We start from the raw sequence: 115343 nt of genomic DNA on the forward strand, positions 1-115343 counted from the left end.
AGTCCTTAGGATCGTAACTAGCCATGACCTGGAGCAAAATGGAAGCATCCTCAACTGTTCTTGTCATTGGACCTGCTTGATCTAGTGATGAAGCAAAAGCTATTATACCCCAACGCGAACACCTACCATAGGTGGGCTTCATACCGACAATTCCGGAGAAACTAGCTGGTTGACGGATTGATCCACCTGTATCTGTACCAATCGCAGCTATCGCGGAACGAGCAGCTACTGCCGCCGCTGAGCCACCCGACGATCCACCCGGCACTAGCTTTTTATCGGGTGCATCTGTGGAACGCCATGGGCTCTCCACCGCACCATAATAAGATGTTGTATTGGAGGATCCCATTGCAAACTCGTCTAGGTTGGTTTTACCAAGCAAAATTGCTCCTGCGTTCCACAGATTGGTTGTTACTGTTGACTCATACATTGGAATAAATCCATCTAGTATACGTGAAGCTGCTGTAGTCTGTACCCCATTAGTGCAAAACAAGTCTTTGACTGCGATACCAATACCTTCTAGGATTCCACCTTCCCCTTTAGCCAAGCGTGCATCTGATTGAGCAGCTCCCAGCATGGCTTGCTCATGGGTAATAGTTATGTAAGCGTTCAAGCTAGCTGTAGCCTCTATACGATCTAGATAAGCTTTGGTGAGCTCAGTACTTGATATGTCTCTAGCAGCTAGTCTAGTGCGGGCTTCCGCAAGACTTAAATTTAAAAAATCATTCATTAGTCAATAATCCTAGGCACGACAAAAAAACCATGATCAACTTTAGGTGCGTTAGAGATTATTTTGTCTTGACAGTCAGTGTCTATAACTAAGTCATCACGTTGCGATAAAAAATGACCAGTAATGTCTGTCATTGGTTTTACGCTTAAAGTATCAACCTCATCAAGCTGATCGAATAATCGTATAATAGTCCGTAGATTTTCAACTACATCCTTTAATTGATCTTCAGATATTTCAATTCGAGCTAGATTAGCGAGCTTTCTAGCAGTTAAGTTATCAATAGACATTAACTAATGTTGTCCTAAGATATAATTTTAACGCACATATAGAGTTTTAACGAACATATAGAGGTGCAAATTTTTTTTGTTTTGTATGACAATACAAATAGACCTCAAAATGTTTTTATAAGCATGAACCATATCTATTATTAAATTATTAGGCTTTTCTCATTAGATTTGTATCTTTTATTAGAATCAGATCTCCTGACTTTCGATCCTAAAACGCACTAAACAGGAATATTTACTAAGAAAAATAATCAAGTAATTTTTAAATAGCATGTAAATTTTTACGTCTAAGTTCTATTATCTGTCTTCTAAAATTAACTTAACGGAAAAAATATAATTTTAAGATATATAATTAAATTGAGCAGTATAAATTGAGCAGTACTAATAGTATATTATCTTGTATGTTTTATCTTAATTATACGGTAAAGATCGATCTAATGAATACTTCATAATTTAGGCAGATTCCAGATAATAATTTTATCCAACGCCCTCTTATGAGTTGCGATTAGTCCAGTTAATTGATTTAGCTAACCTCTAATCAGCTTGTTCTTTAAGTAAAAATATTATCTGATTGCAAATGATCATGTCGATAAACTGGATTAATAGTTTTACATATAATCAATGTCAACTAACCTCATATCAATTTTCTTTAGGTATAGTAATTTTATGAATTATTTTTAGATATTAAAAATAATTCATAAAATTACTATAGGCTCATGCAAAGCTAAAAGCGTAAGAGTATATCATATGCATAATGATTAAGTAAACAGTACTTTACCGGATTAACTGCACGAATATTTTTTCTTGAAGTTGACATAAATAAATCCCTTAGATTGCGAACCACTACTTATTAATTACTACTGAAAATCGGCAAATAAACTTGCAGGTTAAAATTATGGGTCAATTATAACTAAATACTAGTAGACATTTGGCTATCGATTACTTGTGAAATACTGCCTCTTAATTGTCATTCTAGAAATAGAATGACAATTTTCATTTTTGATTAATCGACAGGCGTAGAAACCATCAATACCACCATAATGAGCTAAATGATCTGGCCGGGTAAGCAAATCACCATCTTCATTAATTAGTTCTGATAGCCCGCCGATTTCGTTCGATGTTATAGGTTTTCGCGTGATATATGGATTACGTGAGAATAACGCCTCAATTCGTTCGCTACCTTCCTCTCGTAGCAAAGAACACGTGGAAAAAATAATTATACCTCCTGGCTTAACCATAGAAAAAGCTGCGTTGAGTAGCTGGTCTTGAATAATTGCCATTTTGCTTATATTGCCTTGGCTTTTTAGCCAGGGAATATCTGGATGTCGTTGTATTAGACCAGTAGCTGAACAAGGGGCATCAAGTAACAAGGCATCAATCTGGAATTGCGGCCGCCATTTGGTTGCATCTGCTATTATGCATTTAGCTGCAAGCTGCAGGCGATCTAAGTTATTATTTATTTGTTTGACTCGCTTAGGTAGTTGATCGACTGCTATCACATTTGCTAAACGAGCAGCAAGCTGTGCAGTCTTGCCTCCCGGAGCGGCGCAAAGATCAATCACAGTTTTGCCACGTACATCACCGAGTAATTGTACTGGTATTGCAGCAGCAGTGTTTTGTACCCACCATGCACCTTCGTTAAATCCGAGAAGAGCATCAATACGACTGTCGATTTTACGACGCAGAGTGCCAGTAGGCAAAATTTTAGCTCCTAAAGTTTTAGCCCAATATGCAGGATTAGTTTTTACTGTGATATCCAACATTATTGATTCCTGTTGCATAGCCATTACCATGGCCATAGCTATATCTTCCCCATATGTTTGGCGCAAGATTTTAGTAAGCCATTTAGGTAAAGCTTGAAAGGCAGGAAGAGTGTTTATAACACCACGAGCTTCACGATCAATTCTTCGCAGTACTGCATTAGTTAGTGTGGTAAATTGATCTTCTCCTTGCGATCGCACTAAGTTAACCGCACTATGAATTGTAGCGTAAGGAGGAATGTTTAGTATTAATAGCTCCGTTGCTGCAATTCGCAGCACATCCCGTACAATTGATGCTTGCCTAGGCAAAGGCCTCTTGAGGCAACTGTTGATTACCTGATCAATGTGACCAAGGCGACGTAAGCTATTTGCTACTAAGCTACGGGCAAAATTACGGTCTCGGTCTGATAGTTTAGCGTTACCACTATGGTTAATTAAGGCATCGCTTAATCGCATTTTTTTTACAAGTACCGCGCGCAGCAGATCAAAGGCAACCTTGCGTGGAGCAGAGATTCTTGTAGTTGCGGAAAAATTTTTATTCAAGTACTGTTTAATCATATTCTATGGAATATGTTATAAAATTGCATCGTTAGACAAAGAGCAAATTTTTAGTATGTAATATGATAAAAGTAACATTATTTTAGTTTTACACTTTGTAGTTCATTGGGTCATTTTTTTAATGAACACTCTTTATTATTTATGGATATTACAGTTCAAGTATTAATAACATTTTAAAATGGTGTAATTTTATATTATAAAGCAAGATTGTTCTTTTTTAATACGTCTGAAATATTGATTTTCACATACATCAATAGTTTTGCATATAATATTTTTTGCTTTTAAGTTGCTGCAATCTTACCATTAAATAATGAACAACTTAATCATTATGTAATCAGCAAGCTTTATCTGTTTTTTATGTGACAAATGGATCCTACGCTGCCTGTACCATATAGGCGAGAGTTCGGATGTTAAATTAGTTTATAAAAGTAAGCAATAGTGAATTTTACTAAAAACGCTAGTTTTTCGGAAGCTTGCAAAGGCTTTATTAATTTTTTTTAATGATAATCGGTTAACTCATTAACGAAGTTTTAATGCTATGTTATAGGCAAGCATTACTTTGAATAATTGACTATCGATTAGGTTAAATTATAATCAGGAATAGGAAATTATTTACGATTGAGAGCGCCAACATAATAATTCTTTAAATAATTAAACATATTGGTTTGTGGTCTTACGTAACCTAGTTTGCTTGTCGTGATCTTAAATTAGCACATTGGTATCGTGTGATTTAATCGGGGAAAGTATACGTATAGATATGATCAAAAAATTTCTATCATATGATAAATGTATAACTTTTACAATTTGATTTCATCAAAATAATAAAAAAATTTAATTTAGCTACAGTAGTACTTTCTCAGGATTATTTATTATTGCAGAAATAAAAATTGGTTTTTTAACATTATATTATAAAAATGCTAAGCATTTGTTAGTTCGAGGAATAATTTCATAATCAAACGAGGGATTTTTATAGCAAGCAATTTACACTTGCTAAGTATAATTAAACGAAGAAGTAATTTAGTTCTATACAGATAAGAAGTTTTATACAGATAAGACACAGCGGATGAAAGCTTTACACTAAAGTATTCAATCGAAGATTGCTAGGAAATAAATACCGATAAAACTTTTTAATTGCAGATGCTACTGTGATTAGCTAACGCTGATTAACAATGCTTATAAAAATTGTCATTTTTAAGATTTTAGTATAGATAGAATCAGAGGAGTATATTTGATATTCCTGATATAAATTAATATAGTGAGTGTTTTTAAACTGTTAGCGTAAATCAGATTAATCTGAGTTCTGTGTTAATTTTAATTCACGGCAGATGAAGAATTCAATCTAGAATTATGATTTGATATCTGAATTAATTAACTGAGAATAATCTCGATGCGCGTAAGTAAAGATTTTAAACGAAAAGAAGAATCTGTTCTATTAATTAATGATAAACTTTATTTTTGAAAAACCATTTCTTCATTTACTTGAAGAGTAAAACTAAAAATATTAGATAGATGAAGCTTGTAATAGTAAGTTAGTATTGTTATCAAGTAGTATAATTTCGTAATCAATTATATTTGTTACATGTATAAACATTGTTTTTAGCATTTAACATTTTTCCTAAGCTTAATCTACTGTTTTACACGTAGCAGAAAGCATTTACTTATGGTTTATAGTTGGTACAAGTGATTTATAATACAATAAAAACGTGAATTTACAGATTACCTAATCTGTAAATATATTGCTAATAACAATGAAGGCTTAATTAATTAATAGGTATATTAAGAAGATATTTTTAAATAATTTCTGGCTGTTTTTTATGGAACTAATTGTATACTTAGATGGCAACGTTTTTGGTTATACTAAGTAAATAAAGATATATGAACAAGTTAACTATAATAAATTAATCATTTTGTATCTTTGTTTTGATTTTTTGTGCTATACTGTAATCTGTAAAGATTATCTATTGATTTGCTCAATATTGCAGTATTTGGAATAATTTTTTACAATTTTTATATTAGAATAATTTAATTAGCTTTATATTAAGATATTATGTTTTAAACAAATGGCTATATTGTATATAAAAATAAATATTTTATCCGCTTGTATGAACAGGGAATAAGCTGAACGTTATTGCTTTTGCTTCTAGATTTTATTACTAAATTATTGTTACAATGAGTTATAAGTCTCGATTATATGAAAAAATAATTTTTACACTAAATTTACTACAAAGTATTCGCCATCTATGCAAATTATTATATATACAATTAAGGTGATTTATTGTTCTATAAGCTAATATCACATGACCAAATACAATTAAGGTGATTTATTGTTCTATAAGCTAATATCACATGACCAAATTTTCTTAAGGTCTTTTTCTTGTAATAATCACTAATCTTGTAATAATCACTAACCCTAATAATCATATATGTAGAAAAAATTAATAGTGTATTTTAATCCATGAAATTATTATTTTCAATAAATTATGATTGAATCGCATTTATAAACACGGCTATCGATTTTTGGTGTTGATTTGTTATTTATAAAATTATGCTAATTTTAAAAAAAACTTATACTAAAGCTTTTTGTACTAATTATTTTTTTACACTTTAATTATTAAATATGCGACATTAAGTTAATGAACGAAAACAAAAGCATAATTCACAATTACAACTAAGAATATTCCCAAAAGCGCTCTTAAAGCCTTGTTGGTAATAAGCAATAAGGCTTTAACTAATTTTGTTGATGAAGCTTAGCTATTTATTCGTTAGTCAAACATGAAAAAAGTTAATTAAAAACACTTATTAATTCAGTATTATTAAGTTAATAATTTTTAAATATTAAAACTTATCTTTGATATAAAATGATTTGGAACAGTAATTTTATGAGTGTTAAAATTTATTATAAATCATTCGTATTGCTTTTTAGTATTTATCTAATACTTTAGATAAAGTAAAAATTTAAACTTTTTATAACTTATCTCATTCTTCGGATTAATAATGCAATACGTTCTGTAAATTGTTTTATGCATATGGAGTTTCGTAACAATGTTGAGAATAGGTATATTTCATATTCATCAAGACGCATAGATATATTTTTATCATTGTAGCTAATAAGGTGGAGTAAGAAAATATTATTCAATGGATAACCTTTATATTTATACTATTCTGGAGAATATAAAGTAGTTTTTATTAAAATGTTTCAGATTATTTGAGCCAAAAATACTTTTTCTGCACTTAATTTCTTATTATAAAATTTATAAGGAAGATTAGTCTATTAGATGATTGATGTTAGCGCCTATTTATGCATTGATAGTGCAATATCAATCCTTGAATTTATCGCTTAAAATTTTCTATTTTATCAGTGAGTTGTCCCTAGGGACCTAGATTATCAAAACCTTCTGCACTAAGCTAAGTCATGCTATTCTTTCTATAAAGAAATCGTAAAAGGAAATAATCTCAGCTTCACAGCGCAGATGTTTGATGAATGAGCGGTTGTGTTAGCTGTTTAATCATTAGCCTATAATTTAATTATTTTATTTACAAAGCTTTAGCTCATCTGATATTAGGTGATTTCTTAATAAGTGTTTTGTTGTTATGAATAATTGTATAATTAGTATATCAATCTTACCCACAGGGTTTGTTATTTGTTATAGATATATAACGCAATGCGTTATATATCTAAGCAGAAGCAAAGTAATCTTTACTCATCTTACCGTCCTGCCAAAAGCATAAGCTCATTTGCTTGCTGTATATTGTGGAAGAATAGATTTGAGTTGATCTTTTGCTGGAGCCCAGGCTGTTATGTATAAGATTTGGAAACTAGCTTGGATTTTTCCGTCCTCTCCAGCAAAGCGCTTAGCATAATATTTTATCACTTCATTAAGCAAGGTACGACTTAGTGGTATACGTTGGCGTTTCATTGTTAAATTAGTTTCTCCCATACCACGCAAATCATACATAAGATCTAGTGCATTATTATATGTTACGGTGATCGTGTCTGTATCTACTACGGATAGCTTAAAACCAGCACGTTGTGTCAAAACACTGACGTCACTTAGATCAGCAAAAGGCGATATCCGCTGAGTAAAACAGCTAGCATTTGCTGCTTCAGCTTCAACGAAAGATTTGTGGAGTTCTGCTAGTGTATTGCCGCCCAAAAATGCTACTAACATTAATCCATCTGGCTTTAGTGCCTGGCGAATTTGTGATAATACACCAGGTAAGTCGTTAACCCAATGCAATGAAAGCGCACTAAAAACCGCATCAAGCGACCTATTGGCAAATGGTAAAAACTCCTCATCAAGAGTTAAAGCTGGTCCATCACTACCTCTTTCTGTTGCCCAAGAGATAGATAAGTCACTTTGAATCAAGGTATCAATTTTACCACTGCTTCTAAGTCTATTACCTAAGCCACCAGAGCGAGCACCTATTTCTAAGGATAGTGGAAAACGAGGACGAAGGTCTGTCAACCTTACAGCCAATCTACCAGCAATTTCTTTTTCTAAAAAAGCAAATTTTTTATAATCTTTACGTGCACGTTCTCGGCGTCGACGTAGCAAAGAACGATCAAATATATTTACAACATCGCTCATTAGCTAGATTGGTACTATAATTTGCTAAAACTACTAAGTATAAATGTTTGTTAAGGAAACCTTCTAGTTAAGTATACTATAAATTAATATTTATCATGAATCCTTCCTTAGTTCAGCGTGATAGCTGAGCTACAAAATTACTTAATTTTTGCCTAATGTTGCTTTTTGTTTATTTCTTTGCTGATTAGCTAAACCCCCTAAGCTATATAGGGCAATTCTTTTCTTATTCTACTCCTAAATACAAGAATGAGTAATCTTACTTTATAGCTCATAGACTATCGATTATGCTTTTTGAGAGTCTTTATATTAATTCAAATAAATACAAGCAGCTCTTTAAACGATTAAACTTTATCTTACATAGGTTTCTCGAATTTATTGTCTACTACAAGAGAATGTTCAAAATGGCGAATACAGCTAGAGTAGAGATTTATACTGCTCCTTTGTGTTTATATTGCATTCGTGCTAAGTCGCTATTAGCAAATAAGGGGGTGGCCTACCTTGAATATGACGTTGGTGAGTCGAGAGATGCTCGTTTTAAAATGAGCGAACGGGCTAACGGGGGGAGCAGTGTTCCCCAGATATTTATTGATGGGGAATGCATTGGCGGTTCCGATGAGCTTGCGGAATTGGATCGCTTGGGTAAGCTCGACTATCTTCTTTAATGCTTCTTTTACCTGAATCTGTGCTTTCTTCTCCTTAAAACATTGTTTAACCTTTGAAGATATATTTGAAAAAATCGCTAATTAGGCAATAACACCTATGCTATTCCTTAATAATTTTTTAAATATTACGTTGGAGCTGGTAATTTGACTAAAAGATTTTCTTTCGATTTTTTAATGTTTTGGGTTAGGGATGATTCAGTGCTGTCGTAACTATGATTGTTGATTATTTTAAGGTGTAGTTTGCTAGTTTTGAAGTAGTCATGAAAACGCAAGCTTGTTTTGGAATCCTGCTTTTATAATGTTGCATATATTTATTGCTCATTGCATAATGTTCAGCCGATACTATTACTGATTAAAAGTACAAAAGCGTGTAATTTGGCTTCATACGCTAAACGTTATCCTGGATAGCTTTTTATTTGAATTATTTGCTTTACTACATATCAATTCATCAGCAATATAATCATAGATTTAGCAATTTGATTGATGTTTTCTTCTTGATGTGAAACAGATGAATTTTTGATGTCCTTACTGACCTATTAAACGAATTGTTTTATATAAAATACTACGTATTATGCTATCTATGGTTTATTGTTTTTTTATTTGGCCTTTTGCCAATAAGTAGTTGCGTTAATTGCTCAATCGCTTACAAAGGTAAGGGAGGTTAAACAGTATTGTTTAATTTTCTCGTAAAAATTGCTTACCGCAGGTAAGAGTATTACTCTGGAGGATGTATAATTACTTGTATATTTTAGTACGCAAGATATTTCTGAATTACAAGGTAATATTTAGTTAAATTATAAAATTTAGTGTAGAAATTAAACAAACAACCTAGCATATTGTTATCTAGCGCCTAATCTAAATAGTTAGAAATTATACAACAATATTTTCACTTATTTGTGCCTACATTATTGTTGGATAATTAGTTATTATGATTATCCTGGTGTAATTTATACAAAAAAAAATAAGTTTATTGTCTTAATAAATAAATAATCAAAAAGAAACAACAAGAATATTAATCAATAGTAATGAGTAAAGTTATCCTAGCTATGTGCTAGTAGTTTTAATCTTCAATCGCACAAGGTATCTCTTAGTATAATAAAAATTGCTTTATTTCATAGCTAGTTGTAATTTTTACCTTAAAAAATTTAATTTTTATGATTATGTTTTTGTTATTTTGGGGAATAAGTTTATTATTGATAATGATAATTATTTTAATTTATTGTGCTTAGTGTACTACCTCGAGATAGGTAGTAATAATGATATAAAAATAATAGTTTATTATTCTTTATCTCAAGTTATGTAGTTTTATTTGTAAAAGAGTATGCTTTTGATAAACCAAAGATTATGCTACTTATTTTAAAAATCATAGATATTTCTAGTTATAGTTTTGTCTGCTCTAGCATTCATTCACTTTAATGATGTCTTCTGATTTTACAACGTAACTGTGTGCTTTAACATCTAGTTAAAACGTAGAGTTGCTAAATAAGGTTTGATGAATATAAAAAATAGTGCTCATTTGCATATATATTGAATGAATGTTTTAACTAAGGAGCATAATTCATTGAGCTTATGAGACATAAGCTCAATGAATTATGCAAACTCGCCTTGGTCAGTTTTACTGGCGTAGTGTATACTAGCTTGAATTTGTTTTATCTGTTATTTATTTCCTGGAAATAACCTTAGTTGGGTTAGATTTGAAGATAAGCATATTTTAGTATTAGTTGTATGTTTTGGAAATTATCCCTAAGTTATTCTGATTAATATTATTTTAATTTTTAATACAAGTAAAGTGCAGTAAATCATTCTCAACGTAGTAACAACAATCTTTATCTATTTATCGCTATATAAATGAAATTTTATTTTATGGTAATATTTAATACAGTTAACTATTAGACGTGATGAGTATTATTTTTATTATTTCGAATAAAAATAATACTTGTATTACTTATATAAGAAAGTTGTTCTATATTTTCTTATAGGTAAAATTGGAGGAATTAAATTTTTATGTAAGTACTATATGGATAGATTTATCTATGATAAGTAAAGAGATATATTTTTATATGCCTTATATTAATAAGATAATAAATAGAATCTTTATGCTTTATTATGTAATTATCGATCATTATTTTGCTCTTGGCAAATCTTTAATTATAGAACTCAATAACCTAAGTTAGGTAGAAATTTGCTTATTAACTAATACGGCAATCAATTGTTAGTATCTTATTCAATAAAATAAACTTAAAATATTAGCTCATTCAATATAATGCGCGAAGGAATGCTCTTCGAATAGGTAAGGTTATATTAGTTGTTTTGCTTGTAATCATTGTACTGCTTGGGACAATAGATTGCGTACTTTACTTTTCGTGAATTATGCGAAGTTATAATTGGGTTGTATTCAAAAATACTAGATCTTATTTACTATTGCTCATAATTTTATTATGATTAGCAGTGGAATTTTTAATAAGATGAAAAATCACACTTTGTGTGATGATAAAGTTTTTAATTATGGCATTGCTAAATTTTGGTTTAATAGTTATCTATTACGTGTTTACTGCATCATAGCTTTATTTTCTTAGTCAATTAGACTTACAATTAAGAGTATCTTCAGGCTATTTTGTTAATCATCCGTTGCAAACAGCAAGCAAAATAATCTCGATTGACATTAATTGCTATCCCTTTTATTTCTTTCCATAAAAGATATTAATATTATAACAACTGTGTTGTGATAATATATAACGAGAGATTTTTTGATCACTTTTAAATGCAAAATGCATATTTTGCTAGATGCGGCAGTAGCGCATTGCTCATATTTGACTTGCAAGTTTTTTAGTAAAGCTATGAAAGCTTATTTTATCTGTTCACTATAGTTAAATTTAATATTAAGTATAAATTTAGTAAAAATAGATAACGAAATTCTATATTTTAATATATAATGTCCAGAAATATGTTTTGTTTGAGCTTGTACTTAATCTAGTATTTGTATATAATGTTCTATCTTATTGTGGCATTCACTTTTTAAGTGAAGGTGTTTTTCGACAAATTTTTATATTAATTGCGACATATGGCTTGTTATTTGAGTAATTTTAATTAATCAAATGCACTGAAATGCTGATAGGTGATTGAAGTTTGCCAAATGTTATGATGAGTTTTCTATACTCGAATTGCTGATGTATATTGTAACTGTCATTATTAGATGCATAATTTATATTAATTGATTTTACGTTATTTTACTATTTTTACAACTGGTGGATAAGATGATCCATTATCGCCTACGCTGCAACGCAAATCATGAATTTGAGGCTTGGTTTCAGAGCAGTGCTGCCTTTGAAGAACATGCTGAATGTGGTTTTTTATCTTGTCCTAATTGCGGATCTTCAAATATTGTGCGCGCACCAATGGCACCAGCAATGCGCAGTAGGGAAGGAAATCAAGCTATAATAGAGGAAGAAAATCAGAGTTTACAACAACAAAGACAGGTATTGTCTCAAGCAGTTATGTTAAAGCAACAGCTTATAGGCTTACGTCGTAAAATAGAACAGAATTGTGATAATGTTGGTGACCGCTTTGCAGATGAAGCGCGCAAAATTTATTATGGGGATAGTGAATCTAGAGGGATTTATGGAGACACTACTCCTCAGGAACGCGAAGAGTTGTTTGATGAAGGAATTGAAGTTGGTACTATTCCTTGGTTGCGTGACGATTCTTAACAGAATAGGGTTCTTTTGTACTTGGAATGGATTTTGCTACAAAGGTTTGTGTATAGGTAGTGTAAACTCATGCTGTTTTTAGCAACTTAGTAATGAATAATACTGTTTCAACGAGATGATATAATTTAAATAGTTCTGATATATCAGTTTGCCAACTTGTTTTTTGACTGCTTAACATTCTTCTTTAGCTTGGCTTATTTTGATAAGTGATATTTAAATAATAATGTTTATCTTGTAATAAAGATATTATATTGTTTTATGTCAAAAATATGCATCTTGTAATTATTATTTTTCGTTTAAGTGTTTTAACGTTACTATTCAATGCTAGTTCTTTTTAAGATAAGTTGATATACTATTCATACCAAATCAATAACTAATTATTAGTTATTGATTTGGTATGAATAGTATATGTTAGCATAGGGCTTGGTATTAAAATTTAACGTGCTTATACAGATAAGCATAACTTTTATCTACAACATTATAATTATTAATTAAAGTGCTTAGTAGTTTTCTGTAATTAACTGATAAAGCTAGGACGAAACGAAAGTTTGAGCGGCTGTTGATATATTATTTAAATTGGTTTATTTTCGTATTGCATTACTCATAGCGAATGGTTTAATCCCTGGATTAATTTTGAATGGCTAGCAATTACCCCGCATTCTGCCTACAATTTATGTGATTTTATTTATGTTGAATATAGCTTAGAAGGTACTATTACTTTCTACTAATACAATTTTTTTGTATAGCTTCTCCTGATCGGATTGTAATTGTAGGTAAAAATTTTTACAAGCAGTTTCTACTAACTAGCTTTTATTATTAATAATTTAATTAGTTTATTCAAAAATGTAATTAAGAATTAGGTACAATCCGACTAAGTAAATTAAAATAAAAGTCTTTCATAATTTACTATAAATAAAAAGTTAATTTATTTATAGGATTTCAGCAAACTTTACGCTAGGAATTCTAAAGACTGATTTATATTTATGAGTATCTTTCCCTAATTCTATTAGATTAGGGAAAGATACTCATATTGTACAGCATAATGTTAGCAAACTCTGGTTTGCTAACAAATAAATAGCAAAAATACAGTTAAATTATAGTACTTGTTAGGGCAATAATTGCTTTTAATGTCATTGGTTAATCCTTGAATTTTAAGTATTTTAATTTAATAATGGTATGCTTAATTAGGTATAAAATTAATGTAAGCCAATTTAAAATTAAGGATTTCTTATACTCTACCAATATTGATAATAAATATAGAAGTATAACGTTTGTTGTTAAATTTGTCATAGGCTATATCTAACTTTAATTAGCTAATTTTTTTCTTGCTTTAAGAAAATAACCCTTGACCTTAATCGATCTTATATATTGCTAATATTGTTTTGCTCACTGAGCTTTATTTAGCCAGGCAAGCTAATTTATAATAGCTCATTCTTAATTAATCGACTAAGGTAAAATTAGAATTAGATATTATGTTGGGAAAGTAGAAATATTTTTGTGAAAATGATGCAATAACGCAAGCTTATTGGCTTTTGCTAAAGATTGCTCTACCAATACGAATATGGGTTGCGCCCATCTTTACCGCTTTTTCAAAATCATTGCTCATGCCCATAGACAAATTAGTAATGTTGTTTCGTTTAGCAATCTCACGTAGCATTGCGAAATGAAGGATTGGATTATCGTTTACTGGAGGTATGCACATTAGCCCAACAATATTTAACCCCAATTTATCACGACATTCAGTGATAAAGCCATCAGAAGAGCTGGGGTTAACTCCAGCTTTATGCTTTTCTTCACCTGTATTGACTTGTATATAACAAGCTAGTCGTCGGTCTTGCTTTTCCATCTCTTTTGCTATTTCCCATGCTAATTTCTGATGATCAATCGTTTGTATGACGTCAAAAATCTTTACAGCTTTACGTATTTTGTTAGTTTGTAACGGACATATGAGATGCAGTTCGACGTTATCGTATCGGGCTCGGTAATCCAGCCATTTGCTTTCTGCTTCCTGTATCCTATTTTCGGCAAAAACTCGCTGTCCAGTGATCAGCGCTGCTTCAATTTTTTCTAGTTGCTGACCCTTGCTTACTGCAATTAGTGTTATACCTGCTGGATCTAATTCTGATTCGTTAGCTGATCGTTCGATATCTTTGCGGATAGAATTAATATTGTTAGATATTTGCCTGATTACAGAAGGATTAATATTAGCATTTTCTTTCCTGAGCACGATTCTTTTAATCCTCCATACATTAACAAAATTATCGTATTGATAATCTTTTAAAAAGCAATAGTACAAAATTACTATTATACATTTATTGAGAATGTCATTTAGTTTAGTAACGTAACTATTAGTTTATTTAAAACTAAACATCAAATAAATAATATCAATTAAGTAATCTTTAGTTTTTTTTATAAATTAATTATTTTTAATAATTGCATAATATTTTATACTATACATTTATTTAAGCGATCGTTAATTATAAAAAACAACAATCAGATGCTACAGACTTTTGATGATAATTAATTAAATAAACTTATCAAATTTTATTAATCAATATATTGTGAGTATTACTATATTAGGAATAGTATCATTTTATTCAAACCAAGTAATTAAAGAGCATATTGCTAAATATATGTAATTCTTAATTATAGAACGAAAGATATTCTATGCATAAATTATAATATTATTAAGCTGTATTAGCTGATTTAAAATTAGTTAATTTAGCCAGATGATATATGGTTTTGATTACTTGCCTTAGAGTATTTTGGATAATATTATATTTTATATAAGTTGTATTATAAAAGATGCAAAATATATAATTTCTATACGAGATCATATGCTTTTAGATTGAATACTAGGCTATTTTATATACATCCTTATATTTTATAGCATATTTTGCTTATTTTTGTTGTTTATTGGCTAATCTTATGCAAGATAATATATAATATTAATTGAACAATTAGATACAGCAACAAGCATTAGTGTCTGTTCTACCTTCATTAAAAAATTAGTAGTTTGTAGCTTGTATATTTTCTGTATGATTGAGCACTAGTTTATATTAGTACATTATATTAGCAATAAATTATTTTTTCTTTGATGCTATAACAGATAAATCTGCTGGAATGATGAAAGTATAACTGAGTTGATTAGCAAAAGTATTTTTGCGTCATTGCTGTACATTTCCTATGTAGATATTGGGTGCGTAGCTCAGTGGTAGAGCATTGTCTTCACATGGCAGGGGTCGCTGGTTCAATTCCAGCCGTGCCCACCAGGCTAATAAAATTACTGAGGATTTAACTATTCATTAAATAATGTTGGTAGAAGGTAGGTATTTTTTTGATAGATTCTGATTCTTTATCGCAGTTTAAAATTTAATAAATTAGTAGTTTATAGCTACTTGAGCGAAGGTGCTGTAGTTGAAAAATTTTACCGGATATACATTGTAGTATACGTGAATCGAATAATCTTGATCAATTAGATCAGATAATATAGTGAATTAGTGATGATTAATCGTGTATATTAAAATATATTAGATCTATAGTTTAATTGTGTTGGTGTAAAAACTAAAACTTGAGTAAAGTGCTTATCTACGTCAGTAGAATGAGATAATTTTTATATTTTATTTTTATAAGTTTTCTTATCTATAGCTTTTGATAAAATATTTACTACAGCTATTGTTATAGTAAATCATCATCTGTATTTTTTTTGGTATCAGTAGTTAATGCATATTATTTTTCTTGGGCGTTAATTATATTGATGAACACCTCGAAAATGAGGTTTCTTTGTGGATATTTTGGTAAACTTATTTTATTTGACTTAAAAATTAGGAAGCTGGATTGCCGAGCTCCAGCATGTTCTTTTTATATAATCTATTTTTGCGATAATTGATATCGGATAGCAATGAATATTCAGTAATATCTTAAGTATACTTAAGATATTTAAGTTACTAAAAGTCTATTTTACTCTGTATAGTTATTACAGTAACAAGTAAATGATATAATTTTGATTAGAGTATGATGTTATAATAATGTCAGGCTAATTTTGCCTAATTTAGTATTAATTGAGTAGGAGATCTTTAGACTTTTTACTCTTTAAATACTAAAATTACTTGCAAAGTAACAAAAGGTGATATTTTATAGGTGTTTTGGTTCAAGAAGGTTTTGATTTTATGGCCATCTATATTAGCTAGATTTTGCTGATTAGTTTTATTAAAAATGGATAATTAAATAGCAATCTCTTCTTGCTTCATAAGAAAATTGAATTAGTTGGATAATATCAAAAATATTGCTATGTCTCTCTATTACCATAAAATAGTTTTGCTTTTAAGTTTAACATAAAACACTAAATATACCGTTACAAACACTGCAATCAGTTAAAAATAATGCATTGCTTAATTTCTGATGCTTTTAATAACAAATTGCGTAAAACCTTTAATTACTTGTTAAGCTTTATTTTTTATTTCCTTGGCCGCTTTAGTAACAGACTGTGCAGCAACTTTGTTTAGTACTTTTGTTTTAGCGACGATAGCGCGATCTGCTGCAGCAAGTTTACCAGAATAGCCAGTAGTTTTTTCTGCAATACGTGCTGCTTTTCCAGTACGTCCGCGCAAATAATATAGTTTTGCTCGACGCACTTTACCACGTCGAATAACTACGATAGAAGCAATTCTTGGAGAGTATAGTGGAAATATACGTTCTACTCCTTCACCGTAGGAAATTTTTCGAACCGTAAAAGAAGCATTGATACTACCATTGTTACGTCCGATACATACACCTTCAAAAGCTTGAATACGTTCACGTGTCCCTTCTACTACTTTCACATCTACGCGTATAGTGTCACCAGGAGCAAACTGAGGAATATCTTTCTGCATTTTAAGCATATTGACTTGCTCCATATTAAGGCAGTCTATAATGTTCATAGCGTTTTTCTTTCTCAGTATTAAGTTAGTTATCTACTGGATGATTATTTATCTTTATTCTTCATATACTGTTTCCATAGGTCAGGCCGCCGCTTCCGTGTAATTGATTCCGCCTCTAAACGTTTCCATGCTTTTACTTTGGCATGATCTCCGCTAGTTAAAATTTCAGGAACAATAATTCCGTTCCAATTGCGTGGATGAGTGTAGAGAGGGTATTCTAGTAGCCCATTTTCAAAACTTTCTTCAGTCAATGCAGTCGTAGTCCTCAAGACACCAGGCAACAAACGTATTAAAGCATCCATAATTATGAGTGCTGCAGGTTCACCACCAGAAAGCACAAAATCACCAATACTAACTTCTTTGAGCTTGCGTGCTTTAATGACACGTTCGTCCAGGCCTTCATATCTTCCACAAAAGATTACAGCGCCAGGCTCTTTAGCTAAGATTTTAGCCCATGACTGATCAAAAATAGCACCACGTGGACTAGGATAAAGCCGTGGACCCGGCCTATCAGCTACTGCTTCCAACGCAGTATCAACGACATCTGGCCTCATAACCATTCCTGAACCGCCACCAAATGGATAATCATCGACAGAACGAGATTTGTTTGGCGCAAAATTCCTTATATCAAGCGTTTTTAAATTCCATATTCCAGAATTTAAAGCCTTTCCCGCAAGAGAAAGGCCAAGTGGGCCTGGAAACATTGTTGGAAATAAGGTCAATACTGTAGCATGCCATCCTGTCTTATCTTTCTCACAAAAAGAGGATGAGTATTGCTGTTTGGTTTGCGATTGAATATGCTTATTCACAAAAGAATTCCTAAGTCATCTTTTTAACTTTAAGACTATCCAGTGATCAATTAAGTTAATTTTAGGGAAAAATTGTTTTGTAAATGGTAACATTTGTGCTTGACCGTCGTTTGCATAAAACTCTATAATCTCTCCTGCGCCAAAATTGTATAAGGCTGATACTTTACCAAGTAATTCGCCTCTAATATCTATGACATCAAGTCCTATTAAGTCAGCATGGTACACTGTTGCTTGGTTCAACTTGGGTAAGGCGCAGCGTTTTACATAAAATAACATACCCTTTAAAGTTTGAGCGGCGTTACGGTTACTTATACCTTTTATTGCAACTATTAATTTTCCTTTACTTTCGGCGAGAACACGCATAACATAGTATCTATTTCCAGTTTTATCTTGTACCGGTCCATAAGCGGCTATGTCTCTTGGCACTTCAGTGAATGGTTTCACCTTTACTAAGCCACGAACTCCGTGCGCTTCTGTGATAGCGCCGAGGCAAATACGTATATTAGTACTTCCAATTTTTTTGTGGATCATACATAATATAAAAATCTATCTTGCCTTTTTCGTGCAGACAACAAAATGCATTAGTTAATGGTGCAATTATTACTGCCTGCGCGAGTGTTTATTCTAATTACTTAGGGTTTTTTTCTGTCAAAGAATCTTTAGTCTGCTCATTCCATATAAATGGCTCCATTATGTCGACTCTAGCCAGTATCCTATGTACTCGATCGGCAACCTTGGCACCCACAGACAACCAATATTTTAATCTATCCTGGCTGATTATTAAGTAATTTGGATGGCTAGTAGGTAACATTGGATTATAAGTACCTAACTTATCTACAAATCGACCATCTCTTGGGGAGGCAGCTTCAGCTACAACGATCCGATAAAAAGGACGCTTCTTAGCGCCACCCCTGGATAAGCGGATACGAAGTGCCATAATTTCCCTTTCTTAATTATATTGTTTATATTATATACTTAGGTAATGTAATTTACTTGCGATTATTGTGCAATCTTGAATAATCGCTATCAATAGCCGATGGCATATGTAACATTGCATCTTTATTGAGCAGAGGATTATTATCGTCGATAAGAGCATTTATTACGCCTTTGCTGCCTAATTTACCGAATTTTTTCATTATCTTTGCCATCTCTGTGTAAGTTTTCAGCAATCGATTGATATCCCCCACATCAGTACCAGAGCCTTGCGCAATACGACGTTTACGTGAAACATTTATTATCTGAGGATTAATTCTCTCAGTTCTAGTCATCGAAGAGATGATAGCTTCTTGGCGTTTGAGTTGTTTGTCATCAATATTAGCGCTAGTAAGCTGTTTTTGTAGCTTACTCATTCCAGGTAAAAAACCAATTACACTTCCCAATCCTCCAAGATTGCGCAGTTGCCTAAACTGATAAGCCATATCTTCTAGTGTAAATGCACCCTTTAACATGCGATCGCTTATATTTTCTGCTTCTTTAGCCTCAATTGTCTGGGAAGCTTTTTCGACTAAAGATACAATATCACCCATACCAAGTATTCGGCTTGCGATACGCTCTGGATGAAAATCTTCTAGATCATTTACCTTTTCGCCTACACCTATTCCCTTAATTGGCTTGCCGGTGACATTTCTCATGGATAAAAATGCACCGCCGCGACTATCACCATCTACTCTGGTTAGAATTACTCCTGTAACACCAACGCGTTCGTTAAAATTAGCCGCTGTGTTGACAGCGTCCTGACCTGTTAGAGCGTCAGCGACCAGTAAAACTTCGTGAGGGTTAACCAAATCTTTAACTAACTTGGCTTCTGTCATTAGCAAATCATTAATAGAAGTTCGACCAGCAGTATCTAAAATCAATACTTCATAACCTTGAAGTTTGGCTGTATTTATTGCACGCTTTGCAGTAGCTATTGAGGTCTCTTCATGGATAATTGGTAAAGTATCAACGCCAATTTGCTCCCCTAAAGTGCGTAACTGTTCACGTGCAGCTGGGCGGGTAGTATCAAGAGATGCCATAATAACTTTCTTATGGTCTTGATTTACGAAACGCTTAGCTAATTTAGCAGCAGTAGTAGTTTTACCGCTTCCCTGTAATCCGACCATCATGATAGATACAGGAGCAGCGTAATCCAGGTTAATTGACTGTTTGTCAGAGCCAAGAACAGCGACTAATTCATCATAAATAATCTTAATCATCATTTGTCCGGAAGAGACTGCACTAATCACTTCACGGCCGATTGCACGTTTGCGTACTCGCTCGAGGAGTAAATTCACCACTGGCAAGGATACATCGGCATCAAGTAGAGCTACGCGTACTTCACTAATTACTGATAATACATCACTTTCATTCAATTTTCTTCTTTGCTTTAGGCGATTAAATACCGATCCAATACGTTCGCTCAATCTACCAAACATATCATCACCCAATAATAATTTACCATTAAAAACGTTAACCAAATTAACTCAAGGAACAATTCCAACTAGATTTTTTAATATCACAGGACTCATTTCTATCTTACTGCGTAAACGCCTAGATTAAAAGCTAAAAGTATATGTTTATTACAGCCTAATACAATGAAATTAGGCTCGTTAAAATTTTAAAAATACAAACAACAGGCTAAAATGTACTAAATAATTAACAGAAATTTTGTTTTCAATATTGATATAACTATTCTTAATTGTACAATTATACTTTGAAACATGATAGAATGCCAAGATTTTACCTAAGTATACAGTGTTCAAGTAAAAATTTTTATCTTTACTTTGCTTGCAAAGCCTATCTACATACGTGCAGTATCAGACTCCAATCTTAATTTAACTTAAAGAATACTATATCCAAAATATCCACTTTATTGGTTAATAATTAATTATAAATTTATTAGAAATAATCTAAGGTTAAGTAGCCATCTATCAAATGATTTAAATAGTTCAAGTTTTTAGCTGGAAGCTAGAATTTGATTTATAAAACCGAATCTTTCGTTTCATTTTCTATAGCGCTACTGGCTTTAAAAAATTGGCTTTATAGCCCTTTGTTTTAGAAAAGCTAATTTGCGCCAATTAGCAAGTTTTAAAAAAAGTACTTAAATAATCATACTTTAAGACCAGCAAACCGCTTATTAAAGCGTGCCACTTGTCCAGCGGTATCAATTATACGATGTTGACCTGTCCAAGCTGGATGCGACTTAGAATCGATTTCTAATTTCATGACATCACCAGAATTTCCGTAGGTCGAGCGAGTCGTATATTCAGTGCCATCTGTCATAATAACTTTGATTTGATGATAATCTGGATGAATATTTGGCTTCATTAAATAACCCCCCCTAAAATATTATTAATAAATAATCACTAGGCATATTTTATAAAAGATCTTATAAGATCGGAATTATAATTATTCTACTATTACTCTAATCTCTAGTATGATGGAATAAATTGCCACAGTTAATCAATTTACTATCATTAATAAATTATTAGCATTATATTTTAATTAAAAATTAATATGATGCTAAACAATACTATAGCCATGTACCGCCCATAATCTTCATTTTAAAAATAAATCATTATCTATTGAATGGCATAGAGCTATAATTATCCTATGCAATATTTTTAAAAAGCAAGCCAAATCTTAAAGATTTTGAGTACAAGACCTTTCAAGTTTTGGCTTGCTTTTTGGTTATAATTTTCTTCTGTGTTAAAATACATTAGTATAAAAATGTATTTTAAGCTAAAATTAAATATCTTAATAATCTATACTGATCAAGCGGCCTTTTAGGATACTTTTACCGTAGATAATTTCGCGTGTTTTTTATTTAACTTCCATGTGTGAATATCGAACAATAAGTTTTTACTAATGTATCGTATATGTTTACAGAACTAGTTTATCGAAAAAACTTTTATGCTAAACCTATTGCGAGTATTTTTTACACTAAATTTAATTATTAAGACCATGAGTAAAAATTAAGCAAATACTTATCGGCTCGCTTAAAGCGATTGGACTTTTCTGCCATAGCTAACGCCGAAGATAATTTTTAATTTATACATTAGTTTTGTTTTTCGTATATCAATTAAGATGTATACTGGCAGTTCTAATAGTTTTTATGCTAAAGAGTTAATTTAGTAGATAATGTCGCGTATTTACCAGAAGAAAATTACAATTGTCAGCATCAATGATGTAATCTAGGATTTTTCTTCAAGGGAGGATACAAAGTAACTTCCTTGTTATTATGACTAAATTAATATACAAGAAAAACAAGAAGGATATTTATTGTTATCCACCTAACTAATGAAGATTACTAATTAAAGTATTTTAGAAAAATATTCTTGTTTGAGATTTGTTAAAAATTCTCGCCTGTGGTTACATATGCTAATATATTGTTATTAGCAAAGTTAATGCTAATTTTTTAAATTAGATGTTTCTTCTCTGCGGGAGAAGTAGAGTAAATACCGCATTGCTTATTATAACAACAATATTAATCAATTTTATTCTAAAAATGATCTCTTGGTGTCAGATACTGTATTTGTTAGATACTTAAGGGTATGCTAATGATTTATTATCAGGCTGATAAACTGCTTTATTAGTAGATAATTTTAGCGGTGAATGATTTAGTTGAGGTAGATTGATGAAGTTCTTTGTATTATTAATATTGCTTCAATTACTGATTACTTAGCTTAAAAAAATTAAATAACAAAGATAGGATAGGTCGTGTGGTTAAAAAATTGCCTAAAATGAATTTGCATAAATGGTCGCTATTTTGACTTTTAGGCAGTGTTTTTGGTAAAGCTGTTAAGTAGCAAACGATAGTATAAATTGTATTAGTAATCATGAAGTAATAAAAGATATTTATTAATAATAGAATTAATTATTTAAAATTGCATCGAGGGGGCTATCAGTTTTAGTTTAAATCTCCGCGTTAAAATTGATTTTAATATTTACAGAAGTCGGTCTCACCGCATCTCAAAGTGAGATGATTTTTGTTAATTGTAATGTTTAAATTAATTTCTCGATACAATGTTATTTATTGGATGTTGTTCTATAGTAATAAGCATTTCTTTGAGTCAACTTTCAGAATAAAGCTTATATAAATTAATTGATAAATTATATAATAAATGGAATCATGCAGATGGTTTTTTATTTTATAACTGAACAAATCAATTACTTGAAAGTAGTTGTTAATGTTTTACGTAAGAATCTTCATAATCAGCATTTACTGATTATCTTTGATTACAATACGCTGTTTATCTAGTTGACTGTAATTTAATTTTTATCTTGCTAAAGATAATTTTTATACTGCGGAGTAACAATCATTAATTTTTAAATTTAATTTTTTAAATACTTATGCTAGAAAAGTTGCATTTTAGAAACCTTGCTAAGGATTTGCTACATTATTTATCAATCATTTTTACATAAGGGTTGCGCCGTGTGCGCAAATTTAGTCTGATCGGCACTCCACTTAATCCGAATTCATCACGCAACCCAGCAATTAAATAACTGATATAGCTTTTAGGCAGTTCGTTAGCTTGGTTAATAAAGGCTGCGAATGTTGGTGGGCGAGAGTTTACTTGTGTTATGTAACGTAAACGTAATCTTCTTCCTCTAGACAATGGAAGAGGATGTTGTTCTGTCATGTTTTTTAGCCATATATTTAATTGGCTAGTAGCAATACGCGTATTCCAGATTTTATATATATTGAAAACAGCCTTTAATAACTTACCTAGGTTAGTGTCGTGTAGAGCAGAAATGGCAATCCATGGAATTCCACGTGCCTGGGAAAGTGAAGTGTTAAGCTGTTCGCGTATACGTTGACTAGCAGCTTTTTTTTCTGAAACAGCATCCCATTTGTTCACTGCTATAATCATGCTACGTCCTTGTTTGAATACTGTATTAGCGATAGCAAGTTCTTGATTTTGCAGCATTTGGTTGCCATCGATTACTAGAATAACTACTTGCGCGAAGCGTATCGCGCTCATGCTATCAGAGGTCGACATGCGTTCAAGCTTTTCCACTACCTTAGCTTTACGACGTAGTCCCGCAGTATCAAATAAATGAATTTCATGATTGCTGTATTTCCACGGCACCTTGATACTTTCACGAGTAATACCAGCTTCTGGGCCAGTTAACATTCGCTCTTCTTTTATTAGGCGATTCACTAGAGTGGATTTACCTACGTTTGGTCGACCAACAATTGCAATTTTTAATACTCGACTATTTTCAATTTCTTTGAGATGATTAGATGGACGAAGGTACTCTGCTGTTAAATCCGGATTATCGTTAATGTAAGAGTGAATGATATAGTACAGTTTATATATTCCATCATTGTGCTCAGCTGATATAGCTATAGGATCGCCCAATCCAAGCTTGTAAGCTTCGTTTATAGTGGATATGCTACCGTGAGTGTCACATTTATTAGCAAGTAGTACAACAGGTATCTTCAACTTACGTAGCAAGTTAGCAAAGTGAGAATCCAAAGGTGTTACTCCAACGCGAACATCAATAACCATCAATATCATATTAGCTTGGTGGATTGCGATCTTAGTTTGCTGCCAGATACGACCGTTTAGGCTTTGGTTATGTACTTCATCTAAGCCGGCCGTGTCAATAATACGAAATTTTAGATTAGCAATTTTGGCATTGCCTTCGCGACGGTCTCTGGTTAGGCCAGGAGTATCATCGACAAGTGCCTGCTTACTTCCCGTTAATCTATTAAATAATGTCGACTTACCTACGTTTGGTCGACCAACAATTGCAACTGTAATTACCACTGCCTATTCCTTAACAAAAAACATGAAGTTGCCCTTTGTTATCAAGGATGTAAATTTTTCCTCCAGCAACTATTGGGGAAACATAGATTGGGTCACCTATCGTGATTTTATCAAGTTGTTGGCCGGTATATTGAGAAATCAAATAAAGAAAACCGTCTGATGAACCAATTAGCAAATTATCACCGGCCATAACTGGCCCAACATACCTAATTGGATCTTTTTGATCTTCCATATTTACGAAACGAGGAAGCTTTTTTACCCAGCGTATACGACCATCTGTTTTAGTCATAGCTAGCAGCTCGCCAGATAAGTTGACGACGAAGATATAATCGCCTACAACCCAGGGCATAGCAGTGCTACCAATAGCACGCTCCCAGATTCGCCGTCCTGATCGCATATCGATGCCTGCCATACAGCCCGCGTGACTAATTGCGAATGCGATATTGTGATCAATTACTGGGCTAGCATAGATGTCTGCTAAGCGAGAAATAGCGTCCGTGACACGCAAGCTTGATAGGTTTTCAAACCAAATCATATGACCTGTCTCTACTCTTAAGGCGAAAAGTTGACCAGATGAATATGGTATTAGCACTGTTGATCCCCAGACAGCGGGTGCTGCGCCACCTCCCAATAAGCGAGCAACCTCAGTAATCCCTTGATGTTCCCAAATTCTAGATCCGTTACTAGTTAACAAGGCGAATGTATTGTTTTCAAGAGTTAATACAAACAGACGCCCATTAGCTATAGTAGGAGCTCCGCGCACTGATCCTGGGATTCGTGCACGCCAATTTTCTACACCATTATTAATAGCAAAAGAGATTATCTCACCAAAGCCAGTAGCAACATAGACATTTTTCTTGTCTGCAACTATTCCTCCCGAATAAACGACATTGTCTTCTCCTTCTGGACGCAACTCACGTTTCCAGATGGTATCGCCATTATTTACACGGATTGCTCGCAAATTAGCTTCGCTGTCAAGGACAAGAATAATATCTTTAATTATTAGTGGCTGACTAAGTAGCGCTCTTTCTTGATTGCCACCCTTAGCAACTGATTTTGACCATATTTTAATTATTTTATTACCAGCTCTTATATGCCCAAGTGTCTTTGATGCATTGCCACCAGTTTGAGACCAACTAGTATTTGTATAAGAACGCGGGAAAACCATCCGAGTCTTACTGAGACTAGGATCTTCATGGAGATTTTTTGCCAACCGCATCACGGGAATTCTCTTACCTAAAAGAGGGACGTCGTAATCTTCTCCGAGGAAATTATCGCGACTGCATCCAACAAGAGTAATAGTAGAGATGATATAAAAACAAGCGATAAAATAGATATTAGAGTGGATCACAGTAGTTTTTTCACGGAACCAAAGCCTTAAATAGTTCGTTAGCGCGTTGGCGTAGTTTGCTTGGAGTGGATGGATCTTTGGTAATAGTCTCTAAAGTTTTTCGGGCTGAGTTGATGTTTCCTTCCTTGGCAAAAATTGCAGCCTCGGTTTCTAGTGCAAGCATTTTCCAGGCATTATGGTGATTTAATAGTGGGGCAATTTCTCTATGTAGTGTTATCCCGTTAGCTGTGTTAATTCTTATTTGTACACTGTATAGTCGAGCAAGGTCACCATAAGGAGCTGGAATAGAAGAATCGCTAGCTATTAGCATGTATGTGCTTGCGGCGCGAGAAAGTTCATTTGCTTTGAGCAAAGCTGCAGCTTCACTGAAGCGCGCAAGAACATTATAGCCACCGTTGCATGCCTTAGCAAGAGCAGCAAAAGCTTCTGAAGCTTCAATAGGTTTACTTTGGCGAAGAAGTTCTGTCGCTTTGGCATAAGTAATGGAATCATTTGATTTCTGACCTGCTGAATAGTACTGCCAAAAAACACTAACAATAATAGCAAAAATTATACCAAGGAACAACGCGATTAAGCAAAAACCAGAATTCGTGTAGAAGGCCAAGTATTTTTTTTGCTGTTTTTGCCAGTTTATTTTATGCAAAGACATTTGCCGGGGAATTATTCTCCAAATCTAAAACATCAGCCAAATAATATAATTTGCTTGTTTTATGGAAGACTAGATACCATAAATATACTTAATAGTTTAATCATTAAAAATGAATTATGTAGTAAGATGTTTTAGTAACTAATTTAATTAGAGATGTTATTTTTAGCTTAGTCAATTTACATTTTGAGATATAGTAAAAATTTTGTATTTAGTGGATCTTTGATACATAACAGTTATTTATTTAATTAATAAGCAATGCTATAAATTAGGTAAATAGGGTCGCATAATATTTCTACGTAGAAAAGTAAATATTTTTAATTTAAAACTAAGGTAAAACTGCACAGCATACAAATTACAATTAGCATTTTCATATCTTGTTTATAATTATTTAATCTGTTTAATTTGAATTAGTTTGTTTATTTTTCATTAAAAAATTATTTAAATAATTTTTTAATTGTATACTAAGATCATTCTTAAAATTGTATACTAAGATTCTTCTTAAGAAGAAGAAAAATTTTAATCATATTGTGTAATAAGTAAGATTTGTAGCACCACAATTATTATTTAGACTATTCCTTAGTCGGGAAAAGTTTTGACACGCCGTTTCTATAGTTCGTTGGTTTTTCTGGTAAGCTCTTATGAACATTTTTAGATTTTAAATCTGCTCTTTTCCTAAAGATAGCAGATAGATTGAATCTAATTGGACTCTTTCTCGATAAGAAAACACGAAAGGTATCATTGCTAAGCAAATAACAGTAGCAATAATTAGGCTATTCATCTTGATTACAGAATACTTTGGGCATTCCGGGTGAGTATCATTTAAGAACGAGATCCAAGTCAACTTGATAGAGTTATCTTTAATTCTACGCGTAATAATTGAAGCTGGATCAAAACCAAAATTCCCCCAAGGATGGCATTTTAATAAGCGTTTAATTGTTAGATAATAGCCGAGGAATAAGCCATATTTTCTAATTACCTCAAGCGCATATGCGGAGCAGGTTGGTTGATATCGACAGCAATTAACAAATAAAGGAGACACAATGTATCGATATAAATATATCGGGCAAAGTGCAATGCTGTGTGTTGTGCGAGTAAGCATTACCGGATGTATCACTAACCTCGGTGTTAATGTTATCCTTCCAGAATTAACTATAAAAGTAATTTAGCTGATAACCCAAGTCAACGAAAAAATTAAACAACTACTTCATAATGATATGAAGGTACTTTAACATCTTGCTACTTTGCGCTTGATATGAGCTTAGATAATTAATACTCCAAAAAGTTTGTTCTAAAATAATGTTTGATAGATCGTTTAAAATTTGTAGGACTAAAGACAGTCAGCGTGCCGGCACATTAATAACGACTCAAGCAGATAAGCGCTTCCTACCTTTGGCACGACGAGCACGGATTACATTGCGTCCACCTACCGTAGACATGCGCAAACGAAAGCCATGGCGACGTTTGCGCACAAGAATGCTTGGTTGGTAAGTTCTCTTCATATGTGATCATCCTTAAAAGAAAAGTATCATTATCTTATGAAAATTTGTCACCCGAATTAAAAAGCAATAATCAAGATTTATAATTCAAATTCATTAAAAGATAAATGTTTACTGATGGCTGTTGTATTTTTGTGCGGACAAGAGATGAAAATTAAAATTATTTAATAAATTTGCAAACAAAAAATTATAGCAAGTTAATTTAAGTCCTAAAAAGCATTCTTTTATATGACAATTAAATTTATTAGTCATGTAATAAATTTAATTGTATGATTAAGGATATTTATCCTGCATTGTAATCATTATAAAATTTATTGGGGTGGTTGAATTAGGTCAATAAATGAAAAATTCTTTATATCATAAAATCAATTTTATCTTAATTAATTGGGAAATACAATATTTATTATAGAAGCAAAAAACTTTTTGATTTATTTAGACTAAAATAATCAATCTTTTAAGCAAGATCGGCTAATATTAAGTTATGTTAGAGTGATTAATTTTATTAAATTAATGGAAACTTTGTTTAATTAATCGTTAATATAAAATATAGCGTATACTTTAGTATATTAATGAATAATATTAAGATTAACGCTATAAATAAAATATTGAATTAATCAATTGGTTTTTTGGTGTTAGAATAATCTTATTACTTGATAATTAATTTAAAATGATATTTTCTTTTTTTTACAGAAATTTTTTGTATGTCTAGAAATCTAGAGTTCTTAGTTAGTTTAATAAATTAATGAGCAGTGGTAATATTAATCAGCCAGCGTTGTATATAAAAGCAAACCATTTAATGTACTAAATTAAAATAATAATAATACTCAATAAAATATAATACTAAAAATCATTATATCTATCTTCACTTATTATAGTTATAATGCAATAGCATTGTCGTTGTGTTGTGATGAAAATATCAAACATTGAATTTTATTATTGATCATTTACCTAATACTCTTAATATTAAATGAATAACTTTTACTGTGTAAAATTGTATTTTTGATATGTTGTTTAAGAGATATAATGATCTTATATTTACGCAGTGGCTTAGTGGAAAGTAATTTCCTGAGCTAATTTAAATAATTTGTGCGGATTTCAGGTATTATTTGGGCATGCAAGTAGTACTACACTGCTGTGAAGTAGCTCTATCTATTGATGAATTAAAACTTTATAGAGATTGAATATACGATGTGTTGTAGTTATGAAGGAACTAACAAGTAATAACTTGGCTAAAGTTATTACTTGTAATGTATGAATTTTAGTCTTGTTGTTTAATGCATAGAATTTTCATTTCCTAATAAACCTAGATATTATATTAATAACCCTAATATTATATATTAGGGTTATTATACTTAATTAGCTCACGCCAATTAGATTCGTATCTTCGCACGACGTTATAGTAATGAATATTTTTTAAAAACTTATGCATCGTGATTTAATTTGAATGTTATATTTAATAATATGATTTAGTTACGTTGTTGAGTGTATAAAGTGATATTGGAGATGTGTATTAACAATCCTATTAATGGGCTATATACATAGTACTGTATTAAATTTTTAATATTAAATAATTGCTATACATTAATTTTACCTTTTCACAGCGTATAATAAAATTTAATTATGAAGTGTACTCGTTTTAGATATACAAGTCAGAGGCATTGAAGGAATAGCATTTTACATTTGTAGCACAGAATGAGGTAATTTAGGATATCAGTATTGCTGTGGCCATTGATTGTTATCTTATGAAATAGGTCTGAGAACAACTTTAGTCAGTTGGGAAAGTGGGTTTTGGTGATTATTAATATGTTTTTATCTTATTTATGGATTTTATAAATTTTATCTATTCTGATACAATCTTATATTTCGTCGTTGATTTTTAAATGTTTTCATTTTTAGCTTATTTGATCCATGTTTTAAATGTAGATAATATGATTTTTTGTTTTTTTTTAGTGAAATGATTAAGGTCGAACATTAAGCTAAATTTAGTACGTTATTTAAACTGTTCTGCTTAAGTTTAGCAATGTAAGTACACATATTTATTGCAATATTCTTGTTTTATTTTATTCATTAAATACCTTACCTGAAAGGTCCACCAGAAGTTCTTATTTGTTTTGTCTGATTTATAATTTGATGTTTACTTTAGATAAGTTTGATATTTGATCTGTAAGTATCTGTTTTACAATTAAAAGTGACTACACGCTATGTCTGAAATAATAAATTGATATTGGTGAAGCTTTATAATTAGATGGCGGGTGTAGCTCAGGTGGTTAGAGCGCCAGATTGTGGCTCTGGAGGTCGTGGGTTCAAACCCCATCATTCGCCCCAATACTTTTCGGAAGCACCACAAGAGTTTGTAAAAATTGCTTAACTTTAAAATGTTTTTACTAAAAATAGATTCTATGTCCTATAGATGAATATTGCGCTAAATGGGTCGTTAAGGACACGATAATCTGAGCATAGTATTTTAGTGTATTGAGCTGAGTAAAAATTAACGATCATATTCTTGTTATAAGACTTTAATTATGAGGCTAAGTAGTCGACTTTGGCTAATTACACAATAAAATTTCGGCGATGAATTTATATTTGCTTTTTAAACAAAAATCATAATTTAATATTCGTGATTTTCTTTTTATAAGAGTGTTGCTTTAAAAAACACTCTTATAAAATACTGGAAGTGGTCAGATAGAATCTATCAGGCTTTTTCGATTAATTCTATGTAATTATTGTTTTTCTGATCTAGCAGATTAACAAAGTACGATATTAATTCTAACATCTATAAAATTACTGCAAAAATTAAGCTATAGTTCGAATATTATTCGATTAATAATCGGATCAAATTGTAAAATAATGTTCATTTAAATAAATTTTTAATTAGGCACAGTGCTATAATGTTTAGCTGCTTTTATTTGCCTATTTAAAATTGTTTATTGTTAATTTTTGTAGATAACTAGCAATCATTAAGCCATTTAGTTTCATTAAAGCTGTGTTATCAAAACTGTAAACTAGCTTAAGAATATAAGTATATGCTCTATATATTTATATAATATCCGTTTTTTATTTAGTTTGTTTTCGAACAGAAGGGAGAATTTTTGTTGCTGCCTAAATAGACAAATTGTCTGAAATATAACATAATAACCTATTATGTTATATTCCGCTCATATAAATAATTATTTGTTATATTAATACATCAAAAATCTAATAAAAATTGATTTTTGACAGTCAAACAGCAATATTTTTATACTTACTACTTTGAGTAATGCTAGGATATTGTAGCTATTGATTTATATAACGATTTATACTAAATACTATTACTTTAATCTTTCTTTAAATATTTATTTACCTTAAATTTAGAAATTGTTCACGCTGGTCATTAATTGCAGTTATAATTGAAGAAAATTTGTAGTTATACTATTTCTGAATTTTATTGCTTAGAGATTAATAATTGGTGTGTATGTTTTATACTCAACAATATGGGGCAATGAGTTATGATTTTTGCTATTCATGCATGAAGTTATATCCAAAATATGTTGATTCAGTTTCTATCTAGATGTAGAAATAAATTATAAACATCAGTCAGCTGTAAATCATAAAAAATAATAGTCTGATAATATGTTATACTGTTTTGTCTTGTTTTACTTAACTCTAATAAGTTTAAGTAAAACAAGACAATTTTTGTAAAATCTAATTTTTTAATCTGCTTCGATAGCTTTATTTAAAAATTTATTTGCTTTATTTAGCAAGTTTTTTAAGCCTTAAGATACAATATTAAAACTGTTAAAAATTTTTTGATTATAAAAGTCTATTTTCCATAGCCTTTATAAATACTTTAGTAATTTTTATGTTATATTATAGATAAATATGATTGTAAAAGATAAATATGATTGTAAAAGTGCTGTTGAATAATCTTTTAATTGCGAGATGCTCACCAATAATTAGCTTGATCACTAGAAAGAGGTAAGTGATCATGAATTGTTTATAATTTATAAGAGAGTACAAGAAATGTCGTTATTTATGAAAAATCAATTCTTCTAGATTAGACATAGCTATTTTGTAGCTTGAAGTAGCATGTTAATTCTTGTGTCTTTAATAAGGACGTAGTTAGTTAGTGTTTGAAATAAAGTAGCATTTATAAATGCATAATTGTGCATTTATAAATGCTCTAAAAATAGATACTAATAATTAATACCCTGATTATACTGTTTATTTATCTCAAAAATTTTTAAGAAGTATTTTCTATTTTTGAATAGATTGCGCTGGCAAAGAATTTTATGTTAATTTAAAGTTTGGCGGTTGAATCAGAGCAATTGTGTTTCTTTCCCCTAAATGGAGGTTGTAATAAGGCTGATTGTATTGATTGTTGTATACACCAAGCTTTACATAAAAACTTATAGCTATCTCATTCATGATAACTATAAGTTTTTATGTAAAATTATGTATTACCTAAAATGATTTTAATAATAACTCAACTGTGGTATTAGTATCTTATTTTTGGTTATACGAACTTACGATGTTTTTATCGAGCTAAATATTTGCGATTAAGGACTTGCGTTAATATGATATAAAGGTTACTAATAGAAGATTAGATTAAGTAATCTAGATATTGTTGGTAATGGTTCTATAATATTTATGCATAAAATTATGTGTTTACGTAGACGATAAAACAAAAAACACAAGCAATAAACGGAAATGCATTTGTAGCATAAAGTTCAACTGTCGAATACACGAAACTTTTTCAGAGTTAGGCAATATACCAGAGAAAATTACAAAAACTAATTTTTAAATGGAGCTTTAACGTGAAAAAATATTTTTTGAGAATATTAAACAAATCATTAGTTGGAGCTAGACGATAACTATTCTTCATCTAATTCCGACACTCAACTTCAAATTTGAAGTATGATAGATTAGAGCTACTGCTTTAATTTTAGCGAGGTCATTTGTAATTTATTCTTAAACTTTTAGCGCTTTTAGTTAACTATTAGGGATCCATAGTTTAATTAAACTCCTAGATGCTATTAATTCTTTTGATCAAAAATAATATTTTTTGATTTTATATTGCATTACTTTTGCAGCATGGACAGAATGTAAATCTGTATAGTGGTTTTTAGATTTGTGATGAAAACAATCTGAACCATCGTACGCTTGTCAGCGTATGATGGGGAGCATTTTCAATTAGTTTATAGCATTTTATTTGAAATTTTGTCATATAATTTCTCAGCTCGATTTGAAGCTCAAATTAATAAGTTTAGCTATTTAAATAGTTTTTATGCTCTTTATCAAAAGTTTAGCTATTTGTATAAATAGTTTTTATACTCTTTATCAAAGATCTTAGTAGATGCTTGAAAAAACTTACTCTTCTGCAGACGTCGAGTCTCGATTATATCGTCTTTGGGAGCAATCTAACGCTTTTCCATGTAATCCTGAGTCAAAAGCTCTGCCTTGTACCATTATGATGCCTCCACCTAACATCACTGGCAGCCTGCACATGGGACATGCTTTGACTATGACTGTACAAGATATCCTAGTTCGTTATTACCGTATGATTGGTCGCGATGTACTATGGCTGCCGGGTACAGATCATGCTGGTATTGCTACTCAAACTGTGGTGGAGCGCAGCTTAAGTATGCAGGGCATTAATCATCGAGATATCGGGCGTAAAGCTTTTCTTGACAAGGTATGGGAGTGGAAAGCACGATCTGGTGAGCATATTTTTAAGCAATTGCGTTGTCTAGGAATAACCCCTGATTGGGGACGGGAACGTTTTACTATGGACAAGGTTTTATCTAAAGCAGTGGTTAAAGCCTTTGTCCATCTTTATAACGAGGGTTTGATTTATCGCGATAAACGTTTGGTGAATTGGGATCCTCAAATGGGAACTGCTATTTCTGATTTGGAGGTTGAACAGAAAGAAGTCGACGGTAGTCTATGGTATTTTCGTTATCCCTTGGAGAAGAATCCGAGCAAGTTCATTGTTGTTGCCACTACACGTCCGGAGACAATGTTGGGCGATACTGCTGTTGCAGTAAATCCCGAGGACGAACGTTATAAAGACATGATTGGTCAATACGTTATTTTACCTTTGGTTGGTAGATGCATTCCAATAGTTGGTGACGGTTATGTTGATCCAGCAAATGGTTCTGGCGCTTTAAAGATTACCCCAGCACATGATTTTAATGATTTAAAGGTTAGCAAACGTCATAATCTTGAAATAATTAATATAATGGATGCCGAAGGTCATCTTGCCGATAATGTTCCAGATAAGTATCGCGGGTTGGATCGATTCGTTGCTCGTAAGGTCGTAGTAAATGATATGGAGTCGGCTGGTTTGTTGGAAAAAATTGAGCAGCATTGTCATGCTGTACCTTATGGAGATCGTGGTTCTGTACCATTAGAACCTTGGCTGACTGATCAATGGTACTGCGATGCTATGACTCTTGCAAAGCCAGCGATAGAAGCAGTCGAGAGAGGAGATACTGTTTTTGTTCCAAAGAACTGGCAAAATACTTATTTTGAATGGATGAAGAACATCGAACCATGGTGTATATCTCGTCAGTTGTGGTGGGGGCATCAAATACCAGCTTGGTATGGGCCTGACGGTGAGGTATTCGTTGCGGAAAGCGAAGAAATGGCTGCTATAGTTGCCGAACAACATTATGGCCAAGCTGTTGAGTTAACTCGCGAAAAAGATGTGCTTGATACTTGGTTTTCTTCTGCACTGTGGGCATTTTCCACTCTCGGATGGCCGGATAAAACATTAGAGCTAAATCGTTATTATCCCAGTGATATACTGGTTACTGGCTTTGATATCATTTTTTTTTGGGTAGCTAGGATGATGATGATGGGGCTGCACTTCATGAATGAGGTTCCGTTTCGTACTGTTTATGTACACGCTTTGGTACGAGATGCTAAGGGCCAGAAAATGTCGAAGTCCAAGAATAATATCGTTGATCCAATAGATTTAATTAATCAGTATGGCGCTGATGCGTTACGCTTTACACTAGCCTCTATGACTATTCAAGGATACGATATTAAGCTTGATGAAGGGCGCGTAAAAGCTTATCGTAATTTCGCTACGAAAATATGGAATGCTGCTAGGTTTTGTGAGTTGCATTCTTGCAAAGCGTACGACTGTTTTGATCCTTCGAAGTGTACCGAAACTGTGAATCGATGGATAGTTAGCGAAGTTGCTAAAACTGCCGAATTAGTAGCCGCTGCACTGCATGCCTATAAGTTTAACGAGGCTACATCAGTCATCTATCAGTTTTTTTGGGGAACTTTTTGTGACTGGTATATAGAATTTACTAAACCTATCTTGCAAACTGCATACGGAGGCATTGAGCAAATAGTTGTTAATGAGACTAGACATACTATAGCTTGGACGTTAAACCAAGCTCTGCATTTATTGCACCCCATCATGCCTTATATTTCGGAGGAGCTTTGGGCTAGCTTTGGAGAGGAAAATGATCAACTTCTTATTTCGCGTCGATGGCCATGTATCAGTAAGGATTTAATCGACCCCAGAGCATCAAGAGAAATTGACTGGTTAGTACGATTTATTTCTGAAATTCGGTCGATACGCTCTGAGATGAATATGTTACATTCTATAAAGCCTGATCTATTACTTGTGGGCGCTAATGCTAAAACTATAGCTCTAATGAAAAAATATAATAATTTAATAGGCTATTTGTCTCGAATAGCCTCAATCAAAACGAGTAGTATAATAAATAACGGTGTTGCTGTTTGTCGCGTAATAGACGAAGCGACTATTGTATTACCTGTAAGCAGAAAATCTAATAATAACTTTCAGGAGCGTTTACGTTTAACTAAAGAGATTAAAAAATTAGAATCCGATATAGCAAAGATTAACAAAAAGCTTTCAAACAAAGGGTTTCTTGCTAAAGCGCCAGATACATTGATCCAGAATAATAAAGACCATCTGCTCGAAGAGCAAAAACGTCATGATCGTTTAGTTGCAGCGCTTACATCTTTAAATTAAGTTCAAATTATTTTAGCGCAAATTACAGTTTTATATTTTTGTTGTTTTTGATTGATCAACTAGTTATACTCATCGGGGAATATTTTATTTTTATCCTATGAGATGGGTTGGTTGTATCCGGTTATTTATCTTTACTTTTAGTTTACTTTAACAATCATTCGTATTACAACTTGAATTATTTGTTTTGCATATTTGCAACTATCTTGACTAATTTAGCCTCTTACTTAGAATAAGGTTACTTAACAATATTAGTAAATCGCGGTATGAAATTCTTTGACAGTCTAGGTTTAATATTAATATAATAAGTGAGATATTAAGTGAAAAATTTTTTATTGTGAAAATTATGCTTTTTTGGCTATTGAGATAAAATCATTTTTACTTCAAAAGTAAGTAAAACGACAAAACTTTGATTTATTGATGTAAGTTAAAATAAAAATTACGTCTATTGTGCATTAATAGTTTGTGTAAGTACTTACTTATTTAATACAGGCTAGCGGTTCTAGTGATAAAATCAGGATTAAAAGTTTTTTGACAACATAAAACGCAAGATGATTTATTTCTTACCTTGAGCGTAAGATATGCGTGCAATGTTAACTCATGTCAAGCTAAGCTATTTATCACTCTTATAGTTTACTGGTATTTGAGATAAGTTGTTTAAGTTTGATCAATGGGCCTCTAGTTTTAGTAATTATTATTAAAATATAAATTTCCTATTATTTAATTGTTTTTTATCATAACCAGATATAAATTTGGCATATCTTACTCTAGTATTTTTCTTAGCTGTATTATGTTCTTGGGCTTTTAATCTTTGATTAGAGCAATAGCCCCTTCCAGTAGTTATAAAAAGGAATGATGCTTTTTAATCACTATAAAATTTATATTTTTCTGATTAAATCTAATATTCGAATTTCAGAAGTTTTTTATCTGAACTATGCTTAGAGTATTAACTCTATTGAAAAATTTGTTCTTTTATCGTAAGTAAAAAATTTTTATGTAGATATTTACTATAATAATTTAGAATAAGTCGACTGTATGTATTTGGTAAAGGTTAATAGTGACTAAAAATTTTATCCATCAAAATGATAGATAGTAAAGTTACGAAATATTAAGCAAGGACCGAAGTATATAAAATATATAAATTAAAGTATTTTAGTAGTTATTAATTTTTTTATTTAAGTAAATCTTTCTTAAGTATTATTGCATAATATTAATCAGTAAATCATTATCTGTAAATTTAACTGAATTTTTATCATTTTTACACACTTTTTATTCGCTCATGGTAATTTGCTTTAATTAAGGATCCCTTAAAAGTGTTTGTTTTTTTCAATTATGTTGCTAATGCATAGATAATTTTTTATTTATGCTTCAGGTAAGCAAACATATTTTATGAGATTTTTCATAATTGTTTTTGATCATTTTTCTTGAATACCTGTATAAGGTGATTCTATCCATAAAATTTAATCAATTTCTTTTTTCTACTTCATCTATATTGTTGTTACTTATAAATTTTTTTTGATATTTTGGCGCCAAATGTAAATCGGAAGCGATTACACTTATGTGTGGTAAATGTAGATTGGAATTTTATCCAACAGCATAATATCTTATAAAATAAGATATTATGCTGTTCATCAATTGTTGGCAATTAATGTAAATTTAAATAAAGAATAGCAATACACTATCTAAGTTATTTTTTTATAGTAAAGTTGATAATCATACGTCAAAGTAAGCATTAACATTATATACTATTTATTAAATAGAATTTTACATTAGTTGATAAGAATTGCAAAGTGCAGTAATATACTACACCTTATGTAAGATAAGGTACGCACGAATGAGCATTTCTATCTTATGTTTGATAATCGTAATATTCATTGGTTGAACGTAAGCTATTTTTTTCGATTTAGCTATTATGAAGACTTACTCCATGGCAGGCCATTGCCGTGAACAAAACGGCGTATACCTTCCATTACTTGAGGATCACCTATACGGGCGCAAATGGCATCTACTGCTCGCCGTTCTGCTATCACATCCATTGGTTCTAGCGCGTTAAAATATTCTTTCGCTGCTCCAATCGCTCTAGTATCCATACGATTAGCACGGATAATTAGTCGACGAAGAGCGTTATCCAAATCATCGGTAAGATCATCGATTAGGTTGAGATTTCTCATTTCCTTCGCATCTAGCCTTTTAGCTGTCAGAGTCATGCGCCAGGCTGGCTGCCAACCAATTCTACGCACAAGAAAAGGTGCAATGATTGCAGGCAATAAGCCAAACATCAGTTCTGATAGCAAGAAATTTGATCGATTAGTAGAAATTACTAAGTCGCTAGCAGCTGCAAGGCCTAAACCACCAGCACTAACTCTACCATCTATAACAGAAACTACCATTTTAGGTACTGAAGCAAATCGCGCTAGGAGCTGCCAAAAAGGCAAGATCCTAGTACGCAGAGATGACATGTCTTTTACTGTAGTAGTAGTAGCTTCATTAAAATCCATGCCCTCACAAAAAATCGACGCTTGACCACATAGTGCAAGTACTTTAAATGCAGAATCTACTTCGAAACGGTCTACTATTTTGTGCATGCATTGAATCATAGCTGAATTCAAAGTGTTTCCTGTCTCTGGCTTATCCATAATAGCCAGCAACATTGTGCCCCGCACTTCTTGTTTAATGGGAGATTTGCTAGGTGCTTTATTTAGCTCCAAGAGTAAATCCTCCTATATCCTTCCACTCGCTCAAGCACAAGCAAAGACTTTTCAGAAAATTCATTATCGTAAATGTCGGTGACAGAATTTTTTGCAACTGTTCTGCCAACCGTCGCATCACTTATCCCAGATAAGCTGGGAGAACTATCGATAATATTATCATAGCGCGATACACTAATATGCTGCCGTCCTGCAAGTGCATCAGATACACTATTTATTTTTAGTGTTTCTACTGCATCATTCTGTACAACTCCACTATAAAATTCTGAACAGCAGCCTGAGCCATAAGAGAATAGGCCTATCCTAACGCCAGGTCTGTTCGCTAATAAGTCTAAAATGCCTGCTAGCGCGAGAAACACAGTACTTGAATAAACATTACCGACTTCTTGGCAATAAATCAGCGAAGGCATTAGCCTGAGAGCAAAGTCAGCGTCAATTTCCGCTTGATTTTTTACGCCTAACTTGCGCATTAGTGTACGATGCGCTCCTCTTACCATTCCTCCAAATGGAGCATGAAATGCAAGTCCAGCAAAATGTTTAGTAAATGATACTTCACCTACTATTTCACGATATCTAGCAAAGGTTTGTTCGACGCAATTTAAATAACTTATCAAAGATAAGTCAGCATCGCCGGTTTCTAACTCTGGCGTTGGTCGACAAGCATCCGCAACTTCAAAAGTGTGTATACCACTTGCCCCAAAATCAAGTGCAAACAGTTGCGGATCGCTGCCGACCAGAATAGCGATTGCCGCTGATCCTTGACTTGGCTCAGCATAAGAATAGCGAACTGGACGAGCGATATCGGTAGTAATAACTAAAGCCATTCCACCACCAGGGATTGTTCTTCCCTCTGATGCTATCCAAGCTTGAGCCATCCGTAACGCTGCTGTACCGCCGTAGCATGCTTGTTTAATTTCGAATTGTCTACATTGCGGAATTAAACCAAGATGTTTGTGTACATATGCTCCCATCGATTTTCCAAAATCAATGCCGGATTCGCTCGCTATAATAAGCAAACGAATACGATTCTTATCATTTGATACTAGAGTATCAAGAACTCTTTTAGCAGCATTTACAGCAAAGCTTACCGGATCTTCAAAAGGCATTGCAAGGCTTTTGCGACGCATTAGCAGGTTTTCAAATCGCTTTGGAGCGAGACCACGGGCGATCGCAAGTTCTCCGACGTCTAAAAAGATACGACCGCCGTAAAAACCAAGCGCTTTAATTCCGATTAAATCGCTCATGTATATTTCTCCGGTACCAAAAGACAGATCAACTCGCAAGCAATCAAATAAATACTTCATATCGAGAGTATTTATTTGATTGCTAGTACTCTAGTACAACTTATTATCCTGCATGCATATATCCATACAAATTATACGACCCACAACCTTACTAGTGATTATCGAGTCGTAAATTACTATTAACATCAAATTAGTTCATTAAAATATTTATGAGTTACATAAAGATTATTAAATCACCAACTAATCACTTAAGTACAACAAGGATTTAGATTTGTCCAAATCGATGCCTCATTATGATAAAATAGCTCAATTAATTTAATTTAAGTAGTTTCTTGTTTGACGCCATGCGTCAAACAAGAAACTTTCGCAATACCATAGTTCATACTTCTATAAAGTATTGTGCTTGATCATCTATTAATCAAGATAACAGATGATCAGAATTAAGACATCATTAGTGCTTACGGAACGAACAAGTTCTTAGTCTGCTAAATAGGGAATAAAGTAATTATTTGCCTAACAATTAGGCAAATAATTACTAAACTATACTGGGGCGTATTCTTCTTCTTATTATTATTTAAACTCCTTCTTAAGGATATCTAGTCAAATATTGTGGGTACAAGCAAAAGAATAAGCATAATTAATATGTAGCTTAAATGTTAGAACTGTTTTTTAATTTAATGCCAAACCAGTTGTCAGCTAATGTACTCTATTCAACAATACATTCAGGACAATAAATTAATTTTATATAGATAATCAAGCAATAATAGTTAACATTATTATTTTTTATCGCAATTAAAAATAATAATCAATCCTTATTCTGTAAAGCTCGCTAAATCCAAATATCTAACAAAGATACTAGGTTGGCTGTTAGTTGAAAACATTTACTATAAATTTTTAATAAGCATTTATTCAATGTGAAGTCTAGAACAAAAAATATCAACCAATGATATATTTTAAATCACAGTCATGGCTAAACGTTTTAACAAAGAGTCCTCTATAGAAGACAACTACATTGTACTTAAAAAAAATTAAAGTATATAGAGTACACAGGAAGCTTTAAAGTATATAGAGTACACAGGAAGCTTTTGCTTATTAGCTTAATTATATATTACGAAATATAATGGCTTAGTCGATAATTCAAGCGGAAAAGATCCACCATTAATCAGTACGTATTGTTTTCGTTCAAGTATTTTTAAAAAAATTTTTGAAATATTGAACAATAATCATTTAATAGATTGTTGTTATTTAAAGTGTTAGCTTTTTTTAAGGTAAGCCATTATTGACAGTACGTCGCAAGAATATCTGCTTTACTGCGAGATATAGCGTGTATAAAGCAACACATAATATTTGTTGTTTTTAAGTTTTAGAGTAGTTAGTTAGGATTATCGTAATTCAAGATAAGCTTAGCCGTCAAATCTTACCCGTATAAGTTAATGATATGCTTAGTTACAACAATGATAAAGCGTTTTTCTTTGTAAATTAATCGGGTAGAAAGCAGTACATTATGCGAAACCTTTATCATTCTGTATCGTAATCGTTTTCTATTTAAACTAAATAAATAAATCGAAAGAGTGATTGCATTTAACAAGCTTCGCAGAAATAATTATCGATGAATGCTATTTTAGCGAATAAGTTACTATAAGCTTAGAATCGTTATGAATTAAAATCATTAATGAACACAATCCTAGTTGCTTTACGAGTAAAAAAATAAATTATAATTTTAAATATTTTTTAAATTACATAATGTATTACATATGTAATAATGAAGGTGTTGGAATTTTGCAGGTAATACTACCCTGTCTTTTATAGATGAAATTCGTGGTAATTAGATACTATCTTTAACTGCATGATAAAGACAGTATCTAATTACCAACTGGTAGCACATATATTACTAGATTGTTTCAGTACTTAATATTTGACGAATTGTGTTATATTTTCTCATTCTTCTGAAAAACTAATATTAACCATCTTGGTAATTTTATCAATTTTATTTGCTTAACCATAAAGCAGTAAATCTTAATATGAATTTCGTGCGAGCCGGTGTCATGGCTAGTAGCTAATTTTAGATTTGCATTTTGCTCACTTTTGTGCTTTATAACTTTTGTTTTGCTTTAGTAATTTGTATATTTGGAGAAAAAGGCGTGTGCCTGGAAATCGATACTATAACAAATCGAGCAGATAAGAGAAATAATCAAGCAGATAAGAGAAATATCTTACGTACGATAGTGTTTTTTAACTATTTTCGTACTCCTAGAATACATAGAACTTTTATTACAAAGCCACGGCTGTTACAAATAATTTTCTCGGCTATTCATGGTTTTAAAATTTAAATAGTATTTTGTGAGATTAATCATTCCATGGGCAATAAAACACTCTCATTGCGCACCGTATAACCTAACAATTCAGATACTATTTAGTATCATTTTATCTTTTATAATAATCAAGTAGGTAAAAGCTAAATAATAGCTTGCTAGCTAATGCGGACAGCAGATGTAAAATTATGTCAATTATAATTTTACATCTAGTTACGATCATTTTTACATTGAGTGCAGACTAATATAATAGCTAATTATATGGCTTATTAATACAATAATAAAAATTGATTCAATGATTAATAATTATCTTTAGTTTAACACAATTCATGCGGTACTCGTTATTTACGCTAAGTTGTTTTGAACATCCTGACAATATTGTTTAACTATTAATTTTTACTACATAAAAAGTAGATTAAGTATTTAATCAACAAATTGTATCAGGCGTCAAATATTATGGCAAAGATTTTATTAAATTTAACTTAATTTTGTTTATATAGCTATGATAAGATAAATCTTATCTTTCTTCATGATTAGATCTTATAACAGCAAAATTTTTTAACAAATAAATGGATCTCATGCTTACACGCATTTTTCCACTACTATGGATGCGTTAAAACCGCCAAAACCAAAACTGGTTTTCAGCACTTTGCTTACTGGTTGCTCGATGGCTGCAGCTCCAATGTACCTTAATTGCTTTACTGGTGAGTCTAGGTGCAAGTTAGGGTGTAAGAATCCATTAGTAATTTGACAAATTACCACTATTGTCTCCACTAAACCAGCTGAGTTGAGACCATGGCCAATTAATCCCTTTGGCGCGTTCACGTAGATATTTTCACCAATCAGTTCAGCAATAGCATTCGATTCGATAGCATCACCTAGAGGGGTTGATGTGGCATGGGCAGAGATTAGATCTAATTCTTTCGGAATTAACTCAGCACAAACTAGTGCTTCACGCATCACTTGTAGTTCGCTTTCCAGGCATGGATTGGGCTGGGCTGAGCCACTTAATCGAAGCGCTGAACCGGTTATTTGTAACTTTGTGTCTTCAGGATGACCAAGCAATATTGCTCCAGCCATTTCTCCTGGTACAAACCCAGAGGCAGCCTTGTCAAAAGGCCGGCATAGGCCTGTATTAGGTAAAATCCGACCATCTGCCATAGCACCTATCATGTTAATACCTAACCAATCCGCAGCTCCCAGATCAGCCGGCATACCAACTACTAAGCAGCGTTCCGCTCTTCCTGATTTAAGCAGATCAATGCCAATGACTAGCGCTGCTATACCGCTAGCTGAAGCTGCGCCTGCAGTAATACCAGGCCCACGACAACCAAGCACTTCACTAATCAGAGCAACTGCATGAGTGTCAAACATCTCCACTCCATGACGAGCAGATGGATAAGAACCTTTTAACCGCTTCGCTTCAGCCTCGCATAAAGCTCCTGAAAATAAATTACTGCCAGCAACTACTAGAGCTAGATTATCGTTAGTTTGTCCAATGCTATCGCCCTGGGCTAGTGCCTGGGCTGCTGCGAGTAACCCATTGCGCAGAGATTGGCGGGCATTTAATATATCACGTCGTATCCTTCTCGTCATATTAGGTAAAAGCAAAGAAATTTTATCCAAGAATTCTGAGTCAGAGATTGCAGGAATTAACGCTGCAGTACGTAGTGGAGAACCATTCGGCCATTCGCCATCTTTCAGTGCTTGAATCTTCGTTTGCCCGCAATGTAAACCTGCTATTAAATCATTTACGCTAAAGCCAAATGGACTGACTACTCCATAGCCTAAAATACCCACAGCGTTCATTATACCCTCTCTCAATAGCAGTTAAATTTCTTCGTATTTTATAGATAAAAGCACTAACATTTATGCATTATTGCTTTGATAGTGATTTGACAGCTTTAGGCTTAAATTCTATAGCGTTGGCATGAGATTATACTGAGTTATTGTTGTAATTATGTTAGTGAAGAGGCATTTTAGAAAAGATCTATTATAGATGTTTTTAAGTTAACAATTACAAAAATTTTTAAAAACTTAATGTAATGTTCGCAATAATTCTTTAAATAATTAGCTAGATTATTTATCATTTGCAATACTTAAAAGGCTATATTAGCCCATGTATAGATCTGTATCAAACAATTAAATTCTATTAAACAATAATGGTATCGCTTTTTTAGCTAAGAAATTTCGCCAAAGATTTTTTTAAAAGCTCTACGCTAAATTACAAGCAAGATTTTATATTTTATAATTATTTAAATAATAATGGTTAAATAATAATGGTATATTATGCATTATCTAAAAATGTACTGAAATAGTGGACTAGATTTCATATATTATCAATGATAAAGATACTAGATATTTATTGTAGAATCTAACACTTCCCTAATTTTTAAGCAGTTATTGAATTATATTAAAAAGAACTTTTAGTGAAGCTAATATTTTTCAGATGTTTAATTATGATTGAAGGTTCTTTTGCTTATAATTACGAAAATAACTATAATAGATGAAATATTATCTATAAGAAATAAAGTACTGGGTGATGATTATTTAACAGTAAATTAAAGTTACTATTATTTAGCTGAGCAGTTTTTATTTACATGCGGGACAAGCAATCAGTTGATAAAACAACCTATCTAAAGTATTAATAACCTTGCTTAGCGATCTGGTATTATGTTAAAAATTATAATCTTACTGGGCAAGAGACTTGTTGGTTGTCTTACCAATTGATCCTTAGTTTAATGAGTTAATTAAGTATTATTAAAAGTATAATTTATCCAATAATTTCCAGGGCAGTCGATTATATAAAAATTTTAATGTATATATCCGAAATTAATTTAGCATATGGTAGAGTTGCTGGTCTGCTGCAGTTGACCTTAAAGGTTTTGTCTTTTTTATAAAGACAAAATTTTTGCGCTAATCAGTTAGTAATTTGGAATTATATAAATTTTATCTGAGTATTATATTAATTATTGCACGCCTAATTAATTATTGCACGCCTATACTAAATAACTTATTTTTAACAGATCTCTCATGCATTAATCGATTGTTAAGTCAAGGTTTGGTTTAATTAGTATTTCAAATATATATTTGAAATACTAATTATGATGAAACATTATTTATTGTAATACACTTAAAATAAGTGTGCTGACCATAGCAATCGTAAAATATTTTGTAGCTCAATTATGTAATTGCCTCTTTATTATACATCTTCCTTAAACTATTTTGATAATAATCTTTAGTATAAAGTATAGTTTATTTAATTTTTACCTATCAATATTTTTTGATTAAACAAAGGCTTTAGTAGTTATATATTTATACTATAATTTATAATTAGCTGCGAGTAATGATTCTATAGATTGATTTTATTATAATTCTTAAATAATTCTTCTTAAGACATTGAGGTTATTGTTTGGTTTATTGAGATACTCACATCAAGCATTACAATAATATATACAATCCTATTATCTCATCTAAGAGATGTAATGACCTATTATTTTATCTCGAATTCTATAGATTTCTTCTTAAAGAAGATTTTTCTTCTGGTAAACAATGAATTAATTGCTAGTTGGTTTGTTTTTTAGATATTCTTAAAAATGCTCTTAACGCTTATCTAATAATGAATAGCAGTAGAAAAATTGATATAGCTGTGATTTTTAGCCTTAAATGGATTGAAGAATATTCGCTGAAACACGTAAATTTTTACGTTAATGACAAAAATAGAAAATCTTTAGTTTATAATCTAAGTTGAAGGTACAATAAATTGTCGCAATCAATAAAAGCGATAATTTCTAATATGTTTCTAGCCAGTTAAATTATAGAACTTTTAGGATAGAAAAAATAAAGCTTTTAATGCTTAACAAATCGAGAATAAGGGAAATCAAAAAGATTTCTCTAACGTGAGTATTTAACTGCGCTTTTAACATTTATTCAGCAAATGGCATGCAAGCAATAGTTAATGCTTGTTATCGGCTAAATGAAATATGTAAAATCTTACTTCATTAAGGTTCACAAGATTACTATATTTTAATAGTTAGTGAGGTATTGGATACATAACCTAAGTACTCTTTAGTTATTCGGTGCTATTTTACGTTGTTTAGCTTTGTTGTCTGTTCATCAGTAGTTAGACATCATATCAGCTAGCATTGCACTTCCGGAGAAAGATTGCCCGCCGTCAGCTATTAACGTTACTCCAGTTAGTAATCCAGCTAACGGTGAAGCCAAAAATGCCACCACACCAGCAACATCTTCTACCGTGCCAAAGCGCCCTATGGGAACGTAGTCAGACAATACTTTAATATCGTCCTCAGTCAATAATCGTCGTAATCCTTCAGTTTTCTCAATTGGTCCTGGCAACACGCTGTTGCATCTAATGCCGTATTTGCCCCATTCTAGTGCTAAGCCGCGCATCAAACTATCAATTCCTGCTTTTGCTGCGCCTACGTGGGCCTGAAAAGCAAATGGCATGACCGCGTTGGTAGCAGAAATATATACAATATTCCCTTTAGTTTGCCGTAATTGATCAAAAGCTGCTCGTGATGCGTTAAACGAGCCAATCAGATCAATAGAGATAACCTTAGCGAAGCCTTCTGCTGTCATTTGTTCGGCTGGTGCTGGAAAGTTTGCAGCTGCACCGCAAATCAATATATTTATTGGGCCATACAGGGCTTTAGTTTGAGTGAGTGCAGTTTCAATGGTACTAATATTTTGTACGTCCACATACATAGATGTTGCCTCGATTCCAACGGATTTTAGTTCATCACGACATTTATCGATTCTATCCAATGTGCGTCCAGCTAACACAACATTAGCCCCCAAGCTTCCTATTCCTTTGGCAATAGCTAAATTAATTGTCCCACCTCCACCGGTAACAAATACGTTACTTTGAGAGAAAAGGTTGTTGGCGAAATATTGACTAATCATTGTTATTTACCTCTATTTCATAGAATAATTTTTACGGCAATATCAGGCAAGTTAATTTTAACACGTTGTCTTATCAAGAATAAAATCTTTAGCTTAGTCTTAATTTTTGATTGTTGTATTTGGAGTAATTTGCTACAGAAGAAAAAATATAGTACTAGATAATTATGCAAATATCACTAATTTCCTCATTTTTAATGAGCTTTAAACGATAAATTGTTAAACTTCGTTAGCTAATAAATAAATTATATCGAACTTATCTATTTTTACATTATGCTTAATTTAATAGTAAATTATGCTTAATAGTAAATTATGCTTAATTTATATAGTCTTGTAAAATTGAGTTACGCAATAATTAATTTTTATTACATCACACCCGTCTATTCCTCGTGCGAGGAAGTCTGCTGTAATTATTGATCTTAATTTTGCACAAGCTTACCATGTATTATGGAATGTATTTAGTATAGTTGACATCATTTAGATAAATCGACTTATTTTATTAATTTTTGCCCAGAAAGTTAAGCATAAATCATTAGGTAAATAGAATAATTTGTTAGTTATGGAATCTAATGATTTGCTTTAGGCATCTTATTAGTTTTTGCATATAATTTTGTTAATAAGCGGTAAATAATTAATAATTAGGACTAGTGCAGTCTCTAATATTCATTCAGCATTTTTCAGTATTTATTCATAAGATATTTACTAGTTAATTAGAATTTTTATGCCAATAATACTTTCATAAGCCTATACAAGTTTTTAATGGTAAATGCAAAGCTTGCTATTATCCGACATTGTTTAAAAATTTCTGTAAAAAGAGTTATTAATTATTACTTTCAGTTAGTAACTGATTTGCAGATTCGTTATAAAAATAACAGTATTAAAATGTTTTGTTTAACAAATTAGAAATTACACAGCTTATTGATTCTTTAATCTCTGATTAAAGTTCTACTACTGTTAGTGTGCTAGAAAAATTTATTATTTGCTCGATGATGTAATGGTTATTAATGATGAATGGTTATTAATTACACCTTTTGTATTTTAAATTAGATTTCAATAAATAGAAATTTTTATTTCTTGCTTGATAATCGATATCTCAACAAGATTGCGGGGGATAATTATTTATTAGTTTTGATATTCTTCCGATAATTAATTTTTAAAAAATTTTAGAGAGTAGCTATTAACACTCTTAAATATTTTAGCCTATTGGATTTTGGCTGAAACTGCTTGTTAATTAGAGATAGTCTTGTAAGCTAACAATTTGATTGTTAATCTATGAAAATAAAACATTTTTTTTAAAAATGAGTAATTGTCTAGCAATCTAAGAACAATATACAAAAAAATTATTAATTAGTTTCAATGCTAATTTATCTTAAGAATATCAATTAGTGTTTACACTAAGTTAAGAATATCAATTAGTGTTTACACTAAGTAATTAAAAATAGGGATATTTTTTGTAATTATTTTCTGGAAACAGTAGTTTTCTAAAAACTTCTGTTTATGTAGGCGATAAAAATATTTGAAATGGTAACTGTGTCTATATAGACACGAGATTTAGTTTTTACTTAAGTATTTAGAGAGATAATTTGTTGAACGAAGGTAGCTTAATTTGTAAGCCTTGATAAAGAGTGTATTCATAAAATAATCTTTATAAAACATTTAGTTAACTATTGTAGATTTTAGCATTAGCAGTTATTGGTGGCAAAAGCTGGAATATTACTTGTTGGCTGTGTATACTTAGAGGGCAGACGAATTATCGATTGCTATTGCTTTGTTGTCTAACACTATAATTTAACTTGTACATATCTTGGGAATTATTGATATTTCTGAAATTATCGATAAGAAGATTTTGTAGGCTATGTTTAACGAAGATTATCTATTTACCTGAAGATAATAATATTTCTCTATATTGTTTATTAATTTATCTAATGTAGAATTATCTAATGTAGAATTTATGAATTTAAGCAAAGCAAACACTAATTTGCATTTATGGATAATACTATAATTGCTACAAGAAAATTTGCTATTATTATTGCTATTATTATATATATAATAAATTTTGGCTTATAGCTAAAATTAAATGGCAACCGCTCTGTCAACAAAAATTGTGACGAGATAATTGCTAAAATTATCTGCCATAGACTGTCAGAATTAGATTACAGATTTATCTAAATTAAGTCCTTGACGAACGCAATTTATTTGGTTAGACCAAAAAGACAGATCATAAGTTTTTACTATTGTGGAGGTTATGAACCAAAAAGTTATTCTTAATTTTTAGTTCAAGCATATAAATGTTCAAGCATATAAATAAAAAATTTTATACTTCAAAATGAGCAATGTAAGTAACAATTTTTGAATTAACTTATTATATGTTGTCCCCTGCAATATTTCCTAATTGCAAAAATAATTTTTATTATAAGTAATGATTAGATTTTATCTAACTTTAAGTAAAAGTTATTACTGCATTGAGATATTTTTATTAAGTATTTTTTACTTGTTCTGCGGTAGCCGCGAGGAAAACCAGTGATGGTATTGTCAGTAAGTGTCTTTGGTAGTACTGGACGTATGGGGAAAATGATTGTTAAGGCTATATCTCAGACTGAAGGGATGACTTTAAAGCAAGCAGTAACTCGCCCAGGTAGCGCTTATATTGGTGCTGATATAGGTGACTTAGTTGGAAGTGGTTCTCTCGGAGTTCTAGTTACTGATGATGTTAAAGCAGTTTTAGGGGTTAATGTATCTATTGACTTTACTTTACCAGAAGCAACGATAATGCATGCAAGCTATGCTGCAGCCAATGGTACCTCTTTAGTAATTGGAACGACTGGTTTATCGAATAAACATGAGGAGCTTCTTGCAAATTATGCTAAAACCACTGCCATAGTTTACGCCCCAAATATGAGCTTGGGGGTTAATTTAATTACAGCTCTTGTTGAGCAACTCTCGGCTGCTTTGGATATAACATGGGATATTGAAATTCTTGAAGTGCATCACAATCGCAAGATTGATGCCCCTTCTGGAACCGCCTTGAGTATCGGACGCGCTGCTGCTAAGGGTAGAAAGCAAGACTTTGAGAAAATAAAAGTATTGTCTAGAAATAATTCTAGTTGCCAGCGTAAAAAAGGTGATATTGGTTTTGCAGCCTTAAGAGGAGGTAGTTTAATTGGTGAACATACTGTCATGTTTGCTGGAGCGGGAGAACGTATAGAAATCAGCCATAAAGCTAGCGATCGAACAATCTTTGCCGCAGGTGCAGTTTGTGCTGCTCGCTGGGTAGCGAATCGTATGCCTGGTCTTTATACAATGCGGGATGTACTTGGAATCGATTAACGATCATTCTATTTTAGAACTAATGCTTTTATTTTCTATCTGCGACATAAGAAATTATCTTGCTAACATTTCTCATCTATTTATTCTCTGATTAAAGCAGATTATTGCTGATCTGTTCTTTAATTTTTCTGTTCCGTGAGTAAAAATTTTTGTTAATTATCATTATACACTATAAAATACACTTAATAAAAGAACTCTTGTTACAAAGATCTGTGTATCGTTTTTTTTGCTTAGTGTATTCCTAACTGTTATTTTTTAAACAATTTTGAAGTTTAGCAAGCTAATTTCATTAAAATAATTTAAAAATCATGTAGTAATAATTAAAAATCATGTAGTAATAATTTTTCGATTATCATCTTAAGAAATAATTGCAACGTTGCTTATAAGCCAGCCAGTAAGTGCTGGCATTATTGCGAGTTTTAATTAATATTATATGAATGAGGGTTTACGCGATTAATCTGAGTGGGTTATATAGTTTTGTTTCTGTAATTTTTATATGATGTTCTATGAGCTTGCTTTAAAGCGAGTAATCATTGAGTAAATATCTTCATTAAATAAACCCGGTAGTACGTTGATTATTACTATATGTGCTTATGGGATATGTAATTAAAAAGTCAGAAAAAGATACCCCAAACGAGAATTTTATTGAGAGTACGACAGTAATTGCAGTTGCTTTTGTGTTTTGCTGCTTAAGGTTATGACGTTAATAATAAAATTAAGCTTTTATGAAATAAAGATGCTTACTTTCCTGGATTCTTATCGCTAATAATTATCATGCTGTCTTAGTTTAATTATTCATTTAATTTGATAGGTTTAACTTAAAACGAGTATTTATATTATATGTAAAGCATATTGTATGTAAAGCCATAGATTATGATCAAAAATTGTTTATTTAATATCTAACGATTGAAGCAGACTTTCTAATGCTTAGTTAAAACTGTTTTATCTATAAACATTTATGCTATGTAAAACTGTCTATTAAGTAAGTTTTACATCATTAATTTATTAGATAACTTTAGGCTAAATATCCAATATATTAGTGATTATTTACGTTATTCATATGTTGTTTTTTAATAATTTTATCAGTTGTTTGATAGCTAGAACTAGTTTAGTTATGCTTGTGATTAAAAATCAATAAGCATTGAATCGATGTACATTATGCCCTGAATTAACTATTTTGACTCATTAAATTATTATGCGATAATCATGTAGATAATCTATGATTAAAGAAATGTATGTACTTAACTTCTTTTTTAAGAAAGTACTGTAACAAGTATTTTATAATATGGTTTAATTCTAAATTGCCTAAATATCTCACTTTTAAACTTTATAGGCATTTTGCCATGCTTTAAAAATCATTATAATATCCTATCATTAAAATTTATGATGTTTATTAATTGAGCTTTTATTATAAACAGGCCTTGATCTTAAGATCAGGTTCATATTTGTTAACATTGTCTTGTAAGACTTTTTTTACATAAAAATTATGGAGATATTGAATGTGCAAAAATATGCATGTAGTTACAATAGGTAATGCTATTGTAGATATCATTTCGTATTGTGACGATGATTTTTTGTTGAGGGAAAACATAAAAAAAGGAGCGATGACACTGATTGATGCCGAACGATTGAAATCGCTTTACGCTGCTATAGGAGCTAGTGTAGAAATGTCTGGTGGGTCTGCTGCTAATACTGCTGCTGGATTAGCGGCTTTAGGTAGCAGCACTCGTTACATAGGTAAGGTGCGTGATGATAAGTTCGGCAGGGTATTTCGCCAAGACATCACAGCTCAAGGCGTACACTTTGATACGTCAGCCGCTTTGGATGGACCACAAACTGCTTGTAGTCTTGTACTAGTTACTCCAGATACGCAGCGCTCCATGAACACGTTTTTAGGGGCATGCGTTAACTTGATTTCTGACGACATATCTGAAGATATGCTTGCTGCAGCTCAGATGGTATATCTTGAGGGATATTTGTGGGATCAGCCTGAATCGCAGAAAGTCTTTTTCAAAGCTATTGAGATTGCTCATCGCACTAATGGTAAGATAGCTATGTCCTTGTCGGATTCTTTTTGTGTCGAACGTTATCGGGCAGATTTTAAAAATTTAGTAAAGAGGCATGTAGATCTTCTTTTTGCCAATGAGATGGAAGTATTGTCTTTATTCGAGAGTGATCGACTTGACGATATACTTGACATCATTCGTATTGAAGTTGAGACAGCAGTAATTACTCGTGGTGAAAAAGGTGCTGTTATAGTGAATCGAGATGAGATACATGTATTGGATGCTGAGCCGGTCGCTAATATTGTAGATTCAACTGGGGCTGGCGATCTTTATGCTGCAGGTTTTTTGCATGGCTACACTTCGGGTAAAGACATTATCACTTGTGGTCGAATTGGAATGATTTGCGCATCAGAAATCATCAGCCATATTGGAGCACGGCCGGAAGTTGATCTTAAGATGCTCCTCACACAAAAATTAAGCTAAAACACTCTATGGTAGTTGTGTTTTAGCTTTAAATGTTTATTTTTGTCTTCATTGCAATCTATAAAATAAATAATTTATTTTCGGTGATTTTTTAAAAGGCTTAAACAGTTATATGGGGTCGCTAACATTTTTTCACTGTACTATTGATCGACTGACCCTAAAAGGCTTTCATTTATTTAATTTAGTTGACAAATTTTTAGCATTAATTTTTTGTTGATTGAACTTTACAATGGGAAGCAAACTCTCATAGTTTGCTAATGTTTTTTATATTACTTCACACTGAAGACGAGCATTTTCTATAGTTTTTTTAGTTAATTTGGCTATTTTTTCTGATCAACATTGATGCTTACGTGAGAAAAATAAAAATTCTAGAACTACAATAGTTACATCGATTAATTAAGGTTTATTAATCGATGTAACTATTGTAGGAAATTGCTAGAACTATTATAATAATTGATAATTATGCTAGTGCAGTAGTCATGTTTTATACTGTTTTAGTCGATTGTAGAATTACAGTAAATATCTATGATGTTATCTAAAGAAAAATAAATAATTACGATTTTAACTTAATTTATTGGTTTAATGCAGCTAAAAGAAATTTTAGCAGTCAAAGGTGTTTACATTCCAATGTGGATGTACAGTATGTTTTACAAGTTAATCTGAGAATTTCTATTGTCAATACATTATTTGATTAAAAATTAATTATATAAATTACTTCAGCCAATATAAGATTAATCATAAGTCATTTTATTTTTTATTTAAAAATTTACAAATTATTTTATAGGTCATTTACATTTTTAATGTATTTAAGAAATTTATAAATATGTCAAAATAATTCTAAAATGAATTCTGTTTATATTTAGTAATTAATGATATTTATTATTGTATTTTCTGTATATTATTATGTAATTATTCACTAATGTATAAAACTTTTTTTGTAGCTAATAGTTGTTCTTATCTGATGTGAATTGGCTTGTGGTTTTCATTATTAGATTGTCATAAGCGCTACAGAAGCATTGCAACTAAATAAAGGTAATCTTTCTGTAGCAAAGAATAGCATACTTGTTAAGGTTGAATAGTTATTTACTTTTTAAAGTAAATAACTAATTTATTAACAGATCTAATATTGACATTATCATAAATAATATTAATACAATAGCGTTATAATAATAGTAATCAATAATAATTAGCCCACTAAAAGTATTTATTTATTGATTATAAGATTTATACGACTGTGAATGATTTTAAAGATTAATTTAGATTAGTAGATCCGATAATAGCTAATTATCAAACAATAATTCAACAAACACTAATTGTAGAGTAGAATATTATTTAACTAAAAGCTTATTTCTTTGTCGTTGATTAGTTAGTCGTTATACTATTAGGAAGAGCTTGCATAAGCTCGCAGTTATTAGAGTAAAAGATAATGACTAAAGTTATGACAAAAGCCCAAATCAATAATTTTTTCACTACTTTGCAGGCTGAGAATCCTGAACCAAAAGTTGGACTTAACTGGATTAATCCATTTACTTTACTAGTTGCTGTTGTTCTTTCTGCTCAAGCAAATGATGTTAGTGTAAACAAGGCTACCCGACAATTATTTTTAATTGCAGACACGCCAGAGAAGATGTTGGCGTTGGGAGAGATTGAATTAAAAAAACATATTAAACACATCGGATTGTTTAATATTAAGGCTAAGAATATCATAACTATTTGCCAGCAGCTTCTTAAAAAGAATAATGGTGAGATAACAAGGGATCGCCAGTCATTAGAGGCATTACCTGGTGTTGGTCGCAAAACTGCTAATGTAGTGTTGAACGTCGCTTTCGGAGAACCTACAATAGCTGTGGACACACACATATTTCGAGTTGCCAACCGAACTGGCCTTGCTATCGGTAAAACACCTTTGGCTGTAGAACAAGCCCTGTTGAGAAATGTGCCGATTATTTTTCAACTTAAAGCTCATCATTGGCTTGTTCTACATGGTCGTTACGTATGCAAAAAGCGCAAACCTAATTGCTCTAGCTGCAAAGTGTCTTTGTTTTGTAATTTTAAGGAAAAAATTTTACTCTATTAAATAGAGATTGAAAAAATGCCTTATGCTAAAGAAAAACGTAGCTAGCATATTTTTCTTTATTTGTAATGCTTTGCTTATATACCTTATTGAATTTAATTAAGTATTGTACGTAAAATTATACCATAGTTATGTTAATGTATAATATTACTTGCTAATAATAAGTAAAAATATGCATTTATCATGCAATTTACAAAAATTAATGTAGACAACAAGGCAAAATTATAAATGTATTACATTTCTTGTTAACTAACAATAAATTAATTTTGAATTTATTGTTTACTCTTTTGTGAATGGACTTATATCCCCTTTGATTACTCCACCAAGTTCAACTTCTAGCCTGTTAAACCGAATATTCCCAGCTATTATCCCTGTGGCTTTAACTGACAAAGTACCATGAACTGATAGTTCCCCCTCAAAGCGACCAGCGATAGCTGCTTCTTTTATTATAGCTTTTCCACGGTAGAAGCCTGTCTCAGTTATCTCAATATAGTGGCTGTTCTCTAAGTCAGCTTCAACATTACCCTCTACGAGCAATGAGTCGCAAGTGGTGATCTTCCCTGATAAATAAATTTCTTTACCAACTAGTAGACGTTTGCTCTTTTCCTGGTTTATCGAAGCGAATAAACGGCGTTTCGAAAAACCAGCAATATCTTTGACAGCAGGCCTAGAAATTTTATCCATTAGCTGCTGATTGCTTGTATCTGTTTGATTAACTGGCGTAGACATGACTAAATCTTTCAAAATAGAATGAATAAATGAAATAAGCGAATTAGTCAAATTACTCTTTTTATAACGTAAGGATGCATACAAAATTTTTAACGTATTCGCGGATTGTTTTTAATGAACTTTGGGCTAGTGTTACTCAATAAAAATTTAGATTTTTCCTGGTTTTCTGAATTAACGTAGTATTTTGAGTTTATTGTTAATATTCAATAGTTGCTTTATTTTAGTTAAACTAATGATGCTAGCTAATGCTTTTACTTATTTTACCGCGAAATTCTCAACCTCCGTAATCTTTCATGTTCGTGAATAGCAAAAGCGGTTGCTGTGATGGGAGTTGTTAGATTTAGAGCAGGGATAATTGATATTGTCGTTATTAGCATTCCACCAAGAAAAAGTTGGGTACGATTCGCCTCCCAGAATTTTTTCATAGATATTCTATCAAGGGATCGCAAACCAATCATTTCGGCATATTCACGGCCTAATAAATAGCTGTTTAGCAGGTAGAAGATAATCATGTTAAAACCTGGCAGGAGAAAGTACAAAGATAATGCTAGAATGTTTATAATCATCGATAAAAAAGCAAATCTTAGCCCGTCTCCAATCACCTCGCTTATCGATGTTTGTCGTTGTGCTGGTAAGTTTGGATAATAAGTTGAAATAATAGCATCTGAGACCCTGTCGGCAAATAATCCACTAATTATTTGTACAAAACCAGGAAAGAATATTAAGGCAAATAGAAAAGATGCCAGTGAGCCAAACCATATAATTAACTTGTCAAACCAGTTAATGCCTGTGTGAGCCAGAAGGGTTATAGCATAGTTCATGCCAATAGTTATTGCTATAATAAATAATAAACTTATAGTGATTGCTATCATTAGTATCGAACGTAAATTTGGGTTGGCGAGCTGAGCAATAGCTAGGGATATTGACCTAAACATTTTTAATCTCAATACAAATAATTAAGTCTGCTTATTGCTTAACAAAGTAGCAAAATCATACTCAATTTTAAAAGAATTCACTTAATTTTTAAAAGATTTTGTAGTGAAACAATCACCTAGCTCGATCTGTAATGCAAGACAATTAACTTCTTTAGCTCTAGCAATAGATAGTTTTTTTCAGCAAAAACAGGAGGTACAGGAATAGCTAGGTAATTACTTAACCTTTTGAGATATATAATGAATTTTATGTAGCTATAAATTTTCGATTTTAAATAAAAAAGTCGCAGACATGTTATCTATCTTAGTCTTACTGATGTCAGCTTTGATGGCTGTTAGTGTTGATGGTGGTAGGGGGATGAATTATTTTTATATTTTAAAAAAAATTTGTTAAAAGCAAGCGCGTAACGCTGTTTTTAACCAAATTAGACTAGTCAGGATACCACCAAGTATGCTCATCCATAAAAAATACTTGGTTATTTAACTTTTAGGGATCTGTTCTGAAAAAACATTTTTTAGATAAAGAAATAATTAAGGATTAGTGATATAATCTTTTCCTATTCTTTTGCTATAAAAAAGATTATTGTATGTATAAGCTATAATTTACAGTTAAAAAGTTATCAATTATTTCTTATGCTATAAGATTTATTTTATTATTAAAAAATCTAAATTAATGTTTATCAATATAACTTATTTATAATATCTGAAATGTAACTATTTCAAAGCTATATAGTTCTTGAGTTTAAAGACTGCGATAAAGCACTTATTATTTATAATGTTAGTAAATCTAAGTTTTATGATATGCATTTATCAAACAATTTTTTTTATTTAAGCTTGGTCAAGAAATATATTGAATATATTATTAAACAATGACTCGTGATGCTTTACTAAAGCAAGGCAAATTAAATACTGTATGCTAGGATTGTGTTGTATTGCATACATCTAATCTTTACTTTAACTAAAAATACGGGCAATTAGATAAGAGCTATTAATATAGAAAATTTTTGCTTTATTCATGTGAAAGCTGCACTATACTTATTTTTAATCAGCAGATAATTCGCGATCGCCTGTTGCTAACTAAATAGCAGCAAATCAATCATGCTAAATTTTTAAGATAAGATTGGAAGTACGGTGATGCGTCAGCAAAAGAATTAAAAAACTTCACTCGAAAATTGGTTTCTTACTATCGGCTTGTTTAAGTCGAATTTCTTTGATTTATTCTTTTAGACTGATATTGATGAAAATTTGTATTTTGATCTCCTAATATAAGGATAATTAATCTACTCAGACTTCTTGTAAATTTCAAAAATACATTGATGTGCAAAGAAATTTAAGTAGCTTTTGGTATGCATACAGCACTAACGTAATGAGCACAACTATTTTAGTTAATATCATTATGTTTTAGATCTAGGAACAAATGTATTACACTAACCGCGCCAGCAGAAAATTTTGACATCAGTGATTATGGATACGATGTGTGTTGTAAAATACGACTTGTTATTTAGATGTTATCATAAGATATGTTATTTAGATGTTATCATAAGATATTAAGTTTTTGATTACGCTAAAAATTACAAAAGAAAAATTATTTAGTGCATTTGGCAATCAATTCCTTGAAAGAAAAGATTCTTTTTTTGAAACTTATTAAAATCATAGATAACTTAGTTAATCCATTAAATTGAGATATATCGTTTAATTTATTTAATTAACATAGTGTTGTACTTTGTTATTTGTAAGTAAGATTATTATACGCATCATTTAAATTTATTCAATTATGCCCATAATGTTAAACAACAAAACCAAATCATAATACTTAATACTTGTGGTCATTTTTTATTTTCAGTGCATTAATAAATGCAATTTATACTATTGTTGTAAATCGTTTCAGTATTTTTATATGTAAAAAATCATTTTGAATTAGTTCGTTAACCATTAGGTTAAAAAAATAATTTTATAGATAATTATAGAGGTCTTAAATAGTACGATTGTCTAAATACAAAAGAATTAGTGTAGTTTAACTAGATTTGAATATTATTGTTTGATAAATTTATATTAGTATATCTGTTGAGATATCCTTAATATCTGTTGAGATATCCTTAAAATTAATTGTAAAACCTTGTTTAATGTTCGATGCGGCATTGCTAAATACATAGCAATAAAGATTTCAATATTCATGACGATTTAGTTTAGATCTCTAGCCGAGAAACAATGAAAAGCTAAATAGTTGGGCTAAGCTTAGTTTTATCGCTAAAGGGTAATTGCTCCGTAGGTTTAGAGTGCTCTGACATTGCTTCTACTCAAATAGGTCTATGGACGTAGCCACCTCAGAAGTAATCATGAATACGGAATGTGTAAGCATAATTATTGATTAGTCTGAATCAACTGATCATACGAACCTCTTGATATAATCTAATCTCGCAACTATGTCTTGTTCGTAAAAATTGAATTGATTGTGCTCCTGGATCGCTTGATCATGGGTTTGGGGGTGTAGATAAGCCTGGTGTAGATAAGCCTGTTGTTAGAATGTAATGTCTCGCTCGCTTGAGGAGATCGTCAATGGCGCGTATATCAATGTTTAATTCTCCGCTTTTGCTTGGGTTTGATCATTTTGAACGGGCGTTAGACCGGGTTCAGAAAGCTCAATCAGACGGATATCCACCGTATAACATCGAACAAACTTCAGATTTCGGGCTGCGAATCACCCTTGCGGTTGCAGGCTTCGATATGGATGATCTCGAGGTGCATTTAGAAAATAATCAGTTAGTGGTGCGTGGTCGTCAGGTTGATGATGATGGGAAAGTGTATTTACATCGTGGGATTGCAGCTCGACAGTTTTTGCGCACTTTTGTACTAGCTGAAGGTATTCAGGTAGAATCTGCCGAATTAGATAACGGCTTGTTGCATATTGATTTGCAGCGTTTGTTACCTGAAACGACTCTGAAAAATATTCCAATCAACGGGGGTAGACGCAAGAAGGCTATTAATCTTGAGGCTGAAGCCGCCGAGGCAGGAGATTGAGCATGTCAGACAGGCAACATCAGATTAGTCAACAAAGCTGCGTTGAAATTACTCCGCAGGCTCTTAGTAATTTAGGTTTGAATCAAATTGCTTTCATAAAATCTGTGCATGAGGAGGGGGAGGAACACTTTGTTGTTCATTCCGCCGATGGCACAGCTGTGCGTTTATTTCCTACTCGTGAATTAGCTGAACTAGCAATACGCCATAGCGATCTTTTACCGGTTAGTTTACATTAAATGGGCACAAAAATTACTGTAGAGAATTAGCTTAGCTTTAGTGTAAATTTACTTTATCGGGTATGTGCTTTGCAGTCTATTATAAATTAAGTAGACCAGATTATATTATTGTCTCTAAATAAGCTAAGCTTTTATTTATTAGCCGTGGTTACCTTTTCGGCGTTATAAGTATTTTGCTTCAGCGAATCTTTTAAAGTAGCATGTATAATTTGCTTGCTGCCAAGAAATTGGTATTGATTTATTAAATATATTTTCAGTTAGTTAGTGTAACGATAAATCATTTTGTTAATCATTCAGGATAATCTAGTTTGCTTTTAACTGTTAAAATACTTCTAAAAGCATATGTATAGTAGGAATTATATTGATTTTAATATAATAAAGCCTTTGTTTTTAGGATACGATTGATTATTCCTGCTGTATGCCTAACTGCTATTAATTTTTTATATTTTATTAGCTTCACATCTGATTATTTATCAGTTCTATTTGTCACACCATTGCTGTAGTAAGATCAGTAAATTGTGCATTTTGAATACATTATAGATTAGTGAGTTTTTATCATAGTTCATAGTCATCGGAAGATTTACAAGCAATTAACTAAATTAATACCAGCGATTAATTTATATGACCAATTTTAAAACAATTTAAAATAATTACCTCAAAAATATCAACTTTAATTCTTAATTAGTTTATTAAAGCACGCAGAGTATTTTATAGATTTTTAATTATCAATACATTAATGAATACTAATTTTGACTATTGACCATCGACTAACTTACTCAATTTTCTTAACTGAGTATTTCTTGTATGTTAGCTAACTATTTACAATTTTCTAAATGCTAATTCTAATCATCTAACTATTGATCACGTGGTTGAGATAGCTAGATTAAAATATCTAGTTATTTTAATTCTTAAACCTTTTTGTAGTACTGAAGCTAGCAAGTAAAATGTAAATTAATCGTTTATTATAATACTTACTGTAAAATTAGTATTAATGCTATTAATAGCTTTTTAAGCAAAGTAAATAGTACAGTGAGTTAGAATTCTATTTAAGACTAGCAAGTATAAATTTATAAATTGCTTGATTATGAGGAATAAGTATACCTAGCTATTACTTACTTAATGATTTATATAGTTAATTTTTAATTAAACTTATATCTTATATTATAAGAATTTTTTATCACTTATTCTCTATCGCATTATTTTATTTTGATAATTAATTTAATGAATGCATGCTAGTAGCCATTAATTTATAACTTATATTTTAATTTTATTAATGATATTTTATGCATTACGTCAACGTTTACTTGAAGCAATTGGTAATTGTTTTTTTTAATTAAAAACAATAATCAACATGATTATATATCGATGTGTTATTTGAGTGGAGTTGCTGTTTTCTGATAATTGTTTTTCTATTCATACAAGCGGTTACTGGTTTAGCCTAACTTTTAGCGGCAATAATTCTTTTTTTGATAATTTATAAGAAGCATTTTGTGTATTTAAAGTATCATGCAGTGATAAATATTAAGTACCTGTCCTGTTGGTAATTTATATAATTACTTTTGTTATACTAATACTTCACTATTTTGATGTATTGCTATATCAATAGCTGACCTTCCGCTACATTTAAAAATGTACTGATATCAATTTCAATCATGTCATCCTTTAGTTTGTATTAGGGTTTCTAATTTTTTACTACCCAACTAATAAGATAATAAAAATATCTATTTTAAATATGCCGTTGCATAGGATATGTTTCAGTGCCGAACGAGTGCTGTTGTTAGAAATTATATATTAGTTTAGCTTTTAATATTATGTGATAATGATAAATTACTATGTAAAAATGCTGTAGCATTAAGCTTAGCTTCCTAATAGCTAGTTTATTATTCATAAAGTTTTTCGTTCTGAGTTATTAATTAAGTTTTCTTTTATATAATTAATTCAAATGTATATTGATTTGTTCATCAATAATACGAATTTTTCCTATTTTATTGCTCTTAACACCAATTTAATTACTAATTAACTATGATAGCAAGGATTTTGGCCCTTAATCAAGTAATAACGTATTATAGAGTCTTGCTATCTACGATATAAGGTTGCTTGAAAAAAATAACTAAAGATCAAAGTAGAACTTTGATCTTTAGCGTGCTTGTTTATATATTAAAAACTATAACACACTTACGAGTGTTACTACTGTAAATAGCGCATGCTATTGTTAATTGCTATTCCAAATAAGAACAACAACCTATAACTGGTTAATTTAGTTAGCAACAGTTATGGTTTTTCAATTTTGAGTGTGAATATCTTGTGAATTGCTAGTGATTAATAAGAAAACCCTGAATGTAGCATAAGCTTTTACAGAAAACGTTAAATTAATTTATATGGAGCATTAAATCGACATGCAGGCTTATTTGCCTAAGTCGATGGGCGATGGGCGGCAGGCAGCTAGCTGGACTGCTGCAATCGTCCTGATTTCCTTTCCTACAGTGGGTATGCTTAGTAAGCATGGCATGAGCAGTCTTGGGTTTGCCATGGCTTTCTTGTTGTGTAGTTTAGTTTTATGGAATAAACGATTACCATGGCCTGGCTTACCGCTAGTGCTTCCTGCAATCTTTATGTTGGCACTGCAAGCTCTCAATCTGTTGGAGGTTCCATCTTGTTCGATTCCTACTGAACATTGGTGTCAGATAGCTGCTTCTTTCGTACTTCTATTACCACTTTCTGCTGGTGAAATGATGATGACTACAACAGGTATTGATCGCAATTTAGTACGTCGAGCGCTTGTGAATGGAGTAATGATTGGTGCTATAGTTGCTATAGTAGAACTTGTTTTTGATAGCCCTATTCATCGTCTCTTCGAAGGCAATGATTCAAACGAGATCATTTCTTTGTCTAGATATAATCGTGGTATTGTAGATTTATTGCTATTAGCTATTGTTGCTGCTGGCATACTATGGATTGAACTTCGCCGCTTAATGGCAATTGGACTGTTAGCTATGATCGCTTTAATATCAATGTTGGGCATATCGTTGACTGTTCATCTTTGCTTGTTATTGGGTTTGATTACTTTGTTTGGAAGTATTTTAGCAGATAAGCTGGTTCGTACCGTCCTAGTTGTATTAGTTGCAGTGCAGATGCTCACTGCTCCTTGGGCAGCGAATGCTGTTTATGATTGGGTGCTGTTAGACAATATTCATATCAAGGACATGGCAATTCGGCACCGTTTGGAACTTTGGGATCATGGTGCTGCTTTAGCTCTGCAACGTCCATGGACTGGCTGGGGCATTGATGCTTTTTATCGCCAGCCAATTGATCCGGTACGTCTTGCGAAAGCAGAGCTTATGACGAAGACAGAGCCACATCCACATAACGCTGGTTTACAACTTTGGATAGAGACTGGAGGAGTTGGGGTTTTGTTGGGAATTGCTTTTCTTGTAGCGGCTAATTGCAGTATCGGACAACTTCCGATTAGAGTGCGGCCATGGGCTACTTCTCTCCTAGCTATTGGGCTGTTGCCAGGAATGGTGTCTTTTGGAATATGGCAGGCAACTTATCTAGCTATGACATCAGTAGCTAGTTTTTCCTTAGGATTATTAGACGATCAATGATAGTGTGTATACACTTTAAGCTAAACCGCTTTAAATTGAATTTAATAATTCTTTACTCCTTCTTAAGGATAAACAATAATGTAGTAAATTTACCTTTCCTAGCTATTGAAAAAAATCAATAAGTATTTTTTTCTAAAGAAAAGTATAAATCTTTATTTTGTAATACAAAAAAAGTATTTTACATTAACCCTTGTTAATATTTGTACTATGAATATTGTTTAGCATTTATAATGAAAATTGTGTCAATTTTTTATTAAAAAAAAAAGAATAAAGCCGCAAAAGTTTTTTATTAGATTTTCTAATTTTTTTTCTAAAACTAGAATAGGATGTCGATTAATAATTAATTAAATCTTTCATAGTAATCTTATTAAATGTTTTTTTAAATTAAATGCTAAGAGCTGCATTAAGTGGTTAAGGTTGGATGTTGGCTGTAGAGCTAAAGTAGCTATTATGGTCGGTCTCTGTAGTTTGTAGAAATTTCATTGGATATTATAAAAGAAGGTATTGTTTTTTTTTGCTTTCAGGTATGATTTATCTAATTTATATTCATCCAGATAAGTGTTTTAAATATAAAATTGAGTATTTTCCAATACATCAGCTTAGTTTTATTTGCTGCAAATCAAGAAGGCTAAGCAGTAGTAAAATATTTTGTTCATGAATCTAATTACTGTTTGATTTTTGTAATGATATTGAAGTAAACTGCTTGATATCATTGGTTATACTAAGTTTGATAATGGTTTTCTATTTTCCTAATAGAATTTTGTGTATTATCTGATAAGGACAGTAGCATTAGCGCTGTAACCTTTGTATTATGAAACATTTTATCTTAGATTATCATGTTTGACTACCTGAATTTTGCATTAAGCTATTTATTAAAATTAAATATTTATCCAAACGTATCGTTTTTATTAATAAGTATTAGTTTAAATTAAGATTAGTTATTTTCTTATATAGATATTAATTGTGCTCATTAATATAAACAGATGTGCTAGTGATAGCAAAAGTATTTCTTAATGTAATTTAAGAACATTAATTTTTATGTTTATTTGGATGAAATTTATCTCAGTTATGGCAAACGACCTAATGTGTATGAAGGCAATAATTGTATTGCTTGGCAATGCGATGCACAAAATATAGTGTAAAAAGTTATTTATAGCTAAGTTAGATTATTATAGAATACGCGCTTACACTAGCGCTAGTGTAAAAAATTTTCTTAATATTATAGAAATACTTATAGATATCTTAATAAAACGATAAAGTCTAAACATATGGTTGTTTGCTTGCTACTTGTATGGTTCTAACAGTTAAAATTTTTAATGATAGTTAGTGATTATTGCTGCGAATTTTATTTAAAAATAACAGTAAAATTCTAAATAGCATTAAAATTCTAGTTTTCTTGTATTCTTAATCATCAAGTTACTTAGACTAATAATTGTGTAGGTTAAAACTACTAGATAATTTATCTTCGCGTTTCCTGTGAAATTAAAGAAAAAGTTAACTACGATTGCTAAATCGTTCAAACATAATGTCGTTTGACAGGTATTCTATAAATATAATTTATAAGTATAAAATGGTGTTGACCATTCTTTTATTATTAAAAGCTAACTATATGCTAATTTTCCAAACTCTAGCTATTTGATTTTGTTGAAATTATTTTATCTATATATTAGTTCTCTAAACCTTCAATTAAAAGACCATATACAAATTTGCTGTGTATTGGTTTTTATCGTCATTTTGTAGCAGAATTTGGGCAATTTGCGCATAATCCTGCGACTTCGATGGTTATACATTTTATCTGGAAATTAAGTTTGTTTGCATAATACCGCAATGCCTGGTTAAGGACTCCATTAGCAAATTCTTGAACTACACCGCAACTTTGGCAGATTAGAAAATATCCCATGTGGTTTTCTTCTGGCTCAATACAACCTACAAAAGCGTTTAGGCTTTCGATGCGGTGCACTAGACCTTGTTTGATTAAGAATTCTAGTGCACGATAAACTGTTTGTGGCGCTACTCTCGATCTTGTACTGCAATTGGCAGTACAAGAATTGCTTAATTTTTCGATCAAGTCATAGGCTCTAATCGGGGCGTGACTATCCCATATTAATTGTAGTACTTTGCGGCGTAAATTAGTTAGGCGCACTTCACGTCGTTTGCAAATAATTTCTGCAGACGATAAAGCGCATGCAATGCAACTTTCATGATCATGAGCGCAACTGGGAAATCTATTCAATGGTTTTTCTAGCTAGTTTCGTAATTTCTAGAACGATAGCACAAATTGGACTTCATTTCGCTATTATAGTTTATTAATGAAAAATTAAATAATTTATTATTTATAATTATACTAAATAGATAAAAAACCTTATTTTAACAGAATCTTTTTTCAAAAATTGCTATAATTAAGAAATTATCTGTAAATTACTTCTCATAAAATTTTTTATTAACATTATGTTAATGAATATTAAGGCGTATTATTTTTTAGAATGTTAAATGCTGCAATAACAGAATCTATAATGTGCCAGATCTCATTATAGATTACGCTTATCTATTTATTAGCTTAACTTATAAATCTAAGATTTAGAGTTTTATGCTATAAAATATATTATTTAGTTCCTAAATACTACTAGGATTTTGTTGTATTACGCTCTATCGTAATTTATTACGATTATGGTTGATAAAGTATTTAACTCAAATAACTATAATGCAATGCACCTAAGGTGCACTTTTGTTATTAGAAAATAAAAAAGTTCAATTTTACTTTTAGCTATACTATTGCAATAGTTATTTATCTTAATTTACTACTGATGATATACTTAAAGATATTGATTGAATTTAAAGATTGTTTGAGTTAAGCAAATTTTTATTATTACTAGTTATTACTAATAATTATGCTATCGCTTGCATAAATACATGCAATTGTATTATAATTTCCTGCAATAGACTACAGCGTGTTGAAACTATGAATTATTAGATGTGTAAGTTGGTGATGAAGAATATTTAGGTATTAGTGCATTCAAACCAGAGAACTTTCTTTGGCATGAATTGTATCTCGTAATATCATAAACCAACGGTGATTTTATCTTTATTTGGTGTTTACTATGATCTTGTTGTTAATTAAAAAATGTGTAGTTTAATAACCTTAAATTGCATCGAATAATCCAACCTCACACCCCAAAGCCTTAGCGATAAATTTATTATTACACATCATATGGGATCTCTTATTATTTCTCGCGTATTCACGCATCTATTAACTCATTATTTGCTTACCCAAAGATTTGGCTGGGTAATGCAGTCGAGCTGCTAGCTAGTCAGATCTGTAACTATCCATCAGATAAACTAACATGCTAATCCTCACCCATTACATGTCACAATATAAATATAATCGGCGTTTTGCTTACTGGATCGCGAATACAAAAAAGCATTAGGAATATTAGGATTAGGAGATTGTCTTTAGTAGATGAACATTATACGCACAACTGCGTGTTTATTATATGTCCGGAAAAATAGGTAAAGTCAAATATTATCCAGTAATCGTAGCAATCTTGTTGTAGGAGATAGAGAGGCATTTTGCAGAGGATAGTTGGATGGAACGATATGTATCGCCAGATGATACATCTGCTTGTATTAGTAGGCATTATTTTGTTTGATAGTGAATCAGCTATAGCTGCATGCAAGAGCGTTCCTTCCCTAGACGGAGCTAGCATGGGCTTACTATGGGTTATACCGTTCGTTGGTATCTTGCTTTCTATTGCTATTATCCCTCTGATTGCAAGGGAATTTTGGCATCAGCATCTCGGTAAGATATCAGCCTTTTGGGCGATAACTTTGTTTGTTCCCTTCTCTATAATCTTTGGTATTGATCTAGCAATTTATGAAATGCTCAATGTCGCTCTTTTAGAATACGTTCCATTCATTATAATGCTACTATCGCTATTTATCGTGGCTGGCGGTGTTAGATTAACTGGAACTTTACACGGAACACCAGCAATAAACACGCTTATCTTGTTTCTAGGAACGGTGATTGCTAGCTGGATGAGTACTACCGGCGCCTCAATGCTATTGATTCGACCAATACTAAAAGCTAACAAACACCGTCAGCACAAGGTGCATATTATTATCTTTTTTATCTTTTTAGTGGGTAATATAGGAGGTTCATTAACGCCACTTGGAGATCCACCACTATTTTTAGGTTTTTTGAAGGGAATATCGTTTTTTTGGCCAATTAAGCACATTATAATTCCTATGGCAATAGTTTCTTTTGTTTTGTTATTTGTATTCTACTTTACCGATCGCTATTGGTGGAATAAAGAGGATGCTGGTGTATTGCATCAGCTAACAAAAGATAAACATTCATTTGGGCTGGAAGGTAAAGTTAATATACTTTTGTTATGCAGCATCATTGGTGCGGTGTTAATGTCAGGTCTTTGGAAGACAGGTATTAGCATCGAAATTTATCATGTATACTACTATTTAGAAAATATAGTGCGTGATGTATTACTGCTGATTTTTGCATTTATTTCTTGGAGATTAACTAGCTCGGAGAGCCGTCAGGCTAATGGGTTTACTTGGTTTCCTATTGTGGAGGTAGCTAAGCTGTTCGCTGGTATTTTTCTAACTATTATTCCAGTAATTGCTATCCTACAAGCTGGTACAGAAGGAGCTCTAAGAGAGGTTATTTTAGCTGTTTCTAGTGAGACAGGAAAGCCAATAAACTTGGCCTATTTTTGGCTGACAGGATTATTATCTTCATTTTTGGATAATGCACCAACTTATTTAGTATTTTTTAACACTGCTGGAGGTGAAGTAGACTACCTTGTTGGCTCATTATCTACTACTTTACTAGCAATTTCAGCTGGTGCCGTATTCATGGGAGCCAATACCTATATTGGTAATGCACCTAATTTTATGATTAAGTCGATCTCCGAAGAGCAAGGTATTCTAATGCCGAGTTTTTTTGGTTATATGGTGTGGTCTGGCTTCATCCTTTTACCATTGTTTATGGTCGTTGGATTCGTATTTTTTATTGATTAGCTAACGGTTAACCTATCCAATAAAATAGCAGATTTGTTTTATTTATGGTTATTTTTTAAGTTAAGTATCATTTACAGCGCTCAATTTGATATAATCTTATTACCAAATTCTCTCCTTGAGCAATTTGCTATTTATTAAATAACATTTACGAAAGTACTATCAGATTTTATGGTTTATGCATTCAGCTATTAATTAATTGTAAGGGCAAAATTTTTTAATTCTTTAATGTATACACATTAAACTATATTTACTACAAACTTGTAGTAAATATTATAATTATTTATTTTTAAGGCAGCAATAAACGGTAAAATAAGCTGAGTCTGTTATTATTAGTGTTCATTGTTTTATGTGTAAAAAGAATACAAACGTATATTACAATCAAATATTAAATTTGAGCTATTGATTAACTGTCAAAACAATTTTTTAAAATATGATTTTAATTACTTATTATGGCGAATAATTAATGACTTAATTAAAGTACTATTGTTTATGTTTTATATAATAATGCTTCTTAGATTGAAATTAGCATTATTGCCTTTAATTATACTTTTTGGGCTTCTTCCCTAAATTACTATCCTATTTAACGTTCATTTATTGATTTTATTTTCATCCTATTCGGTATAATTTTATTATGCTCAATTTTATACCTGCGTAAGATAATTATGATTAACATCTAAATAATTAGATAGAGAATCTATCCTAGGATATCCTAGGATAGATTCTCTATCTAATTATTTAGATCCGATCGCTAATAGCAAATTTTGATTAAGATTTTTATTGCAATAAAAATCTTAAATTAGTATTTAGGTGGCATCTATTATAGCCTTAGAGATCAGCAGTACTTTTGCTGGTAACTCTTAGAGTTGGCCTAAAATTAATTGATTGCAAGAAGGTTTCGTTTATTTAAACTCACGTTGTTACCATTAGCAAAGTCAACAAAATTGATAACGCTGTATGCTTAAGCATTAGATACTTGGTATCAGATATTCTTCAATATTTTAATTGTCTCATACCATACGGAGGGCGCATGTCTATAACCATTTCTCCTAAGGCACTTGGAAATTCAAATTTTCGTAATGACCACGGTGTGCGATTAGCTTACGTTGTAGGCGGCATGGTAAAGGCAATTGGCTCTAAATCTATAGTTGAACGTATGGCTCGCGCTAAGTTGTTGTCATTCTTTGGTGCTGGTGGCTTGTCTGCTTCGGCAATTGAGGAGGCAGTATCTGGATTAGCAGCTAGACTAGGTACTGAATTTCCTTGGGGTGTAAACTTTTTGCATAATTTTGTTCTTCCCGAAGCGGAAGAAGCAGTAGTTGATATTTTATTGCATCATGATGTACGTCGAGTCGAAGCTTCCGCTTTTATTACACCCACCCCGGCTCTTGCGCGTTGGCGTTTGCTTGGTCTATCAGTTACATCAGATGGTTCAATAAGACGTCGACATCAAGTTATGGCTAAACTGTCACGTGGTGAGGTAGCAAAGTGCTTTCTTAAACCGGTTGAGCCAGGAATTGTGGCTAGGTTACTCTCAAGAGGTGATATTAATGATGAACAAGCTAAACTAGCAGAATTTGTACCTTTATGTGATGATATTGTAGTAGAGGCAGATTCTGGAGGTCATACAGATAAGCGAGTAGCTTTGGCTTTGTTTCCGGTTATTAGGCGTCAGCGTGACGCTATTGTTCAACGTTTTAAGCCTGCATCTAGCGTTCGTATAGGTTTAGCTGGTGGTTTAGGATCACCTGAAGCGATTGCAGCTGCTTTCATGCTTGGAGCAGACTTTGTCATGACTGGTTCAATTAATCAGGCTACAGTAGAGGCTGGCACTAGCGATTTAGCTAAGGATATGCTACAGAAGGTTGGTCCTCAGGACTGTGATATGGCTCCTGCTGGTGACATGTTTGAGATTGGAACTAAGATTCAGGTACTGCGTCGGGGTAGTATGTTTGCTGCTCGAGGTAATCGACTGTACGATTTATATCGAAGTTTAGAGTCTCTTGATCAAATTTCTCAGCGTGAACGGACAGAAATTGAAGAGAAGTGTATGGGACGTAGTCTAGAAGAGGTTTGGGAGGAAACTGCAAGCTATTACGCAAGAGTGGCGCCAAATGAGTTGCAGGAAGCTGAGGTTAATCCTAAGAAAAAGATGGCTATGGTTTTTCGCTGGTATTTCATACATAGTAATCGTTTAACTCTTGAGGGTGACCCTAGTAAGAAAAGTAACTTTCAGATTCATTGCGGTCCAGCGATGGCGGCGTGTAATGCTTGGCTTGCTGGTACTGCTCTAGAAAATTGGCGAGAACGCCATGTAGACGATATTGCTGATAAGCTTATGAATCAAGCATCTTCGCATATTTTAGACAAAGTTATGACTTGGGGAAACAAAACTATTGCTGGTTCGAGTATAGTATCACCAGGCAAACAATATTAATAATAACTTATAGGTTTGTTCATTTATTAACAAAATGATTGTGTAGTTGATTTTGCTATAAATCAGCTACTTAGCGTGTTTTTGCAGTTTAATCAAACAATATTTTTGTAAGTTTATATATTACTCGTTAACTAAAAAACATAGACATTGGGTTTGATGCTGTTATAATATCAGATGTTCATTGATTTGCTAAATTATTTTGTTGATTTGTAATGCTACTGAGTTTAGCTTTAAAATTTTTAAATATATACTGCTAATATGCAGTAAGCATCGTCTATGTATCTAAAATCAATTTTAAATTATGATACTTCTCTAGTTATTACTTTTACTCTATCTAATAGTATAAATTATCTAATTAGCGTTTTTATTATACAAGCCATTACGTTAATTTTACCCTAAAGCTAGATAAACATGCTTATGGGTTATATATTTGTAAACTACAAAGTTTGTATCTTGGTCTTTTACAGAATTAAAAGCAAATTACGAGGGTATTAAAATATACCCTTATTTTTTTTAGTAAAATAGATATTTAATTAAAAAATTGAAATAATATTTATTTATGCAATACAGCCATTTAATTTCTTGCTATTAATTAGCTTAGCAATTTATTAATCTTGATATGTAAATTATCTTTGCTAAAATTAGCTGTGTTACTCAATAAACTTGCTTATTTGCAAGTTTATTGAGTAACACAGCTAATTTTAGCAAAGATAATTGAAATTAGGATAAGTTTTAATGGATTTATTATTTCTTAAGAATAAAGATTTTTGCCTAAAAATACTATACCTAAGTATCTTGTCTAGTTTAGATTTTATTGATGATTGATCTAAATAGTTTCAAACAAGAGATGCTAAAAGCTAGTCTTAGTCAATCTTTCAATCTATAAAGGAACATTTTTTTAAAAACAGACTGTAGTAGAGGAAGCAGTAGTTTATTATACGTTTGATTTTTAATTTTTACCCAATAAACTAACACACCGCAAAGAGAATTAACATGCCTAAGCTAATTATAGGAAATGAATAAAAAATTTTACTCTATTTTTATAGAGATTGCCTCTACTTATAAGTATATCATCAATGCTGCTGTTTAAGTATATTTTATCTGCTTTAGTGATAGGGTTTTATTAAAATTTATTTTTACGTTCTCTACTAGAGTTTGTATGCACTGCAATAATAGTCAATAAAACACGTTAGTAACTTTCCCATACTCCAAGTTATAAGAATTTATTGTTGTTTAGGTGATTAATACTGATTAATAACAATTTTTTAAAAAATAATTGTTATTAATCAAATAATAATTATTTTTTATTTTACATCTTATTCAATAAAATCTATGCCTTAAGTTTAACTAAAAATTTTACTTTTATAAGAATGATTAAATTGATGATTATGCTAGAAAATCTTATTTTCTAAGCTAAGAATTAAAGTAGACTTTTGTATTTTATGAAGCAGTCTAGAAGCATACGAATTAAATAAAATTTACGAATTATGTGAGTAAAATTAAAAAAAAGAAAAAAGCTTATAAAGCTAGCCCTCGCTAAGGAATTAAACCTTTATCCGAAGGATAGAATAGATTACTGTTGCTACATACTGTAAAAGTTTAATACTTTTTACAAAAGCACTATTATTTACTAGAAAAATATAATTTTCTGCGCTTGTCGCAATTTTACCTTATTATATAATATTTGCATTATTTTATAATAAAATCGGATAAAGAAAGGCCGAGGATAAAAGCACAACATCCTCGGCCTGAATTTATTACGATTAGAAGCCCATACCACCCATGTCGGATGCTGCAGGAGGAGCAGCAACTGGCGACTTAGGTTCAGGTTTATCAGCTACCATTGCTTCGGTAGTTATAAGTAAACCAGCAACCGAGGCAGCATTCTGCAAGGAGCTACGGACAACCTTAGTGGGATCAATAATCCCAGCATCCACCAAGTCAGTAAAACCGCCGCTTTGTGCATCCAATCCCCAGCTACTATCCTTAGACTCCAAAAGTTTACCTACAATAACTGATCCATCGTGACCAGCATTGGATGCGATTTGGCGAGCTGGAGCTTCTAAGGCTCGTCGAATGATATTTACACCCATGCGTTGATCATCGTTAGCTGGTTTCAAACTGTCTAACGCATTCACGGCGTAAACAAGTGGTGATCCCCCACCGGGTAAAATACCTTCTTCAACAGCTGCTCGGGTTGAATGCATTGCGTCATCAACTCGATCTTTACGCTCCTTAACTTCGATTTCAGTAGCACCACCAACTCTTATTACAGCCACACCTCCAGCAAGTTTTGCTAAGCGTTCTTGTAGCTTTTCACGGTCATAATCAGATGATGTGTCCTCAACCTGGGTACGAATCTGCGAGCAACGACCTTCAATGTCCTTTTTCTTCCCAGCTCCATCAACAACAGTAGTCTCATCTTTTGTAATAGCAACACGCTTAGCAGTTCCCAGCATATCAATGGTGACACCATCAAGGTTAATACCAAGATCTTCAGATACTACAGTACCGCCAGTTAGAATAGCTATATCCTCAAGCATAGCCTTACGACGATCACCAAAACCAGGAGCTTTAACAGCAGCGACCTTCAGGCCACCGCGCAATTTATTCACTACAAGTGTTGCTAGAGCTTCTCCTTCTACATCTTCTGCGATGATTAACAAAGATTTACCAGCCTGCACTACCTTTTCAAGGACAGGCAACATCGGCTGTAAATTGGATAATTTTTTCTCGTGTAACAATATGTAGGGGTTTTCCAACTCACAAACCATTTTGTCAGCATTAGTTACGAAGTACGGCGAAAGATAGCCGCGATCGAACTGCATACCCTCAACAACGTCAAGTTCAGTATTCAGCGATTTGGCTTCTTCAACGGTAATGACGCCCTCGTTACCAACCTTTTCCATGGCTTTAGCGATCATCTCGCCAATTTCGCGTTCTCCATTGGCAGAAATAGTACCCACTTGTGCGACCTCACTAGAAGTCGTAATCTTCTTGGAGCGTCGTTCAATATCAGCTACTACAGCGTCAACAGCACTGTCTATGCCGCGCTTTAGATCCATCGGATTCATACCTGCAGCAACAGCTTTCGCGCCTTCACGAACAATGGATTGTGCTAATACGGTAGCTGTAGTAGTCCCATCTCCGGCCACGTCATTAGCTTTAGAAGCTACCTCACGTACCATCTGCGCACCCATGTTCTCGAACTTATCAGTTAGTTCGATTTCTTTAGCTACAGTTACACCATCCTTAGAAATTCGTGGAGCGCCGAATGACTTTTCCAGTACCACATTGCGGCCTTTTGGGCCTAGCGTAACTTTCACAGCGTCGGCAAGAATGTCAACGCCTTTTAACATTTTATTACGAGCATCGACGCCGAACTTAACGTCCTTGGCAGCCATGTTTGTACTCCTTAATAATTGTTTTGTTAGCCCTTATTACAAGCGGCTTCTTTCGAAGGCCCCTAGCTGTTGCTTGCAGCTTAGTTAGGCGGCCCTCGTCTTCAACGATTTCAAGGTGTTGTCAAGCACACCCATTATGTCGCTTTCCTTCATGATCAGTAGGTCCTCACCGTCAATCTTTACTTCTGTGCCAGACCATTTGCCAAACAAGACCAAATCGCCCGGCTTGACGTCAAGTGCGACAATCTTTCCTGACTCGTCGCGTGCGCCAGAACCGACGGCTAAAACCTCACCTTCAGTGGGCTTTTCTTTAGCCGTGTCAGGTATAATAATGCCGCCAGCAGTCCTCTGATCTGTGTCGAGACGACGAACCACCACTCGGTCGTGGAGCGGCCGAAATTTCATGACACTTCCTCCGTTTACACTCTAATAAAAGTTTGAGACGTGCAATTCTAGTAATTATTACCGGGACTAACCTGACTTAAAAATCTCAAGTAGCGCCCGATGAAGTAGACAGGATGTAAGAAAACAGCAGAAAACTGTCAAGCTTAATGGTGCGACGATTTGATATTATGCCGCTTTTGACTGAGATTAACCTTGAAGATTATTGTATTAATTACAACATAAACCAATGTTGCGTTTTTTATTGTTGAATAAGATTGAATAAGATTGATTAGGGTAAATTAATAGCCAAGTATTTTTTCACCTTAGGTTTTAGGAATCAATAAAGTTATGTAAAATATTCAGTTTTTGTTTTTTAAGGTTTAAAATTCTTTAAAAAAATTGCTTATAACTCATAATTTTTATGGATGATGGTGTGGTCTGTTGCTCTTAGATAACGCTGAATAGTTTAAAACATTTAAAAGAAAATAATTTTTTTTGGATGTTGATAACCTTAGATAATTACGGATGACATCTATGTTTATTTAGGTAATGTAATGATAATGTCTCGTTGGGTTTTTAAAAAAAACTAATCAACTTAGAATAACTAATCAATTAGGTTTATCTCCTTTATCAACTCTTTACCGTCATCCCCAGGAATCCACGCCAAATTTTTTTGACAAAACTAACATAATCCAGAATGAATTCCATCATCTTAATTAAGTAATACGTGGATATTTAGGTCCCGTAACTTGCCGCACATGACTAAACATTACATTAATCGTTAATAACCAGTACTAATAATGCTTTTTTTAGTTTACTTCGAGCTGACTAGCGATGCCTCTAGGAAAGCATCTATATCACCGTCTAGTACCGCAGAAGGGTTGCTGCTTTCTTTCCCGGTACGCAAGTCTTTAACCATTTGATAAGGCTGTAAAACGTAGGATCTGATTTGATGACCCCAGCCGATTTCCGACTTAGCAGCCTCAGTTGCGTTAGCTTCATCTCCTCTGCGTTGCAGCTCAGCCTCGTATAAACGAGCGCGCAGAACATTCATGGCACTAGCACGATTGCGATGCTGTGAACGGTCGTTTTGACATTGTACAACAATGCCTGAAGGAATGTGGGTTATGCGAATCGCAGAATCCGTACGGTTGACGTGCTGACCTCCAGCTCCGGAAGCGCGATATGTATCTATCTTCAAATCTTTTTCTTCGAGCACTATATTAATTGACTCATCCACTACAGGACAGACCCATACGCTAGAAAAACTGGTATGGCGACGCGCTTGACTATCGTAAGGCGATATGCGTACTAAACGATGGACACCACTCTCGGTCTTTAGCCAACCGTAAGCATTATTGCCTAGTATCTTGATTGTAGCTGACTTCAGGCCTGTTTCTTCGCCTGCACTTTCTTCCAACCACTCGATTTTATAACTTTTGCGCTCGGCCCAACGGGTATACATACGTAGCAAGGTATCAGCCCAAGATTGAGCTTCAGTGCCGCCAGCACCAGCATGAACTTCTAAATAACAATCACGTTGATCATTTTCTCCAGAAAGCATGGCAGCAATATGCATTTTTTGGGCTTTGACGAGAATCAACTCCAGTTCACGTCTAGCTTCTGTAAGAGTATTAGTATCGGCTTCGGATTTGCCTAATTCTATCAGAATAGTCGCATCTTCAAATTCCTGTTCAAGTACTTTTATATCGTCCATATGCTTCTTCAGATGATTGCGCTCTTGCATTAGTTTTTGCGCCTTTTCTGGATTTTTCCAAAAACTTTCTTCCTGGGTTAATGAATCAAGCTTACGTATGCGCTTTAATGTAATTTCAGAGTCAAACATCCCTCCTCAGCAGCTTAATTGACTGCTTGATCTGCTCAAGAATTTTGGTAGTATCTATGTCCAACGTGCTCTCCATTTTAAAAAAAATTGACATTAATTTAAATAATGATCAAAGGATCATAAAAATGTTTTAATAAATACCTAATCCATTTCCAATAATAGGAGCTGCAGTAGGTTCAGTTTGTTTTGGGTATGCGGGAGAAATTATAATCTGCTTATTATCAATTATCGCATAGTTGTCTACTGGCTCAGTGCCTGGTTTGAAAGCTTCCAAAATAGCACCAGGAGCACTCGAATTAATGCGTCGACCGCTGTTTGCATCAATCCAAACCATACGTATTCTTGGAGGGATGCGAAAGTCAGGTGTGACCACGTTATTCAAAGCATTCGCCATAAATAATTTGAAAATCGGGACGGCTACACTACTGGCTGTATCGTTACGTCCAAGAGTACGTGGATAGTCAAAACCTACAAAAACTCCAACAGCAAGATCTGGGGAAAAACCTATAAACCAACAATCTAAATTATTGTTAGTGGTACCAGTTTTACCAGCGATGGTTTTATCCAAACTAGCAATAGCTCTACCAGTACCGCGTTGAACCACTCCTTTTAACATGGAAACTATTTGATAGGCAGAAGCCGGATCTATAATCTGCTCACGATTATCATGTACCTTTGGAGGTGGCCCGCCATCCCAAGTTTTTATGTTACATCTTTCGCATAGACGTTTATCACGTCGATATATAATCTTACCATAACGATTGACTATTTGGTTAAATAGCGATGGTTTAATTTTTTTGCCACCGTTAACGAACATCGAATAAGCGCTTGTTATGCGTAATAAAGTAGTTTCAGCAGCACCAAGGGCAAAAGATAAGTGTGGTTCCATATGCTCTACTACACCAAAAAGTTTAGCATATTGAACAACCTTATCCATTCCTAAGCTTTCAGCAAGGCGAATTGTCATTAAGTTTCTGGACTTCTCTATACCAACTCTGAGAGGTGTTAGTCCATAGGATATGCTTGATTTATAAGATTTGTTTGAATAATTAGATGGTTTCCATGGTGGAAGTTTTGATCCTTGGTCAAGAACTAAGGGTGCATCTAATAACTGGGTTGCAGGCGTATAACCGTTCTCTAAAGCTGCTAAGTAAACAAATGGCTTAAAAGAGGATCCAGGTTGTCGCCAAGCTTGTGTAGCTCTATTAAATTTACTTATTGCTGAGCTGTATCCTCCGCTCATAGCTAGCACTTTGCCAGTGTGGGGATCCATTGCGAGAATTGCACCTTCCACATCTGGCACTTGCCGCAAGGCTACTGTTGGTTTGTTATAAGTTTTGCCGTAGCTATTCTTCTTAACAATCTCTACGGGTACTACATCTCCAATAGAAAGCACTTCGGTAATTGACTGAGGCATCATCCCGAAACGTTGATTTTTTAACCTTTTACGGGCCCATTTCATCTCGCAATATGGCATCGTGGCAAAAGATCCGTCAGCAAAACCGATGGTTGCGTTGTCATTATCCGCTTTTATTACGACGCCTAGGCGCCAACAACCTAGTCCGGGGGGTTTTTTGACCTTAGCAAGTGCGTTTTTCCATCCTGGAACAATGTTAATTTTCGCTATAGCACTGCGCCAACCGTGGCGCTGATCATATTCGATTAATCCATTACGCAGTGCTTTATCAGCTATACGCTGTAGCTTAGGATTGAGAGTTGTAAAAACCAACATTCCACCCTCATATAAACATTTTTCTCCGTAGCGCTTTAGTAAGATACGACGAACCTCGTCAGCAAAGTAATCACCAGTGCTTTTATTTATAGTCGTTTGGGTGGATACAACTAATGGCTTTTTTATTGTTTTTTGGGCTTGCGAATTGCTAATAAAGTTGTTTTTCTCCATCTGTTTAATTACCCAATTACGACGAGCTACAGCGTTATCATGTTTGCGAATTGGATGGTAATTATTCGGTGCTTTTGGTAAGGCTGCTAAGTAAGCAGCTTCTGCATAGGTTAGACCAGCTAATGTCTTGTTAAAATAATTCAAAGCAGCCGTGGCCACACCATAAGAACCAAAACCGAGATAGATTTCATTCAAATAAAGCTCAAGAATGCGGTCTTTGCTCAGCGCATGCTCAATACGAAAAGATAGAATTGCTTCTTTGATTTTGCGTTTGATTGATGCTTCATTACTGAGTAAAAAGTTTTTAGCTACTTGTTGCGTAATGGTTGATGCTCCTACGGGACGACGGGATCTGCCGTAGTTTCTTATATTGATGAAGGTAGCGTAGGTAAGACTAAAAAAGTCAACGCCAAAGTGTTTGTAAAAATTTTTATCTTCAGCAGCTAAGAATGCATTAATTACCCGTTTAGGAATCGCTTCTATTGGTACGAATATGCGTTTACTGTGAGCAAACTCAGCTAATAAACTACCATCGTCTGCGTGCACTCGAGTGATAACCGAAGGTTCGTAATCAGCAAGAAATTTATAGTCTGGTAGATCTTGGCTGAAACAGTAAAATATGTAAGCTATAAGCATAATGCAGCTGATTGTTACGATTAAAATAAAAGTAAATAATCTGAGTAGCCAGCGCAAAATAATTCCTCATGAATTATCATTCTTCTTAGCATTAATAACAGAAAAACTTCTTAATATAGAAAATACAATTATATATTTGCTCTAAAAATGAAATATATAAAGCAAAAATGAACTGTATTACTTAATAATTAGGAGGTTTATATTTTTTCTAAATAAATTCGCTTCAATGCTATTTAGGAAGATTAAAGAATTTTAAGGCTAATCGCATACAACATATTATATTGTGAAGATTGCCTAAATCACTCGTTTTAGTTCGTAGTAAAGCTGCATTTAAGCTATTTTGCTCGACTATAATAAATTTATTATTATGATAAGTTGTTCTTCTTAAAGAAATTAAACACTAAGTTTGGTTATGCTGTTATGATATGCTGTTATGACTTAAAGATCAAAATACACGTGCGATACGGACAGTAGATTTCTATTAACATTAAGTTATACGATAATATAAGTTATACGATAATATTTTTATTCACAATTATCCAAATTATAGTTTTGTAGATTATTTGTTGAATTACTTTAATTAATTTATTGTATATAATTGGTTTTAGTAGACTGAAAATACAGGATGATTTATCAATACTAGCTTCTTAATGATTTATTAGTATCTACTGGATTAATTAACAGATGCTTCCGGTTTTGTGTGATGATAACCCTATAATACTCAAAAAAAAGACCCAAATATAACGTATTTACAATGCAATTGTATTGTATACAAGTAATTAGTTCAACAGGTACGAATGATCTTCTGAATGTCACGTTGTTTATGAATATCATAATTATTTTTCAATCAATCCTAAAAGCAAGATCTTAATATGTCATTTATTACTTCAGCGGTTGACTATATTGAATAACATTAAAAATTTATATCTAGACTAATTTTAAGGTGTTGTTTGTTCATGAACAAGATGAAAAGTTAGTCCTAAATAATTGCATATATTAGTCCTAAATAATTGCATATAAAATAAGTTAGTCCTAATAATTGCATATAACCTAATAATTGCATATAAAATCATAAGGCATATTAAGGTAATCATAAGCTGCAATTTATTCTTAATAAGGTCCACTCTATTGTACTTAATAAGGTCCACTCTATTGTAAATGAAACGTCAATTAATAAACTTATGCCTGCTTGCCAGCTGCATTTCTTTTTCAATAGAAATTGATATTTAATTTATTTGACATTAGTTTTAGACTAAACTATATTGGATTTCCTTTTTATCTAAGATTTTTATACTATTAATGGCTTCAGTCGTAGTAAGCCATTAAACAATAGTCCATGGCGTACCTGGATATATCTAAAATTACAGAGAATTTAATGGCAAAACGTACTTCTACGAAACATAAAATTGATCGACGACTAGGTCTAAACCTTTGGGGAAGGCCTAAATCCCCATTTAACGAACGGGAATATGGGCCAGGCCAGCACGGGCAGCGTCGTCGTAAGCCAACTGATTACGGTATACAACTTATGGCTAAACAAAAACTTAAGGGGTATTATGGTAATGTAAGCGAAAAACAGTTTCGCAGATATCATGCTGAAGCTGTTCGTCGTAAGGGAGGTACTGATGAAAACCTTATAGGTATTTTAGAGAGCCGCTTGGATTCTGTCGTTTATCGTATGAAATTTGTTTTAACTATTTTTGCAGCTCGTCAGTTGGTCAATCACGGGCATATCAATGTTAACGGTCGACGCGTGAATATTCCATCTTATTTGCTGCATGAAGGTGACAAGGTAGAGATTAAGAAAAGTTCTCGTGAGCTGCTTGCAATTTTGGAAGGTGTACGATCAAACGAACGCGATGTGCCGGCATATCTAAATGTTGATCATAATAAAATGATTGGTACACTAGTTAGCGTTCCAAAATTGGAGGAAGTTCCTTACCCAGTACACATGGAGCCAAATTTGGTAGTGGAGTTTTATTCACGCTAGTTGTCATGTTTTGTAATTAGGATTTAGTATATTGTTATTTATCTTTTAGTAGTGCTAATATTATCTGCTTTTGTGACCTAAGACATTCTATTGAAGTGATGAGTAAAACGGATTTGAAAATGACAAAGTGTCATTTTGCTTTTATTGAAGTTTATCAAGTAGTAGGTGCATTTTTGTTTCTCTATTATTTGATATAATCTTCTTTAATGCTCAAATCATAGAGTGCTGCGTTTTCTAAATTTTATTTTTTGTTAGAATAACCATGATTATGATGAAAGATTGTCGCTTATCGTCATTTTAACATTAGAATATTTTTATAGTGTCTTTTGTAAATTTTAGGTACTACGGGGTGCTTTACTTTATCCCCAAGAGCTAAAAGCAACTCTCGATTAGAGTTGATATAAAACTTATAGATATTTAATTTTACGCGATTTTTCAGTTATAAAATAGCTTATTTGAATTTTTTATGCGACCGAGTACTTTACTTAAAGTTGTTTTGTATTACCAAGCTAATGGATTGACATTAATAAAATAGTACAGTTTTAATCTTTGAAAAAAAACAAAGCTAAACAAAAAATTATTTACTAATTAAATTATTTACTAATTAAATTAAATTATCTATAAGCCGCAACTAGCTTGAATAATTAGTAAATTAATTAGGCTATAATTGTATATTTTACTGCATATTAAAGTAGTTTAATTTATTAATCTCTAAATTATTAATCTCTAAATTTTTATTTAGAAATGAATTTTTACTTTATAGTGCAATCTAATTTACCTTAATTAGTAGAATTATTTGCTCTGATAATAGTTGCAGAAAATAGTTGTTATTTTATGGTGTTGGAATTAAATCATTTACAAATATAGATGCATTTTAATTTCATATTTAGTATATAATAAATTATTTCATTGATTGATATTAGGAAGTTAAAGGTTTTTTCTAAAATTGTTTAAGATATTACTTTTAATTTATTGAACAAGCGTATATTTTTATTTTTTATGGTGTGTGCATCTAATAGATATAAAACGTCTTCCTACAAGGTAAAGACTTTTGGTTGTCGCCTGAATGCTCACGAGTCTGATCTTATCATAAAACATTTACAAGATTCTGGCGCTAGTAACACTATTGTAATTAACACTTGTGCGGTAACAGCGGAAGCTGAGCGTCGTTCGCGCCAAGCAATTCGTCGTATAGTTCGGGAAAATCCCCAAACTAACATAGTTGTTACCGGTTGTGCTGCTCAGATTAACCAAGAGAACTATGCTGCAATACCGGGTGTTACTCGGGTGGTTGGTAACGAAGAGAAGTTACGGCCGGAAACCTGGAAAGTTCAGGATACTATTGATACACCACAGGTATCAGTTGATGATATAATGATGGTGCGTAATACTGCTAATAACTTGGTTGTTACATCTCAAGGGCGAGAGCGTGCCATTGTTCAAGTTCAGCAAGGCTGTGACCATCGTTGTACTTTTTGTGTTATACCATTTGGTCGTGGTAATAGCCGCTCAGTACCGATTGAGACGGTTCTTAAACAAGTTCGCTCTTTAGTAGCAGCTGGTTATCGTGAAATCGTATTAAGTGGGGTCGATATAACTTCTTACGGAGGAAATTTGCCCGGTAATCCTTCATTAGGAGTGATGCTACGACGATTACTTGCAATGTTTCCAGATCTTCCGCGTTTGCGATTGTCATCTGTTGATCCTGTTGAAATAGACGATGATATATGGCGTTTATTGGAAAATGAGCAAAGGTTTATGCCTCACTTGCATTTGAGCTTGCAATCTGGGGATGATATGGTTCTTAAACGAATGAAACGTCGTCATTTAAGCAAAGACGTAGTTCGTTTGGTTAATTATGCTCGTGCTTTGCGTCCAGATATAGCATTTGGCGCTGATATAATTGCTGGATTTCCAACAGAGACGGATCAAATGCATACGAATACGGTTAACATGCTGCTTGATCTTGGGCTGCAATATGTTCATATTTTCCCATACTCACCTCGCCCTGGAACACCAGCCGCTTACATGCCCAGGACTCATGACGACATTCGTAAGTCGCGTGCTGCGGAGCTTAGAATTATCGGTGCTAATAATTTGGTACGTTGGCTTGACACTCGTGTGGGCACCATTGATCGGGTATTGATTGAGTCTGACAGTATGGGTCATGGCGAAAGTTTTGCGAAGATCAAAGTAGCTGGCGGAGCGGTTGCAGGGGAGATTGTTAAGGTCATAGTGATCGGTCGTGATGCTACTACTTTGATAGGCGAAAGAACTGTCGAGATGGTTAAATAAAAAAACTTAGCTGTAAAACCTAAAAATTAGTGAGATTTTTTATGATCCAACACAAAAGCTCCAACTCATCTTCCAAAGGCTGGCTTACTCGGCTGCGTAGTGGATTATCTAAATCTTCCAGGCTACTTATAGATGGTATTGGTGAGCTGTTTACTAAACATAGGCTTGACAAGGTTACTCTGAAAGAGCTTGAAGAACTGTTAATAACAGCCGATCTTGGTGTTGAGACAGCTGTAAAGCTGACTGGCAATTTAGCTTGCAAGAAATTTAAAAATGATTTAACTAGCGCAGAGATTCGTATCGCCTTAGCTGAAGATATTGTTGAGATTCTAGATCCAGTTGCTCAGCCTTTAAGGCCATTTGGACATAAGCCATTTGTTGTTTTAGCTGTTGGAGTAAATGGTTCAGGCAAGACTACTACCCTCGGTAAGCTAGCATGTCAATGGACTAGTGAAGGCATGTCGGTGATGTTGGCAGCATGTGATACTTTTCGGGCAGCTGCTGTCGAGCAGCTTAAGATTTGGGGGGAGCGTGCACAAGTACCTGTGATTGACAAACCGTACGGATCTGATGCGGCTGCTTTAGCTTTTGACGCTTTGCTAAAAGCTAAAGCTACTGCTAGCGATGTGCTTATGATTGATACCGCCGGTAGGTTGCAAAATAAAACTCAACTTATGGAAGAATTGGCTAAATTAGTTAGAGTTATTAAAAAACAAGACGATACTGCGCCACATGCCACAGTGTTAGTATTAGACGGAACGGTTGGTCAAAACGCTCATGTTCAGACGCAAGTATTTAGAGAAATGGTCAATGTAACTGGTCTTATAATAACAAAACTTGATGGTTCTTCTCGAGGTGGTGTGGTTGTATCTTTAGCACAAAGCGTTGGTCTGCCGATGCATGCTGTTGGTGTTGGCGAGGGGGAAGATGATTTACACTCATTCGATGCTCGAGTGTTTGCGCATTCCTTGATGGGCATTTCAGAGTAAAAATAGTATACCTTATAAAATAATAAATTGCTAAATAGTTACTTACATGCAATCAATCTTAAATAGATATTAGGAATAAGTAATTTCTATCGTTATAGGTTATATATTAGTATTAATTATTGGATAATTAAGGCATTAGTTTGAATAAATGTTAAAGGACGATATTGGCTATTATCCTTTAACATTTATTATGGGCTTGTGAAATAAATTAAATTTAAAATTGTCATCAAAAATGATTTTTATCTTTTGCATGATCGTTATAATTAGCACGATAATTTATTCAGTAGTGCAAAGTTTATTAAACTAATAATCTTCTATATTAATTTATTTGCTATTTAAGCGGACATTATAGAATTTTGTTGACAGAAAAATTCTTCTGAATGGTACGGTTTCAATTATAGTTGTTAAGTAACACGCTCAAGAAAATTGTTGATTAGAAAGAGGATTTTGAGATAGTCTCTCATTAGGCTCATCTGAGAAAGTATACCTACAACAAACAATACCCAGGGATATCACAACAGCAATGGGCATAATCAATAGCAAATTTTTCACATTCAGGTTATAAGACTCAATATATTTGTTTACGGATTGTATTTTTAAGGTTTTTTATATCTATATCATGCATACAGTGTGGTTTTTATTTTTTCTTTTATAATTTTTTATTCTAAAATATTTAATTCAATATTTTTTAATATAACAACAGGTTATTTAGATAAGATTGTTAATGATAAAGTATTTTCCTGGGGCTGCATTCTAGAGATTAATTAGCAAATCTAAAAAATTCTGCTTTAAGTAAAATTTGATCGCTACTGTTATTCAATAAAATATTTTAATTAGTTTGTTTTAGGAGATTATTCTCTTATTTTTATTAATTTAATTTACAATTACTTATTTTTATTTAGATGTTATGGAGTATTAGTTGCCTATATTATATTTCAAATTTTAGGTAATCTATAAGATTGAGCTATTAATTTTGGTATTACGTAAAGATTTTGTAATTCATGGTCTATAATTACAAAACATTTCAAGAAATAAATATATTTGAAATGCCAGTATAACCACTTCATAATTAGCTTTTTTTGATTATGCTATTAGAATTAATAGAAGCCATAATTACAGAATAATTTTTATTATAGTCTTAACGCTAAGAATGTTCAAATTAAGTGTTAAAGTTGATTATCTTAATTGATTTGATAAGCAACCTAATTCTATTAGAACAAAAAGGTATATCTAAGTGCTTTCAGCACCTTGAAACTAGCAAAACGATGCGGTCGAATTAATAAATTTAGTTTTTCTTCTCATTTCCTTAATTATGCACCAGTTAGTTGCGCAGGGCTCTTTATTGTTTGATAATATAATCAAGCGAGATGAAGTATAGTTGACTTTTAATTTGTTTTTGTCCCGCTTTTGTTCGATAGGGCAAATTTTATTTGCCCCGATTGCTGTTGTTTTAGAATTGTTACTTGGTTATATAATTTGACAGGCACTATCAGATTTAATTATTTGGTAGAATCCGCTATGGAATACAATAAAAAAGATCAGCGTTTTATTCTTGAGAAGTCAGCTATATACTTAAACTTATAAAGTTACCTTTTTACGCTTCAGTATCATCCTAATATTCGTTGTAGTTGTAACTAGCAAGATGTTTTTTATATAAAATGTTGTTCTGATACCATCAAAGAATCACTGCTGCCATGAACATGGTCTAGCATTATTATTTTAGTTGGTTTTTAGCTTTGGGCATGTATAAAAGAACGTTGGTTAATTTATATACTGGCGTTATGCTAACAGATTGTTAGATGTGTCTCGATTTTTTTGAAAGTGGTATTTTCGTAATTTTAATTAAATTTTAAGGAAAATACTATATTGCGATTTTTAAATCAAGACAAGGTAAAAGTGGGTTTTAATTTTATATCAATGCTAGTAGCATTGATATTGTTGTGCAATTTCCTTTCAGGATATTACGTGCAATAAAAACATTTTTGGAATATTCAAGACTATCTGGCTACTGAGGTATATGTTGGGGTATCATGCAATTTATCTTAAAGATTTATATCTATAAAAACTTTATCTAGGTGGTTATCTAGATGCTCGTTATAAAAGTAATGGGGGTATTACGAGTTATGGATGTGATAGAAGCGAAAAAAGTAGTTTTCAATAGAAAACAACCTAGTTATAAGACTGTTCTCGTCTATGAGACTATAGTTAATTCACGATTTAGCAGTATTAAAAAAATTAGTGTATCGCATCGTTTAAAACCAACAAATTTATTATGATAGTTGTCTTTTTTAGCTTCGGCGTAAAAATTAAATATTTACTAGCTTACGCATAAGGTATTTGTAAAACAAATAAGTCGCTGTTATTCTGATCCATTTTTACGAACGCTAAGTTTATAGTTTTGTATATTATCAATAGGCAAATAGGATAAATATATTGAGTTATTAATAAGCTAAAATTTGTTTTGTAATCCAGGAAAACATTGCGCATTGTATAAATTATTTGGGATATTAGTGATACTTTTGTTGATTTTTATCAGGAAGTGATTTTAATTTCTTGTTACTCCCTAGTGGATCAACGTGAGATTTCTAGACTGGAAGAATTTCGGTGATTAGAATCTCTAACTCATTCGTGTTAATCAGATTAACTTTTTTGAACAAGACGCCCAGCACGTATCGTGCCAGATTATACGCCGCGCCTTTATCTTAGAGATTTTACACAGTGTATTATGAATTACGATAGAGACGTATTCTAGTGTGTTATGTTTCCTGCCCGAGCTGAAGTTTTGTTACGTAATCGACAGCTTGGATCTATAGTCATTTTTTTGCAGTTGTTGCGACGCGATACGGAGTTACCAGCGTATGACCAAGCGTATGCTAATCGATGCTGCTCATCCGGAAGAGACCCGGGTTGTGGTAGTCGACGGGAACAAGATCGATGATTTTGACCTTGAAACAGCTTCCAAAAAGCACCTTAAAGGAAATATTTACCTTGCACGAGTAACAAGAGTAGAGCCATCGTTGCAAGCGGCATTTGTAGAATATGGCGGCAATCGCCATGGATTTATGGCCTTTACAGAGGTTCATCCAGATTATTACAGAATTCCGATCGAGGATCGTGAAGTTTTGCTTCGTGAAGAGCAAACTGACAATACGATGAACGAAAAGGATGAAAGTAGAGTTGAGGAGGAAGCCGGTGGTGTTGATTCCAAGGATTTAAGTAATGCTGGAAAAAATATCGAAGTAACTGCCAATGTTTCTGAGTTGAACGCTCAAAATGAAATTGTCAGCAGTGAAACCACGGAGGATTTGCGTAACCGTCGACATTTGCCTGGTCGACGATACAAAATTCACGAAGTAATTGTTAGGCGTCAAATTATGCTAGTGCAAGTTATTAAAGAGTCGCGTGGTAATAAGGGTGCAGCTCTCACTACATATCTATCTTTAGCAGGGCGATACTGCGTGCTGATGCCGAATACAGATCGTGGTGGGGGTGTCAGCCGAAAAATCACTCATCTAGCAGATCGTAAACGATTAAAGCGGATTGTTGATACTTTGAAAGTACCGGAAGGTATGGCAGTTATCGTCCGCACCGCCGGTGCACAGCGTACTAAGGCTGAAATAAAACGTGATTACGAATACTTGCTACGATTGTGGGATGAAATTCGTAAAACTACGCTAGATAGCACAGCACCTTGTCTTATCTATGAGGAAGCCAATCTCATTAAACGTTCCATTAGAGATCTATACACGCGAGATTTGGATGAGGTCTTAGTTGATGGCGATGACGGTTATAGGATTGCTAAGGATTTTATGAAAACTATGATTCCTAGTCATGCTAAGAGAGTCAAACGTTATAATGATGTTCATGTACCATTGCTCCATCGTTTCCAATTAGAAAGCCAGCTTGATGCGATTCATAACCCGGTGGTAGATTTAAAGTCAGGTGGCTATATTGTGATGAACCAAACTGAGGCATTAGTCGCGATTGATGTAAATTCCGGTCGCTCTACCTCAGAACGAAGTATCGAAGAGACTGCGCTTAAGACCAACTTGGAAGCTGCAGAAGAAGTAGCCAGACAATTACGCTTACGAGACCTTGCTGGACTCGTTGTAATTGATTTCATAGATGTTGAGGATTCTCGCAATCAACGTGCAGTTGAGCGTCGTATGAAGGAAGCTATGAAATCTGATCGTGCACGTATTCAAATAGGGCGCATAAGTCATTTTGGCCTTATGGGGCTCTCTCGTCAGCGTCTTCGTCCATCCTTAGTAGAAGCCAGCACTCAGGTTTGCCTGAGCTGTAAAGGTTTGGGGTACATTCGTTCTATTGATAGTACCGCTCTGCATATTTTGCGGATTATTGAAGAAGAAGGACTACGTAATCTCGCCGCAGAGATTGTTATACATGTGCCAGCACAGGTTGCATTATATATTCTTAATCAGAAGCGTACTCGTCTTGCTGATATCGAATTACGCTACGGTAATCGCGTGTTTTTAGAACAAGATGATACTTTGGTACCACCAGATTATCGACTTGAGCGCTTACGTTCTAAAACTGCTGAGGAAAGAGCTGCTTTCCAGATCGCGATCTCTGCCAATTCTGCTGAAGTCGCTAAGAATGATAATTATCTAGTTCTACCAGATAAGAGTGAAATTGAGGATTTTAATCCTAGCGATGAATATCATGAACTTAACAACAATAATCATTCTTGCTGTCATTCAAGCGGTAGTTGCGCTTCTGAATTTCGAGATGATACAAATAATAATCATACAGAGAACAAAGATACTCTTGTTAAAAATGAAACTAGTGCTGAGAGATGCGATGAATTAGACTATGACAATGATTATGATTGTCGCCGACGTCGTCGTCGAGGTAGAAGTGTTCGTCGTCGATCGCGAAAACAACGCCGTGATATTGTATCTGAAGCAAACTTGAGGAATGAAAAAATAAAAACCTGCGATGTTTCTTTTTTTGACACAAAGATCTCTAATGAAAGGATACAGCAAGTTCTCATGGTCTCAAGCAAACCTGCCGAAAATAACTATGTTTATGATTGCGAAGTGAGCTCTGATGAACTGATAACCGACGAACATGATATGCACAATGCTCACTTGCAGGGGGAGAAGTTGGGGTCCAATGGGATGATTAAGCATGCATTAGTTTTTAATAAGAAAACAAGTAAAGAAAATAAGCTATTTAATAATCTTACTTCTAAGCGTTCACGTCACCGTCGACGTAAGAGTCGTGAAGATAACCTAATGCTTGAAGCTCATAAGTTTGAAGAAAGGCATGAAAAAACTGTTAGTGATTCTTGCAAAGAGCTCGATGACAAAACAACCAACGTAGTAAATTCTACTAGGGAGAGTCCGATGGTATCGGAGGCAATAAATTCAACAGGAATTATTCAGATTAAAAATCTGAATAATGCAGTTGATAATCCTCGTAAAGGATGGTGGCGTCGATAAGAGAAGTAATCTAGCTGATTAAAGTAATTTTTGCAGGCCCCTGTAAGATAGAACAAAAAACTAATGTTTTCGCTGCTTGGCCTTGATAGATCTATCTGAATGACATATTTCCGGCTTAGATTATTGACTAATGTGTAGAGTTATCAATAAATTAACTATTAAGCATTAAAATTTGAATTTAAACCGATTAGTTTTTTACGCTATCCAGCGTAATTTTGATTTTATAAATAATAGCCATATCTCTACAACCAAGCCTTTAGTCTTTTACATGCTTCCAATATATCTTCACTAGCGCCAGCGAAAGATAAACGTATCGTTGCATGCCCGCGAGAAGGATCAAAATCTATCCCAGGCGTACAGGCTATTCCGATTTCAGTTAAAATGCGTTGGCAAAATTTTCTGCTGTCGCTGGTGTATTTAGCGACATTAGCATAAATATAGAATGCTCCATCAGCTGGCACTAGATCATCTAGCCAAGTTGATGGCAACTCATTTAGTAAAATATCTCGATTAAGAGCATAGCGTGCTACATTTTTTTGAGCTTCTTCTATGCAATCAAAGGCAGCTATTGCTCCAAATTGTGATATTGTAGGAGCTGAGATAAAGAAGCTAGCAGCAAGCCGTTCTACTGAACTCATTAACTCCGGCGGTGCTATGATCCAGCCAATACGCCAACCGGTCATTGAAAAGTATTTTGAAAAGCTATTGATTACTATGGCATCTGGATTGCTTTCCAAAGCAGAAACAGGGCGTTGTCCAAAATCAATTCCGTGATAAACCTCATCAGAGATTAGCCGCACTCCATTTAACTGACACCAACGAGTTATTTCTTTCATGCTATTTTCGCTAAGCATAGTGCCAGTCGGATTTGATGGACTGGCTATAATCAAACCATCTAACTTTCCAGCTTTTTCTAGCCTTGGTAATGTAGGCTGAAATCGATCTTTTTCATCAGTCGCTAGGTATACAACCTGCGCTCCCAATGATTTTAATATGTTGCGATATGCTGGGTAACCTGGTGAGGCAATGGCTACTCGAGATCCATGTTCTAAAGCTGATAAAATAGCAATGGTAAACCCGCTAGACGCTCCAGTGGTTACTACAATGCGCTCGATAGATACATCTATGTCGTACCATTTGCGATAATGGCTAGAAATTTTTTCACGCATTTTTGTCATACCAAGCGGTACAGTGTAGCCAATCTTATCGTTATATAGCGCGAAGCGTGCAGCTTCTAGCACACCCTTAGGCGCTGGAGTAGATGGCTGTCCGATTTCTAAGTGCAGAACATTATCACCGGCCGCTTCGCGTTTGACTGCATCTGACATCACTTGCATAACAATGAATGGATCGATTTCTCCACGACTGGCTGGATAAAACATAACTAACTTTCAAATTAAAACATTAAGAAAAACTGACTATATGCATTGGTTAAATCAAATAAACCCTACTGTAAACGAGAGTATTAATACATCAATGACTTATTTATTGAAATGATATTTATGATTATAACATAATATTAGCGATTTTATAATCCATAAATTAAGTATGGTTGTCTTTTTTTTAAATCATAAAAATATCATAAAGTGTACTCATAAGTAAAATATTATGAATTTAAATCTCATCATTCTACATGTTATGTTTGTTTTAAGCTATAGTTTTAGAAATATGGATTTTTTTGTTAAGGAAAGTTATGGGGTGAATATTCTATTACTTAAATTGCTACTGACAAACAAAGATAGTGAGTACAAATATCTTAGTTATTATTGTTAATTTTATAGCAAATGGCTAATCTTTTTTTTAAGCAGATTTGTTTAATTTGGTGCTTAAAGATATTACATAATTTAGTAGTGTAATTTTATTTTTTGTATTAAATACAATACCTATTTTTAAATATTTCTAAATTTAATCCCAGCTATTCCTACTAGTTTAAAAATTTTTGATGGAAATTGGATTGAAAATTGTAGAAGCAAAGCTTAGCAAGCTGGTTACATACCAATGCTTTTATAGAGAGGATAAATAAAGTGTATGGTCAGTAATGGGTCTATAGCTATGGAGTGACAGGAATGTATATCCATCAATCGATATAATTTTAGTTTTTTATGCTTTGCTGTCGTTACCTTAGTAACAAGGTCGTAATTAACGCAATAAAGCGATATTTTTTCTCTAAAATAATTAGATTTTTAGAAAAGCCTTCTTATATACAGAGCTATAAGAATTTCTTGGCGCGATTGTGGTAACACATATACTAAGTTAGATACGGTTTTTTATGTTAGATTATGTAAAAATTTGACTAACTTGATGATTTTTCTTCCTAAGATTTCTAGTAAAAACAGTTTATTCTTAATTACAAATGTTTATTCTTAATTACAAATAATGTCTTTGTACATTTTAGGTATTGCTCATACTAGCTACTGGCATTCTCCAACTAGGCTGGAAATGCCAGTAGCTTATTCATTTTTGTTTACTGTACTCATTTGCATGAGTGCTTGGTATAGTATTTTGTTTGCCGAGACACTTTTTGAGTTTGGCACTTAATTTATTACTTAATCTAAATTCATAGTACTATACGATCAGCACATTAAGATATAAATCTTATAGTAATTGCTAGTTGTTTAACATTGATATTAGCTTGAGCTTTTCTAAAAGCTGTTAACTAAGTTAAACTGTCTTTGCTTGCTTATTAAGATTAGGCGTAGCGTAAGGCTAGTGAAGAGAATAAGTTATTTTTAAATAGCTACCTTATAATAGCTATGCAATCGCAATTATAAGGTAATTAGCGTTATTGCTGATGAAATTGACTACATTGCCAGCGATCATTGAGCTCAAAAATAAAATGCTATCGATTCTGTTGCTAAAGCCTCTATGCTTATGGCAATTGTTGGAATTGCTATAGAGTTTGTGAGTAGTCGTGGTGATATAGGTGCAGCAATTGCTATGAGCAGATAGTCGGTTTCGCTTAGCAGTTTTATGAAATATATACAAGAATAGGAATCGATAGCTGATCAAGCGGGAATGCGGTTTCTTGATGCTATTTATCAATCAGCTGGGGGATTACAATTGTTTTTTTTAAACACATGATATCTAAGAAAACGCCTTATTTAACTCGACTTATTTATCTACACACTCATTTATCAGGGATCGCCTCAAATCAATCAAAGCACATGTTATTATATCTTCATATTCGAATCTGAAAGCGATAGCAAAGCAGATTATCGATTTCAATCGATTACTTGCGAAGCTTCATGGATTTATTTTGCTTACCTTCTCAGACATTGCACAATATCCGGAAACTGATAGTGGTTTGCGTGCTAAGTTAGCTCGTGCAATCTTTTATCTTAAGATGCTGGATTATAAGCATTCGCTTGCACTAACGCTAGAGATAATTTAGGAATTATCCTCAAGATCCTTCTCTGTATGAATCAGAAAGTAAGATTTTTTTGAAAAGCAGGCAATAACCAAAGCTACGCTGGCGCCTATGCTTATGGAGCAAGAGCTAGCTCCAATGTAGGGTTGATTGAAGTTTTTATCGCAGCAAATTTTTTGGTAATAAAAGATTACGCTGCTAGCAGGAGATTATGCTTCACTTGCAAAAAATGTCAAGCCTTCTGAAGGTGATTTTCCTTTTTTGTGGCATCAATTGGCGATTGCTCAAGGAAAACTTGCTAATATCGCTGAAGCTGTAGTTTCTATAGCAGAGAAAGTCGTGAGTAACGATAATTGGGAAGATGGCAGCTATTCAAGCAAATCGTGTACAAAAAAGCTAAAACCTGCTAAACCTATGATGCTGAGAACGATAGCGATTGAATCGCTTGCAAAAAAGCATGGCTAGTATAAAAGCAGAAAGCTACCTTAATGTCCATAGCTTAGACTAGTTGCAATCGTTACTTTATAGCTAAATATAATCAATTGATTCTTGTTTTGGAGATCTGAATGATTCGCTCTTTCTTCTCCTTTTTCTTATTTTCATTAGTTTTTTGTTTTAAATTAGCAACCGCTAAAGATGTTCCTTGTTCTTTGGAAAATAAATCCGAGGTTAAATTGTTAATTCATAACTACATGAAAGACAATGAGATTGTAGAGGAACCGAATGATCTGATGAAAAATTTTTTTCTTATGCAAAGAAGCCAACAGACTGACAAATACGACCTTAAACAGGTTTTGACAAATAATCATTATGCATTGGAGTGTGATTCAGCAGATCCAGTATTAGGTAATTTAAATGCAGATGTCACTGTAGTAGAATTTTTTGACTACCAATGCAAATATTGTAAATTAATGACTAAGCTTCTGAAAGAACTAGCGAAGGAAGATACTAACATAAGAATTGTTTTTAAGGAACTACCGATTTTGAGTAAAGTATCTGAAACTGCTGCCTTAGCTTCGTTGGCTTCTCATTTGCAAAATAAGTATATGAAATTTCAAAATAAATTATTTGATACGCCTGGTCGAATTACTCAAGAAGTGATTTTTCAGTTGGCTAAGGAGATAGGTCTTGATATCGATAAGCTGAAGAATGATATGGAAAGTATCATGCTACGTAACCAAATTCGTAAATCATTTGAACTCGCTAGGCTCTTATCAATTCAAGGTATTCCATCCCTGGTAATAGGTGATTATTTAATTCATGGTCTCATTTCGAAGAAACAGCTTGTTCAAGCTGTGACTGAGGTACGTCGCAGCAATACTTTAAACCATTTGCAAGATCAATTTCTCGACTGTTCGAAGTGAACGAAGGAGCAAATTCTTTATATTTGATCTTTTCATTCTATCCACAACTTCTAAAATATATAAGAGTTTACTTTGATAGCTTAGGTTTTGTCTTAGCTTTAAAAATGATTTAATTTATCAATGCGATAGTTAATCTCTTATTACACCTTGCAAGTTAGTATAAGATTAACTAGCGCATTTACGGCTTTATATATTGCGATTATGCGACGTACAACAGCGATAAAACTTTATAATTTTGCATATATAGATGGATAGTGTCTTATCAGAGTTTTGATCATCTATTAAGGAGATTATTAAGTGGAGTGTGATCAGCCTCTATCTATCACTTAGAGCTGGTGATACTCTGAGAATAAAGCAAGGGCATTGATCGATCGTTAATTGATCATGGTAAGGATTAATTTGAGATGTTTATAGTAGTCTTTTTATATCGATTAACTTAAGTTAAAACATCAGGTGATTGAAAACAAGACTAATTATATAAGGCAAAGAATTTATTTTTATCAATATGTTAATTTAAATCAGCGATAGAGCACAATTAATCGCTTAATATTTTTAATCATGTGGTTTGTCAGTTGATTAATTCAGATAATATAAGATTAATTCAGATAATATAAAACTACAGTGTTTAAAACTAAAAAAATAATTATAACAATATAATTCAGAAATTATACACCAAATAAGCAATACTTTAACGTTTTGATTGTATAAACTAAAGAGTAGTTTAAGGTGGTTTAGCTTGGTATTGGCATGAAATCGATTTCATGTTTTGGCAAAAATTATTAATTGCAAAACAATAGTTAAAATGCTAATGAAGCTTTATTTATTATGGAGGTTACATTTTAATTATAGATGAATATATAAGTCCTTATATAATAGAATACTCGATCAATTCTCGTTGCTTAATTAAAAAAACTCTATCGGAGAATAATGATAATTATTCATGATTACTATTATCCCTATTGCTTCAATTAAACATTATTGATAGTTGATAAAACGATGACCAGAGCGCGTTGACTCGTAATCGGTAATACTTAACTATTTTCTTTATATAACATCAATCTTTATTGATCTGTTGATTGTAATAAGTCCGGTAAATAGCATAGTGAGTTAAAATAAGTTTTGGTTAACTAGACAATTCGAGATTAATAATAAGGATTTGCCGTAATCACAATTATGCATTGTATCAGGTTTATATTGTATCTATTAAATCCTACGAGTGATGCTTGGGATAAGAATTAGACTTGCGACATCTATCATGGCTTGACGACATTCTACCTTATCTGGATAGTTTGTTGTTTTGCAGAGAATTTCTGCTAAGTTCAACCTCTTTAAGGCTAAGATAAGACTGTAGATATTCCAGCGCTTTATTTGTTGAGTCATGGAATCGGCTACACGGAAGAATACACTAGAGCGCAAGGACTTAATGGCTTGGGAAGCAGTAAGACGGTTGTTCATCCGAACACGGGCTAAGTGAAGCTGTTGGAAGTAAATTATTCCCATTCGCACTATCTGTACTGAAGTCATACCTTGCTGAAATGCTTGATCAATCACAGTCATAATTAGATCCAATCTACCATCTGCTACAGTAGATATTAACTGAATAATATCCACTTCTGCGTTATTTGCTATAGCAGAAACAACTAAATCAAGATCAATAGTTTGGCCTTCTTCAAATAAAAGAGTAAGGTTTTCAACCTCTGTTTTACTTGCTATTCGGTTATCTTCCGAATGCGCTATAAGAAATCTTTCAGCATCTGGATTTATTTTAACAGATTTTGCCGCAAGCATTTTTTTTACTTCGTTGGCTCGCTCGCTCTCAGCATCTGAATAGCAGGCAAGAGCAAATATATCTTTTCTTTTACTTGAGAAGAATTTACGCAATTTACTTGATGTCTTCAAATCGTTAGATTCAATAATGAGTAACGTGTCACCAGTATCACCTTCAAGCGCATTGATAACCATTTCAGTTATTTTATCAGGTGCATTGTGAATCCAAACTAGGCGACGATCTCCTGTCATTGAGTGCGCTTGCATTTCCTCCGATAGCCTTGCCGGATCACTGGCAGCTTCGCTACCATCCATCTCACTAAGATTAAATGGATCATTTAGTGTTGTTACTACTGTTTTAGCAATTCGTTTGGCAAATTTCAGCACTTTACCAAGATCTTGTCCGTATATAAGAACGGCTTTGGTGGAATACGGTAGATGATTAATAAAATCTTCTATCTCATAGGTTGCTAATTTCATTTGTTATTTGTTCGATTATCTATACTATTGAAATATAATGCGATACGCAATCGAATATCATCTGCTAGTTCTGTTATTGCGCGCAGGCTCGCAGCTCTCTCGGCGTTAAGGTTAGCATATTCAGATGAATTAATGAAGAAGTTTGATGTGCGCTCATTTTGTCCATTAATTATAGCTTTATTAGTTATAACTTCTATTAGTTTCCATTTTACTTCAACAATATAGCTAGCCAAAGTTACTTTTGATTTTCGCAGTAAGATTATATTAGGTTTATTTTTATTGATAATAATATCTATGCGATATCTAGGTTTAATAACAATGCCACTCGGATTAATGCGGTCAAATAATACGTTGCAAAGCATCTGACTTAAGCGATTGTCAGTTGATTTGATATCAATTTGAGTAAATATTTGATCATATAGGTTATAACTTATAGTTTTTGTCGAATATAATGGCTGAAAATCACAGGCTACAAAAGTAGTTCCGTACAAAACTAGAATCATAGCTGCTAATGATTTAGAGTGTTCTATCGCTCGCACCACAAACTCAAGCCACAAAGTTGACTATCTTGTTAGGTACTACAATAACTTTACGAGTAGTTTTGCCCTCAAGCAATTTCAATACACTCGGCTGTTTGCTAGTTTGTTCGATAATTTCTTCCTTGGAGGTATTTTTTTCCGTTTCAATTGTCCCACGCAATTTACCATTAATTTGGATAACAATAGTTACCATTTTGCTTTCTATCAAACTAATATCCGCTTCTGGCCAAGCAACCTTGGTAAGCATGCTGCTATAACCAAGCTTCATCCATAATTCTTCGCAGATATGTGGGATTATAGGCGCCATCATTTTGATTATTGTTTCTAAACCAAAGCGTAAGGTCCATGCTTCGCCTTCACCTTGGCCAGACAATGTAAATATCTGATTGGACAATTTGCGGATCTGGGCTACTGCAGTGTTGAAACGGCATTTTTCGATGTTATCGGTTACAGAAAAGATGGTCCTGTGGCATTCTTTATAGATGGATTTAGCTTCTGGCGATAATACAGTTGGTTTTGTCGTTTTAACCGATAGCAGATTAATTTTGCATTCTGTTATTGCTTGCCATAAGCGATTAATATAGCGCCAGGCGCTATTGATACCTTTGTCATTCCATTCTAAGTCTCGTTCAGGAGGGTTATCAGACAAGATGAACAAACGAACTGTATCAGCACCATATTGGGCAATTATTCCCTCTGGATCAACTGTATTGCGTTTGGATTTTGACATTTTTTCTATTCGACCGACTGTTACTGGTTTATTGTCTTCGATCGTAACCAAGTGGTTGCTAGCAGTTTGGGTAATCTCTTCGGGATAAAGCCAGCGATCGTTTCCCCAATAAGTTTTATGGCAGACCATGCCTTGGGTAATAAGTTGAGAAAATGGTTCTTTTATAGAGAGGTATCCACAATCGCGTAGAGCGCGGGTAAAAAAACGAGCATAAAGCAAATGTAGTATTGCGTGCTCTACACCTCCAATATACTGATCAACAGGCAACCAGTAGTTGGCGGCTTTGTGTTCAAAAGGAACGTCTGCGTTTGCATCAGCTAAACGAGCAAAATACCAAGAAGATTCAAAAAAAGTATCAAGCGTATCAGTTTCGCGAATCGCATTTTTGCCACATAATGAGCATGTCGTATATTTCCAGGTTGGATGAGAGTCAAGCGGATTGCCTGGGCTGTTAAAATCGATATCCATAGGAAGTTTAACAGGTAGTTGATCTTCTGGTACGGCTACAATTCCACAGCTGCTGCAGTGAATCATGGGTATCGGGCATCCCCAATAACGTTGCCTGGAAATCCCCCAATCTCGTAAACGCCATGTGATACTACGTTTTCCTATACCACATTTCTCAAGACGCTCAATAACAGCGGATTTAGCGTTTTCGACTTTCATACCATTTAAGAAGTCAGAATTGTAAATTGTACCAGGTCCTGTGTAAGCTTTACACCCGCTTGAAAAAGAAGCTTCATTTTCCTTCGCTGGGAGTACAACTGGAATTATTGGTAAATTGTACTTACGTGCGAAATCAAGATCACGCTGATTACTGGATGGACAGCCAAAAATAGCACCAGTGCCGTAATCCGCTAGTACTAAATTACTGACATAAACTGGTAGAGTCTTGTTAGGCAAAAAGGGATGCTTGGCTTTAATTTTTGTACGATATCCTTTTATTGTTGAGGTATCGATGTTTATTTCACTAGTACTAGTGCGATTGCATTTTGCGATGAAGGCTTTCAAAGCTTTATTGTTTTCTGCTAACTTAGAAGCTAGCGTATGATCGGCAGCTATCGCACAGAAACTAGCGCCAAATAGCGTATCTGGCCTAGTAGTAAACACATCTAGCTTTTCTCCGATTCCTCTTGCTCCAGTAAGCTGAAAACTAATCAATGCCCCATCTGAACGCCCTATCCAATTCTTCTGCATAAGCCGAATTTTATCTGGCCAGAGATCTTCCATCTCCTTTAACGTATCTAGCAGATCTTCTGCGTAGTCGGTAATTTTCAAGAACCACTGATTTAGCTTACGTTTTTCAACTGTGGCCCCAGAACGCCAACCAGTACCGTTGATTACTTGCTCATTGGCCAGCACTGTTTTTTCTAGAGGATCCCAATTGACCCAGCTTTCTTTACGATATGCAAGCCCAGCTTTTACAAAATCCAGAAAAATTTTTTGCTCGTGGCGATAATAGCTAGAATCGCAGGTAACTATCTCACGACTCCAATCATAACTTAGTCCTATGCTTTTAAGTCTATTGCGCATAGCAATGATGTTATTTTTGGTCCAATCATGAGGATGAATACCGCGCTCGATCGCTGCATTCTCAGCAGGTAAACCAAAGGAGTCCCAGCCAATTGGATGTAATACATTGAATCCACGAGCAATCTTATATCTTGCTAGTACATCTCCTAATGTGTAATTACGAACATGACCCATATGAATGTTGCCTGATGGATATGGAAACATTTCTAATATATAGAACTTGGGTTTAGAAAAATTAATTTTTGCCTCAAAATACTGGCACTGAGCCCACTTTGATTGCCATTTTTCTTCAGTTTTCTTAAAGTTATAGTAAGTCATAAACATTTTTCTTTCTTCAATATGGTCAATAGCGTAAGATTTATAGCATGCAAAAGATTGTAAAATTAGTTATCATCTGGTAATGATAATTGTCGAATACGCATTTGACGCGCGCGCGTGAGAATTGTATTCTCCAAATCCCTAGCAAGAGTATTATCGATTATGGTGTCACCCCAATTCCCTTCGGGAGCACGTATTTGTCGAAAAACATTAGCACGAATGGCGTCAGAACGAAGTTTGCGATCAAGGATGTAAACAGTTATTTTAAAACGCTCTTTAGGGCTATCCAACGAATTATACCAATCTGAGATAATCACTCCTCCAAACGGATCAGCCGAATCTAATGGCAAAAAAGACAGAGTGTCTAGTGTTGCTCGCCACAAAAAAGCATTAACAGTTATACCATTCTCAGATTTATTAGAATGATTATTCTTGCCAAACGATAAAAGATCGATCCAGTCTATTGTTGTTATTTTATCTTGTTTTTTATAACTTGGTATTCCGTCTGGACCTGTAGTAGGGTACTGATATGTTACTGGTATGTTGGAGGTACATGATGATAATATGAAAAAACAGACTAGTATTGACCTCAAGAGATCTTGGGGGTTTAAGCGAAAATCGATCATTACATTTTTATCCAATTTTTATGGTCATTTTTACTAGTAACATGCTGTAGAAGCATTAATCATGAAACACGATGTTATTTTTAATCTTATGGATTTGCGAGGCAAGTATTGTAGAAATTTGCATTAAGACTGACATTTGAACTAGTGCTTATCACTTGATATTTGTGATAACTTTGCCAAGTTAGGCTTGTTTTGTAGTTTAAATCACCACTACTAAGCTAACGATTGTCAATGCTCACTTTGCAGTCGGCTATCGGTAGTGAATGGCGATTATTCTTTTGCGCTTTTTCCGGCATAGATCAAGCATTATACAACAATAACTTCAAACTTAGGGAGATATGGGGAATGAAGAAGAGTGTACTAGGTTCAACAGCTTTTGTTGCTGCTGGTCTAATCGCTGCACCTTCCGCTATCGCAGCTGAAAAACTGCATATTGGAGTTAGCGGTTACATGGAGCAATGGCTTGGTTACACTACAGTTGAAGATAATGATTTCAGCCGTGATGTTGACGGTTTTGACGTTAAATCCGATTCTGAAATTCACTTCGAGGGTTCTACAACTCTTGATAACGGGATTAACTTAGGTGTAAACGTTCAGCTTGAAGCTAATACAGATAAGAACGATCAGATAGATGAGTCTTACTTGTTTATGAAAGGATCCTTTGGTGAGATCAACTTAGGATCCGTAAATTCAGCGATGCATAACATGCATTTCGCTCCAAGTGATTTTGGTATAGGTATCAATTCTGGTGATCAAGCTGAGTGGTCTGGTTTTTCTGGTAGCGAAATTGATCAACCGCAGTATTCGCGTAGCGTTTTAAATTCGACATACATTGATCCTAATCTTGCACACGATTCAGAAAAATTGACGTATTATACTCCACGTTTTGCAGGCATCCAACTTGGCGCCTCTTATTCCCCCGATAATTTACATGACAGCAATTCTGCAGTGAATCGTGATCTTGATAGCAGTGACATGGTCGCATTCGGCGCTAATTACACCGGTGATTTTTCTGGTATGTCAATGGGCGTCTCAATGGGATATGGTACTTTTTTAGAATCAGGATTTAAGCATGACAAACCGAAAAGTTATAACGCAGGCATTACTCTTGGCATGCGCGGTATAGGTATTGGCGCCTCTTGGGCAGAGGCTAATAATTCGTTTGCTGATGGTTCCGCCTACAACCTGGGAGTTTCCTATGAGACCGGTCCTTTAGGTGTGAGTTTAACTTATTTTAACGGCGTGCTTGATAAAAGCGTCTCTCAAAACACAATACATCTATCTGGTAAGTACGCCCTTGCTCCAGGAATTGACGCGAAAGCCACACTAGGTCATGCAAATTTCGAAGAATATCACAATGAGGAGATCGATGCTACTTACTTGGTAACTGGCATTCGCGTATCGTTCTAGATTGATTACACAATACTGAATTAGGTAGCTTACTCTTGAGTAACTACCTAATTCTTCTACAAGGTATTTATTGACAAAAATTGCTGCTTTGTAAATCTACTGAAATATAGTGTTATGTTAAAATACGTAAGCGCTTGCGTTATATTGCAAAGCAATATGTTAATTTTTTGATATTATAATTAAATTCTACTAAAAATTATCTTGTTTACTGACATAACTTAGTCGATTACAGCAATAAATAATCTATTATTTTTCTTTTGTACCTAAAATCGTAACGCTTTTGTTTATATAAAACACTATAACAGTGCAGTTTGTAATTTAGCATTTTCAATTTTTACTATTAAGTGTGAATTATAATAATTAAGATGTCAGGGTATTATTTTATAATAATAAATTTGTATATTACACATAAATCATTTGCTTATTTATTTTTATAAATAAATCTACTATAAATTGAATATCATAGTACATTGCAATTAATTAATATGATTCTATCGAATTATAAACTAAAAAGTTTGACTATCATATAAATTAGTGCTCTGAAGATTCTTTAATCTTAAGAATTATTTGATAATATATAGATACAAAATTAGTTTTATATGCTTATCATTTGCAAATTGGGTACATAGTTATTAGAAATATTTTTGACTATATAAAAATAATATCAGGCAGTGTACGTAAGTAGTATTGTTTGTAATAAATTTCTTTTACTAAAGCTAACTAAGTAGTTAGATGTCTTTTTGTGTATAACTTTTGAAGCTATATATAAAATAGCTATCAATTACTTGAGTTAGCAAGAATATTATTAATTATATGTATAATTACAGAAATTAATGAAAATATTTTGCTTTGTAACGTTTGTTATTACATCTGTACTTAATAATTTATTAATTGCCTGGAATCGTCTAATTTTATATCGAAGCTTATTAATTCGTCTAAAAGCATGTTGACTGTAAATACATTATTTCTAATATTAGGTATAAATTGTAAATAATTTATATTAAAAAATGTTAATTAAGACGTAAAACTAAGTATATAACTAAAAATAAATACAAGCAGAGCGAGTACACTTCTACTTACTCGAATTATATTAACTAAATAACCAGGTCTTGGTCCATTATTGATTTTTATAAGATTCAGATTGAATCATTGTGATTATCTGATAATTTGCTTTCGAATTAGTATAAAGTATTGATAGTAGATAAAACCTTTGGCATGAGCTTATAAAACTATAAAAATCTAACTTTAGCCACAATCATCAACTAAACTGCAAAGATGTTTCCTTCCTGATGCATTTGGTGATATGTGATATCAGCCTGATATTACACAAAGCTTCATCTGGAATAAAGCAAATTTTTATTTGGTTATTTGACATTCAGTGAGAGATAAATAACTTATGCGTTCGCTGTTAACTGACGGAGAACGTAGTATAGTATACCTCCGTGCCGATAGTATTTGAGCTCATTTGCAGTATCAATACAGCAGAGTAAGTCGACTGTTCTATTCTCTCCGTTTGTGTAGATAACAGTAAGCGATGCTCGCATTCTTGGAGAAATGATGGATGATATAACGTCAATGTTAAATGTTTCATTACCAGTCAAGCTAAGCGATTTACGATTAATGCCTTCTGGAAATTGTAGTGGCAATACACCCATGCCAATAAGATTAGAACGGTGAATGCGTTCAAAGCTCTCAGCGATAACTGCTTTTATTCCTAACATATAGGTGCCTTTAGCAGCCCAGTCACGAGACGAGCCAGAGCCATACTCTTTGCCTGCTATAATTACCAAGGGAATATTAAGCTTCCCGTATTCTACGGAGGCATCAAAAATTGATGTTTGTTCTCCAGTAGTTATTATTTTCGTAATTCCGCCCGATAAATCTGTAGTTATTTCATTTTGCAGACGGATATTGGCAAATGTACCGCGTACCATAATTTCGTGATTACCTCGACGCGAACCGTAGGAGTTGAAATTGATTGGGGATATTTGATGCGCTAAAAGAAATTTACCGCTTGGTCCGTCCTCATTAATCAAACCGGCTGGCGATATATGATCGGTCGTAACTGAATCACCAAGTATTGCTAGGGCACATGCTCCACTAATGTTTTTGATTACTTTAGGCTTCTTTTGAAAATCAATAAAATAAGGTGGTTTTTTTACGTATGTCGAATCAGCATTCCACTCATATGTTAAGCTGCTAGATACAGGAATGTTTTGCCAATCTTTGTCGCCCTGAAATACATTCTTATAGCGTAAGCGGTACATTTCTGGAGAAATTTGGGATTGAATTATTGAAACGATTTCACGATTCGATGGCCAAATATCGCGTAGATAAACGGGGTTGCCATTTTTGTCTTCCCCAATAGGGTCGTGTTTTAAATCAACCAATAGCGACCCAGTGAGAGCATATGAAACCACTAATGGCGGTGAGGCTAAGTAGCTAGCTTTCACGTAATGATTTATACGTCCTTCGAAGTTACGGTTACCTGATAGCACTGCGCAGACTGTTAGATCGCCAGTTTCTACTGCTGTTCTAATCGTTTCATTAAGTGGCCCAGAGTTCCCTATGCAAGTAGTACAGCCGTACCCAACTAGATTAAAACCTAGCTTATCGAGCGCATCTTGCAGACCTGCAGCTTTTAAATAATCGCTAACGACTTGAGAGCCTGGGGCTAAAGAAGTCTTTACCCACGGCTTCACCATCAAGTTATTCTCGATTGCTTTTTGAGCAACTAGACCGGCAGCGATAAGGACGCTAGGGTTCGAAGTATTAGTGCAGCTCGTGATTGCAGCAATGACGACATCGCCATCATTAAGTTGATAATTTTTATTCTTGACTTTGATCGAGCGTCTAGTATTCGCTTTATTACCGAGAGTAGATCTAAGTGTTGTCTTAAAATTTTCCACTGCTTCGGTTAGTAATATTCGGTCTTGCGGACGCTTAGGGCCAGCTATAGAGGGTAGTACTGTCGATATGTTAAGCTCTATGATATCATTAAACTTGGGGTAATCTGTATTGTTTTCGCGCCACATGCCCTGAGCCTTAGCATAAGCCTCAACTAGCTCTATACGGCTTTCGTCTCTTCCTGTAAAGCGGAGGTAACGTATAGTTTCAGCATCAACTGGAAAAAATCCACAAAAAGCACCGTATTCTGGAGCCATGTTGGCTATAGTTGCTCGGTCGGCTAGTGGTAATTCGTTTAGACCAGATCCGTAAAACTCGACAAACTTGCCGACGACTCCCTTGGCACGGAGCATTTGGGTAATCTTTAGAACAAGATCAGTAGCGGTTGTACCTTCCTGTATTGCACCTGTTAGTTTAAAACCAACTACCTCAGGAACTAGCATCGTTATCGGCTGACCTAGCATGGAAGACTCAGCCTCGATTCCTCCTACACCCCAACCAAGCACCCCTAAGCCGTTAACCATAGTAGTATGGCTATCAGTACCTATAAGAGTATCAGGATAGGCAATGGTCTTATCTCCTTCTTCTTTAGTCCATACTGTTTGTGCTAGATATTCTAAATTTATTTGATGACATATACCAGTCCCTGGAGGCACTATACGAAAATTAGAAAAAGCCTTCTGACTCCATTTTAAAAACTTGTAGCGCTCCTTATTGCGAGTTAATTCTAGTTGGATATTATTATTAAATGCGTCTGAATGACCAAATTCATCTACTATTAATGAATGATCAATAATTAAATCTACTGGTAAGAGTGGATTTATTTTGCTTGGATCATCACCGATTTCATTCATGGCATCGCGCATTGCGGCAAGGTCTACCAGAGCCGGCACTCCCGTAAAATCTTGCATGAGTATACGTGCCGGGCGGTAAGCAATTTCACGAGACGAGTATTTTCTGGTTTTAAACGGCTCTATTAGAGTTAAGATATCTTCATAACTAACGTTGATGCCGTCTTCGTGTCGCAGCAAATTCTCTAATAAAATCTTTAACGAATAGGGTAAGTATTTTACGTCAAGTTTGGTAACATCATAGTAAATATAGCTTTTTTCTGATACATTAAGAACTGACTTAGTTTTAAAGCTATTCAGACTTGCTATCATTGTAGTATCCTGCATTTGGTATTTTTTCTGTACGTATTTTTAATTTAACCTTTGATTCCGACTATTAATCATTTCTCTGAAGGCCATGTACTTTGTCGCTTATCTTGACTCTAGCCAGCTGATATTATACAGGTTATTTTTAATTTTACCAAAGATTGTTATATTGATAATGTAATTTACGGCCAAAAGTTTAATTTCTTTCCTCACCACTAAAATATTATTCGGTATATTAGGATGAATATAAATTTTTTCAGATATGATCCTACTTGTTTTGTGGCATTTACTTTTAGTATTTTAACACGTGAGGTTTGTTCATAATGCCATGAGCTTCTTTGTGGAGAATTATAGGTAGTTATCAATTTTGATTTACCGTATTTCTTAATTTTAATTAATATTTTAAGTGTTTCTTGACATTAGGTTATTTTAATTGATTTTGAGCATAAGTATATGTGTTTGATTTTCATTATTTGATCTAGAGAAGAGTACTTTGGGAGGACATAGCTTTACCAAAATTAAGTGACTTATTTATCCGCTTGGCTGATCTCCCGATCAGAGATCCTAACCTTAGATTAAGATATAATCACAATTAACATACGCACTTAACATTATGTTAAACCAATGAGCATGAATAATCGCTTGTTAGTATTACTTAAATGATTTCATGGTAAGATGGTAAATTTTGGTATATAGTTCTGAAAGACTTACCCGGCGCTAAGGTGTTAAAAAGTTTTGAAGTAATAAATAATTTTCAAACTGAAGATGCAATTTGTCTTTAAGTAAGTAACTATGGTTTTTCTTTATTGTTAAGTTAGCTTATTTTTGTTTCTCATGACTTTTACTAAACTAACATTATGATAGATAATAGGTAAATTAAATTATCTAATCTTCAGTTATAGTCTATTTTGCTTATATAATAATCCGAAGTAGTTAAAGCTATTCTACTTGTCAGCAGTTTATCTTACTAAAGATAAATACTTGATACCAACAAGCTAGATGTCTGCTAATCTTAGTTTGCTGAATGATTAATAGATTTATACTAAAATAATAGGTAAATTTGTTGTACTTAAAACTTGCTTACTATTGCGCACATCGATTATAATGGATATACTGAGGCAAATTAGAGTAGATATTACTTTTTATTGATTAATCAACAAATTTACTGCCCATGCCTATTCTTTAATGTACTTACAGGCCATTACTTTATTGTTATGCTATACTTACTGACTTATTAAGTAATCTGTGAATGCTTGAGATGAGATTAAAAAATTTTTAACTCCTCTCGGAGACATGCCAATTTTTATAATGATTTAATGTTGCTGATTATTAACATACGGAAAAGATAAAATGATATCCGGCATTAGATTAATGCGAAAGTTTTTTAGTTGTTTCGCTAGCCTATCAAGTGATAGCCATGGTAAACTACTAATAAGGTCGATTATTAAAAATATCTATAAGCTGAATGTTCGCATTTTTTCAAGTTTAATTTTTTTTGAAGTGTGATGATCGAAGTTAATGAATAAAAATCCAGATAAAATAGTATATCGTACATACTCAATGAATATTTTGAGATAGGATCGTAAATCTATCTGTAGTACGGGTTAATATAACAAAGCAACTTAGGTATGTTTTATGACGAGTATCTATCTTTGTATATTAGGCTTATTTTTACATGGCAGTAAATCCAATAAAAATTAATTATCCTAAACTGGCACTAAAATTACTTGCAAGAAAATAATATTAATTATCAAACATTAGCTAATTAATAGCTTTCACGTTCCATGCGTTTACGCTTACGGTAGCGACGTACCGCCTCTGCCCGCTCACGTGCCTTTTTCTCAGAAGGCTTTTCATAACTGCGGCGCAGTTTTAGATCTCGGAATATACCCTCGCGCTGCATTTTCTTCTTCAATGCACGCAAAGCTTGATCGACATTATTATCACGAACAGATACTTGCACAGGTTTTGCAAACCTTTCCTTTGGTGTATGAAACATAAACACTGAAAATGATACTTACAGCTGATGAATTAAACGACAATTACAAGCACACAAGTGCTCGAGGATGATTATATCATAAATTCATTCATTTAAGAAAGTATTTTTATATATATTTTCATTAATAATAGCAAAGTATATAAATTTGTAAGAATGATGCGATTAATGTATTTATAGACGAGACATATAACTTAATCAATCATTCTAAATATAAAACCGATTTGCTCTATGATTCGTACTTTTATCTGATTCAAAAATTAATAGAAATAAATTTTATTCTCCCCTAGATTGCAAAATCTGAGCAATTAATGCTAGTTTTATAGAAGTTATGCGAACTTTAACTAACTTATGAAGTTCAGATATTTTTACCTCTTTAATCAATTTGAAATTAGGTCCTTTAAAATTTTTAGTTTCATTTATTGAATTTAGATTAATAGCAAATAAACGACCTGGTTTTAGACGAATGAAGTATTTTGATCAATTTGATTATGATTAAAATTGAAGGAATATCCATTCATTAGTTAAGCTATAATTGTAATGCATATTATAATTTTTAATAAAAGTTCTTAAGTAAAAGTATCGTCTAAGATAAATATTTATATATGTAATGTTACAGAGCAAAAGAATTATTATGATTCAGTTGAATATTAGCTCAAAACAATAGTTCTAATTCGATTTTTAGCGTAGAAAATTTGTTCCTACTATTACAGTGTAGAGATTGTAAGGCGAGTAGATATGAATAATATCTGTATATTGTCGAAATGTTTAACGAGCAGTAATTTTTTCGCATTAAAAAAATTAGCTTAATATACGTTTCTGTAGTACTTTGCTAATAAAATATTCTAAACATCCTAGAGATCTATTAGGTAAAATATGCTCAGTTTAACTTTCATGTTTAGCATTTGCGTTTTTATTGCGCTTAATCTATTTTAAGGTTATTTGATAATATAATTCTAGGAGTGGTTTTAATTTGATGAAAATTAGCTGAGTTTCAATAATATATAAAGTAGATATACAACCATCTTATCAAATTTATGTATTCATATTTCTTAACACGATGGCCAACTTTATCGTAAATGCTGTACTTTTTGGTTTCGATAGATAATACTTTTGCCTAAGCATAGATATGTGCTTTCTTAGATAAGAATTATTTATTGTTGTTGCGTGTATATACTATTTCATTTTATACACCTCAGAAATTACTAATATACACTTCAGAAATTACTAAATATATCAATTATGACTATGAGTTCAAAAAAATGTTCATATTGTTCTTCTAGTATATTGGATTTGTTGCGTATAAACATACTAGAAGCAGCTTTGCCATATATTCCGTACGATGGATGGACACGTAAAAGTTTGATTAAAGGTGCATGCTCCGTTGGTTATGCTGCTGCTGATGTGGATATTGCTTTTCCTTTGGGTGTGCGCGAAGCTGTAATGTGTTGGCTATCACTAATCGATGCGAGCATGGAATCCGATGTGCTGGCCTATGACTTAGTCGAATTAAGAATTCGCGAAAAAGTTGCACTTAGCGTACGACTTAGGCTGGAGAAAACATTACCTTATAAAGAGGTTATGCGTCGTGCTTTATCGTTTATGTGCATACCTAGCAATATGAACATATTAACAAGTAGTTTTTTTAATACAGCGGATAGGATTTGGTTAATTTCTGGTGATACGTCCAATGACTACACTTATTATACTAGGCGTATTTTAGTAGCAGTTGTACTTAGCTCAACCCTAATTTACTGGCTGGACGATAATTCTGATAACCACACAGATACGTGGGCGTTTCTTAATCGTAGTATTGATGATGTGATGGGACTTTCAAAAGTGATAAGTAAGTTAAAAGTATTTGGAAGTTCTTTGCCTAACCGAGGAAGATTTTCACGTGCCTGGCATGCCTGGTACAATAAAATTTCTTGACAAATCATAAAGAATGAAGTTTACAAAGTCATTATGCTGTTTATACTAATATAGCTTATTGATTAACTTTGTTGTCTTACGCGTGTTGAAAGTAATTGTGAAGATATTATTTAGTATAATTTCTTTTAAATTAATCAAGTTAATAAATGCATTAGCCGCTTGGCTTTGAGTGCATTACAAATATTAAAGATTACGGCTTATTATTATCATATGTGGAAAAAGAATAATTTAGACTATTCATTTTTCTTTTATGCTTTTTTTTCAAAAATTGACTATCTGATGGCTTAGCGTTTTTTATTTTAGGTAATCAAAAAATGGTTTTTGTATATAATTTCGAAGTAATTAATCGAAGTGTACGCATTTAAAATGTTATTGATTTTGAATCGTTATCTCGTAAACTAGTTAGCAATATATTCCGTGTTAAATGACTAGATGATGGTTATTTGCGCACCGTTCATCTATAGTTTTTTAAAAAAGTTATTTTTTGCAAAGAGTCTGAGAATTAAATGTGTTTATTAGTTAAGTGCTATGCTGCTCGTCTAAATTTTTCTTTGTATAACCATTTCCAATTAAGATTTTGTATAACCATTTCCAATTAAGATTTTGTATAACCATTTCCAATTAAGATGAATGATTATAGGATGAGCATCATAAGGATAGTAAATTTCATAAAGAAACTTACGAAGTAAGTTATGTTCTAGAAATCAATATTCTATAGATAAAAAACTAGTTATAAGTAACTTATATTAGAAGAATGATCTGGTTTTTTTGATGTAGCCTCGTTTTATTTTGCGTGCTTTGAACAGTGTACAATCTATATATCCATTTGATGGACTTTAGTAAAAATTCGTCTCGCCTATTGACTATAAGACCTCAATTTAGTTGATCGTTCTTCGTTCGCTAGACATAATAAATTCTTGTGATAAAGTTTTTATACTATAACTTCGCTTATTCAAACGCTTATGGACAGATTTGTTGAGTACAAAAATCTTGCAAGCTGGATTGTAGTATAAAGGTTCTTTCAGACTGTAAATAAAAATTTAATGAGGGAATTGATTTTCCGGTATAATCTTTCTAACTGGAGCTGTTGGCGCAGGTATCTCCCATTTTAATAAAACTACAGCGCCGCTAACGATTGTTAGCACCAGCAAGAAGAGTAGGAATATAGCAAAACGCATTTCTAAATACCAATTATTTTTATTAACAATACAGCTCCCAAGCATAATACTAAAATACATACCTTTTATTAAGTAGTTTATTTCTATGCATTTAGGTAAATACTGAAGTAGCTATGTTGAGAGTTTTATGTCATGGGCAAGGATTTCTCAGATATTGCCTTTCTTAAAAAGAGAAAAGAAATCATTAATAAATTGCATTATTTTTAATAAAAAATCCTGCTAACAAATTTTTACTCAATAAAGGTGACGATCACTAACAAAACAGGGATATATTCTATATATATACTACAATCGGTAAGTTGCTTACCTGAAAATTATATTGTTCTTATTAACTTATATTGTATTTAGAATTTTCATATAAATGTTAGTCTTCAAGTAGACAGTTAAAGGAGATTGTTATTGATAATGTATTGTGAGTTATTGATAATGTATTTTGATATAGATCTAGCCGTTGCTTTACATTCAGCTTAAGGTGTTGCGTCTGTTAACAACATAAATCGTTCGCTAACTTATTATTTGTTATTATACAAGCATTTATTGTTATTATACAAGCATTTATATTCTTATTTAATTAAGATTCTATTTCAAAGATAATTATTCACAGAATGCATTATTACTCTTGAATGATTTAATTAAATAATGCGGTTTCGCAAAATAAGTTTTAGATTATCCACTGAGGCTTATTAAAACTTTTCTGAAAGAAAGCGATTAATTGACTATCTGAGACTGAAATATGATCTGATTTTTACTTAGAACTTGGCATAAATTTTGCTAGCATATAAAAATATGATGGTTGTTAAGCGGTTAAATTGAGTATATCCTTATCATAGCTTGTAAACTAAGCTTGATCTTATATGTATGAAATTAAATTGCTCCTAAACTAACACTATGATCACTTTTAAGTGATTGTTTTAATGGAGGATCCAAAAGAATACCCTAGCAGTTTTAAACCAAAAGGGTATTTTAGTAAAAATTGGTCAAGTAGTCAATATATTAAAACTTTGTTGTAATCCACTCTCTTGACTACTGGTCTAATTCGCTCCAAGCCTTATCCATGAATTTATATTCAATCATCGATACAGACATAGAAATTCCGATCACTATCTGTACAATAGCTTTCCTAATATTGCTGTCTGGTTTTTTTTCTGGATCAGAGACCGCTCTTACGACTGCGAGCAAGGCAAGGCTCAGTCAACTTGCTCGCAAAGGTAGCAGCCGGGCTGCAACAGTAATTGATCTCAAGGATAAGAGTGATAGTCTAATTGGGGCTATACTAATTGGAAACAACATCGCCAATATTTTGGCATCTGCACTAGCAACTAGTACTATGGTAGCTCTTGTCGGAGAAAGTGGTGTTCTCATCGCTAGTATTGCTATGACAGTTTTTGCAGTTATTTTTTCTGAGATGCTACCCAAGACATATGCTATTAATAATCCAGATAAGATGGCACTTTTTGTCGGACCTTTAGTAAGCTCATTAGTTTTCGTTCTTACCCCCTTTACCTGGGTAACTAGAATAATTGTAGAAGGTATGCTAAAATTATTTGGTATTTCACCATTTTCTAGTAGATTAGCTCATGACGATCGTGAGGAGGAACTACGCGGATTAATCGAGATGCATGATGATGGAGGAGAAGATTTTAATCACGAGCGAGCTATGTTACGCAGCATTTTAGATCTAGCTGATGTTGAGGTTGAAGAAATTATGACTCATCGTAGTGCAGTATGTATGATTAATGCAGAAGCTCCTGTCGATAAACTTTTTGCTGAAGTGCTGAAAAGTTCTTTTACTCGCTTGCCGCTGTATCGTGCGGATCAGGATAGTATTGTAGGTGTACTACACGTCAATGATTTACTACGACTAGCAAGCTGTAACACAAAAGAAATGATACCAGAAAATTTTGACGTTATGACAATTGCTGCTAATCCTTGGGTTATACTAAATAATACTACCTTGCTTGATCAGCTTCAAGCATTTCGCACAAGAGGTGAACATTTTGCTGTAGTTGTCGATAAGCACGGTAGCTTTATGGGTGTAGTTACTCTAGAGGATATTCTGGAGGAGATTGTTGGCGATATTCTGGATGAAAAAGATAGGGATGTTCTTGGCGTTTGTCCACAAGCTGATGGTTCATATATTGTCCAAGGGTCGATGACGATTCGTGATTTGAATCGTGAGTTTAACTGGAACCTGCCTTACGGAGAAGCCTCCACTGTTGCTGGGATCGTTTTATATGAATCTCGGAAAATTCCAGAAGTTGGTCAGAAATTTTCCTTTCATGGTTTCTGCTTTTTGGTTTTACGACGGCATCGTAATCAAATTACACTTTTGCGTATGACGCCTATTCATCCCTAGGTTAGATTAATTTTTTAATGCTTTAGGTATCTCCTTCAATTTTTTACAAAGCAGTTAATATCTAAATGTACAAGACCTTTGAATTAAGTATAACTAATTATGGCATTATAAGCATCATCTACAAAATGTAATATTGTATAAATTATAATAATTGAATTTTTCGCTAATTGCTGCTTATTTTGTCAATTGTTATTGAAGAGAGCTATTAAGCTATAATAAATTACTGAACAAATGTCTGCAATCATTTGACCATCACCAAATAATTTATTTTTGGTTTCGTTTGGAGCGCGTATAATTGGTTTAATGTTTAACAGGTTTTGAATTTATTCTTTTATCAATTATGCACTCAAAAGGGTTTTTAAGTTAGATTACTCGTATGCATATACTGTTTTGTATGCACCTAAATATAGCTACGAGTAGCTATATAGGAAAAGTTATTGAATTGGATCGCTTGTATAGATTTTTAATATTCAACATCTAAAAATCTTAGTATTGGGATTAATCAAAAACTATTTATTAGTGTAATTTAGACAAATGTTTAGGTAATTATTTGGATTTTATTGCCGATAATGATGATTTTAGAGTAATAGATTATCTTTTGTAACTATTTTGCTTCCCTAGCAGTGGACGATGAGAACTTACAAATTACGGATTTTCTTATTGGTTGTCTATATACGCTATTGTTAGGTATTAAGATATATTGAATAACCTTATATGGGCTGATATTATAATTTTTATAAAATTCAGCCGTTAGCAGCTTGAATATTAATGGTGAGTGTCATCAATTTGTTAGATCGATAAATGGTCTTTGTTTGCGATTTTTGCTTCTATTTTAGATATACCGTTAAGTTTTTTTTAAATTGTAAATTTTCCATATGCTCAAAATATTAAGGAGATGTTTTTTATTTTTGGCCACTTGGTTGCTCCATATTATAGAATTGTTTGTAGTTAGGCTTAATATGAATAATTTAAAAGTACTTAAGTGCTAATTAAAACGATAATAGAATTATTATCTTACGTTCGTCGATGCTGTTAGTTACAATAAGTCAGCATTAAAATTCAATATTAATTCAAGCACATCTTTCCGTGTTTAATGTTCTCTTTTAGAGAAATACTTTTGCTTTAAAAATGCTAAATTGTATTTAGCTAATCTTGGACCATAGTCATTTAATTTAGGATATAAATGTTGAATATTCAGAGACATTCATGGTTATCATCTAGATAATTTACTATATCATCTAGATAATTTACTAATCTACAAATATTAAATTGTTATATTATTTGATATTTTAGCTTGTCGATACGGTAAATTTAGCTCAAGATTTTTCGCTTAACCTCATTGGAGGTTGAATTCTGTTTAACAAGGCTAGTAAAGTTCTTTGTTTTACTGCTAAATTTGCTATTCTTGGTAATTCTAGTGTTATAAAATAATATGCGACAAATTATAAGCTGTTTT

The 115343-nt window shown here is 32.9% G+C and carries 59 protein-coding genes and 2 tRNA genes (1 of these 61 only partly in view); 26 read left to right on the forward strand and 35 right to left on the reverse strand.

Translation table 11 applies throughout. From position 1 onward, the window contains the following. The 4 genes from gatA to P856_RS01135 form a co-directional block, all read right to left on the reverse strand. On the reverse strand, positions 1 to 727 hold the 5' portion of the coding sequence (gene gatA / locus P856_RS01120) for an Asp-tRNA(Asn)/Glu-tRNA(Gln) amidotransferase subunit GatA (RefSeq protein ID WP_025300340.1). Its footprint begins 767 nt before the window's first position; 727 of the gene's 1494 nt are visible here — the first part of the coding sequence; it begins with the start codon at positions 725 to 727; its stop codon lies off the left edge, out of view. After that, positions 727 to 1014 (reverse strand): Asp-tRNA(Asn)/Glu-tRNA(Gln) amidotransferase subunit GatC, encoded by a 288-nt coding sequence (gene gatC / locus P856_RS01125; protein WP_025300341.1) that lies wholly within the window; start codon positions 1012 to 1014, stop codon positions 727 to 729. Before gatC ends, gatA begins: the two co-directional genes overlap by 1 nt. 929 nt (positions 1015 to 1943) lie before the next feature. Next, positions 1944 to 3329, reverse strand: a complete 1386-nt coding sequence (locus P856_RS01130; protein WP_025300342.1) for an RsmB/NOP family class I SAM-dependent RNA methyltransferase — start codon at positions 3327 to 3329, stop codon at positions 1944 to 1946. A 3731-nt stretch (positions 3330 to 7060) separates the two neighbouring features. Then, positions 7061 to 7918, reverse strand: coding sequence for a methyltransferase domain-containing protein (locus tag P856_RS01135; RefSeq protein WP_025300343.1), 858 nt, complete (start codon positions 7916 to 7918; stop codon positions 7061 to 7063). Between the two features lie 401 nt (positions 7919 to 8319). On the opposite strand from P856_RS01135, the gene grxC reads away from it, so the two are divergent. Both grxC and P856_RS01145 read left to right on the forward strand, forming a co-directional pair. Next, the gene (gene grxC, locus P856_RS01140) at positions 8320 to 8580 is read left to right on the forward strand and encodes a glutaredoxin 3 (protein WP_025300344.1); all 261 of its coding nucleotides are present in this window, start codon (positions 8320 to 8322) and stop codon (positions 8578 to 8580) included. Positions 8581 to 11834: 3254 nt separating this feature from the next. Continuing rightward, positions 11835 to 12287, forward strand: a complete 453-nt coding sequence (locus P856_RS01145) for a DUF1178 family protein (protein ID WP_025300345.1) — start codon at positions 11835 to 11837, stop codon at positions 12285 to 12287. Positions 12288 to 13809: 1522 nt separating this feature from the next. Here the strand turns inward: P856_RS01145 and P856_RS01150 are convergent. After that, positions 13810 to 14514, reverse strand: coding sequence for a YggS family pyridoxal phosphate-dependent enzyme (locus P856_RS01150; protein WP_025300346.1), 705 nt, complete (start codon positions 14512 to 14514; stop codon positions 13810 to 13812). Between the two features lie 970 nt (positions 14515 to 15484). On the opposite strand from P856_RS01150, the gene P856_RS01155 reads away from it, so the two are divergent. Beyond that, positions 15485 to 15559: transfer RNA gene (locus P856_RS01155), tRNA-Val, on the forward strand. 1170 nt (positions 15560 to 16729) lie between these two features. Here the strand turns inward: P856_RS01155 and rplS are convergent. The 10 genes from rplS to yidD all read right to left on the reverse strand — a co-directional run bounded on the left by rplS (position 16730) and on the right by yidD (position 27809). Beyond that, positions 16730 to 17206: a 50S ribosomal protein L19 gene (gene rplS, locus P856_RS01160; RefSeq protein ID WP_025300347.1), complete on the reverse strand. Its 477-nt coding sequence runs from the start codon at positions 17204 to 17206 to the stop codon at positions 16730 to 16732. 44 nt (positions 17207 to 17250) lie between these two features. Further along, positions 17251 to 17928 (reverse strand): tRNA (guanosine(37)-N1)-methyltransferase TrmD, encoded by a 678-nt coding sequence (gene trmD / locus P856_RS01165; protein ID WP_264357533.1) that lies wholly within the window; start codon positions 17926 to 17928, stop codon positions 17251 to 17253. A gap of 102 nt (positions 17929 to 18030) precedes the next feature. Then, positions 18031 to 18546, reverse strand: a complete 516-nt coding sequence (gene rimM, locus P856_RS01170) for a ribosome maturation factor RimM (RefSeq protein WP_044214832.1) — start codon at positions 18544 to 18546, stop codon at positions 18031 to 18033. A 97-nt stretch (positions 18547 to 18643) separates the two neighbouring features. Continuing rightward, positions 18644 to 18952, reverse strand: a complete 309-nt coding sequence (rpsP, locus tag P856_RS01175; protein ID WP_025300348.1) for a 30S ribosomal protein S16 — start codon at positions 18950 to 18952, stop codon at positions 18644 to 18646. A 52-nt stretch (positions 18953 to 19004) separates the two neighbouring features. Beyond that, on the reverse strand, positions 19005 to 20429 hold the full coding sequence (gene ffh / locus P856_RS01180) for a signal recognition particle protein (RefSeq protein WP_025300349.1): 1425 nt from the start codon (positions 20427 to 20429) through the stop codon (positions 19005 to 19007). 673 nt (positions 20430 to 21102) lie between these two features. After that, positions 21103 to 21321 (reverse strand): 50S ribosomal protein L31, encoded by a 219-nt coding sequence (gene rpmE, locus P856_RS01185; protein ID WP_025300350.1) that lies wholly within the window; start codon positions 21319 to 21321, stop codon positions 21103 to 21105. Between the two features lie 2072 nt (positions 21322 to 23393). After that, positions 23394 to 24770: a ribosome biogenesis GTPase Der gene (gene der / locus P856_RS01190; RefSeq protein WP_025300351.1), complete on the reverse strand. Its 1377-nt coding sequence runs from the start codon at positions 24768 to 24770 to the stop codon at positions 23394 to 23396. A 10-nt stretch (positions 24771 to 24780) separates the two neighbouring features. After that, on the reverse strand, positions 24781 to 26121 hold the full coding sequence (locus P856_RS01195) for an outer membrane protein assembly factor BamB family protein (protein WP_025300352.1): 1341 nt from the start codon (positions 26119 to 26121) through the stop codon (positions 24781 to 24783). A 10-nt stretch (positions 26122 to 26131) separates the two neighbouring features. Further along, positions 26132 to 26770 carry a tetratricopeptide repeat protein gene (locus P856_RS01200; RefSeq protein ID WP_025300353.1) on the reverse strand — a complete coding sequence of 213 codons (639 nt, stop codon included), beginning with the start codon at positions 26768 to 26770 and terminating at the stop codon, positions 26132 to 26134. A 655-nt stretch (positions 26771 to 27425) separates the two neighbouring features. After that, the gene (gene yidD, locus P856_RS04180) at positions 27426 to 27809 is read right to left on the reverse strand and encodes a membrane protein insertion efficiency factor YidD (RefSeq protein WP_264357530.1); all 384 of its coding nucleotides are present in this window, start codon (positions 27807 to 27809) and stop codon (positions 27426 to 27428) included. A 1-nt stretch (position 27810) separates the two neighbouring features. On the opposite strand from yidD, the gene P856_RS04500 reads away from it, so the two are divergent. Beyond that, positions 27811 to 27936 (forward strand): hypothetical protein, encoded by a 126-nt coding sequence (locus P856_RS04500; RefSeq protein WP_264357531.1) that lies wholly within the window; start codon positions 27811 to 27813, stop codon positions 27934 to 27936. 198 nt (positions 27937 to 28134) lie between these two features. Here P856_RS04500 and rpmH read toward each other — a convergent pair whose 3' ends face one another. Then, positions 28135 to 28269 (reverse strand): 50S ribosomal protein L34, encoded by a 135-nt coding sequence (rpmH, locus tag P856_RS01210; RefSeq protein ID WP_025300355.1) that lies wholly within the window; start codon positions 28267 to 28269, stop codon positions 28135 to 28137. A 2245-nt stretch (positions 28270 to 30514) separates the two neighbouring features. Between rpmH and P856_RS01215 the strand changes: the two genes are divergently transcribed. Together P856_RS01215 and P856_RS01220 are read left to right on the forward strand one after the other, a co-directional pair. Further along, positions 30515 to 30591 (forward strand) — tRNA-His (locus P856_RS01215). Positions 30592 to 33598: 3007 nt separating this feature from the next. Then, the gene (locus P856_RS01220; RefSeq protein WP_025300356.1) at positions 33599 to 36259 is read left to right on the forward strand and encodes a valine--tRNA ligase; all 2661 of its coding nucleotides are present in this window, start codon (positions 33599 to 33601) and stop codon (positions 36257 to 36259) included. A 1907-nt stretch (positions 36260 to 38166) separates the two neighbouring features. On the opposite strand, the gene P856_RS04115 is transcribed toward P856_RS01220, so the two are convergent. The 4 genes from P856_RS04115 to P856_RS01240 all read right to left on the reverse strand — a co-directional run bounded on the left by P856_RS04115 (position 38167) and on the right by P856_RS01240 (position 47443). Next, a complete protein-coding gene (locus P856_RS04115; protein ID WP_025300357.1) occupies positions 38167 to 38964 on the reverse strand; it encodes an enoyl-CoA hydratase-related protein in 798 nt (265 codons plus the stop codon). Next, entirely contained in the window at positions 38955 to 40268 is a 1314-nt protein-coding gene (locus P856_RS01230; protein WP_227028678.1) for a hydroxymethylglutaryl-CoA synthase family protein, read from the reverse strand. The genes P856_RS04115 and P856_RS01230 overlap by 10 nt, the downstream gene beginning before the upstream one ends. Before the next feature lie 2834 nt (positions 40269 to 43102). Then, positions 43103 to 44329 carry a beta-ketoacyl synthase N-terminal-like domain-containing protein gene (locus P856_RS01235; protein ID WP_025300359.1) on the reverse strand — a complete coding sequence of 409 codons (1227 nt, stop codon included), beginning with the start codon at positions 44327 to 44329 and terminating at the stop codon, positions 43103 to 43105. 2307 nt (positions 44330 to 46636) lie between these two features. Beyond that, positions 46637 to 47443 carry an SDR family oxidoreductase gene (locus P856_RS01240; protein ID WP_025300360.1) on the reverse strand — a complete coding sequence of 269 codons (807 nt, stop codon included), beginning with the start codon at positions 47441 to 47443 and terminating at the stop codon, positions 46637 to 46639. 2520 nt (positions 47444 to 49963) lie between these two features. Here P856_RS01240 and dapB point away from each other — a divergent pair. The 3 genes from dapB to nth all read left to right on the forward strand — a co-directional run bounded on the left by dapB (position 49964) and on the right by nth (position 55333). Continuing rightward, positions 49964 to 50767, forward strand: a complete 804-nt coding sequence (dapB, locus tag P856_RS01245) for a 4-hydroxy-tetrahydrodipicolinate reductase (protein ID WP_144079731.1) — start codon at positions 49964 to 49966, stop codon at positions 50765 to 50767. A 1499-nt stretch (positions 50768 to 52266) separates the two neighbouring features. Beyond that, on the forward strand, positions 52267 to 53256 hold the full coding sequence (locus P856_RS01250) for an adenosine kinase (protein WP_025300362.1): 990 nt from the start codon (positions 52267 to 52269) through the stop codon (positions 53254 to 53256). A gap of 1438 nt (positions 53257 to 54694) precedes the next feature. Further along, positions 54695 to 55333 carry an endonuclease III gene (nth, locus tag P856_RS01255; RefSeq protein WP_025300363.1) on the forward strand — a complete coding sequence of 213 codons (639 nt, stop codon included), beginning with the start codon at positions 54695 to 54697 and terminating at the stop codon, positions 55331 to 55333. Between the two features lie 276 nt (positions 55334 to 55609). On the opposite strand, the gene P856_RS01260 is transcribed toward nth, so the two are convergent. Further along, on the reverse strand, positions 55610 to 56059 hold the full coding sequence (locus P856_RS01260; protein ID WP_025300364.1) for a bactofilin family protein: 450 nt from the start codon (positions 56057 to 56059) through the stop codon (positions 55610 to 55612). Between the two features lie 260 nt (positions 56060 to 56319). After that, the gene (locus tag P856_RS01265) at positions 56320 to 56994 is read right to left on the reverse strand and encodes an EI24 domain-containing protein (RefSeq protein ID WP_025300365.1); all 675 of its coding nucleotides are present in this window, start codon (positions 56992 to 56994) and stop codon (positions 56320 to 56322) included. 2553 nt (positions 56995 to 59547) lie between these two features. On the opposite strand from P856_RS01265, the gene P856_RS01270 reads away from it, so the two are divergent. From P856_RS01270 to P856_RS01280, 3 genes are all read left to right on the forward strand, one after another. After that, positions 59548 to 60009 (forward strand): Hsp20 family protein, encoded by a 462-nt coding sequence (locus P856_RS01270; RefSeq protein ID WP_025300366.1) that lies wholly within the window; start codon positions 59548 to 59550, stop codon positions 60007 to 60009. 2 nt (positions 60010 to 60011) lie between these two features. Next, positions 60012 to 60245, forward strand: coding sequence for a DUF1150 family protein (locus tag P856_RS01275; RefSeq protein ID WP_025300367.1), 234 nt, complete (start codon positions 60012 to 60014; stop codon positions 60243 to 60245). Between the two features lie 2396 nt (positions 60246 to 62641). Beyond that, positions 62642 to 63850, forward strand: coding sequence for an O-antigen ligase family protein (locus tag P856_RS01280; RefSeq protein WP_025300368.1), 1209 nt, complete (start codon positions 62642 to 62644; stop codon positions 63848 to 63850). Positions 63851 to 65579: 1729 nt separating this feature from the next. Here P856_RS01280 and P856_RS01285 read toward each other — a convergent pair. Continuing rightward, complete coding sequence (locus P856_RS01285) at positions 65580 to 66083, reverse strand: Fur family transcriptional regulator (RefSeq protein WP_025300369.1); 504 nt, start codon at positions 66081 to 66083, stop codon at positions 65580 to 65582. Positions 66084 to 67417: 1334 nt separating this feature from the next. Between P856_RS01285 and P856_RS01290 the strand changes: the two genes are divergently transcribed. Both P856_RS01290 and P856_RS01295 read left to right on the forward strand, forming a co-directional pair. Beyond that, positions 67418 to 68881, forward strand: coding sequence for a sodium:proton antiporter (locus P856_RS01290; RefSeq protein WP_227028680.1), 1464 nt, complete (start codon positions 67418 to 67420; stop codon positions 68879 to 68881). Between the two features lie 1027 nt (positions 68882 to 69908). Continuing rightward, entirely contained in the window at positions 69909 to 71315 is a 1407-nt protein-coding gene (locus P856_RS01295; protein WP_025300371.1) for a PfaD family polyunsaturated fatty acid/polyketide biosynthesis protein, read from the forward strand. A 1763-nt stretch (positions 71316 to 73078) separates the two neighbouring features. Here the strand turns inward: P856_RS01295 and groL are convergent. From groL to P856_RS01315, 4 genes are all read right to left on the reverse strand, one after another. After that, a complete protein-coding gene (gene groL / locus P856_RS01300) occupies positions 73079 to 74719 on the reverse strand; it encodes a chaperonin GroEL (RefSeq protein ID WP_025300372.1) in 1641 nt (546 codons plus the stop codon). An 84-nt stretch (positions 74720 to 74803) separates the two neighbouring features. After that, a complete protein-coding gene (locus tag P856_RS01305; RefSeq protein WP_025300373.1) occupies positions 74804 to 75124 on the reverse strand; it encodes a co-chaperone GroES in 321 nt (106 codons plus the stop codon). 793 nt (positions 75125 to 75917) lie between these two features. Continuing rightward, a protein-coding gene (gene prfB / locus P856_RS01310; RefSeq protein ID WP_420885840.1) for a peptide chain release factor 2 occupies positions 75918 to 77013 on the reverse strand; the annotation gives its coding sequence in 2 pieces (ribosomal slippage) (positions 75918 to 76946 and positions 76948 to 77013; 1095 coding nt in all). Between the two features lie 66 nt (positions 77014 to 77079). Then, on the reverse strand, positions 77080 to 79488 hold the full coding sequence (locus P856_RS01315; RefSeq protein WP_047170280.1) for a penicillin-binding protein 1A: 2409 nt from the start codon (positions 79486 to 79488) through the stop codon (positions 77080 to 77082). Positions 79489 to 80863: 1375 nt separating this feature from the next. Here P856_RS01315 and rpsD point away from each other — a divergent pair. From rpsD to P856_RS01340, 5 genes are all read left to right on the forward strand, one after another. Further along, the gene (gene rpsD / locus P856_RS01320; RefSeq protein ID WP_025300376.1) at positions 80864 to 81478 is read left to right on the forward strand and encodes a 30S ribosomal protein S4; all 615 of its coding nucleotides are present in this window, start codon (positions 80864 to 80866) and stop codon (positions 81476 to 81478) included. Between the two features lie 999 nt (positions 81479 to 82477). Then, on the forward strand, positions 82478 to 83773 hold the full coding sequence (gene mtaB / locus P856_RS01325) for a tRNA (N(6)-L-threonylcarbamoyladenosine(37)-C(2))-methylthiotransferase MtaB (RefSeq protein WP_025300377.1): 1296 nt from the start codon (positions 82478 to 82480) through the stop codon (positions 83771 to 83773). A gap of 41 nt (positions 83774 to 83814) precedes the next feature. Next, positions 83815 to 84762, forward strand: coding sequence for a signal recognition particle-docking protein FtsY (ftsY, locus tag P856_RS01330; protein WP_025300378.1), 948 nt, complete (start codon positions 83815 to 83817; stop codon positions 84760 to 84762). A gap of 2758 nt (positions 84763 to 87520) precedes the next feature. After that, positions 87521 to 87700, forward strand: a complete 180-nt coding sequence (locus tag P856_RS04420; RefSeq protein WP_144079717.1) for a hypothetical protein — start codon at positions 87521 to 87523, stop codon at positions 87698 to 87700. Next, positions 87621 to 90227: an Rne/Rng family ribonuclease gene (locus tag P856_RS01340; protein WP_025300380.1), complete on the forward strand. Its 2607-nt coding sequence runs from the start codon at positions 87621 to 87623 to the stop codon at positions 90225 to 90227. The genes P856_RS04420 and P856_RS01340 overlap by 80 nt, the downstream gene beginning before the upstream one ends. A gap of 242 nt (positions 90228 to 90469) precedes the next feature. On the opposite strand, the gene P856_RS01345 is transcribed toward P856_RS01340, so the two are convergent. After that, entirely contained in the window at positions 90470 to 91609 is a 1140-nt protein-coding gene (locus tag P856_RS01345; RefSeq protein ID WP_025300381.1) for a pyridoxal phosphate-dependent aminotransferase, read from the reverse strand. A 994-nt stretch (positions 91610 to 92603) separates the two neighbouring features. Here P856_RS01345 and P856_RS04465 point away from each other — a divergent pair. The 4 genes from P856_RS04465 to P856_RS01355 all read left to right on the forward strand — a co-directional run bounded on the left by P856_RS04465 (position 92604) and on the right by P856_RS01355 (position 94958). After that, on the forward strand, positions 92604 to 92765 hold the full coding sequence (locus P856_RS04465) for a hypothetical protein (protein WP_158380569.1): 162 nt from the start codon (positions 92604 to 92606) through the stop codon (positions 92763 to 92765). 718 nt (positions 92766 to 93483) lie between these two features. Then, complete coding sequence (locus P856_RS04505; protein ID WP_264357532.1) at positions 93484 to 93618, forward strand: hypothetical protein; 135 nt, start codon at positions 93484 to 93486, stop codon at positions 93616 to 93618. A 237-nt stretch (positions 93619 to 93855) separates the two neighbouring features. Continuing rightward, positions 93856 to 94059, forward strand: a complete 204-nt coding sequence (locus P856_RS01350; RefSeq protein ID WP_025300382.1) for a hypothetical protein — start codon at positions 93856 to 93858, stop codon at positions 94057 to 94059. Positions 94060 to 94160: 101 nt separating this feature from the next. Further along, positions 94161 to 94958: a DsbA family protein gene (locus tag P856_RS01355; protein ID WP_025300383.1), complete on the forward strand. Its 798-nt coding sequence runs from the start codon at positions 94161 to 94163 to the stop codon at positions 94956 to 94958. Positions 94959 to 96161: 1203 nt separating this feature from the next. On the opposite strand, the gene holA is transcribed toward P856_RS01355, so the two are convergent. The 4 genes from holA to P856_RS01375 form a co-directional block, all read right to left on the reverse strand. Then, on the reverse strand, positions 96162 to 97205 hold the full coding sequence (gene holA / locus P856_RS01360) for a DNA polymerase III subunit delta (RefSeq protein WP_025300384.1): 1044 nt from the start codon (positions 97203 to 97205) through the stop codon (positions 96162 to 96164). Continuing rightward, positions 97202 to 97747, reverse strand: coding sequence for a hypothetical protein (locus P856_RS01365; protein ID WP_158380570.1), 546 nt, complete (start codon positions 97745 to 97747; stop codon positions 97202 to 97204). The genes holA and P856_RS01365 overlap by 4 nt, the downstream gene beginning before the upstream one ends. Before the next feature lie 4 nt (positions 97748 to 97751). Then, positions 97752 to 100325 carry a leucine--tRNA ligase gene (gene leuS / locus P856_RS01370; protein ID WP_025300386.1) on the reverse strand — a complete coding sequence of 858 codons (2574 nt, stop codon included), beginning with the start codon at positions 100323 to 100325 and terminating at the stop codon, positions 97752 to 97754. Between the two features lie 65 nt (positions 100326 to 100390). Further along, entirely contained in the window at positions 100391 to 100951 is a 561-nt protein-coding gene (locus P856_RS01375; RefSeq protein WP_025300387.1) for a DUF3576 domain-containing protein, read from the reverse strand. Between the two features lie 231 nt (positions 100952 to 101182). Here P856_RS01375 and P856_RS01380 point away from each other — a divergent pair, with 231 nt between their 5' ends. After that, positions 101183 to 102361 (forward strand): porin, encoded by a 1179-nt coding sequence (locus P856_RS01380; RefSeq protein ID WP_227028682.1) that lies wholly within the window; start codon positions 101183 to 101185, stop codon positions 102359 to 102361. A 1394-nt stretch (positions 102362 to 103755) separates the two neighbouring features. Here P856_RS01380 and acnA read toward each other — a convergent pair. Together acnA and rpsU are read right to left on the reverse strand one after the other, a co-directional pair. Further along, the gene (gene acnA, locus P856_RS01385; RefSeq protein ID WP_275450438.1) at positions 103756 to 106446 is read right to left on the reverse strand and encodes an aconitate hydratase AcnA; all 2691 of its coding nucleotides are present in this window, start codon (positions 106444 to 106446) and stop codon (positions 103756 to 103758) included. A gap of 1744 nt (positions 106447 to 108190) precedes the next feature. After that, a complete protein-coding gene (rpsU, locus tag P856_RS01390) occupies positions 108191 to 108388 on the reverse strand; it encodes a 30S ribosomal protein S21 (RefSeq protein ID WP_025300390.1) in 198 nt (65 codons plus the stop codon). A gap of 1275 nt (positions 108389 to 109663) precedes the next feature. On the opposite strand from rpsU, the gene P856_RS01395 reads away from it, so the two are divergent. Next, positions 109664 to 110353 carry a COQ9 family protein gene (locus P856_RS01395; protein WP_227028683.1) on the forward strand — a complete coding sequence of 230 codons (690 nt, stop codon included), beginning with the start codon at positions 109664 to 109666 and terminating at the stop codon, positions 110351 to 110353. Positions 110354 to 111393: 1040 nt separating this feature from the next. Here P856_RS01395 and P856_RS01400 read toward each other — a convergent pair. Next, complete coding sequence (locus P856_RS01400; protein ID WP_144079718.1) at positions 111394 to 111576, reverse strand: hypothetical protein; 183 nt, start codon at positions 111574 to 111576, stop codon at positions 111394 to 111396. Between the two features lie 1009 nt (positions 111577 to 112585). On the opposite strand from P856_RS01400, the gene P856_RS01405 reads away from it, so the two are divergent. After that, the gene (locus P856_RS01405) at positions 112586 to 113887 is read left to right on the forward strand and encodes an HlyC/CorC family transporter (RefSeq protein ID WP_044214841.1); all 1302 of its coding nucleotides are present in this window, start codon (positions 112586 to 112588) and stop codon (positions 113885 to 113887) included. Positions 113888 to 115343: the final 1456 nt, after the last annotated feature.

The sequence above is a fragment of the Candidatus Endolissoclinum faulkneri L5 genome, from assembly GCF_000510265.1.
GTDB lineage: Bacteria > Pseudomonadota > Alphaproteobacteria > Thalassobaculales > Thalassobaculaceae > Thalassobaculum > Thalassobaculum faulkneri_A.

Excerpts from the sequence above, each read along its gene's own strand:
- gatC (WP_025300341.1), bottom strand. The coding sequence starts at position 1,014 with ATGTCTATTGATAACTTAACTGCTAGAAAGCTCGCTAATCTAGCTCGA.
- P856_RS01130 (WP_025300342.1), bottom strand. The coding sequence starts at position 3,329 with ATGATTAAACAGTACTTGAATAAAAATTTTTCCGCAACTACAAGAATC.
- P856_RS01135 (WP_025300343.1), bottom strand. The coding sequence starts at position 7,918 with ATGAGCGATGTTGTAAATATATTTGATCGTTCTTTGCTACGTCGACGC.
- grxC (WP_025300344.1), top strand. The coding sequence starts at position 8,320 with ATGGCGAATACAGCTAGAGTAGAGATTTATACTGCTCCTTTGTGTTTA.
- P856_RS01145 (WP_025300345.1), top strand. The coding sequence starts at position 11,835 with ATGATCCATTATCGCCTACGCTGCAACGCAAATCATGAATTTGAGGCT.
- rplS (WP_025300347.1), bottom strand. The coding sequence starts at position 17,206 with ATGAACATTATAGACTGCCTTAATATGGAGCAAGTCAATATGCTTAAA.
- rimM (WP_044214832.1), bottom strand. The coding sequence starts at position 18,546 with ATGATCCACAAAAAAATTGGAAGTACTAATATACGTATTTGCCTCGGC.
- rpsP (WP_025300348.1), bottom strand. The coding sequence starts at position 18,952 with ATGGCACTTCGTATCCGCTTATCCAGGGGTGGCGCTAAGAAGCGTCCT.
- ffh (WP_025300349.1), bottom strand. The coding sequence starts at position 20,429 with ATGTTTGGTAGATTGAGCGAACGTATTGGATCGGTATTTAATCGCCTA.
- rpmE (WP_025300350.1), bottom strand. The coding sequence starts at position 21,321 with ATGAAGCCAAATATTCATCCAGATTATCATCAAATCAAAGTTATTATG.
- P856_RS01200 (WP_025300353.1), bottom strand. The coding sequence starts at position 26,770 with ATGTCTTTGCATAAAATAAACTGGCAAAAACAGCAAAAAAAATACTTG.
- P856_RS04500 (WP_264357531.1), top strand. The coding sequence starts at position 27,811 with ATGTATCGATATAAATATATCGGGCAAAGTGCAATGCTGTGTGTTGTG.
- rpmH (WP_025300355.1), bottom strand. The coding sequence starts at position 28,269 with ATGAAGAGAACTTACCAACCAAGCATTCTTGTGCGCAAACGTCGCCAT.
- P856_RS01220 (WP_025300356.1), top strand. The coding sequence starts at position 33,599 with ATGCTTGAAAAAACTTACTCTTCTGCAGACGTCGAGTCTCGATTATAT.
- P856_RS01230 (WP_227028678.1), bottom strand. The coding sequence starts at position 40,268 with ATGAAGTATTTATTTGATTGCTTGCGAGTTGATCTGTCTTTTGGTACC.
- P856_RS01235 (WP_025300359.1), bottom strand. The coding sequence starts at position 44,329 with ATGAACGCTGTGGGTATTTTAGGCTATGGAGTAGTCAGTCCATTTGGC.
- P856_RS01240 (WP_025300360.1), bottom strand. The coding sequence starts at position 47,443 with ATGATTAGTCAATATTTCGCCAACAACCTTTTCTCTCAAAGTAACGTA.
- dapB (WP_144079731.1), top strand. The coding sequence starts at position 49,964 with ATGGTATTGTCAGTAAGTGTCTTTGGTAGTACTGGACGTATGGGGAAA.
- P856_RS01250 (WP_025300362.1), top strand. The coding sequence starts at position 52,267 with ATGTGCAAAAATATGCATGTAGTTACAATAGGTAATGCTATTGTAGAT.
- nth (WP_025300363.1), top strand. The coding sequence starts at position 54,695 with ATGACAAAAGCCCAAATCAATAATTTTTTCACTACTTTGCAGGCTGAG.
- P856_RS01260 (WP_025300364.1), bottom strand. The coding sequence starts at position 56,059 with ATGTCTACGCCAGTTAATCAAACAGATACAAGCAATCAGCAGCTAATG.
- P856_RS01265 (WP_025300365.1), bottom strand. The coding sequence starts at position 56,994 with ATGTTTAGGTCAATATCCCTAGCTATTGCTCAGCTCGCCAACCCAAAT.
- P856_RS01270 (WP_025300366.1), top strand. The coding sequence starts at position 59,548 with ATGGCGCGTATATCAATGTTTAATTCTCCGCTTTTGCTTGGGTTTGAT.
- P856_RS01275 (WP_025300367.1), top strand. The coding sequence starts at position 60,012 with ATGTCAGACAGGCAACATCAGATTAGTCAACAAAGCTGCGTTGAAATT.
- P856_RS01280 (WP_025300368.1), top strand. The coding sequence starts at position 62,642 with ATGCAGGCTTATTTGCCTAAGTCGATGGGCGATGGGCGGCAGGCAGCT.
- P856_RS01295 (WP_025300371.1), top strand. The coding sequence starts at position 69,909 with ATGTCTATAACCATTTCTCCTAAGGCACTTGGAAATTCAAATTTTCGT.
- groL (WP_025300372.1), bottom strand. The coding sequence starts at position 74,719 with ATGGCTGCCAAGGACGTTAAGTTCGGCGTCGATGCTCGTAATAAAATG.
- P856_RS01305 (WP_025300373.1), bottom strand. The coding sequence starts at position 75,124 with ATGAAATTTCGGCCGCTCCACGACCGAGTGGTGGTTCGTCGTCTCGAC.
- P856_RS01315 (WP_047170280.1), bottom strand. The coding sequence starts at position 79,488 with ATGCTTATAGCTTACATATTTTACTGTTTCAGCCAAGATCTACCAGAC.
- rpsD (WP_025300376.1), top strand. The coding sequence starts at position 80,864 with ATGGCAAAACGTACTTCTACGAAACATAAAATTGATCGACGACTAGGT.
- mtaB (WP_025300377.1), top strand. The coding sequence starts at position 82,478 with ATGGTGTGTGCATCTAATAGATATAAAACGTCTTCCTACAAGGTAAAG.
- ftsY (WP_025300378.1), top strand. The coding sequence starts at position 83,815 with ATGATCCAACACAAAAGCTCCAACTCATCTTCCAAAGGCTGGCTTACT.
- P856_RS04420 (WP_144079717.1), top strand. The coding sequence starts at position 87,521 with ATGTTTCCTGCCCGAGCTGAAGTTTTGTTACGTAATCGACAGCTTGGA.
- P856_RS01340 (WP_025300380.1), top strand. The coding sequence starts at position 87,621 with ATGACCAAGCGTATGCTAATCGATGCTGCTCATCCGGAAGAGACCCGG.
- P856_RS01345 (WP_025300381.1), bottom strand. The coding sequence starts at position 91,609 with ATGTTTTATCCAGCCAGTCGTGGAGAAATCGATCCATTCATTGTTATG.
- P856_RS04465 (WP_158380569.1), top strand. The coding sequence starts at position 92,604 with ATGTCTTTGTACATTTTAGGTATTGCTCATACTAGCTACTGGCATTCT.
- P856_RS01355 (WP_025300383.1), top strand. The coding sequence starts at position 94,161 with ATGATTCGCTCTTTCTTCTCCTTTTTCTTATTTTCATTAGTTTTTTGT.
- holA (WP_025300384.1), bottom strand. The coding sequence starts at position 97,205 with ATGAAATTAGCAACCTATGAGATAGAAGATTTTATTAATCATCTACCG.
- leuS (WP_025300386.1), bottom strand. The coding sequence starts at position 100,325 with ATGACTTACTATAACTTTAAGAAAACTGAAGAAAAATGGCAATCAAAG.
- P856_RS01375 (WP_025300387.1), bottom strand. The coding sequence starts at position 100,951 with ATGATCGATTTTCGCTTAAACCCCCAAGATCTCTTGAGGTCAATACTA.
- P856_RS01380 (WP_227028682.1), top strand. The coding sequence starts at position 101,183 with ATGCTCACTTTGCAGTCGGCTATCGGTAGTGAATGGCGATTATTCTTT.
- acnA (WP_275450438.1), bottom strand. The coding sequence starts at position 106,446 with ATGCAGGATACTACAATGATAGCAAGTCTGAATAGCTTTAAAACTAAG.
- P856_RS01395 (WP_227028683.1), top strand. The coding sequence starts at position 109,664 with ATGACTATGAGTTCAAAAAAATGTTCATATTGTTCTTCTAGTATATTG.
- P856_RS01400 (WP_144079718.1), bottom strand. The coding sequence starts at position 111,576 with ATGCTTGGGAGCTGTATTGTTAATAAAAATAATTGGTATTTAGAAATG.
- P856_RS01405 (WP_044214841.1), top strand. The coding sequence starts at position 112,586 with ATGAATTTATATTCAATCATCGATACAGACATAGAAATTCCGATCACT.